96 protein-coding genes and 1 tRNA gene (2 of these 97 only partly in view) are annotated in these 115,343 nt (G+C 64.9%); 60 read left to right on the top strand and 37 right to left on the bottom strand.

All coding sequences use genetic code 11. From position 1 onward, the window contains the following. From ACEN8G_RS10820 to ACEN8G_RS10800, 5 genes are all read left to right on the top strand, one after another. On the top strand, positions 1–112 hold the 3' end of the coding sequence (locus tag ACEN8G_RS10820; protein ID WP_413417238.1) for an alpha/beta fold hydrolase. Its footprint begins 758 nt before the window's first position; the window shows 112 of its 870 coding nt (coding positions 759–870); the start codon falls outside the window, past its left edge; its stop codon occupies positions 110–112. 73 nt (positions 113–185) lie between these two features. Next, positions 186–563, top strand: coding sequence for a VOC family protein (locus ACEN8G_RS10815; RefSeq protein ID WP_413417236.1), 378 nt, complete (start codon positions 186–188; stop codon positions 561–563). After that, on the top strand, positions 563–1,258 hold the full coding sequence (locus ACEN8G_RS10810; protein ID WP_413417234.1) for a helix-turn-helix transcriptional regulator: 696 nt from the start codon (positions 563–565) through the stop codon (positions 1,256–1,258). The genes ACEN8G_RS10815 and ACEN8G_RS10810 overlap by 1 nt, the downstream gene beginning before the upstream one ends. A gap of 90 nt (positions 1,259–1,348) precedes the next feature. Then, entirely contained in the window at positions 1,349–2,482 is a 1,134-nt protein-coding gene (locus tag ACEN8G_RS10805; RefSeq protein ID WP_413417232.1) for a glycosyltransferase, read from the top strand. Positions 2,483–2,545: 63 nt separating this feature from the next. Continuing rightward, positions 2,546–3,949 (top strand): NAD(P)H-dependent flavin oxidoreductase, encoded by a 1,404-nt coding sequence (locus ACEN8G_RS10800; RefSeq protein WP_413417230.1) that lies wholly within the window; start codon positions 2,546–2,548, stop codon positions 3,947–3,949. A gap of 39 nt (positions 3,950–3,988) precedes the next feature. On the opposite strand, the gene ACEN8G_RS10795 is transcribed toward ACEN8G_RS10800, so the two are convergent. Continuing rightward, positions 3,989–4,444, bottom strand: a complete 456-nt coding sequence (locus tag ACEN8G_RS10795; protein ID WP_413417228.1) for a PilZ domain-containing protein — start codon at positions 4,442–4,444, stop codon at positions 3,989–3,991. 158 nt (positions 4,445–4,602) lie between these two features. After that, a complete protein-coding gene (locus ACEN8G_RS10790; RefSeq protein WP_413417226.1) occupies positions 4,603–5,601 on the bottom strand; it encodes a 2-hydroxyacid dehydrogenase in 999 nt (332 codons plus the stop codon). Between the two features lie 99 nt (positions 5,602–5,700). On the opposite strand from ACEN8G_RS10790, the gene ACEN8G_RS10785 reads away from it, so the two are divergent. Next, on the top strand, positions 5,701–6,177 hold the full coding sequence (locus tag ACEN8G_RS10785) for an SH3 domain-containing protein (protein WP_307119451.1): 477 nt from the start codon (positions 5,701–5,703) through the stop codon (positions 6,175–6,177). A gap of 185 nt (positions 6,178–6,362) precedes the next feature. Further along, complete coding sequence (locus ACEN8G_RS10780) at positions 6,363–6,758, top strand: lysozyme inhibitor LprI family protein (protein WP_413417224.1); 396 nt, start codon at positions 6,363–6,365, stop codon at positions 6,756–6,758. Between the two features lie 117 nt (positions 6,759–6,875). On the opposite strand, the gene ACEN8G_RS10775 is transcribed toward ACEN8G_RS10780, so the two are convergent. Beyond that, positions 6,876–7,160: a hypothetical protein gene (locus tag ACEN8G_RS10775; protein WP_413417222.1), complete on the bottom strand. Its 285-nt coding sequence runs from the start codon at positions 7,158–7,160 to the stop codon at positions 6,876–6,878. Positions 7,161–7,264: 104 nt separating this feature from the next. Then, positions 7,265–8,452 (bottom strand): acetyl-CoA C-acyltransferase, encoded by a 1,188-nt coding sequence (locus ACEN8G_RS10770; protein WP_413417220.1) that lies wholly within the window; start codon positions 8,450–8,452, stop codon positions 7,265–7,267. A gap of 88 nt (positions 8,453–8,540) precedes the next feature. On the opposite strand from ACEN8G_RS10770, the gene ACEN8G_RS10765 reads away from it, so the two are divergent. The 10 genes from ACEN8G_RS10765 to ACEN8G_RS10720 all read left to right on the top strand — a co-directional run bounded on the left by ACEN8G_RS10765 (position 8,541) and on the right by ACEN8G_RS10720 (position 23,643). Beyond that, positions 8,541–8,801: a hypothetical protein gene (locus ACEN8G_RS10765; RefSeq protein WP_413417218.1), complete on the top strand. Its 261-nt coding sequence runs from the start codon at positions 8,541–8,543 to the stop codon at positions 8,799–8,801. Further along, complete coding sequence (locus ACEN8G_RS10760; RefSeq protein ID WP_413740781.1) at positions 8,791–9,558, top strand: prepilin peptidase; 768 nt, start codon at positions 8,791–8,793, stop codon at positions 9,556–9,558. Before ACEN8G_RS10765 ends, ACEN8G_RS10760 begins: the two co-directional genes overlap by 11 nt. Positions 9,559–9,585: 27 nt before the next feature. Then, positions 9,586–10,350, top strand: a complete 765-nt coding sequence (locus ACEN8G_RS10755) for an SIMPL domain-containing protein (protein WP_413416969.1) — start codon at positions 9,586–9,588, stop codon at positions 10,348–10,350. Further along, positions 10,347–11,759 (top strand): coniferyl aldehyde dehydrogenase, encoded by a 1,413-nt coding sequence (locus tag ACEN8G_RS10750; protein ID WP_413416971.1) that lies wholly within the window; start codon positions 10,347–10,349, stop codon positions 11,757–11,759. The genes ACEN8G_RS10755 and ACEN8G_RS10750 overlap by 4 nt, the downstream gene beginning before the upstream one ends. A 5-nt stretch (positions 11,760–11,764) precedes the next feature. Continuing rightward, positions 11,765–12,547, top strand: coding sequence for a hypothetical protein (locus ACEN8G_RS10745; protein ID WP_413416973.1), 783 nt, complete (start codon positions 11,765–11,767; stop codon positions 12,545–12,547). Between the two features lie 361 nt (positions 12,548–12,908). After that, positions 12,909–13,358, top strand: coding sequence for a MarR family winged helix-turn-helix transcriptional regulator (locus tag ACEN8G_RS10740; protein ID WP_413416975.1), 450 nt, complete (start codon positions 12,909–12,911; stop codon positions 13,356–13,358). Positions 13,359–13,437: 79 nt separating this feature from the next. Beyond that, positions 13,438–15,492, top strand: a complete 2,055-nt coding sequence (locus tag ACEN8G_RS10735; RefSeq protein WP_413416977.1) for a malate synthase G — start codon at positions 13,438–13,440, stop codon at positions 15,490–15,492. Between the two features lie 110 nt (positions 15,493–15,602). Continuing rightward, positions 15,603–17,903 (top strand): autotransporter assembly complex protein TamA, encoded by a 2,301-nt coding sequence (locus ACEN8G_RS10730; RefSeq protein ID WP_413416979.1) that lies wholly within the window; start codon positions 15,603–15,605, stop codon positions 17,901–17,903. After that, positions 17,903–22,126: a translocation/assembly module TamB domain-containing protein gene (locus tag ACEN8G_RS10725; protein ID WP_413416981.1), complete on the top strand. Its 4,224-nt coding sequence runs from the start codon at positions 17,903–17,905 to the stop codon at positions 22,124–22,126. The genes ACEN8G_RS10730 and ACEN8G_RS10725 overlap by 1 nt, the downstream gene beginning before the upstream one ends. A gap of 53 nt (positions 22,127–22,179) precedes the next feature. Next, on the top strand, positions 22,180–23,643 hold the full coding sequence (locus ACEN8G_RS10720) for a flavin-containing monooxygenase (RefSeq protein ID WP_413416983.1): 1,464 nt from the start codon (positions 22,180–22,182) through the stop codon (positions 23,641–23,643). Positions 23,644–23,753: 110 nt separating this feature from the next. On the opposite strand, the gene ACEN8G_RS10715 is transcribed toward ACEN8G_RS10720, so the two are convergent. The 6 genes from ACEN8G_RS10715 to ACEN8G_RS10690 form a co-directional block, all read right to left on the bottom strand. Continuing rightward, positions 23,754–24,965 carry a flavin monoamine oxidase family protein gene (locus ACEN8G_RS10715; protein ID WP_413416985.1) on the bottom strand — a complete coding sequence of 404 codons (1,212 nt, stop codon included), beginning with the start codon at positions 24,963–24,965 and terminating at the stop codon, positions 23,754–23,756. Further along, positions 24,962–25,417, bottom strand: coding sequence for a MaoC family dehydratase (locus ACEN8G_RS10710; RefSeq protein WP_413416987.1), 456 nt, complete (start codon positions 25,415–25,417; stop codon positions 24,962–24,964). Before ACEN8G_RS10710 ends, ACEN8G_RS10715 begins: the two co-directional genes overlap by 4 nt. Before the next feature lie 104 nt (positions 25,418–25,521). Beyond that, positions 25,522–27,444 (bottom strand): acetyl/propionyl/methylcrotonyl-CoA carboxylase subunit alpha, encoded by a 1,923-nt coding sequence (locus ACEN8G_RS10705; protein WP_413419295.1) that lies wholly within the window; start codon positions 27,442–27,444, stop codon positions 25,522–25,524. A gap of 124 nt (positions 27,445–27,568) precedes the next feature. Further along, positions 27,569–27,877 carry a DUF3088 family protein gene (locus tag ACEN8G_RS10700; protein WP_413419297.1) on the bottom strand — a complete coding sequence of 103 codons (309 nt, stop codon included), beginning with the start codon at positions 27,875–27,877 and terminating at the stop codon, positions 27,569–27,571. Beyond that, a complete protein-coding gene (locus ACEN8G_RS10695; protein ID WP_413740780.1) occupies positions 27,874–28,392 on the bottom strand; it encodes a hypothetical protein in 519 nt (172 codons plus the stop codon). Before ACEN8G_RS10695 ends, ACEN8G_RS10700 begins: the two co-directional genes overlap by 4 nt. Before the next feature lie 269 nt (positions 28,393–28,661). Continuing rightward, complete coding sequence (locus ACEN8G_RS10690; RefSeq protein ID WP_413418730.1) at positions 28,662–30,263, bottom strand: carboxyl transferase domain-containing protein; 1,602 nt, start codon at positions 30,261–30,263, stop codon at positions 28,662–28,664. A gap of 127 nt (positions 30,264–30,390) precedes the next feature. Between ACEN8G_RS10690 and ACEN8G_RS10685 the strand changes: the two genes are divergently transcribed. Together ACEN8G_RS10685 and ACEN8G_RS10680 are read left to right on the top strand one after the other, a co-directional pair. Further along, a complete protein-coding gene (locus ACEN8G_RS10685; RefSeq protein ID WP_413418732.1) occupies positions 30,391–32,460 on the top strand; it encodes a M13 family metallopeptidase in 2,070 nt (689 codons plus the stop codon). A 162-nt stretch (positions 32,461–32,622) separates the two neighbouring features. Beyond that, positions 32,623–32,973: a hypothetical protein gene (locus tag ACEN8G_RS10680; protein ID WP_413418734.1), complete on the top strand. Its 351-nt coding sequence runs from the start codon at positions 32,623–32,625 to the stop codon at positions 32,971–32,973. Between the two features lie 138 nt (positions 32,974–33,111). Here the strand turns inward: ACEN8G_RS10680 and ACEN8G_RS10675 are convergent, their stop codons facing one another. From ACEN8G_RS10675 to hmgA, 4 genes are all read right to left on the bottom strand, one after another. After that, the gene (locus ACEN8G_RS10675) at positions 33,112–34,266 is read right to left on the bottom strand and encodes an isovaleryl-CoA dehydrogenase (protein WP_413418736.1); all 1,155 of its coding nucleotides are present in this window, start codon (positions 34,264–34,266) and stop codon (positions 33,112–33,114) included. A 143-nt stretch (positions 34,267–34,409) separates the two neighbouring features. Next, a complete protein-coding gene (locus ACEN8G_RS10670; protein WP_413418738.1) occupies positions 34,410–34,841 on the bottom strand; it encodes a hypothetical protein in 432 nt (143 codons plus the stop codon). A 134-nt stretch (positions 34,842–34,975) separates the two neighbouring features. Next, a complete protein-coding gene (locus ACEN8G_RS10665; protein ID WP_413418740.1) occupies positions 34,976–35,329 on the bottom strand; it encodes a Rieske (2Fe-2S) protein in 354 nt (117 codons plus the stop codon). A 154-nt stretch (positions 35,330–35,483) separates the two neighbouring features. Next, the gene (hmgA, locus tag ACEN8G_RS10660) at positions 35,484–36,761 is read right to left on the bottom strand and encodes a homogentisate 1,2-dioxygenase (protein ID WP_413417250.1); all 1,278 of its coding nucleotides are present in this window, start codon (positions 36,759–36,761) and stop codon (positions 35,484–35,486) included. A 161-nt stretch (positions 36,762–36,922) separates the two neighbouring features. Here hmgA and ACEN8G_RS10655 point away from each other — a divergent pair, with 161 nt between their 5' ends. After that, positions 36,923–38,266 carry a dicarboxylate/amino acid:cation symporter gene (locus tag ACEN8G_RS10655; RefSeq protein WP_413417252.1) on the top strand — a complete coding sequence of 448 codons (1,344 nt, stop codon included), beginning with the start codon at positions 36,923–36,925 and terminating at the stop codon, positions 38,264–38,266. A 143-nt stretch (positions 38,267–38,409) separates the two neighbouring features. Here the strand turns inward: ACEN8G_RS10655 and hppD are convergent, their stop codons facing one another. Then, positions 38,410–39,447, bottom strand: coding sequence for a 4-hydroxyphenylpyruvate dioxygenase (gene hppD / locus ACEN8G_RS10650; RefSeq protein ID WP_413417254.1), 1,038 nt, complete (start codon positions 39,445–39,447; stop codon positions 38,410–38,412). 251 nt (positions 39,448–39,698) lie between these two features. Between hppD and ACEN8G_RS10645 the strand changes: the two genes are divergently transcribed. After that, positions 39,699–41,177, top strand: coding sequence for a hypothetical protein (locus ACEN8G_RS10645; protein WP_413417256.1), 1,479 nt, complete (start codon positions 39,699–39,701; stop codon positions 41,175–41,177). Positions 41,178–41,186: 9 nt separating this feature from the next. Then, the gene (locus ACEN8G_RS10640; protein ID WP_413417258.1) at positions 41,187–42,488 is read left to right on the top strand and encodes a hypothetical protein; all 1,302 of its coding nucleotides are present in this window, start codon (positions 41,187–41,189) and stop codon (positions 42,486–42,488) included. 164 nt (positions 42,489–42,652) lie between these two features. On the opposite strand, the gene ACEN8G_RS10635 is transcribed toward ACEN8G_RS10640, so the two are convergent. Beyond that, positions 42,653–43,999 (bottom strand): FAD/NAD(P)-binding protein, encoded by a 1,347-nt coding sequence (locus ACEN8G_RS10635; protein ID WP_413417260.1) that lies wholly within the window; start codon positions 43,997–43,999, stop codon positions 42,653–42,655. Positions 44,000–44,016: 17 nt separating this feature from the next. Then, positions 44,017–44,283, bottom strand: a complete 267-nt coding sequence (locus ACEN8G_RS10630) for a DUF6356 family protein (RefSeq protein ID WP_413417262.1) — start codon at positions 44,281–44,283, stop codon at positions 44,017–44,019. A gap of 282 nt (positions 44,284–44,565) precedes the next feature. Here ACEN8G_RS10630 and ACEN8G_RS10625 point away from each other — a divergent pair, with 282 nt between their 5' ends. From ACEN8G_RS10625 to ACEN8G_RS10605, 5 genes are all read left to right on the top strand, one after another. Next, complete coding sequence (locus tag ACEN8G_RS10625) at positions 44,566–46,131, top strand: MFS transporter (protein ID WP_413417272.1); 1,566 nt, start codon at positions 44,566–44,568, stop codon at positions 46,129–46,131. Further along, on the top strand, positions 46,128–46,592 hold the full coding sequence (locus ACEN8G_RS10620) for a YbaK/EbsC family protein (RefSeq protein WP_413417264.1): 465 nt from the start codon (positions 46,128–46,130) through the stop codon (positions 46,590–46,592). The genes ACEN8G_RS10625 and ACEN8G_RS10620 overlap by 4 nt, the downstream gene beginning before the upstream one ends. Before the next feature lie 302 nt (positions 46,593–46,894). Beyond that, positions 46,895–47,569: an RBBP9/YdeN family alpha/beta hydrolase gene (locus ACEN8G_RS10615; protein WP_413417266.1), complete on the top strand. Its 675-nt coding sequence runs from the start codon at positions 46,895–46,897 to the stop codon at positions 47,567–47,569. Positions 47,570–47,619: 50 nt separating this feature from the next. Continuing rightward, positions 47,620–48,138 (top strand): thioredoxin family protein, encoded by a 519-nt coding sequence (locus ACEN8G_RS10610; protein ID WP_413417268.1) that lies wholly within the window; start codon positions 47,620–47,622, stop codon positions 48,136–48,138. 321 nt (positions 48,139–48,459) lie between these two features. Next, positions 48,460–50,058 (top strand): alpha-N-arabinofuranosidase, encoded by a 1,599-nt coding sequence (locus tag ACEN8G_RS10605; protein ID WP_413417270.1) that lies wholly within the window; start codon positions 48,460–48,462, stop codon positions 50,056–50,058. A gap of 66 nt (positions 50,059–50,124) precedes the next feature. Here ACEN8G_RS10605 and ACEN8G_RS10600 read toward each other — a convergent pair whose 3' ends face one another. Continuing rightward, positions 50,125–52,449 (bottom strand): TonB-dependent receptor, encoded by a 2,325-nt coding sequence (locus ACEN8G_RS10600; protein WP_413415546.1) that lies wholly within the window; start codon positions 52,447–52,449, stop codon positions 50,125–50,127. 401 nt (positions 52,450–52,850) lie between these two features. Between ACEN8G_RS10600 and ACEN8G_RS10595 the strand changes: the two genes are divergently transcribed. From ACEN8G_RS10595 to ACEN8G_RS10565, 7 genes are read left to right on the top strand one after another with little or no spacing between them, the layout of a single operon-like run. Continuing rightward, on the top strand, positions 52,851–53,804 hold the full coding sequence (locus tag ACEN8G_RS10595) for an aldo/keto reductase (protein WP_413415547.1): 954 nt from the start codon (positions 52,851–52,853) through the stop codon (positions 53,802–53,804). An 11-nt stretch (positions 53,805–53,815) separates the two neighbouring features. Further along, entirely contained in the window at positions 53,816–54,790 is a 975-nt protein-coding gene (locus ACEN8G_RS10590) for a TauD/TfdA dioxygenase family protein (protein WP_413415548.1), read from the top strand. Next, entirely contained in the window at positions 54,790–55,884 is a 1,095-nt protein-coding gene (locus ACEN8G_RS10585; protein WP_413415549.1) for an ABC transporter substrate-binding protein, read from the top strand. Before ACEN8G_RS10590 ends, ACEN8G_RS10585 begins: the two co-directional genes overlap by 1 nt. Before the next feature lie 12 nt (positions 55,885–55,896). Then, positions 55,897–56,787 carry an ABC transporter permease gene (locus ACEN8G_RS10580; protein ID WP_413415550.1) on the top strand — a complete coding sequence of 297 codons (891 nt, stop codon included), beginning with the start codon at positions 55,897–55,899 and terminating at the stop codon, positions 56,785–56,787. Beyond that, positions 56,784–57,527: an ABC transporter ATP-binding protein gene (locus ACEN8G_RS10575; protein WP_413415551.1), complete on the top strand. Its 744-nt coding sequence runs from the start codon at positions 56,784–56,786 to the stop codon at positions 57,525–57,527. The genes ACEN8G_RS10580 and ACEN8G_RS10575 overlap by 4 nt, the downstream gene beginning before the upstream one ends. After that, the gene (locus tag ACEN8G_RS10570) at positions 57,524–58,885 is read left to right on the top strand and encodes an LLM class flavin-dependent oxidoreductase (RefSeq protein ID WP_413415552.1); all 1,362 of its coding nucleotides are present in this window, start codon (positions 57,524–57,526) and stop codon (positions 58,883–58,885) included. Before ACEN8G_RS10575 ends, ACEN8G_RS10570 begins: the two co-directional genes overlap by 4 nt. Continuing rightward, positions 58,882–59,688, top strand: coding sequence for an NADPH-dependent oxidoreductase (locus ACEN8G_RS10565; protein WP_413415553.1), 807 nt, complete (start codon positions 58,882–58,884; stop codon positions 59,686–59,688). The genes ACEN8G_RS10570 and ACEN8G_RS10565 overlap by 4 nt, the downstream gene beginning before the upstream one ends. An 88-nt stretch (positions 59,689–59,776) precedes the next feature. On the opposite strand, the gene ACEN8G_RS10560 is transcribed toward ACEN8G_RS10565, so the two are convergent. After that, positions 59,777–60,421 (bottom strand): hypothetical protein, encoded by a 645-nt coding sequence (locus ACEN8G_RS10560; protein WP_413415555.1) that lies wholly within the window; start codon positions 60,419–60,421, stop codon positions 59,777–59,779. Positions 60,422–60,619: 198 nt separating this feature from the next. Here ACEN8G_RS10560 and ACEN8G_RS10555 point away from each other — a divergent pair, with 198 nt between their 5' ends. From ACEN8G_RS10555 to ACEN8G_RS10545, 3 genes are all read left to right on the top strand, one after another. Then, entirely contained in the window at positions 60,620–60,805 is a 186-nt protein-coding gene (locus ACEN8G_RS10555) for a hypothetical protein (protein WP_413415556.1), read from the top strand. A gap of 200 nt (positions 60,806–61,005) precedes the next feature. Continuing rightward, a complete protein-coding gene (locus ACEN8G_RS10550) occupies positions 61,006–65,085 on the top strand; it encodes an RHS repeat domain-containing protein (protein ID WP_413740779.1) in 4,080 nt (1,359 codons plus the stop codon). A gap of 9 nt (positions 65,086–65,094) precedes the next feature. Further along, positions 65,095–65,340 (top strand): hypothetical protein, encoded by a 246-nt coding sequence (locus ACEN8G_RS10545; protein WP_413415558.1) that lies wholly within the window; start codon positions 65,095–65,097, stop codon positions 65,338–65,340. 174 nt (positions 65,341–65,514) lie between these two features. Here ACEN8G_RS10545 and ACEN8G_RS10540 read toward each other — a convergent pair whose 3' ends face one another. Then, positions 65,515–68,535, bottom strand: coding sequence for a TonB-dependent receptor domain-containing protein (locus tag ACEN8G_RS10540; RefSeq protein ID WP_413415559.1), 3,021 nt, complete (start codon positions 68,533–68,535; stop codon positions 65,515–65,517). Between the two features lie 162 nt (positions 68,536–68,697). Here ACEN8G_RS10540 and ACEN8G_RS10535 point away from each other — a divergent pair, with 162 nt between their 5' ends. After that, positions 68,698–68,895 carry a hypothetical protein gene (locus tag ACEN8G_RS10535; RefSeq protein WP_413415560.1) on the top strand — a complete coding sequence of 66 codons (198 nt, stop codon included), beginning with the start codon at positions 68,698–68,700 and terminating at the stop codon, positions 68,893–68,895. Between the two features lie 356 nt (positions 68,896–69,251). Beyond that, positions 69,252–70,409 carry a tyrosine-type recombinase/integrase gene (locus tag ACEN8G_RS10530; RefSeq protein ID WP_413415561.1) on the top strand — a complete coding sequence of 386 codons (1,158 nt, stop codon included), beginning with the start codon at positions 69,252–69,254 and terminating at the stop codon, positions 70,407–70,409. Positions 70,410–70,511: 102 nt separating this feature from the next. Here ACEN8G_RS10530 and ACEN8G_RS10525 read toward each other — a convergent pair whose 3' ends face one another. Next, positions 70,512–72,206 carry a hypothetical protein gene (locus ACEN8G_RS10525; RefSeq protein ID WP_413415562.1) on the bottom strand — a complete coding sequence of 565 codons (1,695 nt, stop codon included), beginning with the start codon at positions 72,204–72,206 and terminating at the stop codon, positions 70,512–70,514. A 124-nt stretch (positions 72,207–72,330) separates the two neighbouring features. Between ACEN8G_RS10525 and ACEN8G_RS10520 the strand changes: the two genes are divergently transcribed. Next, complete coding sequence (locus ACEN8G_RS10520) at positions 72,331–76,965, top strand: hypothetical protein (RefSeq protein WP_413740778.1); 4,635 nt, start codon at positions 72,331–72,333, stop codon at positions 76,963–76,965. Positions 76,966–77,044: 79 nt separating this feature from the next. Here the strand turns inward: ACEN8G_RS10520 and ACEN8G_RS10515 are convergent, their stop codons facing one another. Next, entirely contained in the window at positions 77,045–77,443 is a 399-nt protein-coding gene (locus ACEN8G_RS10515) for a hypothetical protein (protein ID WP_413415565.1), read from the bottom strand. Between ACEN8G_RS10515 and ACEN8G_RS10510 the strand changes: the two genes are divergently transcribed. From ACEN8G_RS10510 to ACEN8G_RS10495, 4 genes are read left to right on the top strand one after another with little or no spacing between them, the layout of a single operon-like run. Further along, positions 77,430–78,074 carry a hypothetical protein gene (locus tag ACEN8G_RS10510; protein WP_413415566.1) on the top strand — a complete coding sequence of 215 codons (645 nt, stop codon included), beginning with the start codon at positions 77,430–77,432 and terminating at the stop codon, positions 78,072–78,074. The two genes, ACEN8G_RS10515 and ACEN8G_RS10510, sit on opposite strands and share 14 nt — an antisense overlap. After that, complete coding sequence (hxsB, locus tag ACEN8G_RS10505; RefSeq protein ID WP_413415567.1) at positions 78,071–79,483, top strand: His-Xaa-Ser system radical SAM maturase HxsB; 1,413 nt, start codon at positions 78,071–78,073, stop codon at positions 79,481–79,483. The genes ACEN8G_RS10510 and hxsB overlap by 4 nt, the downstream gene beginning before the upstream one ends. After that, complete coding sequence (hxsC, locus tag ACEN8G_RS10500; protein WP_413415568.1) at positions 79,480–80,562, top strand: His-Xaa-Ser system radical SAM maturase HxsC; 1,083 nt, start codon at positions 79,480–79,482, stop codon at positions 80,560–80,562. The genes hxsB and hxsC overlap by 4 nt, the downstream gene beginning before the upstream one ends. Then, entirely contained in the window at positions 80,559–81,182 is a 624-nt protein-coding gene (locus tag ACEN8G_RS10495) for a peptidoglycan-binding protein (protein ID WP_413415569.1), read from the top strand. The genes hxsC and ACEN8G_RS10495 overlap by 4 nt, the downstream gene beginning before the upstream one ends. A gap of 60 nt (positions 81,183–81,242) precedes the next feature. On the opposite strand, the gene ACEN8G_RS10490 is transcribed toward ACEN8G_RS10495, so the two are convergent. Together ACEN8G_RS10490 and ACEN8G_RS10485 are read right to left on the bottom strand one after the other, a co-directional pair. Next, on the bottom strand, positions 81,243–83,243 hold the full coding sequence (locus ACEN8G_RS10490; protein WP_413415571.1) for a hypothetical protein: 2,001 nt from the start codon (positions 83,241–83,243) through the stop codon (positions 81,243–81,245). Positions 83,244–83,355: 112 nt separating this feature from the next. Beyond that, positions 83,356–84,402, bottom strand: coding sequence for a hypothetical protein (locus ACEN8G_RS10485; protein ID WP_413740777.1), 1,047 nt, complete (start codon positions 84,400–84,402; stop codon positions 83,356–83,358). A 216-nt stretch (positions 84,403–84,618) separates the two neighbouring features. On the opposite strand from ACEN8G_RS10485, the gene ACEN8G_RS10480 reads away from it, so the two are divergent. Next, positions 84,619–85,815, top strand: coding sequence for a DUF6161 domain-containing protein (locus ACEN8G_RS10480; protein WP_413414043.1), 1,197 nt, complete (start codon positions 84,619–84,621; stop codon positions 85,813–85,815). Between the two features lie 194 nt (positions 85,816–86,009). Here ACEN8G_RS10480 and ACEN8G_RS10475 read toward each other — a convergent pair whose 3' ends face one another. Then, positions 86,010–86,207, bottom strand: a complete 198-nt coding sequence (locus ACEN8G_RS10475; protein ID WP_413414042.1) for a helix-turn-helix transcriptional regulator — start codon at positions 86,205–86,207, stop codon at positions 86,010–86,012. Between the two features lie 469 nt (positions 86,208–86,676). Here ACEN8G_RS10475 and ACEN8G_RS10470 point away from each other — a divergent pair, with 469 nt between their 5' ends. Further along, a complete protein-coding gene (locus ACEN8G_RS10470; protein WP_413414040.1) occupies positions 86,677–86,922 on the top strand; it encodes an RNA polymerase sigma factor in 246 nt (81 codons plus the stop codon). A 61-nt stretch (positions 86,923–86,983) separates the two neighbouring features. Then, a complete protein-coding gene (locus ACEN8G_RS10465; RefSeq protein WP_413414038.1) occupies positions 86,984–87,880 on the top strand; it encodes a HEPN domain-containing protein in 897 nt (298 codons plus the stop codon). A 30-nt stretch (positions 87,881–87,910) separates the two neighbouring features. Here the strand turns inward: ACEN8G_RS10465 and ACEN8G_RS10460 are convergent, their stop codons facing one another. The 6 genes from ACEN8G_RS10460 to ACEN8G_RS10435 all read right to left on the bottom strand — a co-directional run bounded on the left by ACEN8G_RS10460 (position 87,911) and on the right by ACEN8G_RS10435 (position 95,534). Continuing rightward, entirely contained in the window at positions 87,911–88,090 is a 180-nt protein-coding gene (locus tag ACEN8G_RS10460; RefSeq protein ID WP_413414037.1) for a hypothetical protein, read from the bottom strand. 284 nt (positions 88,091–88,374) lie between these two features. Further along, the gene (locus ACEN8G_RS10455; protein ID WP_413414036.1) at positions 88,375–90,717 is read right to left on the bottom strand and encodes a restriction endonuclease; all 2,343 of its coding nucleotides are present in this window, start codon (positions 90,715–90,717) and stop codon (positions 88,375–88,377) included. Positions 90,718–90,739: 22 nt separating this feature from the next. Continuing rightward, positions 90,740–92,998, bottom strand: a complete 2,259-nt coding sequence (locus ACEN8G_RS10450; protein ID WP_413414035.1) for an AAA family ATPase — start codon at positions 92,996–92,998, stop codon at positions 90,740–90,742. A gap of 393 nt (positions 92,999–93,391) precedes the next feature. Then, positions 93,392–93,466: transfer RNA gene (locus ACEN8G_RS10445), tRNA-Glu, on the bottom strand. A gap of 83 nt (positions 93,467–93,549) precedes the next feature. Continuing rightward, positions 93,550–95,313, bottom strand: a complete 1,764-nt coding sequence (gene recJ, locus ACEN8G_RS10440; RefSeq protein ID WP_413414034.1) for a single-stranded-DNA-specific exonuclease RecJ — start codon at positions 95,311–95,313, stop codon at positions 93,550–93,552. Positions 95,314–95,372: 59 nt separating this feature from the next. Then, positions 95,373–95,534: a hypothetical protein gene (locus ACEN8G_RS10435; RefSeq protein WP_413414033.1), complete on the bottom strand. Its 162-nt coding sequence runs from the start codon at positions 95,532–95,534 to the stop codon at positions 95,373–95,375. 234 nt (positions 95,535–95,768) lie between these two features. Between ACEN8G_RS10435 and smpB the strand changes: the two genes are divergently transcribed. The 5 genes from smpB to ACEN8G_RS10410 all read left to right on the top strand — a co-directional run bounded on the left by smpB (position 95,769) and on the right by ACEN8G_RS10410 (position 102,184). Further along, positions 95,769–96,251, top strand: coding sequence for an SsrA-binding protein SmpB (gene smpB, locus ACEN8G_RS10430; RefSeq protein WP_413414032.1), 483 nt, complete (start codon positions 95,769–95,771; stop codon positions 96,249–96,251). Next, a complete protein-coding gene (locus ACEN8G_RS10425; protein ID WP_413414031.1) occupies positions 96,244–96,801 on the top strand; it encodes a DUF2062 domain-containing protein in 558 nt (185 codons plus the stop codon). Before smpB ends, ACEN8G_RS10425 begins: the two co-directional genes overlap by 8 nt. A 295-nt stretch (positions 96,802–97,096) precedes the next feature. Continuing rightward, a complete protein-coding gene (locus ACEN8G_RS10420) occupies positions 97,097–99,181 on the top strand; it encodes a M13 family metallopeptidase (RefSeq protein ID WP_413414030.1) in 2,085 nt (694 codons plus the stop codon). A 203-nt stretch (positions 99,182–99,384) separates the two neighbouring features. Next, the gene (locus tag ACEN8G_RS10415; protein ID WP_413414029.1) at positions 99,385–101,781 is read left to right on the top strand and encodes a response regulator; all 2,397 of its coding nucleotides are present in this window, start codon (positions 99,385–99,387) and stop codon (positions 101,779–101,781) included. Between the two features lie 40 nt (positions 101,782–101,821). Further along, entirely contained in the window at positions 101,822–102,184 is a 363-nt protein-coding gene (locus tag ACEN8G_RS10410; RefSeq protein WP_307118983.1) for a response regulator, read from the top strand. Positions 102,185–102,226: 42 nt separating this feature from the next. On the opposite strand, the gene ACEN8G_RS10405 is transcribed toward ACEN8G_RS10410, so the two are convergent. After that, positions 102,227–102,889, bottom strand: a complete 663-nt coding sequence (locus ACEN8G_RS10405) for a hypothetical protein (protein ID WP_413414027.1) — start codon at positions 102,887–102,889, stop codon at positions 102,227–102,229. 152 nt (positions 102,890–103,041) lie between these two features. Between ACEN8G_RS10405 and ACEN8G_RS10400 the strand changes: the two genes are divergently transcribed. Beyond that, positions 103,042–104,631 carry a PQQ-dependent sugar dehydrogenase gene (locus ACEN8G_RS10400; protein WP_413414026.1) on the top strand — a complete coding sequence of 530 codons (1,590 nt, stop codon included), beginning with the start codon at positions 103,042–103,044 and terminating at the stop codon, positions 104,629–104,631. Positions 104,632–104,633: 2 nt separating this feature from the next. Here ACEN8G_RS10400 and ACEN8G_RS10395 read toward each other — a convergent pair whose 3' ends face one another. Next, positions 104,634–105,350, bottom strand: a complete 717-nt coding sequence (locus ACEN8G_RS10395; RefSeq protein ID WP_413414024.1) for an MOSC domain-containing protein — start codon at positions 105,348–105,350, stop codon at positions 104,634–104,636. A gap of 267 nt (positions 105,351–105,617) precedes the next feature. Between ACEN8G_RS10395 and recA the strand changes: the two genes are divergently transcribed. The 4 genes from recA to ACEN8G_RS10375 all read left to right on the top strand — a co-directional run bounded on the left by recA (position 105,618) and on the right by ACEN8G_RS10375 (position 109,440). Further along, complete coding sequence (gene recA / locus ACEN8G_RS10390) at positions 105,618–106,697, top strand: recombinase RecA (protein ID WP_413414023.1); 1,080 nt, start codon at positions 105,618–105,620, stop codon at positions 106,695–106,697. Positions 106,698–106,943: 246 nt separating this feature from the next. Beyond that, positions 106,944–108,338 carry an RNB domain-containing ribonuclease gene (locus ACEN8G_RS10385; RefSeq protein ID WP_413414021.1) on the top strand — a complete coding sequence of 465 codons (1,395 nt, stop codon included), beginning with the start codon at positions 106,944–106,946 and terminating at the stop codon, positions 108,336–108,338. Continuing rightward, positions 108,335–108,817 (top strand): hypothetical protein, encoded by a 483-nt coding sequence (locus tag ACEN8G_RS10380; protein ID WP_413414020.1) that lies wholly within the window; start codon positions 108,335–108,337, stop codon positions 108,815–108,817. The genes ACEN8G_RS10385 and ACEN8G_RS10380 overlap by 4 nt, the downstream gene beginning before the upstream one ends. After that, positions 108,814–109,440, top strand: a complete 627-nt coding sequence (locus ACEN8G_RS10375; RefSeq protein WP_413414018.1) for a glutathione S-transferase family protein — start codon at positions 108,814–108,816, stop codon at positions 109,438–109,440. Before ACEN8G_RS10380 ends, ACEN8G_RS10375 begins: the two co-directional genes overlap by 4 nt. On the opposite strand, the gene ACEN8G_RS10370 is transcribed toward ACEN8G_RS10375, so the two are convergent. Continuing rightward, on the bottom strand, positions 109,431–110,291 hold the full coding sequence (locus tag ACEN8G_RS10370) for a rhodanese-related sulfurtransferase (RefSeq protein ID WP_413414017.1): 861 nt from the start codon (positions 110,289–110,291) through the stop codon (positions 109,431–109,433). The two genes, ACEN8G_RS10375 and ACEN8G_RS10370, sit on opposite strands and share 10 nt — an antisense overlap. Further along, complete coding sequence (locus ACEN8G_RS10365; protein ID WP_413414016.1) at positions 110,278–111,597, bottom strand: dicarboxylate/amino acid:cation symporter; 1,320 nt, start codon at positions 111,595–111,597, stop codon at positions 110,278–110,280. Before ACEN8G_RS10365 ends, ACEN8G_RS10370 begins: the two co-directional genes overlap by 14 nt. 156 nt (positions 111,598–111,753) lie before the next feature. Here ACEN8G_RS10365 and ACEN8G_RS10360 point away from each other — a divergent pair, with 156 nt between their 5' ends. Continuing rightward, positions 111,754–113,007: a M24 family metallopeptidase gene (locus ACEN8G_RS10360; protein WP_413414045.1), complete on the top strand. Its 1,254-nt coding sequence runs from the start codon at positions 111,754–111,756 to the stop codon at positions 113,005–113,007. Positions 113,008–113,252: 245 nt separating this feature from the next. Here ACEN8G_RS10360 and map read toward each other — a convergent pair whose 3' ends face one another. Both map and ACEN8G_RS10350 read right to left on the bottom strand, forming a co-directional pair. Next, positions 113,253–114,011, bottom strand: a complete 759-nt coding sequence (gene map / locus ACEN8G_RS10355) for a type I methionyl aminopeptidase (RefSeq protein WP_413414015.1) — start codon at positions 114,009–114,011, stop codon at positions 113,253–113,255. 1 nt (position 114,012) lies between these two features. Beyond that, positions 114,013–114,219, bottom strand: coding sequence for a ParD-like family protein (locus tag ACEN8G_RS10350; RefSeq protein WP_413414013.1), 207 nt, complete (start codon positions 114,217–114,219; stop codon positions 114,013–114,015). Between the two features lie 100 nt (positions 114,220–114,319). On the opposite strand from ACEN8G_RS10350, the gene ACEN8G_RS10345 reads away from it, so the two are divergent. Both ACEN8G_RS10345 and alaS read left to right on the top strand, forming a co-directional pair. Next, positions 114,320–114,874: a site-2 protease family protein gene (locus ACEN8G_RS10345; RefSeq protein ID WP_413414012.1), complete on the top strand. Its 555-nt coding sequence runs from the start codon at positions 114,320–114,322 to the stop codon at positions 114,872–114,874. Positions 114,875–114,942: 68 nt separating this feature from the next. Further along, positions 114,943–115,343, top strand: the beginning of a protein-coding gene (alaS, locus tag ACEN8G_RS10340) for an alanine--tRNA ligase (RefSeq protein ID WP_413414011.1). 2,251 nt of this gene lie beyond the right edge of the window; only the first 401 of its 2,652 coding nucleotides appear in the window; its start codon is at positions 114,943–114,945; its stop codon lies off the right edge, out of view.

Genomic DNA, 115,343 nt, shown 5'->3' with positions numbered 1-115,343 from the left:
GGTGCCGGGCGCCGAGCTGGTCACCGTGCCCGGCATCGGCCATGCGCCGACGCTGGAGGAACCCGAGGCGGTGGCGGGGATCGAGCGGCTGCTGGCGAGGGTGGCGGGATAACACGCTCCTGACGACATGCTGTCAGTAGGGGTATGGCAGAAGATGCTTGTTCAACGCGAAAAGGAACGAGCAGATGCCTGAAGCGACTCAAGCCCATATCGTCTTCACCGAGATTCCGGCCGCCGATCCCGAGCGCGCCTGCCGGTTCTACGAGACCTTGCTGCAAGGCCCGCTTGCCAAAATCGATGGCGGTCCCAATCCGATGTGGATGTTCCCGCACGTCGAGAGTGGGCATGCGGCTGGGCATGTCTATCCCGGTCAGCCTGCGAAGGACGGCAACGGCATGACCGCCCATTTCGCCGTGGACGATACCCTGGCCGACGCGATGGAGCGTGTCCGGAAGGGCGGCGGGGAGGTCGTGTCGGAGGTGATCGACATTCCGGTCGGATCGTTCTTCTATGCCAGGGACACCGAGGGCAACAGCCTGGGCCTGTTCAAGTACAAGAGCTGATGCGCAGGGCCGACCGCCTTTTCCAGATAGTGCAGTATCTGCGGGGCGGTCGCCTCGTCACCGCGGCGATGCTGGCGGAGCGGCTCGAAGTGTCCGAGCGCACCATCTATCGCGACGTCGCCGACCTGCAATCCACCGGCGTGCCCATCGATGGCGAGGCCGGCGTCGGCTATGTGATGCGCAGCGGCTATGACCTGCCGCCGCTAATGTTCACCCGCGACGAGATCGTCGCTCTCGTCGCGGGCGTGCGCATGGTGCGATCCTGGGGCGGCATAAGCATGGCGCGCGCCGCTGCCGAAGCGCTGGTGAAGATCGAACTCGTGCTGCCGCCGACCGAGCAGCAACGGGTCGCGCAGACCCATGTCTTCGCACCGCCGATGGAATTGACCGACGAGGTGCGCGCGCGGATCGACCTGGTGGAGAAGGCCATCGAAGCGCGCGATATCCTGCACTTTTCCTACGAGGACCGGCAGGGTGCCGCGACGCAGCGCCGCGTTCATCCGCTGGGCCTGTGGTTCTGGGGTAAGGTCTGGACGCTGGTGGCGTGGTGCGAAGCGCGGGAAGATTTCCGGATGTTCCGGCTCGATCGCGCCGCGGGGCTGGCGACCACGGGGGCGCAGTTCAGGCCGGTCGCCGAGCGCTCCCTGGCGGAATGCCTGCGGCGCTATGAGGCGCAGTTCGGCCCGCAGCGCTGAGCGACCGGGTTGGGTGACGACGAAGCGTCACCCTGTGCACCGCGCCGGGATGACGGATTGCATTTTGGACGCTAAGCACCCCTTCCAACGATGCCAGTCCACATCCTTCACCTTCATTCGACCTTCAACCTCGGCGGCAAGGAAGCGCGCGCCGTGCGGTTGATGAACGCGTTCGGCGACAAGGCGCGGCACACGATCGTCTCGGCGATGCCCGACCAGCTCGAGGCGCGGGCGATGATCGCCAAGGGGATCAAGTACGAGATCGCCCAGGATCCGCCGCCGCTCTCGGGCAAGCCCTCGGTCAAGCGCTACGAGGCGATCGCGCGTTACATGCGCCGGTTCGACCTGGTGCTGACCTACAACTGGGGCGCGATCGACGGGGTGATGGCGGCACGGGTGTTCGGCAAGGGCCTGCCGCCGGTGATCCATCATGAGGACGGATTCAATCAGGACGAGGCGGAGAAGCTCAATCCGGTGCGTAACATGTACCGCCGGCTCGCATTACCGGCTGCCAATGCACTGGTCGTCCCTTCCGACGTGCTCGAGCGGATCGCGCTCAAGCAGTGGCGCCAGCCCGCCGACCGGCTGTTCCGCATCGCCAACGGCATTCCGACCAAGCTCTATGCCGGCAAGCCCGACATGGAGCTGATCCCCGAGCTCAAGAAGAAGAAGCCCGGCACGATGGTGATCGGCTGCGTGGCGGGCCTAAGGCCGGTCAAGGACCTGCCGATGCTGGTCCGCGCCGTGGCGGGGCTCAACACGCGCTTCAAGCTGGTGATCGTCGGCGAGGGGCCGGAGCGCCAGACCATCCTGGACGCCGCCGAGGCGATGGCGATCGAGGACGATGTGATCCTGCCAGGATTCCTGCGCGAGCCGCACCGCTACATGGGCCTGTTCGACGTGTTCGCGCTCTCGTCGAAGAGCGAACAGGCGCCGCTCTCGGTGCTGGAGGCGATGGCCGCAGGCCTGCCGGTGGTCGCGCCCCGGGTGGGCGACATCCCGAAGATGGTCGGCGAGCGCAACACCCATTTCCTGCCGCCCGAACGCACCGAGTTGCTGCTGCGCGACTATCTCGGCATGTTCGCCAAGCATCCAGAGGAGCGCGCGCTGGTCGGCGAGGAGAACCGGGCGCGCGTCCGTGCGTTGTTCGATGAGGGTGAAATGATCGCCGCCTATGCGCGGCTCTATGGCGCCGCAATGGGACGGCCTGACGCACTGCAATAACGAATGTTGCTCGCTTATTGCGTCCAATCCGCCTAGCGTCGCCCGAATTTTTATGGAGGTACTGTGTTCAAGGGTCTGTCGCCCATCCTGTACAACGGCCGCGAGGTCTGGCCGATCGTCGAGGGGGGCAAGGGTGTGGCTGCCACCAACCACGCCAGTGCAGGCGCCTGGGCTGCTGCGGGCGGTATCGGCACGGTCTCGGCGGTCAACGCCGACAGCTATGACGCCGAGGGCAAGATCATCCCGCAGATCTACAACGCACTCACCCGCCGCGAGCGCCATGAAGAGCTGATCGCCTATGCGATCGAAGGCGCCGTGCAGCAGGTCAAGCGGGCCTTCGAGATCGCCGGCGGCAAGGGCGCGATCAACATCAACGTGCTTTGGGAAATGGGCGGGGCGCAGCGCGTGCTGCACGGCGTGCTCGAGCGCACCCGCGGCATGGTGGCGGGCGTCACCTGCGGTGCGGGCATGCCCTACAAGCTCAGCGAGATCGCGGCGTCGTACAACGTCAACTATCTGCCGATCGTCAGCTCCGGCCGCGCCTTCCGCGCGCTGTGGAAGCGTGCCTATTCCAAGGCGAGCGAGTGGCTGGCCGCGGTGGTCTATGAGGATCCCTGGCTCGCCGGCGGCCATAACGGCCTGTCGAATGCCGAGGACCCGCTGAAGCCGCAGGATCCCTATCCGCGCGTCAAGGAACTGCGCGAGGTGATGCGCGAAGGCGGCATCTCGGACAGCGTGCCGATCGTGATGGCCGGCGGCGTCTGGTATCTGCGCGACTGGAGCAACTGGATCGACAATCCCGAGCTGGGCGCGATCGCCTTCCAGTTCGGCACGCGCCCGCTGCTCACCCAGGAAAGCCCGATCCCGGCCGAGTGGAAGGCCAAGCTGATGGAGATCGAGGAAGGCGAGGTGCTGCTGCACCGCTTCTCGCCGACCGGCTTCTACTCCTCGGCGGTACGCAACCCGTTCCTGCGCAGCCTGGAAGCGCGCAGCGAGCGCCAGATCCCCTATTCGACGGAAGAGGCGGGCGACCACACCTTCCAGCTCGACGTGGGCGTGAAGGGCAAGAATTTCTGGGTGACCCGCAACGACCTGCTGCGCGCCCGCCAGTGGTTCGGCAAGGGCTTCACCTCGGCGCTCAAGACCCCGGACAACACCCTGGTGTTCGTGACGTCGGAGGAGCAGCAGATCATTCGCACCGACCAGAAGGACTGCATGGGCTGCCTCAGCCAGTGCGCCTTCTCGTCCTGGGCGGATACCGAGACCAACTCGACCGGCCGGCTGGCCGATCCGCGCAGCTTCTGCATCCAGAAGACGCTGCAGGACATCGCGCATGGCGGCCCGACCGACCATAACCTGATGTTCGCGGGGCATGCTGCCTACAACTTCAAGCGGGACCCGTTCTATTCGAACGGCTTCGTTCCGACGGTGAAGCAGCTGGTGGACCGTATCCTGACGGGCGACTGAGGGGTTTCCGGCGTGGCTTCGGCCACGTCTCGGGGGTCGTCAGGAGACTTTGGTCAAATCCGCGGTGGCGGATGCGGTCAAATCCGCCGTGGCGGAAGCGCGGCGCGACGAGCCGCGGAGGCGATCGAGGCCGGCGCGCAGCCAGCTCTGGAGGATGCCGGGGCTGGTGCCGGCCGATGGGGCTGCCGCATCATTGGCGGCGGTCCGGTTCTGGCTTACCGCAGGCCCTTCGTTCGCGGCCCTGAGCAGGGCGTTGAAGTTAAGCCGTTCGATCAGCTTGATGCCGAGCGCCTTGCCCTTCACCCATACCACCTTGCCGACCAGTGCCAGCGAGGCCCGGCGGACCTCGACAAAGGTTCCCGGCCTGGGCGGGAACGGCGCCAGCAGCATCATGCCGTGGGGCGAGATGTTGCGGATGGTAACGTCACTCCATCCTCCCTTGCTGCGCATCTGGGCGGGAATGACGACTTCCCGCCGCGATTCTCTCGGTATCATCGGATGTCCCCCGACGCGCCGCCTGAACAGGCAGCTTCGCGTAAGTAGAATTACGCAGAATTACATTTACCGACCGCTTGCGGACTCTGGTTAATGCACCGGAAGAAGCTCCGTATCGGAGTTATCGGCGAAGTAATCGCAAGTATTTATCAGATAACCTACAGCCAGCCGTCGAGCACCTGGTCGGGCGGGCGGTGGCCGTCGGACCAGGCGCGGATATTGGCGATCACCTTGACCCCCATGTCCTCGCGGCCCTCGAACGTCGCCGATCCGAGGTGCGGGAGCAGCACCACGTTTTCGAGGCCGAGCAGGCGGGGATCGACTGCGGGTTCGTTGACGTAGACGTCGAGCCCGGCACCGGCGATGCGCCGCTCCGACAGCGCCGCGATCATCGCTTCATTATCGACGATCTCGCCGCGGGCGGTGTTGATCAGCCAGCCCTTGGGGCCGAGCAGGTCGAGCCGGCGCGCATCGATCAGGCCGCCGGTGGAGCCGGTGTGCGGGGTGTGGATGGTCAGGATGTCCGCCGCCTCGAGCATCGAATCGAGCTCGCCGTGCCAGGTGGCGCCCAACTGGGCCTCGAGCACCTGAGGCAGGCGGTGGCGGTTGTGATAGTGGATCTGCAGGCCGAAGGCGCGGGCGCGCATCGCCACCGCCTGGCCGATCCGCCCCATGCCGAGAATGCCGAGCTTCCGGCCGCCGATCCGGTGGCCGCGCATCGAGGTCGGTGCCCAGCCGGTCCAGCCGCCGGCGCGGACCAGCTCGTCGCCCTCGACCAGTCGGCGCGGCACGGCGAGGATCAGTGCCATCGCCATGTCGGCGGTGTCCTCGGTCAGCACGCCCGGCGTGTTGGTGACGGTGATGCCGCGCTCGCGGGCCGCCTTGAGGTCGATATGCCCGACGCCGGCGCCGTAGTTGGCGATCAGACGCAGGCGGTCGGGCGCGGCGGTGATCAGCGCGGCGTCGATCCGGTCGGTGACGGTGGGGACCAGCACGTCGCAATCGGCCATCGCGGCGGCGAGCGCTTCGGCGGTCATCGGCGTGTCGGTGGCATTGGTCGCCGCATCGAACAACTGGGCCATGCGCCCCTCGATGCTCTCGGGCAGCGCGCGGGTGACGATCACCCGGGGGCGGGAAGGGCGCGGGCCTTGTGCCATAAAGAGCGGCTTGGCGGGTGGCACGGCGCCAGTCAACGGTTGATGGCGGGGGCGAGGTGGGCGTAGATGCGGCTCGGACACGGTTTGAATGGGGGTCGCATGCGTTTGGGGAAGTGGGTCGTGCTCGGCGTCGTCGCGCTGGGGCTGGCCGTTCCCGCATCGGCGCAGCGCAAGACGCCCTATTTCGTCTCGATCAAGGCCGAGAAGGCGCGGATGCGCACCGGGCCGGGACGCAACTATCCGTCGAACTGGCTCTATCAGCGCCGCGGCCTGCCGCTCAAGGTGATCGACATCTATGGCGAGTGGCGCAAGGTCGAGGACCCTGACGGTACCCAGGGCTGGATGCTCGCCAATCTGCTCGACGACGTGCGCACCGCGATGGTGATCGGCACGGTGACCGAGATGCGCGACGCGCCGCGGTTCAACGCCCGGGTGAGCTGGCGCGCCGCGCCGGGCGTGGTCGGCCGGGTGAGCCGCTGCGCGAGCAACTGGTGCTGGTTCGACGTCGCCGGGCGCGGCGGCTATGTCGAACAGAGCCATATCTGGGGGACGGACCCTGGCGAGACGGTGAACTGATCGGGTGGGAAAGTCGCAAGAGTCCTGGCCAGCGCAATAATCGTCATCCCGGCGAAAGCCGGGATCTCGTGCGGCTCTTGTTCAGCGCCTTCGCCTGAGATCCCGGCTTTCGCCGGGATGACGGTTGTGAGAAGCATCGGGGAGCCGAGCCGGGGTGTGGGCGTTGCGGGGCTGAGGAGAAAAGAATGACCTTCCGACTTGCTCTTGCCGCCATTGCGGGCGCGCTGATCGCGACCGGCGCCTCGGCGCAGACTGCGGGTGCCTTCATGCAGAACCCCGCCTTCAGGGACCCTGCTCCCGCCAAGTGCGAGACGACGTTCGACATGCAGCATTGCGCGGCGCGTGACCTGCGGGTTGCGGATGCGCAGATGAGCGCGCGCTATTCGGCGCTGCGGGCGCGGTTGAAGCCGGCGGCACGGCAGAAGCTGCTGGTCGAGCAGCGCAAATGGCTCGCCGAGCGCGACCGCGGCTGCGTGGCCAAGGGCAAGCGCTATCGGGGTGGGACTGTGGCGCCGGTGGTGGTGGCGCAGTGCTGGGTCGATGTGACGAAGGCGCGGGCGAAGGTGTTGGCGAAGCGCTAGCGTTCACCGGATGGAGGTGGCAATCCCTTCTTGTGCTCCTGCGACAGCAGGAGTCTAGGATCATCAGGTACTTCGCCACCCTGGGTTCCTGCTTTCGCAGGAACACTGGCTAATATCTCAGGCCAGCTTGTACGGCGTCGGGTCGCCGCGCTCCTCGATCAGCTGGCGGCGGGCCTCGGTGCGCGCCTCTTCGTACCAGGCTTGGGCGGCATCGGGCAGCGAGGCGATGATCGCTTCGTCGGGCTCGACGGCGATACGGCCGACCAGTTGCTCCACTTCCACGCCGAGCAGGGGCGCCAGCAGGCGCATGGTGCGGGTGCGCAAGCGGAACTCGAAATCGTCGAGGCGCGCCGATTCCACCTCGGCCTTTTTGAGCAGCGCGCCCCGCAGATCGAAGACCATTTCGTCCTCTCTTCGTCATCCCGGCGGAAGCCGGGATCTCGTGCGGCTCCTGTCCGGCGCCATCGACTGAGATCCCGACTTTCGTCGGGATGACGGTTATTCCTTCAGTCCAGCAATTCCACCGCCATCGCGGTCGCTTCGCCGCCGCCGATGCAGAGCGAGGCGAGGCCGCGCCGGGCGCCGCGGGTCTCCAGCGCCGAGAGTAGGGTGGCGAGGACGCGGGCGCCGCTGGCGCCGATCGGGTGGCCGAGCGCGCAGGCACCGCCATTGACGTTGAGCACCGCGTGGTCGAGCGACAGCTCCTTCATTGCGATCATCGCGACGGCGGCGAAGGCTTCGTTGACTTCGAACAGGTCGACATCGCCGATACCCCAGCCGGCTTTGGCGAGGGCTTTCTTCATCGCGAAGACCGGGGCGGTGGTGAAGCGCGCCGGGGCATGGGCGTGCGCGGCATGGGCGACGACGCGGGCGACGGGGGTGAGGCCGAGCTTCCCGGCGACGCTCAGCCGGGTCATCACCAAAGCGGCGGCGCCGTCCGAGATCGAGGAGGCATTGGCCGCGGTGATCGTGCCGTCCTTCGAGAAGGCGGGCTTGAGCGTCGGGATCTTGGCCGGATCGGCCTTGGCGGGCTGCTCGTCGGCGGTGACCTGGACCACGCCCTTGCGGGTCTTTACCTCGACGGGGACGATCTCACGGTCGAACGCACCGCTCGCCTGGGCGGCCTTGGCGCGCTCCAGCGAGGCGATGGCGAAATCGTCCTGGGCAGCGCGGGTGAACTGATATTCCTGCGCCACTTCCTCGGCGAAATTGCCCATCAGCTTGCCGGGCTCATAGGCGTCCTCGAGCCCGTCGAGATACATGTGATCCTTGAGCACGTCATGGCCGATGCGGGCGCCGGCGCGGTGGCGCATCGAGAGATAGGGCGCGTTGGTCATGCTCTCCATGCCGCCCGCGATCAGCAGGTCGACCGAGCCGGCGGCGAGCGCCTCGGCGGCCATGATCGCCGCCTGCATGCCCGAGCCGCACATCTTGTTCACGGTCGTCGCTTCGATGTGGTGGGGCAGGCCGGCCTTGAGCGCCGCCTGGCGCGCCGGGGCCTGGCCGAGACCGGCGGGAAGCACACAGCCCATGTAGATGCGCTCGATCGCGTCGCCCTTCAGCCCTGCGCGCTCGACCGCCGCGCCGACGGCGGCGGCACCGAGATCGGTGGCGGAAGCGTCGGTCAGCACGCCCTGGAAGCTTCCCATCGGGGTGCGGGCATAGGAAGCGATGACGACGTCGTCGGCGGACATATTGGATCCTCTCATTGGTTGGGGCGCATCTAGTATCGCTTGCGACGGTTTGCAAAAGCCGCGCGGCCCGGCATGAAAGGCGCCGAACATGAACCTGGTCGAGATTCTCAAATGGTATGCCTCGATCAGCGGGATCATCGCAGCGTTCATGGTGTCGCTGGACCTGGGGCGGCGGATCACCGGCTGGGGGTTCGTGCTGTTCGTCACCTCGAGCATCGCCTGGATCGGCGGGGCGCTGATGACCAAGGACGAGCCGCTCTGGACCCAGAACATCGTGCTGTTCGGGATCAATTGCCTGGGCATCTATCGCTATCTGATCCGCAGGAAGAAGCCCGTTCATGACGATTGATCCGGCATGGGGGTGGGGCGTGCTGCTCGGGGTGCTGGGGGTGGTCTTCGGCAGCTTCATCGCGACGCTGGCGATCCGCTGGCCGGCGGGGCGCGTGATCGGCCATGGCCGATCGGAATGCGACAGTTGCGGCAAGGGCCTGCGTGCCGGCGAGTTGGTGCCGGTGCTGAGCTACCTGCTCCAGCGCGGCCGCTGCCGGGGCTGCGGCGCGCCGATCCGGATGAGCCATGTGCTGACCGAGCTGACCGGCGGCGCGATCGGCGTGGCGGCGGCGATTGCCTCCCCCGATCCCGCAGGCGCGGCAGGGGCAGTGTTCGGCTGGTTGCTGCTCACCCTGGCGGCGCTCGATGTGGCGGCCTTGTGGCTGCCCAATGCGCTGACTGCGACGCTGGCGGTGACGGGGCTGGGCACCGGGCTGCTGGGCCTGGATCCGCCGCTGGACGAGCGGCTGATCGGCGGGGCGGCCGGGTTCGGTGTGCTGTGGCTGGTCGCATGGGGCTATAAGCGGCTGCGCGGGCGGCAGGGGCTGGGCGGGGGCGACCCGAAGCTGTTCGGCGGGATCGGGCTGTGGCTCGGCTGGCACGCGCTGCCGCTGGTGCTGCTCGCCGCCTGCCTGATCGGGTTCGCCGGGATATTCGGGTTGATGCTCGGCGGGCAAAAGGTGACGGCGACCGACCGGCTGCCCTTCGGGGTGATGCTGGCGGCGGCGGCCTTTGCGGTGTGGCTTGGCTTGGCGATCGGACCGATACCGGGTTAGGCTCGCCCCAAAAGAGGGAGAGTGGGCATGCGGAGCTTGATGCTGGGCGCGGGTGTGGTGCTGGGCGCTTGTATTGGCGGTGGGGCGCTGGCGCAGGAGCGGCCGGAGCCGCCACGGATCGACGTGGTCGCCAGTGGCGCCGTCGAGCTTCCCCCCGAGATTGCGACGATCCGCTATGTGGTACGCGGCGAGGGGCAGAGCGCGGACGAGGCGACCCGGGCACTGGTGGCGCGCAAGGAACAGGTCGAGCGGGCGCTCGGCCAGTTCGCCGATACCAGGCTCGATATCCGCACCGGCACGATGCGCGTGCAGGAAGTGCGCAGTGCGGAGTGCCGACGGGGCGAGATGGGCATGGCGCAGCCGCGGCTGTCCACCGGCGCCTGTGCCGTGCAGGGCTATGCCGCCGACATCAGCGTGACGGCATCGGTATCGCCGATCGACCGGGCAGGGACGCTGACCGGCGCGGTGGCGCAGGCGGGCGGCTCGGACGTCGCGATGGCGCAGTTCGCGCTGCGCGATCCGGCGGCGGCGCGGCGCAAGGCGATGGCGGTGGCGCTGGCCAATGGCAAGGCGCAGGCCGAGGCGATCGCCGCGGCATCGGGCGCGAAGCTGGGGCCGCTGCTGCGGGTGACCGACTTCGACATGCGGGACGGGATCGTGGCGCAGGACATCGGCAGCCTGCCGCGGGTGGTGGTGAGCGGTTCGCGCCTAGCATCTGTGCCAGTCGCCATAAATCCGGACAAGGTTACGATAACCGCCCGCTTCAACCTCAGCTACGAGATCATCCGATGAGCATGCGTGACCTGCTGGATGCCCAGCGCACCGCCTTCATGGCCGAGCTGCCCGTTTCGCTCGATGCGCGCCGCGACCGGCTGAAGCGCGCGATCGCGATGGTCGCCGACAATGCCGACAGGCTCTGCGACGCGCTGAGCGAGGATTTCGGGCATCGCAGCCGCGAGCAATCGATGATCACCGATATCGCCGCCTCGGTCGGTCCGCTCAAGCATGCGCTCAAGCATCTGGCGCGCTGGTCGAAGCCGGAGCGCAAGCCGGTGCTGTTCCCGCTCGGGCTGCTCGGTGGGCGCGGGCATATCGAATATCAGCCCAAGGGCGTGGTGGGGATCATTGCGCCGTGGAACTTCCCGGTGCAGCTGGTGGTGAGCCCGCTCGCCGGGGTGTTCGCCGCGGGCAACCGGGCGATGGTGAAGACCAGCGAGTATACGCCGGTGACCAGCGCGCTGATGGCCGAGCTGGCGGCGCGCTATTTCGATCCGGCCGAGCTGGCGTTCGTCAGCGGTGGGCCGGAAGCAGGCAAGGCCTTTGCCGAGCTGCCGTTCGACCATCTGCTGTTCACCGGCGCTACGGGGATCGCCAAGCACATCCTGCACGCGGCGGCGGACAATCTGGTGCCGGTGACGCTCGAACTCGGCGGCAAGTCGCCGGTGGTGGTGAGCCGCTCCGCCGACATCGCCCAGACGACCGAGCGGGTGGCGCTGGGCAAGATGCTCAATGCCGGCCAGATCTGCCTGGCGCCGGATTACATGCTGGTGCCCGAGGAGAAGGAGGCCGAGGTGGTCGACGGGCTCGTCGCGGCGGCCTCGCGCATGTATCCGACCCTGCTCTCCAACCCCGACTATACGGCGGTGATCAACGACCGGCATTATGAGCGGCTGACCGGCTGGATCGAGGATGCCCGGGCCAAGGGCGCCGAAGTGATCGCGGTCAATCCGGCGAACGAGGATCTGGCCAGCTCGAATGCGCGCAAGCTGCCGCTCCACATCATCCGCAACCCGACCGACGAGATGACGGTGATGCAGGAGGAGATTTTCGGGCCCGTGCTGCCGGTGCGGCGCTATGGCAAGCTGGAGGATGCTATCGGCGAAGTGAACCGGCGCGACCGGCCGCTGGCGCTCTATTATTTCGGCAAGGACGAGGGCGAGAAGCGGCAGGTGCTCGACCGGACGATCTCGGGCGGAGCGACGGTCAACGACGTGATCTTCCATGTCAGCCAGGAAGAGCTGCCCTTCGGCGGCATCGGCCCCTCGGGCATGGGCGCCTATCACGGCGAGATCGGCTTCCGGACGTTCAGCCATGCCAAGTCGGTGTACAGCCAGCCGAAGCTGGATGTGGCCGGGCTGGCGGGGTTGAAGCCGCCTTATGGGAAGAAGACGCGGGCGGCGATCGCGCGGCAGATGAAGTAGCCGGAATGGCGATTGGCTCTGGCCTGTCCGGGTTCTTCCGGCGCGAGAAGTCCCTTGCGCTGGTGCCCTTTGCCGACGCGAAGCCGCGCAGTTTCGGCGGGTTGCTGTGCGACGGCGTGGTGGTGCTGAACCCGGGTTCGTTCGCCGCGCTGCTGGATGTGCAGGCGCGCCTGCAGGCGGAGCGGCCGGACATGCGGGTACTGCTGACGCTGAACGATCGGGTGCAGGCCGAATATACCTCCGGCCACGCCGTGGACATGCATGACCTGGACGTGGTGGCGGGGGAGGAATTCGTCGACCGGCCGCCGGAATTCGCGGTGCGCCTCGCCAATCTGCGGGCGAAGGCGGAAGGCGTGGCGGTGCCGCGCGAGGTGCTCGACTGGGAGACCAGCGGGGACAACAATGATCCGGTGACGATCAACCGCGATCCCGAGGCGGCGCTGCGGATCGACCGGGAGAAGGACTCGCTGGCGCAGTTCGTGCCGGTGACGCGGGCGGCCGACGCGCTGGCTGCCATGCCGAACGGCTATTTCGCGTCGGATCTCGATCCGATGCAGAGCCTGGCACTCGCTCGGCATCTGGAGGCCGAATATGGGCTGGGGCTGTTCGGGGTCGGCGCGAGCGTGCTCGGGTTCCGGCGGGCGGCGGTGATGGACGGCGCGGTCGCGGCGCGACTCGCGGGGGATGTTGCGGATTTCTATGCCGGAACGCCGGTGGGCGCGGCGGAGGCGCTGGCGGCGTTGCTGGCCGGGCGGGACTGGTTGCTGCTGCGCTATACGGAGAGTTGAGGGGGCGTTCCACTTCTGCTCCTCTCCCTGCAAGGGAGGGGCGGGGGTGGGTTGCGAGCGCAGCGAGCTCAGCAAAGCGTCGGCGAAAACAGAAAAGGCCGAGCATCGAGCCCTGCCTTTTCTAACCCACCCCTTGCCCCTCCGTTGCAGGGAGGGAATATGCACGGACGCCACGCGCAAAAAAAGGCCGCCCCGAAGGACGGCCGTGAAAGTCTTAGGAGAGGATGCCTGAAAGGCCCGATCTTTGTGCATCGCAGCGGTTTATATCGCAAGTGCGTAATGTTACCGGTAGCATTGCAAAAATTGCAACTGTCCAGCGTTGTCAGTTGCGAAAGTCAAAATATGATAATTGAGTGATGCCATGACCGTGCTGAAGCTGGACGATTTCCTTCCCTATCGCCTCTCGATCGCGTCGAACGCGGTGTCGGATGCCGTGGCGAGCGCCTATCGCGCGCTGTTCGGGCTCAAGATCCCCGAATGGCGGCTGGTGACGATCCTCGCCGAGGGCGGGGCGATGAGCCAGCAGGCGCTGTGCGGGCGAACCCGGATGGACAAGGTGACCGTCAGCAGGGCGGCGATCGCGCTTTCCGAACGCGGGCTGATCAGCCGGGCGAGCAATCCCGGTGACCAGCGCTCGCACTTGCTGACGCTGAGCAAGGCGGGCTGGGAGCTGTACGAGGAAGTCGCGCCCAAGGCCCTGCAGCTCGAGCGGCAGGTCTTCGCCGACTTCTCGACCGAGGAGCGGCAGCAGCTGCGCCAGATGCTGGACCGGATCGAGGCGGCGGTCGAGCGGCTGGAAGCAAAGGGTTGATCAGAGGGGCGGCTATCGCCTAAGCCGGACAGGCCCTCCCCAGGCGAACACTCGAGTATCGTGTCGCAGGAGGATTTTCATGACCGTCATTCGTTCCGGCCTGTCCGTCGCCGAGCCGCTTGCGCGCTTCGTCGAAGAGCGGGTGCTGCCCGGGCTCGACATCGCGGCCGAGGGGTGGTGGGCCGGCGTGGCGGAGATCTTCGCGCGATTCGCGCCGGAGAACCGGGCGCTGCTGGCGAAGCGCGATGCGATCCAGGCGATGATCGACGTGAACCCGGCGCTGTCGGGCGACGAGAAGTTCCTGCGCGACATCGGCTATCTGGTCGAGGCGCCGGCGCCGTTCGCGATCGGCACCCGCAATGTCGATCCCGAGATCGCGACGATGGCCGGGCCGCAGCTGGTGGTGCCGGCGCTAAATGCGCGGTTCGTGCTCAACGCCGCCAACGCGCGCTGGGGGAGCCTGTATGACGCGCTGTATGGCACCGATGCGCTGCCGGGGGGGGCGAAGCCGGGCGGCTATGACGCAGAGCGCGGCGCGCAGGTGATCGCCTATGCCAAGGCGTTCCTCGACAAGGCGGTTCCGCTGGCCATTGATTGGAGCGATCTCGTCCATCGCGATGAAATCGAACTATATCTTTGCGATCACCAGCAACAGGTGGGGTCGACTAAACGATCAATGCTGTTTCAGCATAACGGCCTTCACATCGAAGTGATTTTTGATCGCGAGCATCCGATCGGGCGCGACGATCCCGCAGGCATCGCCGATGTCGTGCTTGAGAGCGCGCTGACTGCGATCGTCGATCTCGAGGACTCGATCGCCGCGGTCGATGCCGAGGACAAGGTCGCGGCCTATGCCAATTGGCTGGGGCTGATGCGGGGCGATCTGGAGGAGAGATTCGACAAGGGCGGCAGGACGCTGACCCGCAGGCTCAATCCCGACCGCGGCGCGCTGCCCGGCCGCTCGCTGCTGTTCGTCCGTAATGTCGGGCATCTGATGACGACGCCGGCGGTGCACCTGGCGGATGGCAGCGCGGCGCCGGAAGGCGTGCTCGACGCGATCCTGACCAGCACGATCGCGCTCTATGACGTTCGCGGACTGGGCAGGTACCGCAACAGCCGTGCGGGCTCGATCTATATCGTGAAGCCCAAGATGCACGGGCCCGAGGAATGCGCCTTTACCGACGCGCTGTTCGACGCGGTCGAGGACCTGCTCGTGCTGCCGCGCCACACGATCAAGGTCGGCGTGATGGACGAGGAGCGGCGGACCTCGGCCAACCTCGCGGCGTGCATCCATGCGGTGAAGGACCGTATCGTCTTCATCAACACCGGCTTCCTCGATCGCACCGGCGACGAGATCCATACCAGCATGCGTGCCGGGCCGATGATCCCCAAGGGCGAGATGAAGGGGGCGGATTGGATCAAGGCCTATGAGGACCGCAATGTCCGCATCGGCCTAGCCTGCGGGCTTTCGGGCAAGGCGCAGATCGGCAAGGGGATGTGGGCGGCGCCCGATCGGATGGCAGACATGCTCGCCCAGAAGATCGCGCATCCGATGAGCGGGGCGAACACTGCCTGGGTGCCGAGCCCGACCGCGGCGACGCTGCATGCGCTCCACTATCACCATGTCGATGTGTTCGAGCGGCAGAAGGAGATTGCCGGCGAGGCGATCCCGCCGCTCAAGCCGTTGCTCACCGTGCCGCTGGCCGAGGGACGCAACTGGCAGGCCGAGGAAGTGGCGCAGGAGCTCGACAACAATGCCCAGGGCATATTGGGCTATGTCGTGCGCTGGATCGACCAGGGGGTGGGATGCTCCAAGGTGCCCGATATCCACGACGTGGGGCTGATGGAGGACCGCGCGACTTTGCGCATCTCCTCGCAGCACATGGCCAACTGGCTGCTCCACGGGGTGGCGCAGACGGCGGATGTCGATGCGGCGCTGACGCGGATGGCGGCCAAGGTCGATGCCCAGAATTCCGGCGATCCGCTCTACCGGCCGATGGCGGGGAATGAGGACACCAGCCTGGCCTTTCAGGCGGCGCGGGCACTGGTGTTCGAGGGGCTGGAGCAGCCGAACGGCTATACCGAACCACTTCTCCACAGATTTCGCGCTGAAGCGAAGGCGGTAGCACGCTGAAATCCCCCGGCTTTCGCAAAAACGGGGACCCAAAGCGCATTTGGGTCGTTACGCTTGCGAGAGGGCCGGGCTAGGAACGCGGTTCGAAAGGGAGCCGTTTGCGTAAAGGGGTGAAGCGGATTTGGCTGGCGGCGCTCGCCGGCACGGCATTCGTGCCGGGGCTTGCGCATGCCCAGATCTCCGATCCCAAGCCGGGGCAGGGGGCGCCGCCCTCCGGTCCGGCGCCGGCACCTTCCGCCAGCCCGACGCCGACGCCAGCCCCGTCGCAGGACGGCACCGTCGTCGTCGCCCCGGCCGATGAGAGCCCGATCGTTCCGGACGACCAGTTCGAGGCGGCGATGCCGAAGATCGAGGGCGACATCAACGCGCCGCTGGAGGCGATGCCGCCGCCCGGCGCGCCGGCCCCCGCGCCTGCGCCGGTGACCCAGGACCAGGCGGCGCAGCAGGTGAAGGACCAGGTCGAGCAGAGTTTCGCCGCTGCGCCCGCCGAGGACCCGGAATTCGCCAAACCGCTGCCGTCGCTCTCCGAGTTCAAGGTCGAGCCGCCGGTGGAGGACAAGGTCGCCGACAAGAAGGCGGTGACGATCCGCTACACGACGCATGAGGAAGGCCTGTCCGCGGTCGGGCTGGAAGGCCTGTTCGAGGACCTCTCCGCCCTGGAGAATGGCGGCGGCAAGGCGGCCAACAGCGCGATGGTCGCGGCGCGGGCGCGGGAGGACGAGCGGCTGGCGATCCGCCTGCTCAATTCGCGCGGCTATTATGACGCCACCGCGGTCTCGACGATCGACCAGGATCCCAAGACCCCGGGCATCGTCCGCGCGACGATCAGCGCGACGCCGGGACCGCTCTATCGGCTGGGCAATGTCACGGTGACGAGCGATCCCACCGTGCCGCCGGGGCTGTTGCTGCGCGAGTTGAACCTCAACCCCGGCGACCCGATCGAGGCCGAGCGGGTGCAGGGCGCCGAGGCCAATGTCGCGCTGCGTCTGCCGCAACAGGGCTATCCCTTCGTCAAGGTCGGGCAGCGCGACATCCTGCTCGATGAGGAAACCCATATCGGCGATTATGCGCTGCCGATCGCGTTGGGGCCGCGGGCGGTGTTCGGCGACATCCGCACCGAAGTGGGCAGTGGCACGCTTGCCGAGCAGGCGGCACGCGATGCCGAGCGCGCGGCGCGGCGTGGCGAGCGGGGGCAGCGCGGCGAACGGCGCCAGCGCCGGGCGCGCAAGCTGGTGTTCGACGCCGACCACATCCGCGTGCTGCGCCGCTACAAGCCGGGCGAACTGTATGACGTACGCGCGGTGGACGACCTGCGCGAGGCGATGATCGCCACTAGCCTGTTCTCCACCGTCTCGGTCGAGCCGGTGCGCACCGGGCAGGCGGGCCCGGACGGCACCGAGGTGGTCGATCTGCTCGTCCGCCAGAATCCGGGCAGGCCGCGCACGCTGGCGGCGGAGCTTGGCTATTCGACCGGGCAGGGCATCCGCCTGACCGGCAGCTGGACGCACCGCAACCTGTTCCCGCCCGAAGGCGCGCTGATCGTCGCGGGCGTGCTCGGCACGCAGGAGCAGGGGCTGACCACGACCTTCCGCCGCTCGAACGCCGGGCAGCGCGACCGGACCTTCCAGATCGCCGCGCAGCTCAACCACCAGGATTATGACGCATATGAGAGCTATACCGGCACGCTCTCGTTCCGGTATTCGCGCGATTCCACACCGATCTGGCAGAAGCGCTGGACCTATTATTACGGCGCCGAGCTGGTCGGATCGAACGAGGATCGCTGGAACTACAACCGCAACCAGCGCGATCGCGGCACCTGGCTGATCGCCGCTGCGCCGCTGTTCCTCGGCTATGACAGCTCGGACAATCTGCTGAACCCAACGCGCGGCTTCCGGATCAAGGGCAATGCCAGTCCGGAGACCTCGGTGCGCGGCGCGGCGCGGCCCTATGCGCGCTTCATGCTCGAGGGCACCTACTACCAGCCGGTATCGAGCAACATCGTGATTGCCGGGCGGGCGCGGGTGGGCTCGATCGTGGGCATCGCACGCGACGACCTGCCGCCCTCGCGCCGCTATTATTCCGGCGGCGGCGGATCGGTGCGCGGCTTCGGCTACCAGGAACTCGGCCCGCGCGCGCCGGACGGCAAGCCGGTGGGCGGACGCAGCTTCAACGAGTTCGCGATCGAGGCGCGCTATCGCTTCGGCAATTACGGCATCGTACCGTTCATCGATGCCGGCCAGGTCTATGAGGGCATCTACCCGACAGGGCAGAACATCCGCTTCGGCGCGGGTATCGGCGGGCGGCTCTACACCAATTTCGGCCCGATCCGCGTCGATGTGGCGACGCCGATCGCGCGCAAGCCGGGCGAGTCCAAGGTCTCGCTCTACATTTCGATCGGGCAGGCCTTCTGATGGCCGAGGAAACGCCCGAAGCCGTGGCTCCCGAGCCCGAGGTGGTGAAGGTCCGCCGGCCGCTTTGGCAGCGCGTGGTGAAGTGGACAGGGATCGCGCTCGCCGGCCTGGCGCTGGCGATCGGTGCGCTGGTGCTGGGGATCAATACCCAACCGGGCCGGCGCTTCGTCGCGGACCGGATCGCGGCGCTGACGCTGGGATCGGGGCTCAATTTCCGGATCGGGCGGATCGACGGGTCGCTCTATGGCGCGATGATCCTGCGCGACGTCCAGGTGCGCGACATCAAGGGCGTGTTCGCCACCTCCCGCGAGATCCGCGTCGACTGGCGACCCTTCGCCTATCTCAAGAACCGGATCGACGTGCGTAGCGCCACCAGTCCCGAGGTGAAGCTGCTGCGCATGCCGGCGCTCAAGCCTTCGGGCGACCCGAATGCGCCGCTGCTGCCCGACATCAACATCGATATCGGCCGGCTCGATGTGGCGCGGATCGATATCGCGAAGGAAGTCGACGGGCGGGCGCGCTATCTCGGGCGGCTGGCGGGCAAGGCGCATCTTGCCGATGGGCGTGCGCAGCTCGTGCTCGATGGCGGCACGCTCGCCGGGCCGAACGTGCCGGGTGGGGACAAGCTGGCGCTGACGCTGGACGCCACGCCGGACCAGAACCGCTTCGATGTCGACCTGAAGCTCGATGCGCCGGCCAAGGGGCTGGTTACCGGTTTGGCCGGGCTCGACGTACCGCTCACGGTCGCGGTGGCTGGCAAGGGTGACTGGGCGCGCTGGCAGGGCAAGGCGCTTGGTACCTTGGGCGGGGCACAACTCGCCAATCTCGATCTGATCGCGACCAATGGCCGCTTCCAGCTGCGCGGGCCGTTGCATCCCGGCGTGTGGCTGAAAGGGCCGGTCGAGCGGCTGGCCGCGCCGCAGTTCGATTTGGACCTAGACATGAAATGGGCCGACCGGATGGCGGACGGCGTGGTCAAGCTTCACTCCGATGCGCTGTCGGTCGAGGGCAAGGGCAAGATCGACCTCGGGCATAACCAGTTCCACGACTTCAAGGTCGATGCGATCCTGCTCAAGGCGGGCGCGATCGCGCCGAACCTGGTCGGGCGCTCGGTGCGCGCGTCGGTGGCGCTGGACGGGGCGTTCGACAGGCCTGTGGTCGATTACAAGCTCAGCGCCGGCGCGCTCGGCTTTGGGGAGACGGTGGCCGAGCAGCTCTATGCCGAGGGGAGGGCGCAGGTCGATGCCGATCGCATCCTGGTGCCGGTGCGGGCGCGGGCGAAGCGGGTCTCGGGGCTGAATGCCGCGGCGGGTGGGCTGGTGACCAACCTGACCGTCAATGGCGACCTGGCGATTTCGGGACAGCAGGTGCTGTCCGACAATCTGCGCATCCGATCGGACAAGATCGATGCGACTGCGATCATCGCCGCCGATGTCGGCAAGGGCCGCTATACCGGTGCGCTCAAGGGCCGCGTGAACGACTATCAGATCGATGGCGTGGGCATCGTCGACCTTAGGACCGATGCCGAGCTCTATGCTGCGCCGGGCGGCGGTTGGGGCATCAAGGGCCATATCGCCGGCAATTCACGCAAGATCTTCAGCGACGGCGCGCGCGAGTTCCTCGGCGGCAATGCCGTCGCCTCGGCGCGGCTGGTGCTCGATCCCAAGGGCGTGATCAGCATCAGCGACGTCAGGATGAAGGCGCCCAAGTTCCGCGTGCTGCGTGGGTCGGGACGCTATGATCCGGCGGGGCCGATCCTGATCAACGCCGATGCGGTGTCCGACCAGTACGGGCCGCTCACCGCGCGAGTGACGGGGACGCTCAATGCGCCGGTGGTGCTGCTCAAGGCACCGAAGCCTGGGCTGGGCATCGGCCTCGCCAATCTCGAGGCGCAGGTGCGCGGGAAGGGTAATGCCTGGGCGGTACTGGCCAAGGGCGACACCGATTACGGGCCTTTCAATGCCGACGTGCTGGTGCGGACCGGCAATAGACTGGCGATCGACATCAATGCCGGGCGCTTTGCCGGCATGGATATCATCGGCAAGGTCACCCAGACCGCCGCCGGACCGTTCGAGGGTGCGCTGGCGTTCAACGGGTCTGGCGTGGTCGGCCGCGCGGCGCTTTCGGCGCAGGGCAAGCTGCAGCGCGCGGATGTGAAGGCCACCGCCTCCAACGCCAAGATACCGGGCCAGGCGGGGCTGACGATCGGGCGGGCGCTGATCGACGGCAATATCGTGCTCGCTGAGACGCCGGAGATCAACGGCGACGTGCAGGTCGCCAACCTGCGCCAAGGCAATTTCGTGCTGAAGACCGCGCGGGCCAAGATCGCCTATGCCGGCGGCAACGGCACCGCCCAGCTCTTCGCCAATGGCTCGACCGGCGTTCCGTTCCAGATCGCCGCGAACGCGAAGCTGGCGCCGGACAACTGGCTGGTCGCGGTGCAGGGCAATGGCAGCGGCGTGAATTTCCACACCGTGCAGCCGGCGCGTATCGCGATCCGTGACGGTGTCTATCACCTGGCACCGACCCAGCTCGACTTCGACCGGGGCAAGGCGCGGATCGCCGGCAGCTATGGCAAGGGCATGGTGCTGCAGGCGCGGCTCGACAGCCTCGACCTGGCGGCGATCAACGCCTTCGTCCCCGATCTCGGCATCGGCGGCACCGCGACCGGCAGCCTCGACTTCGCCCAGGCCTCACCTGAGGCCTTCCCCAGCGCCGACGCGCGGCTGGAGATCACCGACTTCACCCGGGCGAGCCTGGCGAGCCTGTCGACCCCGGTGAACGTCAGCTTCGTCGGCAAGCTGCTGCCCAGTGGCGGCGACGCGCGCGCGCTGATCCGGCGCGGCAACACGACGATCGGACGCGTGGTCGCGACGCTCAGCCCGCTCGGGGCGGATGCCGGCTCCTGGACCGAGCGCATGTTCGCCGCGCCACTCTCGGGCGGCATCCGCTACAACGGGCCGGCGGCGGTGCCCTTCTCCCTGGCCGGGCTCTCGGGCCAGCAGCTCGACGGGCCGATCGGCATCGCGGCGGACTTCTCGGGCAAGCTCGAGGAGCCGCGGCTCACCGGCGTGGTCCGCGCGACCAACCTCACCTATGAGAACGAGAATTTCGGCACGCGGCTGACCGGCATGACGGTTGACGGCACCTTCTCGAACGACGCGTTCATCCTCAATTCGCTGGCTGCCAGGGCGGGCGACGGCACGGTGAAGACGCAGGGAAGGGTCAGCCTGTCCTCGGCGAACGGCTATCCGATCTCGATTACTGCGGACCTGAATAATGCCCGGCTGGCACGCAGCGACGCGCTGGGGGCGACGGCGACCGGGCAGATTACGATCACCAAGAACCCCGATGTCTCGAAGATCGAGGGCCGGCTGACCGTCCCCGAGGCGCATTACCAGATCATCCGCCAGGGCGCCGCCGAGGTGCCCGAGCTGACCGGCATCCGCCGCAAGCGCGCGACCGGGGAGGTCGAGGAGCCGGCCAGCGTGATCCGCCGCTCCTTCGGCGATTTCGACCTCAACCTGCGCATCAATGCCGATAACCGATTGTTCGTCACCGGCATGGGGCTGGAGTCCGAATGGCGCGCGCAGATCACGGTGCGCGGCACCACGCTGGCGCCCGACATCCGCGGCACCATGGAGATCGTGCGCGGCACCTACAGCTTCGCCAGCCGCCGCTTCGACATCAGCCGCGGCACGATCCGCTTCCAGGGATCGGCGCTGACCAATCCGAGCGTCGACATCCAGGCGAGTACCACGGCGGAGGGGATCACCGCGATCCTCACCGTTTCGGGCACCGCCCAGCAGCCGCAGATCGTGTTCAGCTCGACGCCGACCCTGCCGCAGGAGGAAGTGCTCGCCCGGCTGTTCTTCGGGACCAACGTGACGAACCTGTCGGCCACCGAGGCGATCCAGCTCGCCGCGGCGCTCCAGTCGCTGAGCGGCTCGGGCGGCGGGCTCAATCCGCTCGGCCAGCTCAAATCTGCCACCGGCATCGACCGGCTGCGTATCCTCGGCGCCGACGATGTCAGCGGGCGCGGCATGGCGCTGGCGGCGGGCAAATACCTGACCGACGACATCTATGTGGAGATCATCACCGACGCGCGTGGCTTCACCGCCACCCAGCTGGAGATATCGCTCAGCCGCACGCTGAGCCTGCTCTCGCAGGCGGGATCGTTCGGCGGGTCGAGCGTCAGCCTCAAATATTCGCGGGATTATTGAGCCGGCGCGTTTTCTGTTTACACTGGTGTAAACAGATCGGCGGGAGAGGGCGCATGGCCGAGCATTTCGACGTAGTGATCGTGGGAGCCGGCATCTCCGGCGTGAGCGCGGCCTGGCATCTCCAGAAGAACAGCCCGGACCGCAGCTATGTGGTGCTGGAGGGGCGCGAGCGGCTGGGTGGGACCTGGGACCTGTTTCGCTATCCGGGCATCCGCTCGGACTCGGACATGTTCACGCTGGGCTTTGCCTTCCGTCCCTGGACCGAGAGCAAGGCGATCGCCGACGGCCCTTCGATCCTCAACTATCTCGACGAGGCAGTGAAGGATTACGGCATCGACGAGCATATCCGCTATTCGACGCGGGTGACCGGCGCGTGCTGGTCGAGCGAAGATGCGCTGTGGACCGTCACCGCCGAGCGGGGTGGGGAGGTGTCTACCTTCACCTGTTCGTTCCTGTTCCTGTGCACCGGCTATTACAATTATGCCCGGGGCTACACGCCCGACTTTGCCGGGGCGGCGGACTTCAAGGGCCGGATCGTCCATCCGCAATTCTGGACCGAGGACATCGACTACAAGGACAAGCGCGTCGTGGTGATCGGCAGCGGCGCGACCGCCGTGACTTTGGTGCCCGAGCTGGCCAGGCAGGCGGCGCACGTCACCATGCTCCAGCGCTCGCCGACCTATATCGTCTCGCGGCCCTCGCAGGATGCCATCGCCAACTGGATGCGCGGGTGGATGCCGGCGATGACCGCCTATGGCCTGACGCGCTGGAAGAATGTGCTGCTCCAGCAATTCTTCTTCCGCCTCGCCCGCAACAACCCGGGAAAGACCCGCGAGCGGATCGTCCAGATGGTCCGCGACGAGCTGGGGCCGGACTATGATGTCGGCACCCATTTCACGCCCAGCTACAATCCCTGGGACCAGCGTGTCTGCCTGGTGCCCGATGCCGACCTGTTCGCCTCGATCAAGAGCGGCAAGGCCGAGGTGGTGACCGACACGATCGACCGCTTCACCGAGACCGGGCTCAAGCTCGGCTCGGGCAAGGAGCTCGCCGCCGACCTGGTCGTCACCGCGACCGGGCTCGAGATCCAGCTGTTCAGCGGCATGCCGATCACCGTGGACGGCAAGCTGTTCGAGCCCGGAAAGGCGATGACCTACAAGGGCATGATGTTCTCCGACGTGCCCAATTTCGCGATCGCGTTCGGCTACACCAATGCCAGCTGGACACTGAAGGCCGACTTGACCGCCAATTATGTCACCCGCCTGCTCAATGCGATGCGCAAGCGGGGCATGCGGCAGGTGACGCCGCGGCTGGCTGCGCCGGTGGAGGAAGTGCCGTTCCTCGACTTCACCTCGGGCTATGTCCAGCGCGCCTCGGACAAGCTGCCGCGCCAGGGGCACCGCAAGCCCTGGAGGCTGAACCAGAATTATGCCCGCGACGTGATGGCGCTCAAGTTCGGCGGTATCGACCAGGAGATGGAATTCTCCAATCCGGAGCCAGCGAAGAGGGCGGCTTAGATACTCCGTCATCCCCGCGAAGGCGGGGATCAAGAGTCCAAAGCGACGCGGCAGAGAAACGCTGGATCCCCGCCTTCGCGGGGATGACGAGTATTGGGTACTGCGAGAACCTAAAGCAGCGCCTTCGCCGCCGCTACGCCCGTGTTGTACGCCCCATGCGCTGTGGAGAATTCGTCGTCCGAGGTGGCTTCGCCGGCGAAGCGGATGCGGGGATCCGCGCCGGCGCGCAGCACTGCCCGGGCGCCGTGCTTGCCGGGCAGGGCGTGGCTGTAGCCGCCGAGCACATGGGTCTCGCGGCCCCAGGCCGAGCCGGCGACGAAGCGGAGCCGCTTGCGCCATTCGCTGCCCAGCAAGTGGACCAGTTCGCCGATGGCGAACTCGGCGGCGCCGTTCAGCCCTTCCTTTTCCATTGCCCGCGCGCCTTCGCCGCCGAGCATGCACTCGACCAGCGGGCGGCCGAAGGGCTTGAGCGTATAGGTGCCGGTCAGCGCGCTGCGCGGATTGCCGAGCAGATGGGCGTTGTCGTCGATCTCCTCGCCGCCTTCGAGCGTGAAGAACAGCTTGTCGGCGAGACCGAGCGGCAGTTCCGAAGCGGCGTGGAGGACCGCGTCGTGCCCGGGCAGGCGGATCGCGCCACTGGCCAGGACGTTGCTGGAAACGGTGACGATCGCAGCATTGGCGGTGATCGATCCGCGCGGCGTCTCGATGCGCAGCTGTTTGCCGGAGGTGTCGATCGCGGAAACCGGGGTAGCCAGCGCCACGGGCAGCGCCGCGGCGTGCGAGGAGACGAGTGCGCCATAGCCGTCGCAGACCCGCCAGTTGATGTCGAGCGAGGCCTCCTCATAGGCGAGCCAGTCGATCACCGACATCTCGCGCATCGGGGCGCCGTTGATATAGCCCGAGAGCGCCTCGAGCGCGGCGTTCCATTCGCCGTCCGTCGGCAACAGGTCGGAGGCGCGATCGCTTGGCGGCGGACTGCGCATCGCGTCCATGAACGCCTCGAACGCGGCCCAGAGCGCCTGCTGCTCCGCCCTGGAGGCGCCGAGCTCGTGCCACTGCTCGCCCCAGCGCGCGGGGGAACGATAGACTTCGAACCCGCGCGCCTCGGCGATCGTCGCCCAAGGGTTCTTGGTCGCAGAATGGAGCCAGCCGGCACCCATGTCGATCGGCAGGCCGGCGATGTGCACGGTATGGGCGCGACCGCCGAGCCGGTCCTGCGCCTCGAGCAGCAGCACGTCCCTGCCGGCATCGGCAAGGGTGCGCAGCGCACCGACACCCGCCGCGCCGCCGCCGATCACGACGATGTCGGCGCTGTTCTTCACGCTGCCGGCCGGCTCTTGAGCAGGGCCGAGCGCAGGCACTCGCAGACCACTTCGTCGCGCTGGTTGAGCATGCGGTGCCGCCAGGTGACGATGCCCTGGCCGGGGCGCGACTTGCTGGGGCGCAGCTCGATCACTTCGCTCGTCGCGCGCAGCGTGTCGCCGATGAACACCGGCTTCGGCATGCGCAACGCGTCATAGCCGAGATTGGCGACCAGCGTGCCGGCAGTGGTGTCTCCCACGGTGACGCCGACCATCAGGCTGAAGGTGAAGGTGCCGTTGACGAGGATCCGCCCGAACTCGCTCGCCCGCGCCGCCTCGGCATCGAGATGGAGCGGCTGGGTGTTGTGGGTCATGGTCGAGAACAGCAGGTTGTCGGTCTCCGTCACCGTGCGGCGGAGCTCGTGGGCGATCACGTCGCCGACCTGCCATTCGTCGTAGAACCTGCCTGCCATCTCGCTTCACTTCTCTTGTCGTCATCCCCGCGCAGGCGGGGATCCAGGGTAACAGAATACATACCTGTTTGGCTCTGGATCCCCGCCTGCGCGGGGATGACGGGTTAGGATTCCGCCTTCTCGACCTTCACCAGCAGCGCACCTTCGCTCACCTGGCTGCCCTGCGTCACGTTCAATTCGGCGATCGTGCCATCGAACGGCGCGGTGAGGCCATGCTCCATCTTCATCGCCTCGAGCGTGACGAGACGCTGGCCCTTGGTCACAGCTTCGCCCGCCGTGACTTCCACCGAGGTCACCCGGCCCGGCATCGGAGCGAGGATCGCGCCGTCGCCCGCAGAGGCGCCGGCGGTGCCGCTCGCGCGCGCCGGAGCGAACCGGTGCGGCCAGCCGCGATCGACGATCAGGGTTTCGTCCATGGCCTGCCAGAGTAGCGATCCCACCCCGAGGCGCGTGGAGCCGATCGTGGCGCTGTGCAGCTGGCCGTCGGCCAGCATCCAGATCTGCTTGTTGGGCGCCGCGTTCAAGCGGAAGCCTAACAGATCGCGTCGGACATCGATCAATTCGTCCGAATAGCGCCGTGGGTCGATCGCCGCGTCGGTGCCTCCAGCCTGCTTGAAGACGTTGATCGCTCCCATTTCGAGCAAGGGCGCGCTCAACTCGGCCCCGGCGATCAAACTATCGAGGCGCGAGGCGATAAACCCGGTATCGATCGAACCGCGCATCACGTCGGGGTGGCGCAATAGCGCCGCGAGGAACCCGGCATTGTTCTTCACCGGCCAGGTCAGCACCGAATCGCAGGTGAAGGCCAGTCGCTCCATCGCTTCGGCGCGCGTCGTACCGCGAGACACGAGCTTGGCGATCATCGGATCGTAGAAAGGCGAGACGGTATCCCCTGCACCCACGCCGGTCTCGATGCGCGCGACATCCTCGTCCAGGTGGAAATTGTCGAGCGTGCCGGTACTGGGCAGGAATCCGGTTATGGGGTCCTCGGCATAAAGCCGCGCTTCCATCGCCCAGCCGTTGATGGACAGTTCGTCCTGGCGGAGCGGCAGCGGTTCGCCCGAGGCGACGCGCAGCTGCCATTCGACCAGGTCCTGGCCGGTGATCTCCTCAGTCACCGGATGCTCGACCTGGAGGCGGGTGTTCATCTCCATGAACCAGATGCGGTCGGCGCGCAGGCCTTCGCTGGCATCGGCGATGAATTCGATCGTGCCGGCACCGACATAGTCGACCGCCTTGGCCGCGCGGACCGCGGCGGCGCAGATCGCCTCGCGGGTCTGCTCGTCCATGCCGGGGGCCGGGGCTTCCTCGATGACCTTCTGGTGGCGGCGCTGCAGCGAGCAGTCGCGCTCGAACAGGTGGACGACGTCACCATGCGTGTCGCCGAACACCTGCACTTCGATGTGGCGGGGCGCGAGGATGTACTTTTCGAGCAGCACCCGGTCGTCGCCGAACGAGCTGGCGGCTTCGCGCTGGCACGAGGCGAGGGCGTCGAGGAAATCGCCCGACGTTTCGACCAGCCGCATGCCCTTGCCGCCGCCGCCGGCGACGGCCTTGATCAGGACGGGATAGCCGATCGCGTCCGCCTCGGCCTTGAGCCGATCGGGGGACTGGTCCTCGCCGAGATAGCCGGGCGTGACCGGCACGCCGGCGGCGATCATCCGCGCCTTGGCGGCGTCCTTCAGGCCCATGGCGCGGATGCTGTCGGGCTTGGGACCCACCCAGACCAGCCCGGCGGCGATCACCGCCTCGGCGAAGTCGGCATTCTCGGAGAGAAAGCCATAGCCGGGGTGGATCGCCTCGGCGCCGGTCTGCTTCGCGGCGGCGATGATCTTCGCGCCGACCAGGTAGCTCTCGCGGGCGGGCGACGGGCCGATGTGCACGGCCTGGTCCGCCTGGCGGACGTGCAGCGCCTTCGCATCGGCGTCCGAATAGACCGCGACGGTGCGGATGCCGAGCGCGCGGGCGGTGCGGATGATGCGACAGGCGATCTCGCCGCGATTGGCGATCAGGAGGGACTTGATCATCGATATTCAACCATCTGGTTGTGCATTATCTTGAATCCCTTGAATCCCCACGCACAGGCGCGCGGCCGGCATCGGGACGCTCCCGAGTCTCGTTTCAACATGGAAAATCCTACATTTCCAGTGCTCAAGGGTGGCGCTCCGGAAAGCCGTGGCGCTCCGCCAGGGCCGCCAGCAACGCTTCGATGTCGTTGGCGAACCCGCCGTCCCAGACGAGGGCGGGCAGGTTCTGGTTCTCCTCGCCGATAGCTTCGACCACTGCCGCGCGCGGGCGCGGCCAGGCGACGCGGACGACGTCGATGTTCGCCGCGCGCTCGGGGAAGGTGGCGAGCAGGCCCTCCACGATCATGCATTCCTTGCAGTAGAAATGCCGCTCGCCGCCATGGGCCGGGTCGGCCCAGTCGGGATCGAGCAGGAAGAGCGTGTCGCGGCTCATTGGGCGGCGCAGCCGGTGGTGCGCTGCGACCAGGTGACGTTGAGCACCTTCCACGACCCGTTCTCGCGGATCAGGTCGAAATGGTTGGTGCCGCAATGATGTGCCTTGCCGTCGATCAGGAAGACGAAGGGCGCCCAGACCATGGCGATATCGCCATCGACTTCGATTGCGGGGGTGGAGATGCGCTCCTCGAGCTTCTCCGGGCCAGGCTTGATGCCGGCGGCGAACTCGGCCCAGCTCAGATGACGGATCGCGCGGCTGCCATCGGGCTTCTCGACCGCGACGGTGGCGCCGCCCTCGGGCCGCGTCTGGGCGAGGATCGCGGCACCGTCATGCGCGGCGAGCCCGGCGAACATCGCGTTGATCGGGGTCATCACCGCGGCAGCCTCGGCATCCTCATAGGGGAGTGGGTTGGCCGGGGGGAGCTTGGCGGTGGGGGTGACGGGGCCGGACTGCGCCAGCGCGGGGAGCGGGGCGAGGAGAGCGAAAGCAGCAACAATCACGGTCTTCAACATTTTTGTGTTCCTCACCGCTTGAAAGTCTTGAAACGAGCCGAGGCTATACCAAGAACAGATGTGGTACTCTCAGCAGGGGGATACGCATGCCACGGAAGTCGATTGGCGGGATCAAGCCGCTTCGCCCACTCAAGCCACTTGATAAGCTTCAGAATCTCAAACCTCTGCCGAAGCTTGGGCAATCGGAAGGTGTCAAAGGACACTATCGCCTCGATCCTAGGACAAACAAATACGTTTGGGTGAAGGCGCACTGGCGAAAACCATAGACATCACATCCGGAACACGCCGAACGCCGGACGCTCAGGGATCGGTGCGTTCAGCGTGGCCGCCAGCGCGATGCCGAGGACGTCGCGGGTCTGGGCTGGGTCGATGATGCCGTCGTCCCATAGCCGCGCGGTGGCGTGCCAGGGGTTGCCCTCGTCCTCATAGCGCTGGCGGATCGGGGCTTTGAACGCCTCGGCCTCTTCCGGAGTCCATTTGTCTGCGTCGCGGTGGACGGTGGCCAGCACGCTTGCCGCCTGCTCGCCACCCATCACCGAGATGCGGCTGTTGGGCCAGGTGAACAGGAAGCGGGGCGAGTATGCCCGGCCGCACATGCCGTAATTGCCGGCGCCGAAGCTGCCGCCGATCAGCACTGTGATCTTGGGCACGGTCGCGGTGGCGACCGCCGTCACAAGCTTTGCGCCATGTTTCGCAATGCCTTCCGCTTCGTACTTGCCGCCGACCATGAAGCCGGAGATGTTCTGGAGGAAGAGCAGCGGGATACGGCGCTGGCAGGCCAGCTCGATGAAATGCGCGCCCTTCTGCGCGCTCTCGCTGAACAGCACGCCGTTATTGGCGATGATGCCCACCGGCATGCCCCAGATATGCGCGAAGCCGCAGACCAGCGAGGTGCCGTATAGTGCTTTGAACTCGTGAAACTCGCTGCCATCGACGATGCGGGCGATCACCTCGTGCACGTCATAGGGCGCGCGAACATCCTCCGGGATGATGCCGTACAGCTCCTCGGGTGCATATTTCGGCGCGCGGGGATCGAGCAGGGCGAGATCGGGCGTGCGATCGGCGGGAAGGTGGCTGACGATGTCGCGGACGATGGTCAGCGCATGCTCGTCATTCTCGGCGAGATGATCGACCACGCCCGACTTGCGCGCGTGCAGATCGCCGCCGCCGAGATCCTCGGCGGTGATGACTTCGCCGGTGGCGGCCTTCACCAAGGGCGGGCCGGCAAGGAAGATCGTACCCTGAGCCCGGACGATCACCGTCTCGTCGGACATGGCGGGAACGTACGCGCCTCCGGCGGTGCAGCTGCCCATCACGCAGGCGATCTGCGGGATGCCCTTGGCCGACATGTTGGCCTGGTTGAAGAAGATGCGGCCGAAATGGTCGCGATCGGGGAAGACCTCGGCCTGGTGGGGCAGGTTGGCGCCGCCTGAATCGACCAGATAGATGCAGGGCAGGCGGTTCTGCTCGGCGATCTCCTGGGCGCGGAGATGCTTCTTCACCGTCATCGGGTAGTAGGTGCCGCCCTTCACCGTGGCGTCGTTGCAGACGATCATCACGGTGCGGCCGGAGACGCGGCCGATGCCGGCGATCATGCCGGCGCCGGGGACTTCGCCCTCGTACATGTCGCAGGCGGCGAGCTGGCCGATCTCGAGGAACGGCGCCCCCGGATCGAGCAGCCGCTCGACACGCTCGCGGGGCAGCAGCTTGCCGCGGGCGGTGTGGCGTTCGCGCGAAGCCGCGCTGCCGCCGAGCGCCGCCTGGGCGACATCGGCGCGGAGTTGATCGACCAAGGCGCGGTTATGCGCAGCGCGCGCGCGGAAGTCTTCCGCGTCCGCCGCAACCCTCGAATCGAGCACCGGGGCGCTCATAGATAGGGCATCCTTCCTGTCCTAGTTTTCCTCTCCCTACACCGCAGAAGCGGGCATGGGAAGGTGCTGGCGAAAAGCAAATCGCAGGAGTAGCACCCCTGCCATACAGCAATACAGGAGAGTCGCGTTGAAGACCCATATGCTCCTTGTCGCGGCGCTGCTCGCGACCACCGCCTGCACGCCGTCGGGCTCGGGCGCCGGCACCACCGCCGCGGCCGGCACCGGCGTCGGTGTCGACCTGGTCGGGCTCGACAAGCAGGTGAAGCCGGGCGACGATTTCGAGGAATATGCCAATGGCGGCTGGCGCGCGAAGACGGAGATCCCGGCGGACCGCACCGCGACCGGCATGTTCCTCGACGTGTTCAACAAGGCCGAGGCGAACAACAAGGCGATCATCGACGCGGCGCTGAAGGCCAATGCCGCGGCGGGCACTGACACGCGGCGGATCGCCGACTGGTACAACGCCTATGCCGACACGGCGGGCATCGAGGCGCGGGGGATTGCGCCGCTCAAGCCGGTGCTGGATGCGATCGCGGGGCTGAAGGACAAGAAGGCGCTCTCGGCGATGCTGGGCGGCAATGTCCGTGCCGATGTCGATCCGCTGAATGCCACGAATTTCCACACCGAGAATCTGTTCGGCCTGTGGGTGAGCCAGGCGCTCGACAAGCCCGACACCACGGTTCCCTATGTGCTGCAGGGCGGGCTGGGGCTCGAGGATCGCGACTATTATCTCTCGCAGACCGACGAGATGAAGAAGACGCGCGAGGGCTACAAGGCGTATCTGGTCAAGATCTTCACGCTTGCCGGCATGAGCGACCCGGCGGCGCGGGCCGGGCGGGTGTTCGACCTGGAGACCAAGATCGCCACCGCGCATACCGACCTGGTCGCCAGCCAGGACGTGCAGAAGGCCGACAATTGGTGGAAGAAGGCTGACTTCGCCGCCAAGGCGCCCGGGATCGACTGGGACGGCTTCTGGGCCGCCGCGGGGCTGGGCGGGCAGCAGGAGTTCATCGTCTGGCAGCCCGACACGACGGTGAAGCTGGCCAAGCTGGTCGAGAGCGAGCCGATCGAGGCGTGGCAGGACTGGCTTGCTTTCCACCAGATCAACCAGGTCACGTCGGTGCTGCCGGCAAAGTTCGACCAGGCGAGCTTCGACTTCTTCTCCAAGCAGCTGCGCGGCCAGCAGGCGATGCGCCCGCGCGACAAGCGCGCCATCGCCAGCGTGAACAACAATCTCGGCGACGCGGTCGGCCAGCTCTATGTGAAGGATTACTTCCCGGCTTCGTCGAAGACCGACATCCAGAACATGGTGGCGAACATCAAGGCGGCATTCGACAAGCGCGTCGCCGGGCTCAGCTGGATGGACGAAGCGACCAAGGCCGAGGCGCGCAAGAAGATCGAGACGATGCGCGTCGGCGTGGGCTATCCCGAGACGTGGCGGAGCTATTCCAGCCTCGATGTGAAGGCGGACGATCCGGTCGGAAACCTTATCCGCGCGGACAAGGCCGAGACCGCGCACCAGCTCGCCAAGATCGGCAAGCCGGTCGACAAGGGCGAGTGGTGGATGACGCCGCAGACCGTCAATGCGGTGAACCTGCCGTTGCAGAACGCGCTCAACTTCCCGGCGGCGATCCTGCAGGCGCCCTTCTACGACCCGAAGTCGGACGCGGCGGCGAACTATGGCTCGATCGGCGCCACCATCGGCCACGAGATCAGCCACAGCTTCGACAATACCGGATCGAGCTTCGACAGCGCGGGCAAGCTGCGCAACTGGTGGACGCCCGAGGACCTGAAGCACTTCCAGCAGGCCAGCGCGGCGCTGGCGGCGCAGTACAGCGCCTATGAGGTGCTGCCGGGGCTCTTCCTCAACGGCAAGCAGGTGCTGGCCGAGAACATCGCCGACGTGGCGGGGCTGACCGCGGCCTATGAGGCCTATCACGCTTCGTTGAAGGGCAAGGAAGCGCCGGTGATCAACGGGCTGACCGGCGACCAGCGCTTCTTCCTCGCCTTTGCGCAGAGCTGGCGCGAGAAGCAGCGCGACCAGGCGCTGCGCGCCGAAGTGGCGACCGACGCGCACGCGCCGGGCCGCTGGCGCGCCTTCACCGTGCGCAACCTCGATGCCTGGTATCCGGCGTTCAACGTCCAGCAGGGCGAGAAGCTGTACCTGGCGCCGGACAAGCGCGTGAAGATCTGGTAATACGGCTCAAGGAAAAATTCAGGGATCGGCTGTGTCCGGGCCCTGAATTGTTTCGAGAATGCACCGGAATGGAGTCCGAATACATATCGGGGCGCCGTCATTGATGGTAAGTTCGAGTCCTGTTCTGCGTATCTCCTTCGAATGGCAGAAAGGTCTCATGGCATGACTCAGGAAGTTCTCGACGCGACGCGGCCTGCGGGCAGCAGCCGGGTGATCAATTTCGACAGTGCGGAAGTGGTTCCGGGTATTGTTCCGGAGACGTTTTTCCTGGTGGTGCGCGGCGAGGCGCCGTGCCTCAACATGAGCGTGGCGCTGACGCCGCTCATCTATGTCAAATGTCCGGAATATTGGGGCATCGAAGTGGTCGGCACGCTGCCGGGCGGGTTCTGCCTGACGGCGATAAAGCCCTTCCTGCTGACCATCCCGCTTTCGGGCATCACCGGAAGCAAGGGCATCGAAGTGATCGGCGCCAGCAGGCAGGAGAAATTCGAGGTCGGGGGCGGCTGCTCCTGACCGGGTAACGGCTCGCAGGTGCTCTTGGCGTGGGCGAGGCGATCTCGTTCACGCCATTCGAGGCGGTGGAGGCGCGTGGCAGCCTCCACCATCGGCTTTGCGGGCGATCCCTTTCTTCCGGACGGGTTCCGGGGAAGCTCAGGCCGCGCCGATCAGCTCGCGCCCGATCAGCATGCGGCGGATCTCGTTGGTGCCGGCGCCGATGTCGAGCAGCTTGGCGTCGCGGGCGAAGCGCTCGACCGGCCAGTCCTTGGTATAGCCGGCGCCGCCCAGCGCCTGGATCGCCTCGAGCGAGACCTTCACGGCATTCTCCGAGGCGAGCAGGATCGCGCCGGCGGCGTCGAAGCGGGTGGTCCTGCCGGCATCGCAGCTCTTGGCGACGGCATAGACATAGGCACGCGCCGAGTTGAGGGCGACATACATGTCCGCCACCTTGGCCTGCATCAGCTGGAAATGGCCAATCGGCTGGCCGAACTGCTTGCGCTCACGCAGATAGGGCAGGACGACGTCGAGACAGGCCTGCATAATGCCGAGCTGGATGCCCGAGAGCACGGTGCGCTCATAATCCAGGCCAGACATCAGCACGCCGACGCCGCCGTTGAGCGGGCCCATGACGTTCTCTTCCGGCACTTCACAGTCGTTGAACACCAGTTCGGCGGTGGGCGATCCGCGCATGCCCATCTTGTCGATCTTCTGGCCGATCGAGAAGCCGGGCATGTCCTTCTCGATCAGGAAGGTGGTGATGCCGCGCGAGCCTTCGCCGGTCTTGGCGTAGACCACCAGCGTGTCGGCATAGGCCGCGTTGGTGATCCAGAACTTGGTGCCGTTGAGGACATAGCCGCGGTCGGTCTTCTCCGCGCGCAGCTTCATCGAGACGACGTCCGAGCCGGCGCCGGCCTCGGACATGGCGAGGCTGCCGACATGCTCGCCCGAGATCAGCTTGGGGAGATACTTGGCCTTCTGCTCGGGATTGGCCCAGCGGCGGATCTGGTTGATGCAGAGGTTGGAGTGGGCGCCATAGCTCAGGCCGATCGAGGCCGAGGCGCGGGCGACTTCCTCTTGCGCGACGACATGTTCGAGATAGCCCAGGCCCAGGCCGCCAAATTCTTCCTCGACGGTGATGCCGTGCAGGCCGAGCTCGCCCATCGCGGTCCACAGCTCGTCACGGGGGAACCAGTCCTCGGCGTCGATCCTCGCGGCGAGCGGCTCGATCCGCTCCTTGGCGAAGCGCTGCGTGGTCTCGCGGATCATGTCGGCGGTCTCGCCGAGACCGAAATCGAGCGTGGGTTCCATGGCCTCTCTCCGGATATGCGTGTCAGCAATGCTGACCTATTTTCCTGCCTTTTCCCCGATTTCACTCGGGGCGGCAAGAGGGGAGAGAGCAAGAGAGGAAATTCCCCCGGCGCGACCTCATGCCGGGGGAACCGGGGGAGAAATCAGGCCTCGACGCCGGCGAGGTCGAGTTCGTCTTCTTCCTGGAGCGCATGGCTGGTCGGCCAGATGCCGACCGAGCCCGGGATGCCGCTCACATCGATCCAGCTCCACTGCTTGTCGCCACCATAGAAGGTGATCGTGCGGCCCTGCGCCTTGATCTCGAGCTTGTTGCCGCTTGTGGTGTAGGGTGCCTGCTGCTGGCCGCCGAGGAAGCCGATCGTGCAGGTGCCCGAGGGGCTGAGATCGGGCATCGTGATGTCGATGTCGCCCTTGATCGGGTGGCCGAGCACCGAGGCATCGACCGTGAAGTTGGCATGCAGCGGCACGAGCGCATTGGCCTTGCCGGAGCCGATCTTGGGAAAGCGATTGAGATAGACGTCGAACGTCTCGCCCTGCTTGAGTGCGGAATTCACGAACTTGGTAAGGTCAGCCATGGTTCGCTCCTGTGGATTGGCAAGTATCGAAAGCGATATTCGCCGGGGAGCATTGGGCGCTTTCAAGATGAGTCGGTCAATAGAAAGCGCGATGACTTAGGATTCAACTTGGTCCGATCCGGATATGCCGACATTCACGCGGTAACGATCATCCCGTCTCGGACGGCGACCGGCCAGGGGCGCAGCTTTGCGCCGACGCACGGTCCGCCGACACAGGCGCCGTCCTCGATCCGGTAGAGCGCACCGTGCCAGCTGCACTGGATATGGCTGCCGTCCGGGGTGAGATAGTCGTCGAGCTTGTTGCAGAGCGGGAGCGCCATGTGCGCGCAGAGGTCGAGATAGCCGTGCACGGCCTCGCCCTGGCGGACGACGAAGCCATGGAACCGCCCCGCGCGCATTTCGAGGACGAAGTTGCGCGCCTTGCCGTCGGGGATGAGGTCGAGCGGGCCGAGGGTGACGTTGGACGGGGTCTCGGTGAGGCGTTCCATGCTCAAAATTCCTCCCCCAGCTTGCTGGGGGAGGGGGACCGCCGCCGAAGGCGGTGGTGGAGGGGCGCGGCGGGTACCGCCGCGTTCGCGGCGGTCCCTCCACCACTCGCTTCGCGAGCGGTCCCCCTCCCCGAGACGAGCTCGGTGAGGAATTTCATGGCAGCTGCGCCTTCGGGAAGCCCTTCCAGGCCGCGTCGTAATCGGGCTGGGCGCGGTCGAGGGCGTAGCGGGTCGGCTTGTAGGGCCAGCAGGTCTCGACCATGAATGCCATCGTGCCGGCGATCTTGTGCGGCTTCAGGTCCGCGTTCGAAGCGCCCTGCCAGCTCGTCACGTCGGGACCGTGGCCGGCCATGAGGTTGTGGAGCGACAGGCCGCCGGGGGCGAAGCCTTCGGCCTTGGCGTCATAGGCGCCAGTGATCAGGCCCATCGCTTCGGACATGATGTTGCGATGGAACCAGGGCGGGCGGAAAGTGTCCTCGGCGACCATCCAGCGCGGCGGGAAGATCACGAAGTCGGCATTGGCGCGGCCGGGCACGTCCGAGGGCGAGGTCAACACGGTGAAGATCGACGGGTCCGGATGGTCGAAGCTCACCGTGTTCATCGTGTTGAACCGCGCGAGATCATAGCGCCAGGGCGCGAGATTGCCGTGCCAGGCGACCACGTCGAGCGGGCTGTGGGGCAGGGTGGTGGTCCACAGGCTGCCAAGATGCTTCTGGATGACTTCGAAGGGCTCGTCGCGGTCCTCGAACCACGCCGCCGGCGTCTCGAAGTCTCGAGGATTGGCGAGGCCGTTGGCGCCGATCGGGCCGAGATCGGGCAGGCGGAACAGCGCGCCGTGGTTCTCGGCGACATAGCCGCGCGCCTCGCCCTCCGGCAGCAGCGCGCGGAAGCGGACGCCGCGCGGGACCAGCGCGACCTGGCCGGGCGCGATGTCGATGCGGCCGAGCTCGGTGAGCAGGGTCAGCCGGCCGGCCTGGGGGATGAAGAGCAATTCGCCGTCCGCATCGAAGAAGACGCGGGTCTCCATGTCCTTGTTGGCGGCGTAGACATGCACCGCCACGCCCTCGAGATCGGCGGGATCGCGATTGGCGAGCATGGTGGTCATGCCGTCGACCAGGTCGGTGCCGGGCGCGGGCGCCTCTATGGGATTCCAGCGGAGGCGATTGGGGGGCAGCGGATCACTGATCGTCCCGGGGGCGAAGTTCTTCGCGCCTTCGTAGCGCTTGAAGGGCGGATGCTCGGCAGTGGGGCGCAGGCGATAGAGCCAGGAGCGGCGGTTCTCATGGCGCGGCGCGGTGAAGGCGGTGCCGGAGAGCTGCTCGGCATAGAGGCCGAATGCGGGCTTCTGCGGCGAGTTGCGGCCGACGGGCAGTGCGCCGGGCACGGCCTCGGTGGAAACGTGATTGCCGAAGCCGGGGAAATAGTCGGTCATCGCATCCTCTCTATGCCCGTCTCTCTGATGGGCCGCACATAAAGTGTCAAATGATACTATCTGCTGCTGGGCAAGCTATCAGGGCAAGAACCTAAACTTTCTTGGGCTGCATCCGGCTAATTCCTACTTCTTTGGTGGGTTTAATTCCGGAGTCGCAACCAATGGCCACCACCAGCGCAGCCGCACCGCGGCGGTTCCAGCTACCCGGCTTCGGCGTGCAGGTCGCGATCGGCATGGCCGCAGGGCTTGCGCTGGGGCTGATCGCGCGGGCGATCGGCAGCGATGGCGAGACAGCGAACGGGCTCGCCCAGGCGCTGCAGACGGTCGGGCAGATCTTCGTGCAGCTCCTGAAGGTGCTGGTGCCGCCTTTGGTGTTCACGGCGATCGTCGCCTCGATCGCGGCGTTGCGTGACCTGAACAATGCGGCGCGGCTGGTCGTGCAGACCTTGCTGTGGTTCGCGATCACCGCGGCGATCGCGGTGGGGATCGGCATCACTTTGGGACTGGTGCTCCAGCCGGGGCATCACAGCGCCGTGGCAGCGGCCGCCGCGGCGGCGCCTTCGAGCACCGGCAGCTGGCTCGATTTCCTCAAGGGGCTGGTGCCGGCGAACTTCCTCGGCATCGCGGCCTCGACCAAGGTTACCGATGGCGGGGCGACCACGGGACTTTCGTTCAACGTCCTCCAGATCATCGTGCTGGCGGTCGCGATCGGCGCGGCGGCCGTGAAGGCGGGCGAGGCGGGGCATCGCTTCCTCGACTTCAACGCCTCGGCGCTCGCGGTCTTTCGGCTGCTGCTGCGCTGGGTGATCCGCCTGACCCCGATCGGCACCGCCGCGCTGATCGGCGACGCGGTGGTCCGCTATGGCTGGGAGTCGCTGGCGGCGCTCGGCACCTATGCCGGTGCGGTCTATCTCGGCCTGGGGCTGGTGCTGCTCGTCGTCTATCCGCTGCTGCTCGCCGCGCATGGGCTTAGCCCGCTGCGCTTCTTCGCCTCGGCCTGGCCGGCGATCCAGCTCGGCTTCGTCTCGCGTTCCTCGGTCGGCACGTTGCCGGTGACCGAGGACGTGACCGAGCGCGCGCTCGGCGTGCCGCGCGCCTATGCCGCCTTTGCGGTGCCGCTGGGCGCCACGACCAAGATGGATGGCTGCGCGGCGATCTATCCGGCGATCTCGGCGATCTTCGTCGCGCAATTCTACGGCATCCCGCTCGGCCTCGAGCATTATGCGCTGATTGCCTTCGTGTCGGTGCTCGGTTCGGCCGCGACCGCGGGGCTGACCGGCGCGATGGTGATGCTGACGCTCACCCTCTCGACGCTCGGACTGCCGCTCGACGGCGTGGGGCTGCTGCTGGCGATCGACCCGATCCTCGACATGGGCCGGACCGCGACCAATGTGGCGGGGCAGATGCTGGTGCCGGTGATCGTCGCCAAGCGCGAAGGCCTGCTCGACGAGGCGCGCTTTCGGGAAGGGGCGGGTGAGGCGCGCGGCGAACTCGCGCTGGCTTGACGGAATTTTGGTGGCCGGGTGGAGCGCCACGCTACGCAACTGGCAGCGCTCCCCCGGCTTCCTCTCCAAACTTTCCAGGGCCGCAAACGCGCGCCCGGCAAATCCGATCCCGGCCCTTTCGCCGGATCGTGTTTAAAAGGCGTTTAAGCGTCGACCTTGATCACGCCGCGGCGGATCTGGTCGAGCTCGATGGATTCGAACAGCGCCTGGAAGTTGCCGTTGCCGAAGCCTTCATTGCCCTTGCGCTGGATGATCTCGAAGAAGATCGGGCCGAACATGTTCTCGGTGAAGATCTGCAGCAGGATGCCCTCGTCGCCGACATTGCCGTCGATCAGGATGCGGTTCTTGCGCAGGCGCTCGAGGTCTTCGCCGTGCCCGGGGACGCGCTTGTCGACCAGCTCGTAATAGGTCTCGATCGTGTCCTGCAGGCGAACGCCGCGGGCGCGCAGGCGCTCGACCGTGTCGAAGATGTCCGGGGTTGTCAGCGCGAGGTGCTGGATGCCTTCGCCCTTATACTCGCGGATGAACTCCTCGATCTGGCTCTTGTCGTCCTGGCTCTCGTTGAGGGGGATGCGGATCGCCTTGTCGGGGGCGATCATCGCCTGGCTGAACAGGCCGGTGGCCTGGCCCTTGATGTCGAAATACTTCTGCTCCTCGAAGCCGAAGAGCGTCTTGTAGAACTCCGACCACACCCGCATCTGGCCGCGGCGGACATTGTGGGTGAGGTGGTCGAGCAGGTCGAGCCCGACATTGTTGGCAGCCTCGGCGGCTTCCCAGCCGTCGAACGCCGCCCAGTCGGCGTACAGGTCAGTACCGTCCTGGATGAAATAGAGATAGGAGCCGCCGATGCCCTGGATGACGGTGTCGTCCTCCTCGGTCGGCTTGGCGCCGTGCTCGAGCGCCCATTCCATCGCCTTGGCCGGATCGGCGACGCGGAAGGCCATCGCGCTGGCCGAGGGGCCGTGCTCGCCGCGGAAGGCGGCCACGCGGCCGGCCTCGTCGCGGTTGAGCATCAGGTTGATGCGGCCCTGCTTGTAGCGGGTGATGTTCTTGGTCGGATGCCGGTGCGTCGGCACGAAGCCGAGCATCTCGAACTGCTTCCCCATCGCCTCGGGATCGGGCGAGGTGAATTCGACGAACTCGAAGCCGTTGAGGCCCAGGGGATTGGTCGGGTCGGTCATGACGTGCGCTCCAGCTACAACGCCGGCGAGCTAGACCCTTGGGCAATTAGTGTCAATTGATACTAATTGACGGGGACGGCACCGAAACGGTTTGAGCCTTCGTTGACTCGTCCCGGAGGATGAGGAAGCTTGGCCGCATAAAAGGAAAGGGCGCGGGGGCAACACGCGCACCTCGGGGTCGATATAATCCATGGCCGGCGTCTCGTGCGGATTTCGCGCGCTGACGCCGCGCGCGCTTCGGAGAGGAAGCCATGCCCGTGCCGGAACCGACGCCTTCTCCGGCGCCCAAGCCCACGCCCAGCCCGTCGCCAACGCCGACCCCGACACCAACTCCGACACCGCCGCCCGGGCCCAAGCCGATTGTCGATCCCAAGACGCTGCCCGACAAGCCCGATCCGGCGGTGCAGGGCAAATCCTATCCGCTGACGATCCAGGCGGACAAGGATCCGGCGATCGTCGTCCATATCGTCTATTACAAGTCGACCACGCTGGCCGAGCTGCGCAAGCTGCTCGCGGGCGTCACCGAGCTCGACAAGTCGTTCAAGTTCGTCGTCAACAGCTCGGCGGTGCAGACCGAGGCGGAAGGCAAGCTGACCGCGATTCAGCTGCTCGGCGACGACGGGATCGCGCATGTCCACCAGGCGAGCCGCGGCACAGTGCCGGACCTGCCTGCGGGCTACAAGCTGCCCGATCTGGGCGACTTCACCAAGATCCAGGACCTGCTCGCCAAGAAGCTGAGCGACGGCACCGCCACCGCATCCACGGTGAACGACGTCTATGCCGCGCTCACCCCCGAGACCAAGGCGCGGGTGCTGGAGGTCAACAACGTCTTCAAGGGCGTGCTGCTGCGCAACGGCGAGATCAGCTGGAGCTATCGCGACGTGATCGACACGGGCGAGGCGCCGCACGTCGCTGTGCTCTCGCGCATGCCGCGCCAGAGCTATGTCAGCAACGACTTCGTCACCTCGAGCCGCACCGAGCGCGAGGTCCGCTCAGCGGTTGGCGGATCGCTCAGTATCGGCGGTGGCGGGGCAGGCTGGGGCGCCAGCGCTTCCGCATCGGGCGGCATGTCCGGCGGATCCAAGGCGATCGACGGCACCTTCTATTCCTATTGCGAGATATCGGTGCCCAAGCTCGAGGTGCGCCAGCTCCAGCAGCCGCGCCTCACCGCCGCCTGCATGAAGGAGCTGGAGAGCTTCGCCAAATTCTCCGGCCGCCGCTTCGAGGAGTTCGAGGCGCTGCGCAATTTCTTTGAGGATTGGGGTGCCTATCTCGCGCTGGAGACCGAGATCGGCGGCAAGCTCTACGTCCAGGACGAGAAGACCGTCCATTCGAAGGAAGAGCTGTCCAAATGGCAGCTCGAAGTGAAGGCGGCGGTGAAGGCGATGGCAGTGAACGTCGCCGCGTCCGCCTCGGCTTCGGGCGAGAAGAAGGAGCTGAAGGACGATCAGGAGCGCACCGCGCTGCTCCAGGCGATCGGCGGCGATCCCGGGCTGGTCACCGATCCGCCGAAATGGGCGGCGTCGCTCGGCGCCTGCCTGATGTGGCGGCCGGTGAAGGTCACCAATCTGGTGCCGCTCTACCGCTTCGCCAGCCTGGAGGCGCAGCGCGGCATCTTCGCCACGCTCTGGTGCTGGCAGCAGCTCTGGCGGTCCGAGCCGATGATGCTCGACTATGACCAGTATCTCTTCCCGCTCGCGCGCAGCTTCGCGCTGTTCGAGCTGAAATAGGGGGCGGCGATGGCCAAGGCGAAGCAAGTGAAGAAGGCCCCGGTCCGTCGGACCCGCGTGGCCGTCGCGCCCGAGCCGGCGCCCGAGCCAGCGGAGCTGGAAGGCGCACCGTTCGCGCCCGAGCCGAGCTGGGCGCCAGGCAAGCTGCTTAGCCCGGTGGACGCGGCAGCGCTGCGTTCGCCGGACGAAGCGGCGGAAATCGCCTTGCCGCGGGCGGCGCCGCGCCAGGTCCGGCCGACCGCGACGATACTGGGCGCGCAGCTCGGCAGCGAGCCGCTGCCGCGCGGACGGTTCGCGCCGCGCCGACCGGCGGTGCGCTCCGGCCCGCGTGCCGACGACATCTTCGCCGAGGTCGGCGGCGACCTCGCCCAATATCGCCTGGAGAACGGCACCACGATGCGCCGTATCCCGCCCTTCGAGGGCGGATTGCAGATGCGCTCCAGCCCCGTGCTGGTGCCCACCGGACCGCGCACCTTCAGCCTCTATTGCGTGGCGGGCTCGAACCGGATGCTGTGGGCGGGCCATTATCAGGAGGGTGATTCCGGCACGCCGGTGTTCGTGGGCAGCAAGGCAATGCTGGTGGAGGGCGGATGCCTGGGCGATCCGGTGCTGCTGCCGGGGCCGACGGGCCGCGCCGATGCAGTCGCCCGGCTCGCGGTGCGCATCACGGGTGGGGTGGTGATCTATGATGTGGGGAAGGATGGCAGCCTGAAGCCGACCTGCAGCGGCAATTTCGTTCTGCCGATCGGCGAAGTGCATGGCCGGATCGCCGGGCTCTGCGATCCGATCGCCAATGTCTTCGTGCCCCAGTCGCCGCTCAAGAACGGGTTCGTGAACACCGGCGACTCCAAATATGGCGAACGGCTGCTGCCGCCCGGGCCCGGCGAGCCCAATGGCGACATGTGCGTGATCAACACCACGGTGCCGAAGACGATCTTCCACCTGTTCGTGCCCTCGGGCCAGAAGACGCTCTATTTCCGCGGGACCGATACCTGGACCGTCGAGGAGATCCCCTTCCGGCTGGATGGCATGGCCGCCGAGCATGTGACGCCGACCCGCACGGTGGTGCTCGGCCGCATGGGTCAGCAGCTGTGCGGCTTCTCCTTCGACGTGGCGAGCGACGGCAAGGTGAAGCTCAACCTGGCCGCGCCGCCCTTCGGCCAGGCGATCACGGGCGATCCGGTGCTTTTCCGCGCCTATGCGCCCGACGGCGACGTGCATCTGGCGGCGATCGTCTATGCCGAGGTGAACAAGCTGCTCTACCTCTGGTACGACCATGGCGCAGACAGCTGGTCGCTGCTGCCGCCTTAGGTCCTTCCTGCTCCCCTCCCTGAAAGGGAGGGATCGGGGGTGGGTTGCGAGCGCAGCGAGCTTCTTCTTCCGGTGGCGAAAAAGAAAAGGCCGGGCATCGAGCCCGACCTTGTTCTAACCCACCCCTAGCCCCTCCCTTACAGGGAGGGGAACAAGGTTCCCCTCTACAGCCCTTCGCCGCCGACCCAGTGCGCGTTCGACAACCGCCGCGCCACGCTCCAGGTCTGGGTGCGGATGTCGGGCACCGCGACGATTTCCCAGAAGGCGCCGCGGGTCATCGGCCCGAGCGCGTAGAGCGTGCGGTTGGGGCCGCCCTTCGCGTTGATCGTCTGGCCCTGGTTGTCGACATCGATGCCGAGATGCGCGGCGTCCGGGCGGATCACCCCGCGGGCCGCCAGCTTCTGGAGCAGCGGCTCGTCGGTGCGGTTGAGGTCGCCCAGCGGGCCGGTGCAGTTGATGATGCGCTGGACCAGCATGGTCTCGGACGCCTCCGCACCGCGGCGGCGCAGCTTCACTTCGATGCCCGCGGGCGTCTCCTCGAAGCCGAGCGTCTTGCCGGCGATCACTTCGAGCTGGCCGCGCTCGATCACCGCCATCAGCCGGGCATAGACCTCGGGCGCCAGGCGGTGGCGGTGCACGTCCCACCAGGGGCGGAGGTGGCGCAGGAAGCGGCCGCGCTCGGCATCGCTGGCATTGCCCCACATCGCCTGGGTGAAGGGGCGCAGCTCGTCGACCGCGTTGCGCCAGCCGATCGCCTCGGCGCGCACGCGCACGGCCCGGAGCAGCTGCGAAGCGGTGGTGGCGGGGCGCTCGGCGAGCTTCTTCCAGTCGCTGCCCGGCGCATGGCTGCGCGGCAGCAGGCCGCGGCGGGAAAGGGCGACGATCTTGCCCTGGAAGCCGCGCGCATCGAGCAGCAGCACCACGTCGATCATCGTCAGGCCGGTGCCGATCACCAGCACGGTATCGTCGGGACCCAGGCCTTCCGGCACGCTGGCGTGCCAGGGATCGCCCTTGTAGCGGGAATCCGACAGCAGCTCGGGATCGAGGCCGGGCGGATCGTGGGGCGGCAGGTTGCCGACCGCGAGTACCGCGGCATCCGCCGCGATCGTTCGGCCCTTGAGGCGCACCGTCACGCCGTCCGCGAAGTCGAGATCCTCGACTTCGTCGCGCACCAGCGTCAGCCGGTCGGGATGGTCGAGCAGCGCAGCGTCGAGCAGCTCGCGCAGATATTCGCCATAGGTCACGCGCGGGATGAAGGCGGTGGCGGCATTCTCCACACCGCGCGCTTCGAGCCAGCGGACAAAGTGCGAGGGATCGTCCGGGAAGGCGCTCATGTTCGCGGCGCGGACGTTGAGCACATGGCTCGGATGCGCGGCGCCATAGGCGAGGCCGAGGCCGGCCACCGGTGCGCGCTCGATCAGCGTGGCGCGGGGGCCTTCGTGGCGGAGCAGGTTGATCGCCTGCAGCGTGCCCGAAAAGCCCGCGCCGATGATGGCGACGTGCTCGATCATGTATGCGGTCCCCCCGCTCAGATTTCGTATTCGATCTGCCACTCGGGCTGCTGGTGCGCGAGCGGCTTGGCGTTCATGCCCGGCTGGCGCGCCATCATCTGCGCATAGAGCCGCTTCACTGCGTCGCTGGCGGTGCGGGCGAACAGCGCGGGGAAGATCGAATGGACGACGCAGGCCGCGCCGCCGACGATCATGGTGAAGCCGAATCGCGCGGCCGTTGCAGCATGCTCGCCATAGGTCTCGCCGACGGCGCGCGGGTGGGAGAGGAAGAAGCGCTCGAACATGGGGGCCGTGTACCTGCCCGAGACCGCCATGTGAAGTAGAGCTTTTGCATGCCCAAGCTGGGCTTTGTTCGCTTGGGGCTTGCAATGTCCCGTCCAAATCGCCGAACCTGCCCTTAAGGCGTGCCGAAGAGCGCGCATTAGCGACGGGGGTTCCAACCACGGCAGGACTGTGGTTGGTTAGCGCTAACAATATAAGGGGAAGATAGCTTGAGCCAGGACCTGACGTCCGACACCCCGTCGGCGCCCGAGGGCGATCATCATACAGCCACCAAGAACGAGAAGATGGTGATCGCGGCATCGTCGCTGGGCACCGTGTTCGAGTGGTACGACTTCTATCTCTACGGCCTGCTGGCGACGACGATCTCGGCGCAGTTCTTCGCCGGGGTCAACGACACCACTGCCTTCATCTTCGCGCTCGCCGCCTTTGCCGCGGGGTTCGCGGTGCGGCCGTTCGGCGCGCTGGTGTTCGGGCGGATCGGCGACCTGGTCGGGCGCAAGAACACCTTCCTGGTGACGATGGGGATCATGGGCGGATCGACCTTCGCGGTCGGCCTGCTCCCCAATTTCGCGACTGCCGGCGTGGCGGCGCCGATCCTGCTGGTGACCTTGCGCGTGCTGCAGGGCCTGGCGCTGGGCGGCCAATATGGCGGCGCCGCCACCTATGTCGCCGAGCATGCGCCCAACCACAAGCGCGGCCTCTATACGAGCTGGATCCAGACCACCGCGACGCTCGGCCTGTTCGCCTCGCTGCTGGTGGTGATCGGGACGCGGTCCTGGCTGGGCGAGGCGGCGTTTGCGAGCTGGGGTTGGCGCGTGCCGTTCCTCGCCTCGATCCTGCTGCTCGGCGTGTCGCTGTGGGTACGGCTGCAGCTCAACGAGAGCCCGGTCTATGCCCGGATGAAGGCGACCGGCAACGTCTCCAAGGCGCCGCTGACCGAGGCGTTCCTGCGCTGGGGCAACCTGCGCATCGTGCTGATCGCGCTGTTCGGTGCGGTCGTCGGCCAGGCGGTGGTCTGGTACACGGGCCAGTTCTACGCGCTGTTCTTCCTCGAGAAGACGCTCAAGGTCGACGGGATGACGGCGAACGTGCTGATCGCCATCGCGCTGGCGCTGGGCACGCCGTTCTTCGTGTTCTTCGGCTGGCTGTCGGACAGGATCGGCCGCAAGCCGATCATCCTGGCGGGCTGCCTGCTGGCGTCGATCAGCTATTTCCCGCTGTTCCATGCGCTGACCCAGGCGGCGAACCCGGCGCTGGCGGAGGCGCAGGCGAAGGCGCCGGTGACTGTCTATGCCGATCCGGCGCTCTGCTCGGTGCAGTTCGATCCGATCGGCAAGAACAAGTTCGACAAGACCGGCTGCGACATCGCCAAGTCGACGCTCGCCAAGGCGGGCGTTCCCTATGCGACCAAGCCGCACGGCTCCGGCGACGTCAGCATCGGCGCCACCAGCGTCGCGGTGGGCGAGATGGCGACCTACTCCAAGCGGCTGAGCGCGGCGCTGGCCGAGGCAGGCTATCCCGCCAAGGCGGATGACGCCCGGATCAACAAGCCGCTGGTGATCGCGATCCTGTTCGCGCTCGTGCTGCTGGTGACCATGGTATACGGCCCGATCGCCGGCATGCTGGTCGAGCTGTTCCCGAGCCGGATTCGCTACACTTCGATGTCGCTGCCCTATCATCTGGGCAATGGCTGGTTCGGCGGCTTCCTGCCGGCGACCGCCTTCGCGATGGTCGCGGCGACCGGGGACATCTATTACGGCCTCTGGTACCCGGTGGTGGCTGCGGCCTGCACCTTCATCCTCGGCCTGTTGCTGTTGCCCGAGACCTTCAGGAAGAGGATCGAGGATTGACCGTCGAAACCGTGCGTGCGTGGCTTGCCGAACATGCTCCCGATCTCGGCCTGATCGAACAATCGGCAAGCACGGCGACGGTGGCGGAGGCGGCGGCGACGCTCGGGGTCGAGCCCGGGCGGATCGCCAAGACGCTGGCGTTGCGGGTGGGCGAGGGCGTGCTGCTCGTCGTCGCCCGCGGCGATGCCCGGCTCGACAATGCCAAGGCGAAGGCGGCGTTCGGTGGCCGCGCCTCGATGCTCGGCGCCGAGGAGGCGGAGGCGCGCACCGGGCATCCGGTAGGCGGCGTCTGCCCCTTCGGGCTCGCGACGCCGCTGCCGGTCTATTGCGACGTCTCGATCCGCGGCTATGCGACGGTTTTTCCGGCGGCGGGGTCGCGGAGGGCTTCGGTGGAGGTGGCGCCGGAGCGGCTGGCGGGGCTGGTTTCGGAGCGCTGGGTGGACGTCTGCAAGCTCGCATGAGGCAGCTAGCCGCGCGGATTGGCGGGCACGGCAGGCGCACATCAAGGGCTGCTCTTCGCCATCGACAAAGCTTCGGGGGCAGGATGAAGCGCTGCAGCAGCGAAGAGCCACGCGAGAAGGCGCCGGTCGGCTTTCGATCGAGAGGGGACCGGAGGCGGCATGACGCTCGCCGTGCGGGATGCGCATTGAACATCCGCGGGGATGGTCTGCTTTCCACATGGCAAGTTTTTAAATCATAGCGAGTCGATGGGAATTCTGTTCACATCTTCCGCTCAAGGCTTCGGCAGTGAGAGGGTGCGGATATGGATTTCCCCGAGGATGGCCGGATCAAGCTGCTCACCGTGCCAGGTGTTGACGGTTCGGGTGCCAGGCACTGGCAAAGCTCCTCGGAGCAGGATCTCGAGGATTGCTACCGGGTAGACCTTGGCTGCTGGGACGATCCCATCCGCAATGTCTGGATCAGTCGGCTCGACCAGGCGGTCCATGAAGCCCGTGGCGAAGTCGTCCTTATCGCGCATAGCCTGGGCTGCCAGACGGTTGCGTGGTGGGCGCGGCTGTTGGGGCCTGACGGCGTGTCTTCGGTCCGAGGTGCGCTGCTCGTGGCGCCACCCGATGTCGACTTCCAGGAGATCGATCCAAGGCTGGATCGCTTGGCGCCCAATCCGGATGTCGCCTTCCCGTTTCCGGCGCTCGTGGTGGCGAGCCGGGACGATCCCTATGCCACGATTTCGCGCGCCCGCGAGATCGCCGATCAATGGGGCGCGGCGTTCGTCGATGCCGGCGAGCTGGGGCATATCAACGCCAATTCGGACATTGCCGACTGGACAGGGGGGCAGGCGCTCGTCGAGCTGGTCGCTTCCGGCATCCGGGACCGTTCGCAGATCGAGCGGCTGGCCGCCGATCTGCTGGCCGTGCCTGCCCGGCCAGACCGGCCGAAGCACGGCATACGGACATTCGAACCGCGTAGCACGGCCTGAATCTGGCGCGCGCAATCCTTCCCTTCCCGACACTCGAACGGAGCCATTTCATGAAATCCTTGCCTGCGCTGGCGGTTCTCGCCGTGCCGTTCCTGCTCGCCGCCGCCGCCCCCGATCGGGCGCCGCGCGTGCCGATCACGTCGTTCGAGCAACTGCCCAAGCCGCTGCCGCTCCCCTATGACGAAAGTGCAGATGCCGACCAGACGGTCGCGGCGGCGAAGTTGCGGGCCAAGCGAGCCGGCAAGCGGCTGATCATCGATCTTGGCGGCAATTGGTGCCTCGATTGCCGATTGCTCGCGGGCACGCTGGAATTGCCGGCGTTGAAGGGCTGGCTCGCCAGCCGCTATGAGATCGTGACGGTCGATATCGGCCGGTTCGACAAGAATCTGCAGATCCCTGCGCATTATGGCATCCGCTCGCGGCTGGAGGGCGTGCCGGCGCTGCTGATCGTCGATCCCAAGACCGACAAGCTGGTCAATGGTCGCAGCATCGCAGCGCTGGCGGATGCGCGCAGCCTGACGCCGCAGGCGCTGGCCGACTGGCTCGCGCAATGGTCTCCCAAGCGCTGATAGATCGGGTGCTGTCAGGGCGAGGCCCGGAGGACCTAAGACAAGGTCCGATAGGTGGGCGCACGCTGCGGGAAAGGCGTTGAGAGCATCGCGCTATCGATGTCGAATATCATCCCCGTTGGCTATGTTGTAGGACTATTAATATCCGTTTCAAGTGCGACCTTCGTCGGTATCTTTCCTTGCGCGATTAAGCGCGACACCCGTGGTGACTCCTGCTTGACCGCTGATTTTGTCGGACTAGAAACTTGGGCGAGGCCGAGCGTCGGGTCCTTCGTCCAATGTCCGATTTCTGCCTGAAAAAGATCAGAACAGGGAGGATTAATGATCGATCTCGTCCGTCCGGGCGCCGCCCTTGCGCTCCTGCTGGCTTCCGCGTCGCCGGCGCTTGCCCAGAACGACGCTTCCGCGCCGGTGGAAGTGGTGGTGGATACCGCCAAGCCCGGCAGCAAGATCGACCGCAACATCTTCGGCCAGTTCGCTGAGCATCTCGGAACCGGCATCTATGGCGGCGTCTGGGTCGGCAAGGATTCGCCGATCCCGAATGTGCGTGGCATCCGCAAGGACGTGGTCGCCGCACTCCGCGCGATCCGCGTGCCGAACGTCCGCTGGCCGGGCGGCTGCTTCGCCGACGAATATCATTGGCGCCACGGCATCGGCCCCGCGAAGGACCGCAGGGTGTCGATCAATTCGAACTGGGGAGGGGCGACGGAGCCAAACAGCTTCGGAACCGACGAATTCATGGACTTTGCCGACCAGATCGGCAGCGACGCCTATATCTCGGTCAATATCGGCTCGGGTACGGTGGCGGAGGCCGCCGAGTGGCTCGAATACATGACCGCCGATCCCGAGACCACGGCGGGCAAGGAGCGCGCCGCGAACGGCCACAAGGCGCCCTACAAGGTGAAGTATCTCGGCATCGGCAACGAGAGCTGGTCGTGCGGCGGCGCGATGACCGCCGACCATTATGCCGATGTGATGAAGCCCTACGCCCGCTTCGTGCGCAACTACAACCCGACCCAAGCCGCCGCCAGCCCCGGCGCGATGCAGCGCATCGCCGTGGGACCGGGCGACGACAATCTGTCCTACACCGAAAGCGTGATGAAGGCGTGGAAGGCGCATGACTGGGCGTGGAGCATCGAGGGCCTTTCGCTCCATCGCTACACCACCGGCGGCGGCTGGCCGGTGACCCAGCCGAGCACCGGCTTCGACGAGGGCCGCTATGCGCTGATGCTCAAGGAAACGCTGGGCATGGACGAGACCATCGCGAAGAACGCCGCGATCATGGACAAGTATGATCCCGAGAAGAAGGTGGCGATCGCGGTCGATGAATGGGGCGCCTGGCTGGCGCCCAATCCGGGCAGCAACCCAGGCTTCCTGCAGCAGCAGAACTCGATGCGCGACGCGATCCTGGCGGCGCTCAACCTCAACATCTTCGCGCGCCATGCGGACCGGGTGCGGATCACCAACATCGCCCAGATGATCAACGTGCTCCAGGCGATGATCCTCACCGACAAGGAGAAGATGGTCCTCACGCCGACCTACCACATCTACAAGATGTACCTGCCGTTCCAGGATGCGACCTATGTGCCGGTGAAGTTCGACGGCGGCACCTACACCCAGGGCGACATCAAGCTGCCCCGCGTCGATGCGGTGGCCGTGCGCGATACGGCGGGCAAGCTCTGGCTGGCGGTGACCAATCTCGATCCCAACCGGCCTGCCAGGATCGTCGCCCGCTTCCCCGGCATGCAGGCGCGCGCCGCGCGCGGCGAGCTGCTGACCGCGCCGCGGGTGGACTCGGTGAACAGCTTCGAGGCGCCCGATGCCGTGGTGCCCAAGCCGTTCGCAGGCAAGGCCGGCAAGGACGGCGTGACGCTGGAGCTGCCGGGCAAGTCCGTGGCGGTGGTGCAGATCGACCTCTGAGCGGGCGGCCGGGCGGGGACCTGCGTCCTCGCCCGGTCCGCCACCGGATCCGGGAAGCGCGGCACGCTAGAACGACGCCCTGAGGGTCGCTCCCACCGTCCGCGGCGTACCCAGCTGTCCAGCATAGGCAAAGGCCGAGGCGCCGACGATCTGGCTGGTGCTCAGGTTCTGGAAATAGCGTTTGTCGAACAGGTTGCTGGCCCAAACCGAGAGGTCGTAGCGCCCATCGGCGAAGCTTGCCCCGAAGCGAAGGTTTGCGACAGCATAAGCGTCGATCAGACTGTAGGGGCCGGCATCGGCGGCACCATAGGTGCTCGAGCGATAGCTGACCTGGCCGATCGCATAGCCCTTCACGCTGGGCGAAAGGTTGGTGTGCAGATCGATGATCGCATTGCCGATCCATTTCGGCGCCTGCCACAGGGGCTTGCCGGTCAGGTTGCAGACTCCGGTGACACCGACGGGGCAGGGCGCGTTGGGATAGCGGGTGTAGATCGCGTCATTGTACGATCCATTGAGTGTGAAGGTGACTTCGTCCGTCGCCCGCAGATTGGCATCCAGCTCGACACCGCGCGAGCGCACGTCGCCGACATTGGCGAGATAGGAGCGGTTGCCATTGGTCGGCACGATATTGGCCTGCAGGCCCTCGAGCTCGGTCCAGAACGCGCTGAGGTTGAACGTCAGGCGACGGCCGAACAGCTCCGACTTGAGACCCGCTTCCCAGTTCCGCACCTTCTCGGGATCGAGCACCAGCGGCGTGCCGGCGGTCACCGCCGAGTTCAGGTTGAGGCCCGATCCCTTGTAGCCGGTCGAATAGGACGCATAGAGCAGCACGTCCCGCGTGACCTTGTAGGACGCGCTCAGCAGGTAGGACAGATTGTCGTCGCTGACCGAGACATTGTAGTGGAACGGGATCGAGGTCGCCGGATTGGGGGTGCCCAGGGTCGAGGTATCCGAGCGTCCCCATCTCTTGTCGCGGGTATAGCGCAGGCCCGCCGTCAGGATCAGGTTCGGGGTGAGCTCGAAGTTGGCCTGGCCGAAGGCGGCTACGCTGTCGACGCTGGTCCGGACGTCGTCGAGATATTGCGAGCCGGCCGCGATCGAGATCGCTGCGGCGTTCGGGTTCGCGAGCCTCGCATAGGTCGTGTAGAAGGCGCTCGCATCGAAGCCGAACTGGTTGAGGATGAAATGGTCGGTCAGGTCGCTGTGGAACAGGAATCCGCCGATCTGCCAGTTGAACCGGCCCGGCTTCGATGCCAGCCGCAGCTCCTGCGAATATTGATCGGTCTTCGTCTGGGCGACATTGACCTGGATGATGTCGAGCGGCGTGCCGTCGCTGTCCTGGAGCGGGCTGAAATGCCAATAGCGCCAGGCCGAGATCGAGGTCAGCGTCGCGAAGCCGAGGTTCCAGTCGGCCTGTAGCGACAGGCCCTTCTGGTCGGTCAGCATGTTCTGGGTCGAGTTGTTGCTGGTGTCGCTGCGGTTGCCGGTCGGGACATAGCCAAGCGCGGAGAGCGCTGCGAGCGTCCGGCCCGTGGTCGCGCTCAGGCTGGCGGGCAGCACCAGCTTGGTCGCGCTGACACAGCAGGTATCGTCCTCCTGGCTATAATCGCCGATCAGCCGGATCGTCAGGTCGGATGTCGGGGTGAACAGCAGTTGGGCACGAAAGCCTGCGCGTCCGACGCTATTCGCCGCGACCCCGGTCCTGGTGTTCGGCAGGACGCCGCCGCGATGCGTGTTGAACCCGGTCACCCGGAAGGCGAGCACGTTGTTGACGATGGGTCCGGTAAGGCTCAGCCGTTCCTGATTGTAGCCGTAGTTGCCGATCGAGAGCTCGGCGGTGCCCCCGAATTCGAACTCGGGCTTGCGCGTGCTGATGTTGAGGACGCCCGCCGAGTTGTTGCGGCCGAACAGCGTTCCCTGGGGCCCGCGCAGCACCTCGACCCGGTCGACATCGATCAGGTCGGCCAGGGCCATGCCGGGGCGGCCGAGATAGACATTGTCGATATAGACGCCCACCGAAGTATCGAGCCCGTCGGAGGCCGAGGACACACCGATGCCGCGAATACCGACCGACGAATTGCGGGGATTGGAGTTGAAGGCGGTGAGGCTTGGCGTCCGCGCCTGGATGTCCGGCAGGGTATAGCCGCCCGTCCGCTCCAGTGCGTCGCCACTGACCACGGAGAGCGCGATCGGTACATCCTGTGCGCGCTCCTGCTGGCGGCGCGCGGTGACCGTGATCTCTTCCTCGGCCGTGGCCGGCCGATCCGCGGACGTGTCGCGCGACGGAGTTTCCGGGTCCGAGCGTTTCAGCCGGTCGTCATCGGCGAAAGCGGGGCTGGCGAAGGCAGTGACGGAAGACAGCAGCAGTGCGACCCGGTAGGCGTTCTTCATCGAGCCCATCCTCATAATGCAGGGAAGATCGATCACGGTCCGGCACGGTCGAAGCCTCCCGCAGCTTCTGTCCGTGCCCCGCGATGTTGCGACGCACCAACGAACCTCCGCATCAATTCATACTGAGTCAATGGGAATTGAGCCTGTTGAGAGCCCAAGGAATTCTATCCGCTGCTCGGAAAATCGGGGGCTGGAAGCGCCCGATCGTGGCATATCCGACTGATAAATTTGCACGTTTCGTGCCAGGGGCCTGACGCGCCGCACTTGGAAATTAATTCCTATTCAAATGATAGGGATTCTCACCGGTTCAAAAGTTTTTCTACGTTCCTCGATTGCCTGGCTTGGGCGCAGCCTTTGCCGGCGGCCGCATCGCTGCGCCGCTGGCATCGGGAGTTTTGAGTATGCCGCAAATCGGAAAACTGACTGTCAGCCCGCAGGGCTTCGGCGCGATGGGCCTGTCCCACAGCTATGGCCGTGCGGAGGACGCGGGCTCGATCGAGACCCTTCACCGCGCAATCGATCTCGGGATCACCTTCTTCGACACCGCGACCGGCTATGGCAAAGGCCATAACGAGCAACTGCTCGGCGAAGCGGTTCGCGGACGCCGCGACCGGCTGGTGATCGCCAGCAAGTTCATCCACCGCCCCGAAGGGCCCGAGGGCGCGGTCGTCCAGCCGCGCGAAGCGGTCGAGGCGAGCCTCACGCGGCTCGGCGTCGAGCAGATCGATCTCTATTATCTCCACCGCGTCGACAAGCAGATCCCCATCGAGGAATCGGTGGGCGCACTCGGCAGGCTCGTCGAGGAAGGCAAGATCGGGGCCGTCGGCGTTTCCGAAGCCAGCGCCGAGCAGATCCGGCGCGCGCACGCAGCCTTCCCGCTGACCGCGCTGCAGAGCGAATATTCGCTGTGGACGCGCGACGTCGAGGTGGAAATCCTGCCGACCGTCCGGGAACTCGGTATTGGCTTCGTCGCCTACAGCCCGCTTGGCCGGGGCTTCCTCGCCGGGGCCGAACTGGGCGACGCGAACGATGTGCGACACGGGCATCCGCGCTTCCAGCCGGAGGCGATCGCCGCGAACGCCGCGCGCCGCGAAGTCATCACCCAGGTCGCCGAACGGCTCGGCGCCAGCAATGCGCAGGTCGCGCTCGCCTGGCTGTTGTCGAAGGGCGTCGTGCCGATCCCGGGCACCCGGCACATTCACCATCTCGAGGCCAATTGGGCGGCCAATGAGCTCGAGCTCGACGCTGATACGGTCGCCGAACTCGAGGGGACCTATGTCCGCGGTTCGACCGTCGGCACGCGCTATCCGGCCGACCGCCTCGCCCAGGTTCCGCCCGAACCCGTCGCCGCCTGAGGAGATTTGCGATGACCGTCACTGCATTGCGCGCAGAGGATGCGCGCGACCGCTTCACCTATGACCATATCACCGTCGAGCCGGTGACCCCTACGATCGGCGCCGAGATCAGCGGCGTGGACCTGACCAGGCCCGTCACCCCGGAGCTCGCGGCGGACATCCAGAAGGCCCTGCGCGACTGGCGGGTCATATTCTTCCGCGACCAGCATATCGACAACGACCAGCTCAAGGCGTTCGGCCGCGCGTTCGGACCGCTGACCCCGGCGCATCCGATCGCGGAGGGCCTCGAGGACCATCCGGAGATCTGGGAACGCACCGTCGACGAATATCGTGCGCGGCGCACCCGCAACGATGCGCTGCCGCCCGGCCGCGAGCCCCCGCGCGATTATAAGGGCTGGCACATCGACATCACCTTCGTCGCCAATCCGAACCGCTATTCGATCCTCTACGGCGTCGAGATCCCGCCCTATGGCGGCGACACGCTCTTCACCAACCTGATCGAAGCCTATCGCGGGCTTTCGCCCAGCATCCAGAAGCTGATCGACGGATTGCAGGCGGTCCACCGCAGCAGCGGCTACGACGGCCAGGGCGCCAGGCCCCGGCGTGACGGCCGTTCGACCGGCCCCTTCGTCTCGCTCCACCCGCTCGTGCGCGTGCACCCGGAGACCGGCGAGAAGCTCCTGTTCCTCAATCCAGGGACGGTGAGCCATATCGTCGGCCTGAAGGAGCGCGAGAGTCAGGCACTGCTCGACCTGCTGTTCTACGAGGCGACGCGCCCGGAATATCAGGTGCGCTTCCACTGGCGCCCGAAGTCGCTCGTGGTCTGGGACAATCAGGCCGTCGCCCATGCCGGGCCGATCGATTACTCGCATTTCGACCTTCCGCGCGCGGTACGCCGGATCACGGTCGCGGGTGGCTTGCCCGAGGGCCCGGATGGCTTCCGCAGCCGTCCGCTCGAAGGCGAATTGTTCAACGTGCTCGGCTGATGCCGCGCGGGCGCAAACGCACCCCCTGGGGGCTGTACGGGCTGGCCGCCTTCGTGGCGGTCACCATCGCCGCCCTGTTTGCGTTTGCGCCCAACCGGGCCGTGGACGCCGCCCCGGCAGGCGGCGGGCTGGCGCTCGACGCGCCGTTGCCCGGCAAGGTCGATAAGGACACGGTTCTCGTGGTCGGCGATCCGGTCACGCAATGGGTGTTCGAGCATAATGGCTGGGACCGGCAATTGCCGTTCCGCATCCGCTGGGCCCAGATCACCGGCGGCCCGGACGTGACCGAGGCCTTTCATGCCCGCGCGCTCGACGTGGGGATCGGTGCCAATGTCCCGCCGATCCATGCGATCTGGGTGGGGCTGCCGGTCAAGATCGTCGCGATCCGTGCGCGCCGGGATCCTGTCGCCAATCCGGCCTTTGTCTGGGGAATCGCGCCGAATTCGGGTATTGCCCGGCTCGAGGATCTGAAGGGCAAGCGCATCGCGTTCAGCCCCAGTCAGGTGCAGAGCCAGATCGTCGTGCAGACGCTGAAGGCGATCGGGCTCACCACCAGGGACGTGAAGCTGGTCGAGCTGCCGTCCTCCATCGGCGGGGACGTCTATACCAGCGCCCTTGCCAGCAACGTCGTCGATGCCGCGCCGATCGGTGGCGGGATCGTCGCCGAGCGCTATCTTCGCAAGTTCGGCCGCGACGGCGCCAAGACATTGCGGCATCCGCCGTTCCGCGACGATCTCGTCCTGGCCTATGTGCCGGAAACCAGCCTCAAGGATCCCGGCAAGGCGGCTGCGCTCAAGATCTATGTCGAATGGTGGGTGAAGGCCCAGCGCTGGCAGCAGGCGCACAAGGCCGAACTCGCCCGCGGCTATTATGAGCAGCACCAGGGCCTCAGCGCCGCGGACGCAAGGCTCATCGTCGATGCAGCCGGCGATATTTCGCTCCCCGCCGACTGGGGCGATGCACGCCGGTACCAGCAATCCGCCATCGACCTGCTGTCCGCCGAGACCGGGCGTCCGCGCTTCGACGCCGCGACGCTCTTCGACAATCGTTTCGAACCGCTGGCGACGACACCTGCGCCGCTGGCCCAGCGATAGGGAGGCGCCATCATGAACGCCCATGCCTTTATCGACACGCCGAGCGGCGAGGGCGCTATCGCGCGCGCGCCGATCGCCGGGATTGTGCCGCATCGTCCCGCTCCGGGGCCGTTGGCACCGCGCGCCCGTATCCGGCTCGGCCTCGACAAGCCGGCGCGCTGGGGCTGGACGCTCGGCCCCTTGCTGCTGCTGGTCTATTGGGCGGTGCTGTCCGAAACGGGATTTCTCGACAGCCGCACGCTCCCTGCGCCCTGGGTCGCGGTGGAAACGGCGGTCGATCTGGTCCGCACCGGCCGGCTGCAGGAGCATTTCGCCATTTCGGCGTGGCGCGCCGCACAGGGGCTGGCGTTCGGCACCGTCACGGGTATCGCCCTCGCGCTGGTATCCGGCCTGAGCCTGCTCGGCGGCTATGTCATCGATGGCCTCGTCCAGTTGAAGCGGGGCGTGCCCGTCCTTGCCCTCATTCCGTTCATGGTGCTGTGGTTCGGCGTCGGCGAGGCGATGAAGATCAGCGTGATCGCGATCACCGTCTTCGTGCCGATCTATCTCCATACCCATAACGCCCTTCGGGCGATCGACATCCGGCATGTCGAGCTGGCCGAGACGCTCGGGCTGACGCGAAGCCAGTTCATCCGTCATGTCGTCCTGCCGGGCGCCTTGCCGGGCCTGCTCCTGGGCCTTCGCTTCGGCGTGACCGCGTCCTGGCTGGCGCTGGTCGTCGTCGAGCAGCTGAACGCGACCAGCGGCATCGGCTACATGGTCACCCTGGCCCGCAATTATGCGCAGACCGACGTGATGCTGGTCGGCCTGGTCATCTATGCGTTGCTCGGTCTCGCCTCGGACGCTGTCGTCCGATTGGTCCAGGCCAGGGCGCTGCGCTGGCGCAGGACCCTGGCAGGGTGAGCGCGGCGGTGCGCATTCGCGGCCTGGCGCGCCACTTCACCGCCAAGGGCGTGCTCGACGGCATCGACCTCGACATCGCCCCGGGAGAGTTCGTTGCGCTGCTCGGGCGCAGCGGCTCGGGGAAGAGCACGCTGCTGCGCGCGCTGGCCAATCTGGACCATGAGGCTGAAGGCAGTGGCGAAATCCACGTGCCCGAGCGCATCTCGGTCGTATTCCAGGACGCCCGGCTGCTGCCATGGAAGTGCGTGCTCGACAATGTCGCGCTGGGGCTTGGCGGCGACGATGCGCGCGCACGCGGGCGTCAGGCCCTTGCCGAAGTTGAGCTCGCCGGCCGCGAGCGCTCCTGGCCCCACGAACTCTCGGGCGGGGAGCAGCAGCGCGTGGCACTGGCCAGGTCGCTCGTTCGCGCGCCGCAACTGCTGCTCGCCGACGAGCCGTTCGGCGCACTCGATGCGCTGACCCGCATCCGGATGCACGCGCTGTTGCGTCGCCTGTCCGAAACCCACCGGCCCGCGGTGCTGCTGGTCACCCATGACGTTGCCGAAGCGATCGAGCTCGCTGATCGCATCGTCATCCTCGAGGAGGGCCGCATCGTCCGCGACATCGCCGTCGCGCTTCCCGCCGAAGGGCCGCGCCGGCGCGAGCGCTTCGCGGCGCTCCAGACCGAACTCCTGGCGCTGTTCGGGATCGATGACGATCACGGGCTCGCCCATCACGCAAAGGAAAGGCACGTCGCATGAGCGAACGGAAACTTCGTCTCGGCGCCTTCTTGCAGGCGACCGGTCACCATGTCTCCGCCTGGCTGCACCCCGAGGCGCAGGCCGATGCCGGGCATAATCTCGAGCACTACAAGGCGCTGGCGCAGACCGCCGAGCGCGGCAGGTTCGACCTCGTCTTCGTCGCCGACAGCCCGGGCGGCTATGCCGATTTCAACGACACCGACACGTTCCGGCAGAACGCCAAGGCGGCGCATTTCGAGCCGGTGACCCTCTGGGCGGCACTCGCCCAGGTGACCGAGCGGATCGGCTTCGTGGCGACGTCCACGACGACCTATGAGGACCCGTATACCACCGCGCGAAAATTCGCCTCGCTCGATTGGGTGAGCGGCGGGAGGGCGGCGTGGAACGTCGTCACCACAGGCGCCGACGTTTCCGCCAATTTCAGCCGCAACGAGCATCTCGAGCATTCCCGCCGCTATGAACGGGCGGAGGAATATATCGATGTCGTGAAGGGGCTGTGGGACAGCTATGACGACGATGCCTTCGTCCGCGACCGGGACAGCGGCGTCTATCTCGATACCGACCGCTTCCGCGTCCTCAACCATGTCGGCCCGCATTTCCAGGTCCGCGGGCCGCTCAACATCGCACGGCCGCCCCAGGGGTATCCGGTCATCGTCCAGGCCGGCGCGTCGGAGCCGGGACGTGAACTCGCCGCACGGACCGCGGAAGTGATCTTCACGGCCAATCTGATCCTCGCCGATGCGCAGGACTTCTATGCCGATGTGAAGGGCCGCCTGGCGAAATTCGGCCGCCGGCAGGAGGACCTTCTGGTCATGCCCGGGATCTTCGCCGTGCTCGGGGGCACCGAGGAGGAGGCGAAACGGCGCTATGAGGAGCTGCAGTCGCTCGTCCACCCGGCGGTGGCATGGAACATCCTCCGCCGCCACTACCAGGGCGTCGACCTTTCCGGCTATTCGCTGGACGACGTAGCGCCGCCGCTCCCCGAGGACACCAATGGCAGCAAGAGCCGGCTCAAGCTCGTCTCGGACCTGGTCGAGCGCGAGCGGCCGACCCTTCGCCAGCTTTATCGCCAGGTCTCCACTGCACGCGGGCACCTGACGACCGTCGGCACGCCCGAGCAGGTCGCGGACCTCATCCAGACCTGGTTCGAGCAGGGCGCGGCCGACGGCTTCAACGTGATGCCGCCGATCCTGCCGACGGGCCTTACCGAATTCGTCGACGAGGTCGTGCCGGTGCTGCAGCGGCGCGGCCTGTTCCGCGAGGAATATGAAGGCACGACGCTGCGGGAGAATCTCGGCCTGGCCCGCCCGTCGAGCAGCGCGGGCCTGCGGGCATCGCGACTGGCGACGATCGCATGAGTATCTTGGATCGCTACGGCGACGTCGTGGCGCTGCAGGCGCTTCGGTCCAATGCGGTGATCGATGGCCTGCTCGCGCACCGCTCGGTTCGCACCTACCTGCCCGATCCCTTGCCCGAAGGCACGATCGAGACGCTGGTCGCGGCTGCGCAATCCGCGCCGACCTCTTCAAATCTTCAGGTCTGGAGCGTCGTCGCGGTCGAAGATCCGGATCGCAAGGCCGGTCTCGCTGCCCTGGCCGGCAACCAGAAGCACATCCTCGAAGCGCCGCTGCTGCTGGTCTGGCTGATCGATTTCGACCGGCTGACCCAGATCGGCGCAGCTGCCGACCGGACGCCGCATGCGCTGGACTACACCGAGAGCTTCCTTCTTGGCGCCGTCGATACGGCGCTTGCCGCGCAGAACGCCGTGGTTGCGCTGGAATCGCTCGGGCTCGGTTCGGTCTATATCGGAGGCATCCGGAATCATCCTGCAGAGGTTGCCGAGCTGCTCGATCTTCCTCCGCGCGTGTTCCCCCTTGTCGGCCTGGTGGTCGGACATCCCGACCCTGCGCGACCGGCATCGGTCAAGCCCCGGCTGCCCCAGTCCATGGTGCTCTATCGCGAGCGATACGAATGGAGCGAGGCAAAGCACGACGCGGTGCATGGCTATGACCGGACATTGCGGGCTTTCCAGGAGCGCGAGGGGATGCCACAGCTTGGGTGGAGGGAACTGGCACTCCGCAGGACGGCAGGCCCACAGTCCATGGCCGGACGCGAAGTGCTGAAAGCGGTTCTGGAGAACCAGGGCTTCGCCCTTCTCTGAAGGTACGGAAGGCGCGCTCATGGCCGCCCGGAACGCCGTTGCCGCGTGACCGGGGGAGGGGCCAGCATCCAAGCCCCTATGTGCGTCCTTACCGGGCTATCTCGAGACGCAGGATTTCGCCGTCGCGGTGGCAGATGCGGACCGGCAGGCCTTCGCGGATGGGACCGCCATGGGACGCAGTGTTGTTGAAGCCAGCCGTCACAACGAAATCCGAGTAACTGAACTCGACCCCCCGCACCTCGAAATGCTCCAGATCATGGCCTTCGGCCGGCATGGGATGGAAGTTCTCAACCCGCCCTTCCAGAAGCTGGCAATTCCCTTGCTGCGCCGCGAGCTGCGTGTCCCGCGCATCGCGCCACAGCGCAGCGGTCGCTGCCAGCACATAGAATGTCGATAGAAGGAAAAAGGACCATCGGAATATATATCGGTGCGCCAGGGGCTGGCGGAACACCGCTTCCAGCCACCGCGGTCGAAAAGCCATCACCGCACCGATCGACGCCAGCGCGACGCCGGGGAGGACGAGCGTGAGATTCCGATACGGATGAAGGGAGGCGTCAAAGACCGTTACGTAGTGCATCGAAAGACACTGCCGCAATAAGATGGCCTCGTCATGTCCTGGATCCGAGCTACCAGCCTGCGAGAGTATGACCATTTGATTCGCTGCAAATGCCACTGACCGCGCATAGCCGCGGCGGAAACAACCGAAACCGACCAAGTCTCCGGCGATCGCCATTCGCCCTGTGCGTCACTTGAAACAGGTTCCGGAGCCGGTCGCGTCGCCAACATTACCAACTTTTCATTTGAGTTGGCTCCGCCGATTGGAGTTGGCTGTGCCTTGCGAGCGTAACCGGCAGCGTCGGGCGGGCATGGGTCCGCTAGTTGCCGATTTTTCGCGAGGGGGTGTAGCGTGGCCCGGAAAATATTGTTTGCGATGGCACTGCTGGTCGGAACGCCTTCGCTCGGCATCGCATCCGAAACCATCACCTACACATATGATGCAAAAGGCCGGCTGGTGAAGGTCGAGCATTCCGGCTCGGTGAACAACGGCGTCAAGACCGAATATACGCACGACAAAGCCGGTAATCGCATCAACGTGAAGGTCACCGGGGCGCCCTGACGGACGCCCGGCTCCCGGAGCGGCGCTCAGGGAATCTTCCTTACAACCCAGCTATCATGATCGGGGTTATCATGACGTACTCGAAGCATGTCGAGCGCGCGTCTCTGCGTTCGCGCCGTGTTGCACTATGCCTGACGACGATCCTCTGTTCGGGGCTGCTGGCCATTCCGGCATCCGCGCAGACGAGTGGCCCCGCGCCGGTGCGCGAATCCATCGACGGCAACGGCGTCGACCTGTTCCTCGGCAAGGTCAACTATGACGGGCCAGAGCTCAGCGCAGGCCAGGATAACCAGACGGGGCTGAGCTATCGGCAGGTCTATCGCGGCGGCGCCGGCGGCGATAGCGTCTGGGCGTCGCTCTACGTGACGGGGGCTACCACCACCGTCTATTACAACGGTCGATCCGATGCCTTCACGCTTTCGGGATCGACCTATGTCTCGACCGAAGGGAATGGCGCCACGCTCAGCCTGAGCGGCACGATCTACACCTATACGGGGAGCGACGGGACGCTCATCCACCTCGACAAGACGAAGCAGGGTGCCTACCCGGATCAGTCCGTGATCGGCCTGGCGACCGATGTGACGATGCCGTCAGGCGCGGTTCTTACCTACAGCTATGACAGTCTCTACTATTGCGTCAGCTACAAGCAGCTGTCGAACCGCTATACCTGCCTTCAGCATGCCTATGCCTATCGGCCGGGTTCGGTCCTCAGCAAGGGCGGGTACAAGCTCAAGCTCAATTACAACGCGATAGGCTCCTGGTCGGAAGCCGATGGCGATTTCCCCGACTTCAACACATGGAGCTCGGCGGTGAGCGCGACGATGACCAATACCGTCATCGCCGGGTCGAGCGCACGCACGCAGAGCTTCTCCAACAGCTGGAGCGGCAGCACCCGGTACCTGACCATCACCGATCCGATGTCACGCGCGACGGTGTACCGTTTCGCCACATCGGGATTTGGTGTCACCAGGCCGGGCAAGACCGCCGAAGATCTGACCGTGGTCTATGATGGCTCGGGCCGGGTCGCGAACGTGACGACACCGGTGGGGACGACCACGTACGCCTATGCAGACGCCAGCGGCGTCCGGACGACCACGGTGACCGACCCGGCCGGGCATGCGACCGTCTATACCTTCGACATCGCGCTCCAGCGCATGAAGTCTATGACGACGCCGGCGCCGATCAGCAAGATGACCCAATGGGCCTATGATACGAGCGGGCGCGTCACCCGGGTCACGATGCCCGAAGGCAATTACATCCAGTACACCTACGACGCGCGCGGCAACGTCACCGAAACACGAAGGGTGGCCAAGACCGGTCCGGGGGCCGGCGACATAGTCACGACGGCGGGTTATGACACGGTCTGCAGCAGCGCGGCCAAGTGCAACAGCCCCAATTGGACGAAGGACGCCAATCTCAACCAGACCGACTATACCTACGATACTGCAACGGGCAGCGTACTGACCGTCACCGCGCCAGCCGCCACGTCCGGCGGAACGCGCCCCAAGACCACGTACAGCTACGCAACCACCAACGGCGTGCAGATGCTGACGGGTATCTCGACCTGCCAGACCACCGCCAGTTGCGCGGGCACCAGTGACGAAAGCAAGCAGACGATCGCCTATAACGGCAATCTGTTGCCGACGACCATAACCAGGGCGTCGGGGGACGGAGCTCTCAGCGGAACCGTGACGCTCGCCTATGACGATGTGGGCAACCGGATCAGCGCGGACGGAGCGCTGGCCGGTTCGGATGATACCACCACCTATCGCTACGATGCCGATCGTGAGCTCGTCGGCGTGATTACCCCCGATCCCGACGGCGCAGGTGTCCGGAAGCGCCAGGCGACCCGGACGACCTATAACGCCAGGGGCATAGCCACCCTGGTCGAGGCCGGCACGGTCAATGGCACCAGCGACGCCGATTGGACGGGTTTCGCGCCACTGCAGCAGATCGCTTCGACACTCGACGCAGCGGACCGGAAGGTACAGGACACGTCGAGCGCGGGTGGGTCGGTCTACGGTGTAACGCAATATAGCTATGACAGCGTCGGACGGCTGGACTGCATGGCGGTCCGGATGAACAGCGGCGCCTGGGGTTCGTTGCCGGCATCGGCGTGCACCGCGCAAGCGGCCGGCGGCGACGGTCCCGATCGGATTACCCGATACGCCTATGACAATGCCAATCGGCCGACCAAGGTCACCACCGCCTATGGGACGGCAGACGCGGCCGATGATGTCACCAACGTCTATACCGACAATGGCAGGACCGCGTCGCTGACGGACGCGAACGGCAATGTCACCAATTACGGCTATGACGCCTTCGATCGACTGTCGACCACGACCTATGCGGACGGCAGCTATGAGCAATTGGGCTATGATTCAGACGGCAATGTGACGAGCCGCCGCCTGCGCGACGGAACCAGCATCGGCTATGCCTATGACGGCCTGAACCGGATGGTCACCAAGACACTGCCCGGCGGCGAACCGGCTGTGAGCTACGGCTATGATCTGTTGGGCCGCCCGACGACGATCGCGAAGACCGGATCGACGATCACCCGGAGCTATGACGCCTTGTCGCACCTGACCAGCGAGGGTCAGCCGTTCGGCACGCTCGGCTATCAATATGATACTGCAGGCAACCGGATCCGGGTGACTTGGTGGGACGGCTTCTTCGTCACCTACGATTACGACATGACCGGCCGGGTGACAGCGATCAAGGAGAACGGCACCGCGACGTTGGCAAGCTATGGCTATGACGATCTGGGGCGTCGGACTTCGCTGAGCCGCGGTAACGGCACGAGCACCAGCTACGGGTATGACGCGGTATCGCGAATGACTGCCCTCAGCATCGATCTCGCCGGCACGGCAAGCGATCAGAGCCTGGGCTTTGGCTACAATGCCGCGTCGCAAGTCGCATCCACCACGCGGTCGAATGACAGCTATGCCTGGACCGGCGCCATCGATGTCGATCGTGGCTATGCGCCGAACAATCTCAACCAATATGCCACGGCGGGCGGAACCGCTTTCGGCTATGACGCTCGCGGCAACCTGACGAGTTCGGGCACCAATAGCTATGCCTATAGCGCCGAGAACCTGCTCAAATCAGGGCCGGGCGTCACGCTATATTATGACGGACTTGGCCGGCTGCACGAGTACGACACCGCAACCTCCACCCGCTTCGTCTATGATGGAGGCAACGTGGCGGCGGAAGTCGACAACCCCGGCGGCAATGTGCTGCGGCGCTACGTCTATGGCCCGGACGGCGACGAAGCGCTCATGTGGTACGAAGGCGCCGGCACCAGCGACAAGCGCTGGCTCCACACCGACGAGCGCGGCTCGGTCGTCGCTGTGACCGACGCCTCGGGAGGCACCCTCGGCGTCAACAGCTATGACGAATATGGCATCCCGGCATCCGGCAACCTTGGACGGCTCCAATATACCGGCCAGGCATGGCTACCGGATCTGGGCATGTATTACGACAAGGCGCGGATCTACTCCCCGACCTTGGGCAGGTTCCTGCAGACCGATCCGATCGGATATGGCGACGGACTGAACTGGTATGATTATGTCGGAGGCGACCCGATAAACCACATCGACCCCACGGGTCTCGAGTGCGAGGTCGATGAGAACGGGAATTCGAACGCGGACTGCAACATCACCGTCAACGCCCCAAAACAACGGGCGACTTGGGAAACCTGGGACCTGGCCACCTGGGGACCCGTCGGCGGCTTGATCGAGTCGACGCCGGGCGGTGGCTCTCTTCCTGGCCTTCCCTCGCTCCCTCCGCTCCCTCAGAACGGTCCGTGCGGTCCTACAAGCCTGGTACCGCATGGTGGAGGTCTGTCGGTGGGCGGCTCTGCCGATGCAGGGCTCTCGGGTGTCGCGGGCGCCGCGGTGAACGCCTCGGCCGGAGTCGGAGCATTCTATAGCGACAAGGCGGGCGCTTCGGTGGGCGGATTCGCCAGCGGCGGCGCTGCTGCTTACGCCGGTTCGAACTCGGTTTCGGCGGTCGCTGGTTCGCGACCCGTAGTGGTGGGCGCCTCCGGAGGGGCGGGCGTCTCCGTGTTCATCACGAACGCACAATCGGCAAATCAATTGAGCGGCCCGTTCGACACCTATTCGCTCAATGTCGGCTTTGGCCCGTTCCAGGGAACCATCTCATTGTCGGTCGGCGGAGGCATCTATCAAATAAGCGCCTCACCGCCCGGCGCAGGCCTTACGTTCGGCGCCTCCACCTCGAAAATCACAACCACGACAGTCGCCACAAAGGGCTGCTAAGGAAAGACCATGTCCCACAATTATGGAAGCGTGACAGACAATGTCTTCTTCTTCATCGCCTTTTTGATCATGGCGCTCGTTGCGATCAAGCCCGACAGCTTCATCAGGGGCATTACGCTGGGTCGATCTGGCAGTCGCGACGTATCGCAACCCATCCTGCGCGTGACCCGCGTCATTGCGGGGATCGCGGCCGTCTCCATCGCTATCTCGTTGATTGTCAATTTCATGGGTATCGAACCCATGTTTCAGCCGTGAAAGAGCGCCCGGGAAACCTCCGCGAACGGCTATGAACGATAATCAGTCAGATCGCCGGATGAGGGGCCGAATGCCGATCTCGACCAAAGCTGGCTGCTCATTCCGCCGCTTCGGATGTCATGCGCCCCAATGAAAATATCCCCGGAGACCCAGGTCTCCGGGGATATCATGCTCTTACAGGCGCAGCGACACACCGGCGACGATCTGCCGGCCAAGCAGATCATAGCCCATGATCGTGTTGCCGCGCAGCAGGCCGATGCGCGAACGGCTGTCCGGCACGATCGGCGGGTCGCGATCGAAGATGTTGTTCGCGGCAAGCCGGAACGTCATCTGCTTGTTGATGTCGAAGGTGAGCGCCAGGTCGAACCAGTCATAGGCCTTGATGCCCGGGAACTGGTCGCGCCGCTGGCTCGGATCCGCCGTCGGGATGCCCGTGCTGGCCGGTGCATAGACGTCGAGCGGCATGGCCGCGCGGTGGCGCCAGTTCAGCGAAACGCTGGCGATGCGCTCCGGCAGGATCCAGGTGGTGCGCATCTGGTGCGCCCATTTGGGCATGCTCTCACCGCACGAATTGCCCCAATAGCCGACGCAATCGCGCGAGGTGGCGGTAGGCGATGCCTGCGACGCGACCCGGGTCATGAGCGTGCCGTTGAAGCTCATCTCGAGGCGGCCGACCGAACCCATGCCGACGTCATACTGGCCCTGGAAGTCCCAGCCATGCGACTGCGAGCGGTAGCCGTTCGCCGAACCGCGCGCGACCCAGCCCGTGGCCGGACGCGTCGCCGGAGAGCTGTAAAGCGTGCCGTTCGCATTGCGGACGATCCCGCGGCAGAAATAGTCGTTGCCGGTGCTGAGGCAGTCGTTGATCAGGTTCTGCGGCTGGAGGAAGTCGAGCTGGTCCTCCAGGTCGATCAGCCAGCGATCCACCGAGACGGTCAGCCCCGGCACGAAGCGCGGACGGAACACCACGCCGAACGTCTTGGTGTAGGCAGTTTCCGGCTTGAGCTCGAAGCCGCCTTCACGAACCGTGCAGCGATCGTCCGGGCAGATCAGCGTGGTGCTGCCATAGAGGTTCGCCGGAAGGCCGGTGTTGGCGCATTGCTGCTGCGTTGCGGCCGGAGCGATGCGCGGTCCACCGGGGTTGGCCGGGTCGATCCGGGGGGCGCAGGGATCCGCGTAGAAGCCCTGGTTCCAGAAGATGTTGGCCGCGCCGGCAGCCGTGCCGACGCCCGGGGCTGCCTGCGCCTTGTTGTACGACGCGCGGAAGCTGACGTCTTCGATCGGCGACCAGATGCCCTCGATCTTCCAGGTGCCGAACTTGTTGTCCAGGCGGTTGTACTTGGACAGGCGGTAGCCGCCGTTCAGCTGGAGCAGCTTGGTCCAGGACTTGTTCTCGACCAGCGGCACCTGGATTTCGGCATTGGCCTCCAGGATGCTCTGGGTAACGCGCTGGTTCGTGCCCCCGTTGTTCTCCTGGTAGATCTCGTTGACGATGGTGCGTTCCATCTCCTCGCGATATTCGCCGCCCAGCGCGATCGCGATGCCCTGCTCGGCGAGGGGCGAGCGGATGCCGTACTTGCCGAGATCACCGCTGACGGTGCCGACGAACTGCAGCAGTCGCGGAATGCGCGTGCTGATGCCGCCGGTGGCGCCGCCGTAGAGATAGTTGTTGAGCGCCGGATCCTTGTTGAACGGCGAGAAGGCGTTGAACGGCACGCAGTTCGGGTCGGTGCCGTTGACCACCGAGCGGCAGGTCGGGCGGCCGTTGACGTTCACCACGTCGAGCGAGCGGTTGACGTTGTCGAACTTCGCGAACGGCACGTCGATGGTGTCGAGCTGCGCGCGCGAGAGCATGCCCGCCACGTCATAGGACCAGACATCGTCCAGCACCCGGCCACGCAGGCCCGCGACGACGCGGTAGCCCGTGTTGACGAACTCCTGGCGGACCAGCGGCATCGAATCGAAGCGATAGCGCACGTCGAGCGGTGCGTATTGCCCCGCCACGCCGGCATTCGCGCCGCACAGGGTCTGCGCCTGCGACGCCGAGAGGAACGGGTTGTCGCAGTTCACCTGGTAGGGAGTGCTGCCATAGACGCTGTACGAATAGGTGCGGTTCAGCTGCGTGTTGTACGACTTGTCCCGATACCACAGCACATTGCTGTACAGCTCGATATGGTCGTCGATCTGCGCGGTCAGGAAGCCGCCCGCGTTGACGCGGTTGAACGGCCGCTGGAACGCCCAGTCGTCATAGGGATTGGCCGAGGCGCCCGACGGTCCGCTGTTGATCGGAATGAAGGTGCCATTGCCGTTCGGGTTGTTGACGAGCACCGTCCCGGAGCTGGCGCCGGAGAGCGGGATGATCGTGCCGGCCGGGGTGTAGCTCGCGCGCGAGCAGGAAAGCGGCGAGGTGTTGCTGGTCGTCACCACTTCGCAGACCGCGTTCGCGCGGTCGCGCAGGCGGACCAGGCTCGACTGGCGGTAGTCGACGAACCCCGAGATGTTGACGCGATCATTGAACAGGTTGGTACCTGCGGCCAGGCTGATATCCGCACGGCCACCATCGTTGGACATGCCGCTGGCCGAATCGAATCCGGCCCGCTTCGCGGCATCGGTCACCGCACTGGAGCGGTTGTTGTGGTTGAAGAAGCTGTAATTGCCGTCGACGCGGATGCCGCTGAAGTTCTTCTTCAGGATGAAATTGACGACGCCGGCGACTGCGTCCGAACCATAGACCGAGGAAGCGCCGCCGGTCAGCACGTCGATCCGCTCGACTAGGGCGTTCGGGATGATGCCGACATCGACAGTGTTGGGCAGGCCGATACGCAGCCCGTCGATGAGCATCAGCGTACGCTCATAGCCCAGGCTGCGCAGCTTGATCCGCTGGCGGCCTTCGGAGTCGCTGAAATTCTGCTCTGAATTGACCTGCACCTGGGGCAGGCGGTTGACCACCTCCTCGATCGTCGTGGCACCCTGCGCGGCGATTTCCGCCGCGGTGGTGGTGACGATCGGTGCAGCCGAACGGTTGTTCGGGCGCACGATGCGCGTGCCCGTTACGACGAGGTTGCCATCTGCGCTGTCCTGCGTCGATTCCTCCGCCAGCTTGGCGGAGGCGACAGGATCGCCGATCGATACCGGCTGCGCCTCTCGGTTATCGTTGGTCTGTGCGGCGGCCGGGACGGCCGCCAATGCGGCCACGCAGCAACTCGTAGCCCAAATGCCCTTCAACATCATCAATTGATCCCCCAATCGTTGACCATCCATCCCGGGATTTGGTTCGTCGGGGGCGCGCTCCCATAGGAGATGCGTTCGGCTCTTGGCCGGTTTCCGCTCCCGATTAGTCTTCCCGGACTTGGTTATATGAAGGTGCCATGCTGGTTTTATTCTGGCAATAAAGAAAATAAATTGGTTGTTATATTCCCTGCGATTCCGGAGTTCGGGCGGGTCGCCGAGATGAGCGCGATCCTGCGCAGCGTGCGGCGAATCCAGATCGTGCTTGGCGCGGACGCCATTTGCCCCGAGGCGGCAGGCGATCAGGGTCGGGCAGGGATCATCTAAGGCGCGTCACCGGAATACAGCGAGGCATCTGCGCTTCGCGAACTGGGCGCCGAACCTCGGAGTCCGGGTGTCGGCTTTTTGCGCTCTACGGTCGTGCAAGATCACGCGCAAAAGTTCGCGAAAAGCGGTAGTGGCATATTGTGGATGTTCCAGCCTGCGCCAATTTCTCAAGCTAAGTGCTTGAAGAGATGGTGACCCCTACGGATACCGCTCTGGAGTACCAGTAACATCCAGAACGTCTCAACCTATTGATCTGTAACGAAAAGAGCGGAAGCTTGTGGACGAGCTCGTCCCACAGTTTCTCGTTAAATCCGGATCAAAACGTGGGACGTGATGTGGGACAGAACGAGGGTCCGATGCCGCTCACCACTCTCAAGGTCAAGCATGCTGGTCCAGGCAGGCATGCCGACGCACATGGTCTGTATCTGCTGGTCCGGGATAGCGGAACACGGTCTTGGGTGCTGCGGATGCAGCACGCCGGTCAGCGCCGGGATTTCGGATTGGGACCCGTACACGACATATCTCTGGCAGACGCCCGTATCCGGGCTGCGGATATTCGCAAGGCTGTTCGCGCAGGTCTCGACCCGGCCCAGAAGAAGGGTGGGGGCCGGAAGGCTGTGCCTAGCTTCGAAAAGGTCACCCGCGATTGCTACAATGCGATGAAGGGCGGATGGAAGGATCAGCGGCACGTGTCGTGGATCTCGAGCTTCGAGCGCCATGTGTTTCCGCACATCGGAGCCAAGGCGGTGACTGCCGTGGACAGTGCTGCCGTCCTGTCGGTGCTGGAACCGATCTGGCTCACGATTCCGGACACTGCAAAGCGCGTGTTGCAGCGGATCGGCACCGTGCTGGACTTCGCGCACATTAAGGGCCTCGTGCCAGAAGAAGTGTCGCTGCGATCGGTAACGCGAGGCCTGCCGCGCCAGACGCGTCAGGTGACGCACCGCGCAGCCATGCCGCATGAGGACGCACCTGCCTTTATGAGGGCGCTGGCGGCGCTTCCCTCGACGCTGGGCCGGGACGCGCTGCAACTGACGGTCCTGACCGCCGTGCGATCCAACGAGACGCGCTTCGCGACGTGGGGAGAGTTCGACCTCGACAAGGCAACTTGGTCGATCCCCGCATCGCGCATGAAGATGAAGGAAGCGCACGTGGTTCCATTATCGCCCGCTGCTGTGAAGCTGCTGAGGGGCATTCGAGAGCGTCACCGTGCACTCCACGGCGCGGTTCGGCCGGAGAGCCTGTTGTTCAGCTTCGCCAAGGACAAGCCGATCAGCGACATGACCATGCTCAAGGTGCTGCGCGATATGAAGGTCGGCGAAGCTACGGTGCACGGCTTCCGCAGCACCTTCACCGACTGGGTAGCCGAATGCACCAACGTGCCGAAGGAAGTTGCAGACAAGGCCTTGGCGCACCGCGTCGCAAATGCGGTCGAGGCCGCTTACCGCCGCACCGATTTCTTCGATCGGCGCCGTGTGCTGATGAACGAATGGGCTGCCTTCCTCTTCACCTGATTCTTCATGGCTGCAAATGGGCCGTTAGCCGACTGTCGGCTTCCAGTCTCGCACCTTGCTTGAACGGTCTTTAGTTCTCGTTGCCGCGGCATCGGGCTCCGATCATGCCCGCGATAGACTGGAGCACGCCTTTTCAAACGCTTCTTGGCAATCAAACGCGAGCTGCTTGAAATGCTCTTTTAGACTCCCGTTTTTGGTGCGCGCTTCCTTAATTAGCTGTTGCCGCTGAGCCTCGGCCGCGTGCCCCTTCACCTTTGAGCGTAGAAAATGGAGCTGGCGAAGCGGCTCCATCGCATCGGTAGCGTCCGATGCCGCGAAACCTTGGGCGATCATCAGTTCCTGAATGAGCTTCAGCGATCCCCATTCCTTCTCATAGAGATGCGACAGGTTATCCAGCCGTGCGCGGATGCCTTTGGATGCGAAGCCCTCAACCAGCATCTGATCGAGAATCAGGATGGAATTGCCCCATTCGTCTGGCGAGGTCGTGATTGGATAGTGCGCTGTTGCCCTCAGGTCTTCGCCGCGGGGCTGCCACCAATCCGGCTTCGTCTCATCCAGTTTGCGTACCTCGGCCACCAGCTCGACCAGCGGGTCTGGAATGTCTGTCCATTGCCCCTGAATATCGGTCTGGTAAGCGCGCTTCGATATCGAGGCTTTGGGCCACTCGTTGAACGCCTGCCAATAAAGCTGCTCCTGATAGGGCAAATCGCCCAGATAGTGCAGGTAAGTGTGAACTTGGCCGACTTCGTTGATGTCGTAGGTTTTGAGGGACCAGCCGGCACGGGAACGAACCGACCGATGTTCAAGCGTATATTTCTCTGGGTCGGCTTTGTAGCGCTGGAGCACTTCCGGCCGGAAGAATGCCGGCGTGATCTGGAATGGCAGCGGTGATTCCGGCTCAAAATAGCTGGCTAGCGCCGTCGGCCCGCAGGAAATTTCTGCGGTCCGTTTGTGCTTCCAGTCATATGCCTTGAAGGTGGCATATTGCTTGTCGTCGTCATTCCATCGCCTTTGGTGCTCGTGCACCAATTCCGCGTAGGTGAGCGCGGGGCGGCTGATAAGGATACCGTTCGCGTAGCTCGCACCGGCTTGCGAGGTCGTGTTGTAGAACAGATCGGCGCCCCGTTCACGGCATTCGCCGTGCTGCGCCCACATCGTGAACGCCCCCGGAATGAAGCGCGTAAAGTCGAATTTCTGGACCAACACGGTGTTGGTCACCACCATGTAGCGTGCGAGGTCACGCGCCTTGATCGTCACGAGAATATCGGATGATTGGCCGGTGTAGGGTTCGAGGTCGATGACGCGCAGGACCGGTTCGATATCGCCATGTTCGTCCAGCCGGCAGAACGCGCTTTCCTCATCCAGCCAGTAGAGGTCCAGCGCGTGGACTAACCGCTGGCTCACTTCGGTGCGGGTTTTGCCTTTATCGACCGAGGTAAAGGAGCGCCGGGCGACAAGACTCTCGGCACCGTCAAGCGCCTCGCTGCCGGTATGGTCATGGGGAGGAGCCAGATAGACGCGATCTGGCTCTCCGCCACCCGAGACATGGCTGATCGACCAGGTGGAGTCTGGCATGAGCATCGCATGGAGCAGGTCAGCATGGTCGGGCGGCGTGACTTTGGCCCGATCCGCCAAGACCCCATGCACCAGCGTGCATTGCAAGAGCGCATAGAGGATCGTTTCGTCATTGCGGAGCTGCGATAGGAGGTAATCGACGCCAGCCTCGGCATCGGGCAGCCATTCCTTGGGGTCTACCGGCGGAATAGAAACGGCCATCAGATTGGCGATATCGATCATGGTGCCTCGCAATCCCCATCCTTCAAGATTGCATGACCGGATGGCTGGATGGGATAGTACAGTAATCCAGCTAGGGCTGGCGGAACAAACAGAAAACGATTAAGCTGGTCGTTTCCCAACAGCAATGATCCGCGCCGTGGCCCTTCCAGATATCAATTTCTCCCAAATCCGCCCGCACGATGGCAGTCGCCATACCGGCTTCGAGGAACTGATTACCCAACTCGCGTCTCTCGAAGAGCGGCCAGCAGGCTCTGCCTTCGTGCGAAAAGGGCGTGGCGGTGATGGTGGCGTGGAGTGCTTCGTCAGGCTGGCCAACGGCGACGAGCGCGGATGGCAGGCCAAATATGTATTCGACTGGGATGCCAGCCTCGAAGCCCAGCTCGATAAATCGATGAAGGCCGCGCTCGCGAAGCATCCTCGTTTGACCGAGCTGACTGTCTGCATCCCATTTGATCTCCCGGATGGGCGGCCAAATCAGGGAAAAAGTCCAACCCGGAAAAAGAGCGCGCGCCAGAAATGGGAAGCGTGGAAAGCCGGCTGGGAGCAAAAAGCGGCGGACCAACAGCGGGCATTGACGATTTCCCTTTGGGATAGCGGCGCGCTGGGCGGCCGTCTCATCATCGATAGCCCCGCTTATAGTGGGCGCTTGCTTTATTGGTTTGGGGCTACCGCGCTCACTTCGGAGTGGTTCGCAGAGCAATTTGGAAAAGCCCGCGAGGCCCTGGGCTCGCGCTATACACCCGACACCAATGTCGAATTGCCGATCCGCAAGACTTTCCTGGCATTTGCCCGTGACCCGTCGCTGGATGGAACGGTGCTAGAATGGTCGCTAGCCCTAGGCGATCGTGGCAGTGGGGCCCTCAAAGCTATCGCGCGCGCGCTTGGCGAGAATGACGAGCCTCAAGAGATCACCGCGCTGGGCGAAGCCCTATCGTCGTTCATCCAAGCGCTGGATATCGAGCCCATTGGTCCCGAGAGCCAGTTTCCGCTCGCGGCTTGGCAGGTGGCGGCGCAAGCATGCTCTTCGGCCTGCTACGATGCGCTAAACTGGGTCTTCACTCTCCCCGCCAGCCAAGCAGAGCATGGCGTCACCAGAGAAGATTGGGCGCGAGAAGAGCTTTACCGCCTCATTGATGTCGTCCGGGACATTGAGGCAGAGTTAGAATCCGACGATTGGCGGCTGGCGAATGCCCATGCCGTATTGCTGCAGGGGAAGGCTGGAACGGGCAAGTCGCATCTACTCGCGGACGTGGTGGAACATCAGATCCACGCCAATCGGCCGGCATTGCTGGTGCTGGGTAGCGCGCTGGTTGAAGGGGAGCCCTGGAAGCAAGTCATGGCGCAGCTGGATATGGCGCCGGACCTACAAGCCAAGCACTTCCTCGGAAGTTTGGATGCTGCCGGGCAAGCGGCCGGCGTCCGCGCCATCATCTGCATTGACGCCATCAATGAACGCCACGGTACGGATATTTGGCCGGATCGGCTGGCCGCGTTCCTCAAAATGGCCGAACCTTTCCCGCATGTGGGCATCGTGCTGTCCTGCCGATCGACCTATGTGCAGCATGTCGTGCCGGAATCCCTCAATGACGACCGTCTGGCGCGGATAACTCACCAAGGCTTCGCCGGCCGAGGCGGCGAAGCCGCCAATGTCTATCTGGCCAAGCGCAGCATCGTCCGCCCCGGCGCACCCAATCTGGTGCCAGAGTTTCAGAATCCGCTTTTCCTGAAAACCTGCTGCGACTTCCTCGAGAAGGAAGGCCGGAATGAGCTTCCCCGCGGTTTGCGCGGCGTAAGCGCCATTTTTGGCTTCTACAACGAAGCGGTTGCTCGTGCCGTCACCCGGCGCATGAAGCTCGACCCGCATCTCGATCTGGTCGCGACTGCGCTGACCAGCTTCACCGATATTCTGGTCAACCGTGGCGAAGGTTATGCTCCCAAAACCGAGGTGATCGCCGCATTCGAAGCGATTCTGCCCTCGGGTGGTTCTCTCGATAAGAGCCTGCTTTCTCAATTTGAGAGCGAGGGCGTTCTAGCGATCGAACTCATCCGTGACGATGATGACAAGATCGTGCCGATGGTCCGGTTCACTTTCGAGCGGTATAGCGATCACGCCATCGCGGCGCGCCTGCTGCGGGAGCATTTGAATTCCGGGGATGTGAAGGGTTCATTTGCTGACGGCACCGTGCTGGGCGGGTTGGTTTTCGGTGAAGAATATTACCGTGTCGCCGGCATCATCGAAGCGATTGCGATCCAGTTGCCCGAACGCTGCGGCGTGGAGATCGTAGATCTTCGGCCGGAGATTAACTGGGCGATCCGGCAGGCATTTCTCGACAGCCTGCTATGGCGCGAGCAGCGATTTTTTACCGACCGAACCTTTGAATGCCTTCGGCATTTCGAGAACGACGATGGCATTCGCGACCTGCTCATTTCGGTCGCCACCGAGCCCGACAACAAATTCAACGCGCTTTATATGCATGAACGCCTTTCCGCGCGCTCCATGCCCGAGCGGGATGCCAACTGGTCGGTGTTTCTGAATGATCGCGGCAGCGAAGATGATCCGGTTGAGGTCGTGATCAGCTGGGCCATGCAGAACGGTATGGGCGCGATTGACGATGATCGTGCCAAGCTAGCTGCGATCACCCTTTCCTGGTTTCTGACCACTTCGCACCGCGCCGTTCGGGATAAGGCGACCAAAGCGCTGGCGTCGCTCTTTGCCACGCGCCTGACTCTTGCTGCGTCCACGCTCCGCTTGTTCGCCGAGGCGAATGACCTCTATCTCAGGGAGCGGTTATTTGCCGCCGCCTACGGTGCGGCATTGCAGGGTAAGACAGCCGATGGCCTGTCCGAACTCGCCGCCACGACCAATGCGTTGATATTTGCGGCCGGCGAGCCACCACTCAATGAGCTACTTCGCGACCATGCGCGCGGCATCATCGCCTATACGGAATTCCGTGAGCAACTGCCGTCCACCATTGATCTAATGAGGGTGCGCCCGCCTTATAAGAGTCCGTGGCCAATCGAATACGTGTCGAAGGCAACGATCGAAAGCTACAAGCAGAATTACAACGGCGCTTACTATGGCGACTCCATCGTCAGCTCGGTGGTCAATGACGGCGATTTCGCGCGCTATGTGATTGACCACACGATCGACAAATGGGCGCCGGCGCCCATCGACGCAGAAGATTGCCCAAGCGCCCATAGCTTGGCGCGCGACTGGCTCGAACAGTTTATTGCTCAGGCCAGCGAGGAGCAGCTTACCGCATTTGAGGCCGTAGCGGAGGCAGCCAAAGCCTGCGACGGCGACCTTAGCTATAAAGAAACGCCCGAGCGTACCGCGCTCAAGGCTGCCGAAATGACATTCCAAGCGACGTTACCGCCCCAGGAATGGGAAGAATACCGGGTAACGGCGCAGACGTTCGTTCGGCATTCCCTATATTCGGAACAGCCACACGATTATTCTGCCCGCTTCAATCGAGGCTGGGGGCGGCGCTGGATTTGCATGCGCGCGCATGAACTCGGCTGGACCCAGGAGCGGTTTGCAAAGTTGGAGCGCGGTTACAGCGGCGATCGCCACGAGCATCGCGTTGAGCGGATCGGGAAGAAATATCAGTGGCTGGCCCTGCGCGAGTTGGTCGCGCGGATGGCGGACAATCTGCTATTTATGGGTCAGGGCTATGGGGATGAGCGCCGTGCCTATGAAGGCGCGCGCGATGTGGGTCTGCGAGATATGGACCCGTCGCTGTTGCTCACGAAAACCCATTATGACGGTTGGAAGCAATGGGATCGGACCTGGTGGGTTCCGGTCCAGCCCCGGCTACGACAAGTTGAGCCGCTAGAGCGCCTTGCCTGGCTGGATAGTGACAGTGACCTACTTAATGATGCTTCGCTTATCGACCTGACCGACCCGAAGACCAAACGCCGCTGGTTGCCCTTGCATAGCTTTGCTTCGTGGCGGCAATCCGGTCTCGACAGCGATAACAAATCCATGCAGCGCGAGACCTGGTATCGCGTCACCTGCGTCGTCGTCGCCAAAGGCGATGTGGCCAAGGCAAAAGAGGACCTTGGTAGCCAAACCCTCGTCAATCCGCACGCGCTGCCTGAATTCCATCTCGATAGTTCGTATTTCCTCGGCGAATATCCGTGGCATCCGATGCTGCAGGATCAGGATGACTGGGTAGAGGGTGATGGTTGGAACGGCTTGTCAGTCTCGGTCCGCCCGACCACTTCACATTACCTGTCCGAACGGGGTGGTTACGACTATTCTGTCGATGAGACGGTCAGGATCGAGTTGCCTGCGCCCTGGCTCGCCAAAGCGATGGGCCTGCGCTTGCAGGATGGTCAAAAGCCAACCTTCGTGGATGCGGGTGGCGAAATCCGCTTTTTCGATCCGTCTGTGATCGAGCCGGGATACCAAGCGGCGCTGGTCGATCGGGATGCTTTCCTAGCCATGCTCGATCGTGAGGGATTGGCAGCCATCTGGGTGGTCGCTGGCGAGAAGGGTGTTTTCGGCGGCAAAGACGCCTACCGTGGATTCGGCGGTCGGGTCTTGCACACGGGCATCTACACGCTGGAAACGGAATGCTTTGTTCGCTCCATGCATTTTGATCGGGAGAAGCCGAGCGCGGAGCAGCTGGAGGGATTGCTCGGAGTTGCCCCCAACCGAGGAGTTCCTCTCGCGGTACGCAAGGGGGTGATGGCGGCTTGGCACCCGATGAACCTCTACACTCGGGGCGTTAGGGGATGTCCCTTTGCCACATGAACGAACGACGGCTTTCGGGATAGCTAGTCGCCGATTGGAATGACGGTAATGGGGCGCAAAGCTGCCTGCTCTCTTCGAATCAGACTTTTACGGTCTCATCAGCATTCTCGGTCGGGATGTTCGGGACACTATCAGACCCGTCTTCTGGGACAGGTGAGGGCGCCGACTTCGCCTTAGGAGCCAGCGCGTCCGTGCGTCGCTGCAGTGCTTCGAGCCGCTTGTCGGCGTCCTCTGCTGCTTCCCCGGCCTTGGTCGCGACCGCCAGATAGCGACCAGCAGCTGCCTCTGACGCGAAGTATTCGACCTCCGCGCTTAGGCCTTCGGTCTCAGCATTGTCGGCGGCTTTCACGGCGAGCATGTCAAAGCCACCACAGACGTCCAGTTTCGCCCAGCTAAACGCGCGGCTCAGCGCGTCATAGCAATTCTGGCTGTAGATCATCGCTCCTGAAAGCCCTTCCGCCTGCATGACCGCGCTCAAGTGCTGGCGGCCCTTACGCACGCTCGTTGCGTCGAGTGGCGCGACCGGGGCAGGGGTCGGCAGCGCCATTGTCTCGATCTGGTTGCTAAGTGACGGGGAGGCGAAGGACTGCGCAGTCTTGTTCTTGGACGATGAGCACATACCGATTGCGAGCAGCAAACCGAACACTGCGACGACAGCAATGCACCCATTAGAAGCAGTGTTTGATTTTGCATCGGCCATGCTATCCCCCAAGAAACGAGACTATGGCAGCGATTTCGGCGGTTCAACATTCAAGTCCATCGAGACTTTACATCCAAAATGGATGTTGTGGTCCTCTGCCGAGTACAAGAGCTTGTTGCTCTCGGCTCTTATGGCTAACCTCTTGTTCGGGGAGGAAAGCATGGGGGCTTCGGCACAGCTGAGGATCGATGACGCATCGCGTGATGCGGCGCGTTCGGCCGCGCTTTGGCTTCCGGGCTTCTATCCGCACGTGGAAGTGACGCTAAAAGACGACTTGGTCGAGCTTCGCTCAGACGATCATACCAGCGCTGGTCTTGCGGCGATCTGGGCGGCGGCACTTGCCAATGAGCTGCTGCTCGCCCGCGGCAAAACTCAGCGCGCGGCTGCCTTTTCGACATTGGCAACATGAGCTTCATACCGCTTCGCACGCGACACCTGGGCGAAGGGCAGGTGCTCTGCGTCCAGGACACAGGGCAGTTCTTCCGCACAACACCGCCATTCCTGGAACGGCTCGTTGGTGAAAAACTATCCGCTGCCGATGCTGCGTTTCTCACTGGCGAGGGACATCTCCTCAACGATGGAGATTCTCTAGGGCAGGCCGCTTATCTCTACGGATTGGCTGAACGCGCCGCCCATGCCGGGCCCCTCGACTATCTCATTCTGGTGCCGACGCTGCGGTGCAATCTCAGCTGCAGCTATTGCCAGGTATCACGCGCGGGCATCCGCCAGCCAGGTTTCGACTGGAACGACGCCACCATGGATGCGGTGTTGACACTGCTCGACAGCCTGCCGAGTGATCGGATCAAGATCGAGTTTCAGGGCGGCGAGCCGACGCTCCGCCCCGATCTGCTGCGAGCGGTGATCGAACGCTGTCAGCGCTTCGACGAACGCCAATTCGTTATCTGCACCAACCTCCAGACACTCAACGACGAAATCCTCGCGCTTTTCGATAGCGCCGAGCTCTATATCAGTACGTCGCTCGATGGAGACTTGCTCACCCATCAGCGCCAACGCACCGCCACCGCGGCGGCGACCGATCTGTTTCTTACCAATCTCGAGTTCGTCATCGCGCGCTATGGCGCCGAAAAGATCTCGGCGCTGCCAACGGTCGATCCGCTGGCTCTGCCGCCAATCGACACGCTAATAGACAGCTATGCGAACCTCGGGCTCGACAGCATCTTCCTGCGCCCGATCAACTACCAAGGCTTTGCGCGAAAGCGCCACCAGGACTCGCGTGAGCAGTCGGAGAGCTGGCGTACCTATCACGAAGCGTTCGTTCGTGCCCTGATTGCGCGCAACTGGGTCGATCGCAGCCGCGTGCTCGAAGAAACCTATACCAGCATCTGCCTGCGCCGGATTTTCCAACCCGGCGCTGACCGCCATGTCGACCTGCGCAACCCCAACCCACTGGGGCAGGACTATGTGGTGATCGACTATGATGGGCTGGTCTATCCGACTGACGAGGCGCGGATGCTGTCGCGCTCTGGAGTGATCGACCTGGCGATCGGCGATGTCTTTTCCGGCTGGGCGGGCGAGCGACGCGATCTGCTCAATGCACATGCGTCGAACTTCGATGATCCCGCCTGCCAGCGCTGCGCCTATCAACCCTATTGCGGGCGCGATCTCGTCGACGATCTGGCCCGCTACGGTCGCATCGATGTGCCGCGGCTCGATACCGAATTCTGTCGGCGGCATCTGCACATGTTCGATCTGCTGTTCAGGCTGATCTACGAGGACGATCCGGCAGTTCGCTATTCGCTAAGCCGTTGGCTGCGGCTCGATGGTACGCCGCCGGCGCTTGGGATCGCGCATTCATGATCGAGCTCACGCTTCCCGCGCTCGCCGAAGCCCCGCATCCCTTCATCGCCCGGCTGCGCGCCCGCCGCGATATGGCGGACGGCCCGGATGACGCGATCCTGTGGGACGAAGACGATGCTGGCGTTACGTTCGCCGGCGTGCACGGCTTGCTGGCGATCGACGGTCTGTCGGCACAAGCGCTCGACGGCGATGTGGTCCTCGTCCAGCCTGATGGCGGTCGCATCGAGCGGCTGCTGCGGGCAGGCTCCCCACACAACACGCTGCTCGTCACCGAACGCTGTGACCAGCTCTGCGTGATGTGCTCGCAGCCGCCCAAGAAAACCCATGTCGATCGCTTTGCCCTGTTCGAGCAGGCCTGCCTGCTCGCCGAGCCTGACAGTGTCATCGGAATTTCCGGCGGCGAGCCGACGCTCTACAAGGCGGAATTGCTTGGCATGATCGAGCGCGTGCTCACCGCACGGTCCGATCTCGCTTTCCATGTCCTGACCAACGCCCAGCATTTCCAAAGCGAGGATGTCGCCCGGCTGCGCAACCCACTCTTCCGCAGTGTCCTCTGGGGCATTCCACTTTATGCGCAGGATGCGGCGCTTCACGACCATATCGTCGGCAAGCAAGGTGCCTTCGCCCGGTTGGAGGAGAGCATGGCGCATTTGCTCCTCAGCGGTGCCCGTGTCGAATTGCGCACCGTGATGGTCCGTGACAATTTTGAGGTGTTGCCGGAACTCGCTCGCTACGTCGCGACGCGGCTGCGCTTCGTCCATGCCTGGTCGATCATGCAACTCGAGCATGTCGGTTTTGCCCGCAACCGCTGGCCGGAACTCTATATCGATCACGCCGGGGATTTCGGGCCCATAGCCTCAGCCCTCGACCATGCAAAACTGCACGGCGTGCCAGCGCGCCTGTTCAACTTCCCGCGCTGCACAGTCCCTGCGCCGTACCGCTATCTCGCCGCCGCCTCGATCTCCGACTGGAAGCGCAAATATGTCGGGGCCTGCGACGACTGCCGCGAACGCGAGGCCTGCACCGGCTTTTTCGAATGGCATCCGGATGCCGCGACTGAGGGAGTTCATCCTCTATGAGGCGCACGCGCTTCCTGATCCCCAGCTTGTTCGCCGCCGGTTTCGGCGTGCATGATCAGGCCTCCGCCGTCACCGTTCAGTTGAACACGGGGGGCAATGGCGACCCCGACCGCGCGACCTTGTTCGACATCTTCAAGCAGGGCCATATGGTCACGCTCGCACAGCATCGCAGCCATTCAAGTCATCGCAGCCATAGCAGCCACCGCTCCGGCAGCGGTGGCCATTACAGCCATACAAGCCACACCAGCCATCGCTCGAGCACGGGAGGAGGTTATGGTGGCGGCTATAGCGCTCCAACCTATACCACGCCCGCACCGACGCCGGCTCCCACGCCACCGACGCGCTACGTGCCGTTGCGCAGTGCCCAGCCCGGCGAGGCGACCCCGCCGCGCGCCGATAGCCAGCAGGCGCTCAGCGGCCGAACTGAGCGGTTCAAGTCGATCGTAAAACGAGTCCAGATCGCGCTGCTCGCCCAAGGCTATTATCAAGGTGCGATCGACGGAGTGGTGGGGCCGGGCATGCGCGCCGCCATTCGCAAATTCCAGACGGCGCGAGACCTGCCGGTGACCGGCACAATCACCTCGGAAGTGCTGGATGCACTTCGCGTCTCCAGCGAGTGACTCGGCTGTTGGGGCAGGGGAAACCGTCTAGCCCGGGGGTCTTTGCCGCCAGTCCAACCCCTAGGCCGCTTCCCACACCTGATTGAGTATCTTTGCGGCCAGTTCAGCTTTGTCCTGTGGCAAAAACCGGCCGTAGTGCTTCGCGACCATGTCGGGTGTGTCCTGGATCGCGTAGCTGGCCTGCTCATAGGAACCGGTCTGCTTCAATATGTGGGTCGCGAGGACATCGCGGATATTGTGAGGGCCATGCGGCAGCAGCCCGGCAATGGCACCTCTGCCGGTGTACGGGTTGAAGATCCCATAGCGCTGGATCACCAGGCGCCAGGCTTCGTAAAAGGTGTTCTGATCGTAGGCAGCGTTTTGGCTGGTAGTTTTCACTGTCTTCACGAAGAAGGTGCCAGGGTCTGGCGCGCCGCGCAGCAGCGTCGGGCGATGCTCGCTGATATAGGCCGCGATATGCTCATACAGGCCGCCCAGGTTGGGAAGGACGAGCCGGAAAGGGCGATTGCCGAAGAAAGATGAGGTGCTGTTCTTGAACGCGACCGCGGGGATAAGAACCTCCCAGCCGGCATCCCTCTCACTCCATCTCAGTTCTCCAACTTTCCGCGTTTCCAGCTGTCGTTCGGGCGTCGGCAAGCGATTGCGCGGGCACACGAGTAGCTGGCGCAGGTTCTTTTGCCGGAGGCCAAGGTGCAGGCCCAATCGCAGCATCAGGAATGCGCGGACAGTTTCGGCGGCGGCGCGGGGATAGTGCCGCTTGTCCGGCATGAGGCGAAGAACTTCCTCCGTGATGCGGCGGTACTCGGCAACCGGGCTACGAGCCTCGAGCACGGTCAGGATTGGCTCGAATGGATCGCGGTGGACCCGCGCTACGCGCTCGATCTCCTTTGATCGCGCTAGCGCGAATGTCTGGAAGCGATCACAGGCTTCATCCCAGTTGGTTGTCGCTTCGTCCAATTCGGCTTGGCTGACGAGCCCTCGTATCGGTCGCAAACGCTTGCCGACCTCCGGATGCTGTCGCAGCCAGCCAGAACCCCGCCGTGTGAGCGCCAGGCCGAGCTGAAGCATGTTCACCTCCCACGATGTGTAGAAGCCACGCCGCCGCTCGCGCCATTGGACATACCAGTCCCACACGGCAGGAAACACGAGAATGCCCATGCCGAGAGAGGTCAGCGGAACGCCTCGTCCCTCGACCGCCCCGCGGGGAGATGCAGCAAGGGCTCCGAACAGGAGGCCTAGATGCTCGACCTTCTGCAGTGCCGTTTCGTCATTCCAGACGCCTGACCGCTGATAGCCGATGGTGGTCAGGGTCGCGGTCTTGAACCGGATGAGCGCCTCGACTTCCCGCGCCAAGGCCGGAGGCGCGTCGACCGTTCCAACCGCGAGTTCATACTCCACGTCGTCGCGATCCTGGCAATCCTCGATGTCATCGTCCTCATCCGCCGTAGTCAGCACGGGGGCAGGGCGCCTGCCGGTCAGTTCGGGAAAGCGGATGGCGTATCGCAGCTTCACAGCTTGCGCTTGAAACCGGCGGTATTCGGTAGAGCCCGAGATTATCACGCGCCGGACCCATTCGAGGATTTCCTCTCGCTCCCGCATAGGGCGCTGATCGAAGTCATCGGGCAGGTGCCAGGCGAGACGCCGGCGCTCGGCCCGATCGATGCCGACGGATTGCGCGTGCCCGGTGGGTGCCCGCGCCGGATGCGGGAGTTTGGACCGAAAATAGTCAGAGGGCAGGCGGTAGCGGCGTTCGATGCGTCCCAGGATCAAGTAGCTCAATGCGGACCGGGGAAATTTCCGGCCGGCGCGCCACTCCCGGATGGTGGTGCGATTGAAGCTCTCGCCCGGTTGTTCGACCGCCCGATGTAGATGCCAGATGGTATCTCCGTGTCGATCCATGTGAAGCGAAAGTGCCTCGCTGAAATCGGCCGGGTCGTCCCACTCGGTGGAATTGGGCTCTGGAAATTCGATGATCGGCTTGGGTTCGACGCCTCGCTTCTTTCGCGTTGTTTGAATGCCTTGTTCGATACTGACATTCGGTTGGTTCTGACGCGAAGACACCCACAGGCTCCTGATAGTTTTGGGGAGCGCGGCCATAGCGGATGCATCTTGTTACGGAAGCGATATGATTGGCTTTAGGGTCATTCGATCCATTCTCAGCCGATAGGCGGGCCTATGGCCGATGGAATTGAAAGCTGCTTCCTCGACCCGCTTGCTCTATTGCGGCCTTGACGAGGGCGTCGACATATCTTCGATCCAAGTTCCAACCCGACAGTTGCCCGTCTACCAGTTCGACAAAGTCGGAAACGGGGCTGGTGTCGCTTGCTGCGCGCGCGGCCTCGATAAAGCTCCCAGTGGGCGCGTGCAGGAAGAAGTCGATCGTCCAGGCGGGCGAGCAGCGTTCGAAGGCCGGTGGGGCGATCGGCTCGCCAACTGGCGAGCGGACAAGATAAGTCTTCTCTTCGAGATTGAAGCAACTCAAATACAGATCGCGGCCGTGGTACCGGGCGAAGAAGGATCGGCCTGAATTATAATATTGGCCATCGGCTTCGATCCGCCACGCACGGAACAACAGCCTATCGCATTTGCGGAAACCCCAATTCTCGTCAGGATAGGCGACCTCGAATCCGCCGCCCCAAGAGTTTTCGAGCCCCGCCCCAGCGATCCATTGAATCGCCATGGCACGCGCGCCGAAACGTAGCGCAATCGCTCGCGCAAGCATTCCGTCGGCGCGCTCCTGGCCGGGCAGAATTTCTGGATGGCTCTGGAGATACTCGAAGAATTCGCCCTTGCCGGATCCCAGTAGGTAGATGCGCTTGCCGTCGAGCTCGAACCCCCTGGTTCGGATACAGATGGGGTGCACCGAATTGTCGTGGATGACGAGCGCGAGCATCTCATCGTCCTCCCCCGAAGTGGCGAACAACTCCCATATCGCATCGCCCTCAGTAAAATCCTCTTGCTTCTCGGGGAGCATCCGGTCGAGTTCCTGCAGGATCCGGTGCGCATTGGCGCTGCTGCCCGCCCAAGCGACCATAAACCATGGCCGGACGATAACGAGCTTCTGCGCGAGCCCACGAGCGAAATGATCTTCGAGACCGGGGGCGAGGTCGGAGACGGGGCGGGTTGGGAGGTCCACCGGGGCAGGCACGCGCCAGGATACCAGCAGATCTCCGATAAACGCCGGCATGCCGCCGACGCTGACTCCAGCGACAAGAGTCATATCTCTTCCTCCGTATGGGCGTTATTCGGATCGTCGTTTCGATAAGCAAAATTGTGGAGCATGCGGGCGGCGCTCTCATCGCTGTTGTTGGCGTCACGCAGCGTATCGGCGAACATGCTGCCATTAAATCAGGTGGGAGGTACGCTCCAATTCTATTCTTCCGTTTCTCACGCTAGATTGTCTGTAATCAACTCGGTGTGGAAAAAGGGGGGTGAAATGGCGGAAGAACTTTCGGCGGAAGTGGAGATCGCAGAGGATAAATCACTGCTCTTCCGCCGCTGGAGCCAAATTGAGAGCTTCCTGAAGCATGAAGCTCAGGAATGGGCGTGGCTTGAGCCAAACAATCAGGCTACCGATCAATTTGGCGTGGCGTCCCATGTACATAACCAGATTCAGGATGCGCTCGGCGAGGTCGCCAATTGGAAAAGCGCGAACGAACCGGTGGTTTTCGCGAATGACATGTTGGCGCGCTTCTCGCCCAACGGCACTGTGTTCCCAAGCACCTCGCCAACTGGAATCCGTATCCTCGATATACGAGCGCATGTGGGAGACCGTGCCGCTGCTTTCGCGTATGGTTTAGAGCGGCGCATGTATGGTTTGGACCGTGCGAACTGTCCCGAGCATCTGCGCGGTGCCATGCTAACCGCATTTCCTGGAATGGCCGATCCCACGCAGTTGGCCGAGCGGATGAACAAGGAACGTTCGAACTATCGCTACGCTATACAGACGGCGACACAGCGGCTGGAAGATGAGCGTATCGAGCAGGCCAAACAGGCCGTCGACTTTCTTGCCAAAGCGCGTGGCATCACGGCAAGGGCTTTGCAGCTTCGCGCTCATTTCTGGAAGTCCGCAACTACCAAGTGGCAGGGTGAAGCGGATGCGGCGGTGGCCGACATTCGCGCGACGGAAAGTGCATATAAGGAGGCCATGAAACTCCAAGCCTCGGTTGAATATTGGCGTACGAAGGCCACAGATCACGGCGCCAAGGAAAGCGAGGCCATCGGTCGGCTTAAGGTATTTTTCCCGATCGCGCTCCTCGGAATGATCGCTGCATTTGGGCTGTCTGGTTTTATCGTCATCTCAGATGCAAATGCTAACCACGGCAATGTTCCAACTGCACTCTATGTAGTTCTATCGGGCGGTTTGGCAGTCTTCACGACCATGGTGTTTTGGATCGGGAGATTGCTCACAAAATTGTATCTCAGCGAGCATCACTTGCGCAACGATGCGGAAGAACGGGCCGTGATGACAACAACCTATCTCGCGCTCACTAAGGAGCATGCGGCGGAGGAAGCTGACCGCCAAATCGTCCTCACCGCGCTGTTCCGCAGCACGCCGGATGGGATCGTTAGGGACGATGGCCCAGTTGACGCATCGATTCAGGCTCTCGTAGCGAAGGCTTTGGCCAGATAGTAGCACAAGAACCGGACAGAACGGGGACGCAAACAACCCGTTCTATCCGGAATATAGGCGCGGTGATGCCCGGGCCCATTATCAACGCCGTGCGATTACAACGAAGGCGACACCCACCCGCATGACCTCCGACGGGTTCGGGGAGAATTGTATAACCGATAGGGCTTGTTGCCGAAGTGATATGACCCGCTTCGTCATTCGACCTGATAGGTCATGGGGTTCTTGAGCCATTCGCGGACTTCGGATTCTCTCCAGCCGGCGCAGCGGTCACTGATTGCAATCTGCTTGGGAAAGCGTCCGGTGCTGATACGTCGGTAGAGCGTAGAACGGCTGAGGCCGGTTCGGTCCAAGACCGCGTTCAGTCGAAGGATGCGGTCGATCGTCTCTGACATGGTTGCCTCGCGAGCTGCGAAAGCCGGAGGTCTCGAACTGTTTCTCCACGGCCGACAAGCATGAATACGCGCCGTCGTAGCCGCGGTTAGAGAAACAGGTTGCGGCGTAGAGACCCCATCAGGGAGGGCGTCGCCGCGCTTCCGCGCGGCCGTGCTCTACGGCGCGTTGCGCCGCCGAGTCGCTTTGCGTCTCGGCCCATTCGGGTCACGATCACTGACGTTGGCCGGATCTGCGATCCAGCATGCGGACATCGCGCTGTCACGCGATGGCGCCATTTGCGGCCACGGCCAAGGGGGTGGGCGTCGCTTCCCTCTAGCCCCGCCGCGACGGCCCGCAACCCGGCTGCGCCGGGTCCTCCGCTTCGCTGCGGCCCTTCGGGTGCAGACCGCCTTCATCGGCGGCGCTGCCGGTGCGCTCTTGCCGCCCACCCCCTTTTCCGGGGCCGGATGCGGTAAGAGGAGAAGGAAGATGCGCAAGTTCCTGGCGCTGTTTCGCTCGCGCCGAGCGGATCAGCTTCTGGCCCGGATGGAGGGCGAACTGAGGCGGATGGACCCGGCAACGCGCGAGGTGTTCCTGCTGCACCGGCTGGACGATCTGGCGTATCCGGTTATCGCCGAGAAGCTGGGGATCGGAGTGGGCGAGGTCGAGCAGCGGATGGCGGAGGCCATTTTGCGGCTCACGCGGGTCTCTTCGACGGGGGCGGGGGAAGACTGAACGTCAAGCGGACGCGATAGGTCTTGCCTTCGCGTCCGCGCATGCCACAGGTTCGGCCACGATGTTACCGACGTCTCTCGATCATCTCCCCGCATCCCGGCAACGTGAACTTGTCCATGTCGCGCGGGTGCTGTGCGAGGAATTCGAAGCAGCCCATGCGCTCGGCACCAAGACATGGAAGAAGGCCGGGCGCATCTTCAAGATCGTACTCTACGGTTCCTTCGCCCGCGGCGACTGGGTCGACGATCCGGTCGGCGGCTATCAGTCCGATTACGACATCCTCGTCGTCGTCAACGATGAGCGCCTGACCGAGTTCGAATATTGGTCCGCCGCTGAAGATCGGCTGATGCGCGATGCGAGCATCACCAAGGCGCTGAGCGCACCGGTCAATTTCATCGTCCATTCGCTCAGCGACGTGAACGCACAACTCGAGAAGGGGCGGCCCTTCTTCAAGGACATCGTCAGCCAGGGGATCGCGCTTTGCGAGGCCGAGGGGTTTCCCTTCGCGCAGCCGCGCGATCTACCGCCGGAGGAAGCGAAGGCGGAGGCTCGGAAGCACTTCGAAAAGTGGTTTCCGAGTGCCAGTGCATTCTTGCGGATGGCGGAAGGAGCACAAGCTGCTGGCGATCGAAATGAGGCGGCCTTCGTGCTGCACCAATCGGCAGAGCGCTTCTACCATTGCGCGTTGCTGGTCCTGACCCTCTACAGCCCCAAATCGCACAAGCTCAATTTCCTGCGCTCGCACGCCGAGGAAATTGCGCCCGAACTGATCGCCGCATGGCCGCGATCGGACAAGTTCAGCCGTCGCTGTTTCGAGCTATTGCGGCAGGCCTATGTGAACGCTCGCTACTCGCCGCACTATGAGATCAGTGACGACGCATTGCGCTGGCTGGCCGAGCGCGTCGCGGCGCTTCAGGAACTGGTTTGCGAAGTATGCGAGAGGCGCTTGGCGGGGTAGGGGCGATTGCTTCGACGAACGCGCACTCCGTCAACCAGCTCCCGCCCGGCTCATCGCCGCTTCCAGCCCATCATTGGCCAGCGCGTTTCCGTACCGTTCTCTCATAGCGTGATAGGCAGCGGACGCCCGGTCAAAATCGTCGGTCGCGAACAGGTGCTGGTCGCCGAATCTGTCCTGTGACCAGACCAGGAAAGCGCGCTGTTCTTCCACGGCTGATTCCCTTCGCAATCAGCGCCTTTTTGAGCGGCCGTCTTTAGCATCAATGGGGTTTGGGTCGGCAAGTTGGGTGGCAGTTTTGGATCGCGTTCGAGAGGTGCCGTATGTGGCCGGGACTACGATCGGATGGAGGGCGAGATAAAAGCACCGCCGTCGGTCGGGGCGCATGTGGTTGTGGAATAAGGGAAACGTGCGCCGTCACGCGAATGAGCTTGCCGTCGCCACGCTGAAATTTTCTAGAAATTTCAACGATTGAGGCGACGGCAGGGCAACGTTATCTAAAAGGGAATATCGTCCCAGAGATCCGCCGCGGGTGGCGCGCTCAAAGGTTTGCCATCGCTCGCCACAAGCGGCGCGAACAAGTTGTTGAGATCATCATTGTCGAAGGTTTCAAACGGGGCAGGCATGTCGCCTGTAACAGTCAGCGCCTCATCCTCTGTCGCCGCTTCGGCGACTTCGGCAATCCTCCGTTCGATCGCGTGCTTAGCCCTCGCAACGGCAGCACTGTCATACCCGACCCGCCCCGCGAGACTTTCGACGGTGGTCACATAATCGTTGAGCGTGGAATCGGAGTCCAGATGATCAAGATTGTCGGCGATATTCTCGATCATGCGAGGGATCGCCGTCGCAATATCGTCGGTAAACATCGATCCAAGAATCGCTATATTCTCGTCGATAGCTCCGATGAGCCCGTCTAAGGCATCAGGATCGACGTAATCGCTACCCAGCATTGCGTGTATCGCAGTTTCAATCTGATCTGCGAGTGGCTCGGTCTGCGCGCGCTCCTCATCGGTGGCGGTGCGTAGATCCACGAGTAGGTCGGGGAGCTTTCTCGAATCGGTCCACGGCGAAAAGCCATCGCGTGGCTCAGTCGCGATGGCCATTGCAGTCTCAAGAAAGAAGGGCAGTGGCGCGGTTCTCCACCAGCGCACGAGCATTTCCAGCCGGTCCGATGTGCCGGTGTCATAGGATCGCAGCATGTTGGTTTTGGTCGGGTGCTTTCGCCATCGCGAAATGCCGTTCAGCCGCCGGCATAATCCCTCGAAACCTGCAAGAAGGGCATGCCAGTCCGCGTTCGTCAGGTCCTCAACGCGGTCGAATTGTCGAGTGAGGCGTATCGCGGAGGACGCCGATGGCATGCCCGCAGCCAGGATGATCAGCAGAGTTTTTTCGCTGAGATAGCGGTTTAGATAATCTCGGACTGACGGGTTGACGAAGGAAAGTTGGCCATTTGCGATTGCGATAAAGCTGCCCTCGAGGCTCTTCACGCTCTCCTCGAAATCCTTGATGTCAGAGGAGAGACCGAAGGCGGCGCAGAGCAGCGGGTGAACGCCGTCAAAGATTTCACGGACGTCATCCAGTTCGGCGCCATATTCGGATGCGAAATACAGGGCGAATAGAAGGTGTTGGCAGCGCCGTGCAATATGATGACGAAACGCCTTGTCCCATACTAGGTCGGGGTTTTGCAGTGCGCTAAGGAGGGCAGGGGGATATTCCGCTGGGGTTAAATCGCCAATGTAAATGGCATCGGTCATCCGCTCGATAATCCGCGGATTGTAGTGCTTGTGGTCAACGATCTTGCGGATCGCTTGCTCTTCATAGAGTGCCCGAATGTGCTCCGTGGGAACGCCCGCGACGATCAGGTGATTATAAAGAATTCGCGCTCGGATTCGTCGGGTGTAGACACCCACGTCCAGAACATATCTCGTGACATCGAAATGTTGGTCGGCAAGCGATTCCGAAACCAGCTTAGCCTGTTCGTAAATGTAAGCGCGTGTGGTCAGGATAAACCGCGCGGTTGGTGTTAGCCGGACGCGCCGCATGAAGCGGGCGAAGTCCGTATCCTGGTTTGACAATGCCCGCTCGTCCAGTGCGATGCGCCCAAGGAAATCGTCGAAGAAGAAAAGTTGGCGGCGGCTATCATCGATACGCGCAAAGCCCTCGTCGAGGGCGCGGATCGCGACGAGGTCCCAGCCCTCGCCGATGTAGGCATAGGCCAGCATCTCGGCGAGGGTGGTCTTCCCCACGCCTGGTGGACCTGAAACGATCAGCACTCGATGTCGCTCAAGAACGGAACGGCCGGACGCGAAGCTCGGATTTTCGGCGTAAACGTTGAGTTTGGCGGTGATTCCGGCACGCGTGATATTCGTGAAATTGTGGGATGCCGCGTTCAAGATCCGTTCGAGGACTGCGGTATCTGAAAGCCAGAGCTTTACGTGGCTCTTGGCAACGTCGTCATGGCGCCTCAGAAGCCCGTTCAGATCCTCAAAGCTGATGATGTCGTCACTCGCCAGGCACGCTGGACCGATAATGCTGCGGAGCGCAGTCTTGTTGGTTGGAGTGAGCGAGACCGAGGTGACAAGTATATAGCGATGGGGCGCTAGCTGGTCGATCGCAAGCCGTTCCCGGCGCATGGTCCGAGCGAGTGCGGCAAAGCCGGAAATCCGGTAGTGCTTCGCCTGCAGGATGATCGTCTCTCCGGAACGTGCGTGCCGACCATCAATTCCGCCATCGGGGCCCGGGCCGAATGCTTCGAACCGGCACGCGAGTTCACGGCCGAGGAGGTCGCGAGCAAGATCTTCGAAATCAGCCGGAGACAGCGAGGCGAGGCTATAGGTCATGGCAAAATCTTGCTAATCACGCCTATGCTTCGGACAGCATTTTTAGTCCGGCATAATGCAACGGCGCGACCGCCTCGATCATCTCGAGCAAGTAGGTGGTGTTCTTTTGCGCTTCGGCCACCAGGGCTGGATCGAAACTCTTGCCGGTGTGGTGCGATAGGTCGTTGGCAAACTTGTAAATCGCCGTTTTCTTGTGAGGGTCAAAGCCCGTTTCCTCCAGCTTCATGTAGAGGCTTTTGCTAGATGGAACGTGGAAATCGAGGAAGGTCTCCAGGACTTTTCGGGCAATGTTCGGCACATGATAGCATCCGAGGATCGTGCCGTCGGATTTGAACGTGTAGAGTACCTTGAAGAGGTAGTGATACTCGGTCGCGTGCTCGATCAGCAGCCTGTCAAGCGGCGCGAGGCGGGCCGATTGCCCGTTCTCCGTTTCGGTGCAGAGTACCATCGAAAACGTCTTATCCGCTTTGGGGCCTGGTACGTTCCTAACCCAATTGATCAGCAATCGCAGGAACTCGAAGTTGTGGGTTAGGATAAAGACCTGTTTGGCCCCTTGAACGCTGTTTTTGAGGAACGAAAACGCCTGATAGATCGCTGACGCATCGAGGCTGGAGATCGGATCATCAATGACGACAACGCCCTCGGCGAGATCGAAGTCCTGATCCTTGAGCTGGACGAGAAAGTATAGAAAGGCGATGGCCGTCTTCTCGCCTTCGCTCAGCCGCTTGGCGGGCTTACCGCGTCGGAGGACGCGGTAGCCATCGGCGCTAGACTCGAATCGCAGGTCAGTGCGGCCGAGAAACTGCGTCAGGTGGTCGGTAAGGTCAGCTCCGCCTGCGTGTTCATTGGAAACCTTCGCCTGCTTGTCGATGATCGACTGCGACAGTTCGGCGAGGCTTCGCTTGTCAGTCAGCGTCTCTCCGCCGTTGGCCAACAACTGGATTTCCGCTTTCAACGCGACGATGCTGTCGGAAAGTTCGTCGACCTGATCCTTGATTGTCAGAAGGTAGTGGGCCTCGACGGCGTCACGGGCGGCGGCCTTCTCTGCGTCAAATGCTTTCGACTTCTCGTCGTGACGCTTCATGATGTCTGCGACGCGTTGCAGACCGGCGCTAAGCGGCTCTGTGCTGGACTCCAACGTTGGCTCATACGGGGTCGTGCGCTGGGTCAGCTTGACCCCGAGCGCGCCGTCAATTTCTTCCAACTTTTCTGCCAGACAGACGGTTTGCTTGCGGACCTCTCCAATCGCCGTGTCATAGTCCGCGCGTAGCTCCGAATAGAGCGCAAGCCGGTCCGGCAGTTCGACCCGACCTAACGCCTCAATGATCTCAGCAAGCGAAGCTCGTTCGGCTTCGATCTCCTCTTTTAGCTTTTGGTCTTCGACGCTGAAATGGTCCGCTAGCGCCTGTAGGCGAGCAGAAGACAATGGCTGGTCGCAGAATTCACAGCTTGCCGACGCGTGTTCTTTATGGAGCTTGATTCCGTCCTCGACCCAGGTCGCAACCGAAGGCTTCCTCGCAAGCCTTTCGATGACGGCTGACTGCGCTGTCTTGCTTGTTAGAATCTTAGCCCGCTCGGCGGCGCCGGAGGCGGCGTCGATGACGCCGATTGGGCTGGTTCTTCCGGCTTGCTGAACGGTGGGCTGATTAAGCGAACCAAGAGCAGGCATTTCCTCCTGACGCACCGTCGCGCGGTGGATCTCAAGCTCATTGTCGCTGAGAGACTTTGTCTCATTGGTCAGCTTGGCAAAAGCGGATTCCGCGTCAGGCTTGCGATAGGTGCGGAGCATGGAGCCGCTGGTGGCTTCGCCAATCGTCTGGGCGATCTTCGAGAAGACTTTTCCCTTGTCTCCTTCGAGCTTCGTCGCTGCCGCAGTCTGGGTTTGAATAGTGGCTTCGCGACCATCTCGGCTTAAGATCTCGTTCTTCAGCTCCTCCGCGATTGCTTTGTTTTCTTCACCGAGAATGAGAATGTGGCGGAGTGGGCCGTCGAAGCGGCCGATATTCGCATCGACGTAGTCGCTGTTGAAGACCCTGACCTTGCGCAGATACTTTTGGCCATGCGTCAGCTGCCCTGATTGCGTTTCAACGCTGAACTCGAGAGCGGGGTGATCCGGATGTGTTCCGGCTTGCAGACAGGCCAGCAAACGCGAAAGCGTGGTCTTACCGGAGCCATTCTCGCCGTAGACGACGTTGAAGCGGCCAAACGCGGGGAAATCCGCCGCCGCAGAATAGCTGTCGAAGATCCCGAAGCCTTTGATCTTGTTTATCTGAGTAAGCACGACCCCTCCTATGCAAAGGCTAGCACATGCGAGGGGAAGAATCGAAGGTCAGACAAGGGCAATTTCCGAGTCCGTTCGAGAGTCAGTTTGCCACCGGACTTGCAACGCTGGCCTTAAGTCGGGCCGTGCAGAGTTTCGAAGCCCTCACCAGCTATTTAATGAGCACGAACCTCATTTCGGATACCATCACTCAAAGCCGCCTGTCAGCTTTTGGGCCTAGAGCCGTCATTAGCGGTTCAAGCAAAGACGTTCGCGAACATTGAACTGCGGTCGGCTGTCCAGGACATGCCAGAACATACCTCTAGAGCCGCTGAAAAGTGTGGGACGAAATGTGGGCACGGATTTGGTCACATCGTCCGAAACGGCGCTAACGCGCCATTTTCCGCTTGACGATGGTGACCCCTACGGGAATCGAACCCGTGTTTCAGCCGTGAAAGGGCCGCGTCCTAACCGCTAGACGAAGGGGCCATGCCGAAGCGTGGAGGCGGCCAGTTAGGGAAGGATCGGCACGCGGTCAAGCGGCTTGATTGATCCTTTTCCCGATTATTCGCCTAATCCGCCCAGGCCGCGTCCTCGACATGCAATTCGGCGGCGGGGCGGGAGCCCCAGTCGTCGATCCTGGCGCGTCCGGCGAGCCACAGCTTGCGGTGGCGCGGGGCGGAGAGCAGCGCCGCGCCCAGCTCGGTATCGGCCTGGCGGAAGGCGACGGCCTTGAGGCTGCGCCCGTCCGGGCCCGAGACGATCAGCCGGACATGCCCGCCCGATCCGACCACATCGGCCTTGATCACCGTCACCGGCCCGGCGACGACACGCGGGGCGGGCCAGCCCATGCCATAGGGGCCGCCGACTTCCATCGCATTGACCAGGTCGGGGCAGACGCCGCCCGGCGCCACCACCGCGTCGAGCAGCAGCGCGCGCTCGCCCATCGCCTGCGTCACCCGCTCGGCGAGCCGCTCCTCGAGGAATTCCACGAACGCATCGAGCTTGTCCGCCTCGATCGTCACGCCACAGGCCATGGCATGGCCGCCGCCGGCCGCGAGCAGCCCGGCATCCTTGGCCGCGAGCACCGCGGCGCCCAGGTCGACGCCCGGGATCGAGCGGCCCGATCCCTTGCCCACGCCGTCCTCGTCCAGCGCGATCACGATCGCCGGCCGGCCGAGCTTCTCCTTCAGCCGCCCGGCGACGATGCCGATCACTCCCGGATGCCAGCCCTTGCTCGCCACCACGATCACCGAGTGGTTGGCCTTGAGCAGGCTGATCTCCTCCGCCTCGGCCTGCACGCCCGCCTCGATCGCGCGGCGCTCCTCGTTGAGCAGGTTGAGCTCCTCGGCGATGGTCCGCGCCTCTTCAGGGTCGCGGGTGGTGAGCAGCCGCACGCCCAAGTCCGACCGGCCGACCCGTCCGCCGGCATTGATCCGCGGCCCGAGCGCGAAGCCGAGATCGGTGCAGGTCGGTGCGCGGGTTAGGCGGGAGGCCTCGATCAGCGCGTTGAGCCCGATGTTGCGGCGCTGCGCCATCACCTTGAGGCCCTGGGCGACAAAGGCGCGGTTGAGCCCGCGCAGCGCCGCGACGTCCGCTACGGTGCCCAGCGCGACGATGTCGAGCAGGTCGAGCAGCTTGGGCTCGGCCCGGCCGGCGAACCAGCCGCGAGCGCGCAGCGTGCGGACCAGCGCCGCCCCAAGCAGCCAGGCCACCCCGACCGCTGCCAGATGGCCATGCGCGGCGCCCTCGTCCTCGTCGAGCCGGTTGGGGTTCACCAGCGCGAGCGCCACGGGCAGCTCGGTGGTGCATTTATGGTGATCGACCACGATCACCTCGGCGCCGGCGTCGCGGGCCATCTCCAGCGCTTCGAAGGCCTGGGCGCCGCAATCGACCGTGACGATCAGGCTCGCGCCTTCGCCCTTGAGCCGCACCAGCGCCTCGCCCGAGGGGCCATAGCCTTCCATCAGCCGGTCGGGGATATAGGGGCGGGCCTCGAGGCCCAGATCCCTCAGAAGTAATATGAGGAGTGCCGCGGAAGTAGCGCCGTCGACGTCGTAATCGCCGAAGATCGCCACCTGCTCGCGCTTCTCGACGGCGTCGGCGAGCCGCTCGGCGGCCTTGTCCATGTCACGGAAGATCGAGGGGTCGGGCATGAAGGCGCGGATGCTCGGCGCCTTGTGCATGTCGAGCTCCTCGCGCGCCACGCCACGGGCGAGGAGCAGCTGGGTGACCAGGTCATCAGGCACCAGCCCGCCGCGTGAATCGCTGGCGAGCCCGCGCCAATGCCAAGGCTGGCCGGTGATCGAACGCTGGATATTGAGTACGACGGACATCGGAACAGCTATGGAACAGGGCAGGGGGTCTGTCCATCGCCACCCCGCGCGCTATCCTGCTATTCCGCCGGCTGCTGGGTCACCTGCTGGAGGCGCCGGGCATAGGCCTGGGCGAACTGGTCGTGGATCCGGGCGATGCCGGGATCGGTGGCGGCGCGCGCCTTCTCCGCGCTCAGGCGTTGTCGGCGTTCGAGATATTCGCGGTCGTTCTGCGGGGGCATTTGAAAGCTCCGGCTTCAAGCGGCAGCTCTCCCGTTGCTGTCATTCGGCACCGTGCTCGTTCCGGGGGGCGCCAATGCATTGTCTATACGCCCATCTGCCGGACCCCGCATGCATCTGGATCAAGATGCAAACGCTTCGTCGCATTTACCGCACCGCCCGCGTCCAACCGATTTTCCGCTTGCGAACCACCCGGGCTGGCGCTCGCCGGATTACATGCCTACATCGCGCCCCTTATGGCTCGTCCACGTCCCTCTCCCGAGAAAGTGAAGACCGTCGCTGAGAACCGGCGCGCGCGTTTCGATTATTTCATCGAGCACGTCTATGAGGCCGGTATCGCTTTGACCGGCACCGAGGTGAAGTCGCTGCGCTTCGGCGAGGGCTCGATCACCGAAGCCTATGCCGAGGTGGGCGATAGCGGCGTCTGGCTGGTCAACTCGAACATCCCCGAGTTCAGCCATGGCAACCGCTTCAACCACGAGCCCAAGCGTCCCCGTAAATTGCTCCTTCATGAGCGTGAGATAAACAAGCTCCATGGCGCGGTGGCGCGCGAGGGCATGACCCTGGTGCCGCTGTCCATCTATTTCAACGGACGGGGCCGCGCGAAGGTCGAGCTCGCGCTGGCAAAGGGCAAGAAGACGCATGACAAGCGCGAGTCGATCAAGGAACGGGATTGGAAGCGCGAGCAGGGACGCCTGCTCCGCGGCGGCCGTGACTGATACCGCGTCCCCGGCCGACAAGTCGCGCTTCCGTCGCTGGCTCGACAAGGCGACGCCCAGCCGCGAATCGGTGGAGACCAATCGCTGGCTGCGCCCGGTGGCGAACCGGGTGATGCATTCGTCGCTCTGGCGCTTCACCCGCCGATCGGTACCCCGCGGCGTGGCGCTGGGCGTGGTGACCGGCGTGCTGGTCCCGATGGGCCAGATCCCCGCCTCGGCCATTCTCGCGCTGCCCTTGCGCGCCAATATCCCGGCCGCCGCGGCGACCACCTTCATCACCAATCCCTTCACCACGCCGCCGCTCTGGGTGGCGGCCTATTGGCTCGGCAGCTGGATGATCGGCCCGGGCGAAGTGGTGGCCAAGGCGCAGGTGATCGAGCAGAGCTGGAGCGACTGGCTGGTCCACCAGGCCGGGCCGGCGACGCTCACCGGGCTCGTCACCATCACCGGTGCGCTGGCGCTGATCGGCTATTTCGGCACCGCGCTGGCGTGGCGGCTGTGGATCGCCCGCAAGTGGAAGCGGCGCCAGGCGGCGAGGGCTGCGGTCTGACCGCGAACGTTCGCTTCCGTTAGGAGGCGGAGGCTCCGTCTCTCAGTTCCCCGGCGAAGGCCGGGGCCCAGTATCGGCGCAGCCGGTTGGGGTGGTCAGTCCTCTCGAACGACATTGCAACTGGACCCCGGCCTTCGCCGGGGAACAGGGGAGGCAAGATGCACTCCGCCTCCACTGTGCAACCAACCAGAAACATAATTGGTCACTCGAGCGTAACAATGTTGCGCCGAGTCGATTGACGGAGCGTATCGACGGCGTAAGACAGCGCGCACCAACTCGTTCGGGGGTCTCCTCAATGCGCCTGTCGCTCCTCACCACCACCTTCCTCGCTGCGCCCGTCCTGCTCGCCGGCTGCGCGCACAACCAGCCGCTGCCGACCGCCCCGGTCGAGGCCGCGCCCGTCACCGAGGCGGAAGCCGCACCGCCGCAGCCGGAGAAGCCCAAGCCGGTCTATGGCAGCTATGGCTTCGACACCGCCGGCATGGACACCGCGGTGAAGGCGGGCGACGATTTCTACAACTACGCCAACGGCGCCTGGGCGAAGAACACCCCGATCCCGGCCGACAAGTCGAACTATGGCTCGTTCAACATCCTGGACGACAACGCCAAGAAGCAGACGCACGAGATCCTCGACGCCGCCAAGGGCGACCCGAACTCGAAGATCGGCACCGCCTATGCGACCTATCTGGACACCGCCGCGATCGACGCCAAGGGCCTGGCACCGGCCAAGCCCTGGATCGACCAGATCAAGGGCCTGAAGGCCAAGGCCGGCTACCCTGCGCTCGCCGCCGCCGCCCGCCGCAACGGCGTGGGCGTGCCCTTCGGCGCCTATGTCGGCCAGGACGACAAGGAGCCGGAAGTCTATGCGCTCAGCCTCGGCCAGGCCGGACTCGGCATGCCGGACCGCGACTATTATCTCTCGAAGGACGCCAAGTTCCTCGAGACCAAGGCCGCCTATGAGAAGCATCTCGCCGCGCAGCTGACCAATGCCGGCGAGCCCAATGCCGCCGCGCGCGCCAAGGCGATCGTCGCGTTCGAGACGAAGATCGCCGCGGTCCAGTGGACCCGGGTCGAGAGCCGCGATGCGAGCAAGACCTACAACAAGATGACCGTCGCCCAGCTGCAGAAGTCGGCGCCGGGCTTCGACTTCAAGGCCTTCTTCGCCGCCGGCAAGTCGCCGGTCGATACCGTGATCGTCGCCCAGCCGAGCGCGATCACCGGCATCGCCAGGCTGATCCAGCAGGCACCGCTCGACGTGCTCAAGGACCAGCTGCTGGTCCGCACGCTCGACGGCTTCGCCGATGTGTTGCCGAGCGCCTTCGACAAGGAGCAGTTCGCCTTCTACGGCACCACCCTCTCGGGCACGCCGGAGCAGGAGGAACGCTGGAAGCGCGCGGTGGACTTCACCACCGGCGCGCTCTCGGACGACGTCAGCCAGGTCTATGTCGCGAAGTATTTCCCGCCCGACACCAAGGCGGCGGCCGACAAGCTGGTGAAGAACGTCATCGCGGCGATGGACCGCCGTATCGACAAGCTCGAGTGGATGGCGCCCGAGACCAAGGTCAAGGCGCATGCCAAGCTTGCCGCCTTCACCCCGAAGATCGGCTATCCGGACCGCTGGCAGGACTATGGCTCGCTGACGATCACCGCCGGCGACGCGTTCGGCAACAGCGTCCGCGCCAACAACTGGGGCTATGACGACAATATCGCGAAGCTCGGCCAGCCGATCCGTCGCTGGGAGTGGGGGATGACCCCGATGACGATCAACGCCTATGCCAATTTCGGCATGGTCGAGATCGTCTTCCCGGCTGCGATCCTGCAGCCGCCCTTCTTCGATCCGAACGCCGATCCGGCGGTCAATTATGGCGGTATCGGCGCGGTGATCGGCCATGAGCTGAGCCATCATTTCGACGACCAGGGCGCCAAGTACGACAAGGAAGGCCGCCTGACCGACTGGTGGACCCCCGCCGACGTCGCCGCCTTCAAGGCGCGCACCGATGCGCTGGTCGCCCAGTACGACCAGTACGAACCGCTTCCCGGCATGAAGGTGAAGGGCGCGCTGACGCTCGGCGAGAACGTTGCCGACCTGGCCGGCCTGACCGTCGCCTATGACGCGTACAAGGCCTCGCTGAACGGCCAGGAAGCCCCGGTACTCGACGGCTTCACCGGCGACCAGCGCTTCTACCAGGGCTGGGCCCAGGTATGGCGCCGCAACTATCGCGAGGCGAACCTGCGCCAGCGCCTGCTGACCGACCCGCACTCGCCCTCGCAGCAGCGCGCTTGGGTCGTCCGCAACCTCGATCCCTGGTACGGGGCCTACAACCCCGATCCCGCGACCAAGCTGTTCCTGGCGCCGAACAAGCGCGTCCGGATCTGGTGAATCCTATCTCCCTCTCCCCTTGTGGGAGAGGGAAGGGGCCCGCGCCGAAGGCGTGGGAAGGGTGAGGGGGCTTAGCCGACCTCTCACCCATGTCCCCCTCATCCTTCCCACTCGCTACGCGAGCGGGCCCCTTCCTTCTCCCACAAGAGGAGCAGGACTTTTGAGCGCTTGACCCGCGCCCTCTGACCGAACATCGGTGGCGCATGGCCACGTTGCCCGCGCATAGCCCGATATCGCCGTCCCGCCGCTGGCTGCCCTTCGCGGCGGCGGTCCTCGCGGGCATCTTCGCGGGCGCGGTGATCCTGCTCACGCTGAACGACCGCGCCGTCGCGGTAGGCTTCGTCGCCGCGGGCGTGCTCGCCGCCGGCGCGCTCTGGGGCGCGCGCAAGCTCTTCCATGCCGATGCCGCCGCCGAGCAGCCGGTCGATTGGTCGGTCGCCCAGGCGCTCGCCGCCGCCAGCGACGATGCGCTCGCCGTCACCGACCGGGCCGGCCGCCTGGTCTGCGCCAACAGCCGCTTCGAGGCGCTGTTCGCCGGCTGGCCGACCCCGCCCAACCTCCCCATCAGCGACGCCGCCGTCGCCGCGCTCGGCACCGCCGCTCGCACCGCCTGGCGCGACGGCGAGGCGCGTGAGGACGGCATCCAGGTCTTCGGCGCTCCCGTCTCGGCCCGCGTCCAGCGCGTCGGCGAGGAATCGCTGGTCTGGCGCTTCATCGGCGTCCAGGCGCTCGACCTCGCCAGCCAGACCCAGGCGCTGATCGACGGCCATACCGGCGACCGGCTCGGTTCCTCCGGCATCATGGCCGCGATGGTCTCGCCCGAGGGTCGCGTCCGCGCCGCCAACCGCGTGTTCCGCCTGCGCGCGATGGGCAGCGGCGAGGCGGCGGTGGAGGGCAGGGACTTCGCCCGCTTCCTGATCACCGATTCGATGGGCCTGGTCCGCTTCGAGCGCGAGGGGCTGCAGGGTAACCCGCTCCGCGTGCTCCAGATCCCCTTCCTCGACGGGGAGGAGGCGCCGCTGCTCGTCGCCTTGCTCGACGAGGAGGTGGGTAACGCCCCCACGCCCGCGATCGGCGCGAGTGCCGGCGCGCATGTCCGCTCGCTGATCGCGCTGCTTCCGCTCGGCCTCGCCCTGGTCGACCGCGACGGCCGCTTCGTCAGCATGAACGACGCGTTCGTCCGCGCCACCCGGGTCAACGCCGCCGCCCCGCCGCTCTATCCGGGCGACCTGGTGGTGCGCGAGGACAAGGCCGCGCTCGCCGACGCCGTGCGACGCTTTGCCGGCGGTGCCCCGCAATCGGCCGAGATGACCGTCCGCATGTCCGATGCCCCCGACGAGCCCGTCTCGATCGGCATCGCCGGGGCGCGCGGCCTGGGCGATGCCGCGGTGCTGATCAGCCTCAAGGACTCCGGCGAGGAGTCCAGGCTCAAGCGCCAGGTCGCCCAGGCGACCAAGATGCAGGCGGTCGGCCAGCTTGCCGGCGGTGTCGCGCACGACTTCAACAACATCCTCACCGCGATCATCGGGCACTGCGACCTGATGCTGATGCGCCATTCACCCGGCGACAGCGACTATGACGACATCCAGCAGATCCGCGCCAACTCCAACCGCGCCGCCTCGCTGACCCGCCAGCTGCTCGCCTTCTCGCGCCAGCAGACCTTGCGCCCGCAGCTGCTCCAGCTGCCCGACGTGATCTCCGAAGTCTCCAACCTGCTCAAGCGCCTGCTCGGCGAGACGGTCCGGCTCGAGGTCAAGCATGGCCGCAACCTGGGCCCGGTCCGCGCCGATCCCGGCCAGCTCGAGCAGGTGGTGGTCAACCTCGCGGTCAACGCCCGTGACGCGATGCTGTCGAGGAACCCCAGCGGCGGCGGCACGCTGACGATCGAGACGATGGCGGTGCCCGCCTCGGAGGTCCGCCGCATGGACGACGACGTGCTGCCGGTCGGCGACTACACCGCGCTGCGCATCGCCGACAACGGCACCGGCATCCCGCCCGAGATCCTCGCCAAGATCTGGGAGCCCTTCTTCACCACCAAGGAAGTCGGCAAGGGCACCGGCCTCGGCCTGTCGACCGTCTACGGCATCATCAAGCAGTCGGGCGGGTTCATCTTCGCCGACAATGCGCCGGCGGGCGGCGCGGAGTTCACCATCTACCTGCCGGTCCATGCCGCGACAGAGGCGCCGGTGCCGGCCAAGCTGCCCGGCGTGAAGGAGAAGCCGGTCGATACCTGGGGCACCGGCACGATCCTGGTGGTCGAGGACGAGGACATGGTCCGCGCCATTGCCGAGCGCGCGCTCACCCGCCAGGGCTATACCGTGGTCACCGCCGACAATGGCGAGGCCGCGCTGGAGCTGATCGAGACGATCGAGCGTCCGGACCTGCTGATTTCCGACGTCGTCATGCCGGTGATGGACGGGCCGAGCATGGCGCGCAGGATTCGCGCCAAATATCCCGACCTGCCGATCCTGTTCATGTCGGGCTATGCCGAAGAGCAGCTGCGCAAGTCGATTGATCTGGAGCAAGTTTCCTTCCTGCCGAAACCTTTTTCGGTACAGCAACTTGCGGAAGCCGCGCGGGAAGTGCTCGCGCCGAAATAAACCCTTGGCGTCCCGCGGCTTTTTTGCGATGGAACCGCATATGCCGGGGCCTCAGAAAATACTGATCGTCGAAGACGAGCCGCTCATCGCGATGATGCTCGAGGACTTTCTCGACGCGCTCGACCGCGCCGTCGCCGGGACCGCGGACAGCGTCGCCACCGCGCTCGAGCTGGTCGAGGCCGGCGGGATCGACGCGGCGATCATGGACATCAACCTGCGCGGCGGCGAGACCAGCTGGCCGATCGCCGATGCGCTCACCGCGCGCGGCATCCCCTTCGTGCTCGCCACCGGCGGGGCAGGGGACATGGTCGCGGAGGCCTATCGCGATCGCCCGGTGCTCTCCAAGCCGTTCACGATGGACAGTGTCGAGAAGGTGCTCGACAGCCTCGTCGGCGCGGCCTGAACCCGGCCAGCCCTGCCTGCTCCCAAGCCTTCTGGGGGGCAGTCAGTTCTTGAACAACTGATCCACGCTCTTCCCCGAGGCAAGCGCCGCCGCAACCTTCCGCCGCGCCTCATGATAGACGAGCCCCGGCGTCGATTTCCCCGCGGCCCTGAGCGAAGCAGCCTGCGCGTCGGACAGGCTGCTCTCCTGCGCCACATGGTCGCAATAGCCCTCCACCTTCCAGGTCGCGAAGGCCCGCGCGGCCAGGCCGTAGCGCTGCTGGATCAGCAGGTGCGTCGTCTCGTGCGCGATCGTGCCGCTCAGCGTGCGCCGGTTGCCGATCGCGGCGCTGTTCTCCACCCCGTCCCCGGCGATCGAGGCGCGGTTGACCACGATGTTCGTCGAGAAGGGCCGCGTCACTGCGAAGGCGCCGTGCGAGGTCGGCAGCGAGAGCAGGTTCCACCGCCAGCCGCCATCGGTAAGATAGATCGCCCTCGGGCCCAGCGGCGCCACGATCGCGCTCGCGGCATTGCGCTTCGCCGCCCGGTCGAGGATCGCAGGCATCTCGGGCCCGATCGGTGACACCGAATAGACCGTGATCTCGCCGAATTGCGCGCGATGGGGAAAGGCGAGCACCGCAGGCACATAGACTATGGTGCCCAGCACCCCGGTTACGGCCAGCGCGCCGCCGCCCAGCCAGCGATTGAGCTTGCGAAGATCGGTCATGCAGTTCCTCCCGAAAGTGAAACTGCCCAAGTCGTCGTCCGCCCGCAAGTCGCCGGAAAGAAAGATGTTTCGCAGTTGTTTCCACTCATGTCACGACTTGATCGAAACCGCATGCTGGATCATTCTACGCCTCACAAAGAGGGGAAATCGAAATGCTTCTGTATCGTTCGCTGCTCGCGGGCGCCGCTCTCGCGCCGATGCTGTTCCTCACCGCTTGTGACGGCGGCGGTTCGAACGGCGGCGGTTCGCCCACGCCCACCCCGACCACCACGCCGACCCCGACCAACAGCGCGCCGGTGTTCAACTCGGCCACAGCGGTGAGCGTGGCGGAGAACACCACCACCTATTTCTACACCGCGACTTCCACCGACGCGGACGGCAACACGGTCACCTATTCGATCAACGGCGGCGCCGATGCGGCGCTGTTCCAGATCGACGCCACCGGCCATCTCTCCTTCCGCAGCGCGCCCGATTTCGAGGCGCCGCGCGATGCCGACCGCAACAACATCTACCAGGTGACGATCGCCGCGTCGGACGGCACCGCGAGTGCCACGCTGGCGCTCGCCGTCACCGTCACCGATTCAACGACTGGCAGCTACCATGTTCGTCAGCTCCATGTCGGCTTCAACAAGCCCACGAACCTGGTGCAGATGCCGGGCAGAGATGACGCGGTGTTCGTCACCCAGAAAAACGGCTATGTGAACGGGATGGGGATCAGCCAGCGCATCCTCGGAACGGGGCTGGCCGATGTTTCGTTGTTCCTCGATCTTCGCAGCGAGGTCTCGACCGATGCCGATGGAGGCCTGATCGGCATCACGGCGGACCCGCAGTTCGAGGGCAACGGCTATATCTATGTCGCGCTGACCACCCCGGCCCACAATCTCGAGGTGCGCCGCTACCGGACGTACGCCGGGACGCGCGCGATCGGCGATCCCAGTTCCGCGGACGTGATCCTTTCGGTCCCGACGCCCGACAACAACTTCACTGGCGGCTGGATCGGTTTCGGCCCGGACGGCTATCTCTACGTCACCACCGGCAGTGGCCCCAATCCCGGCTCGAATCCGAACGACCTGTTCGGCAAGGTGTTGCGCATCGACGTGCGCAGCGACGCCTACCCCGCCGATCCGCTGCGCGACTATGCGATTCCCGCAGACAATCCCTTCGCAACCGCTGGCGGCCGCCCGGAGATTTGGGCGCTGGGCTTCCGCCAGCCGCGCCGCGCTGCCTTCGACAGCCTCAACGGTAACCTCTATGTCAGCGATTGGGGTGCACCGGTCGGCGGCTTCTTTGAACCTGAGATCAATATGATCCGGCCCCAGGACAAGGGGTTGGATTTCACCCCCTGGCGGGAGCGACTCGGCAGTTCGGCGCCCTTGCCGGCAGGGCAATTCTATCCGCTGTTCAGGCTGGGTTATGGCCTTTCGTCGCCGTCGCCGGCCGATCAGCTGACGCTGGCCACCGGCCCGGTTTATCGAGGCCCGATCGAATCGCTTCAAGGCAAGCTGTTCTACGGTTCCTACGTCCAGCGCCTGCTTGCGACCCGTAACGCCGCGCTGTTCGCGCAGAACACGGTTTCGCCGGAGGACGTTTATCCGCAGACGATTTTCCCGACTACCACACTGCCAGTCAACAATACCGACGCAGCGCCGATCGACCTGGTCTATGCCTTTGGCGAGGATGGCAAGCACAACCTCTATATTCTGCAGCCAAACGGCAAGGTTCTCATCGTCGAGCCCGATTGAGGTCAGTCTATCAGCCGGACCGGATCGCCCAGGCGGATGAGCCCCGGGCGCGCCGGTCCGGCATAGATGCCGTAGCAGCTGGCGAATTGCTGGGCGACCGTGCGCAGCACGCGCGGCTCCTTCGCGCCGGTATGCGGATCGATCGTCACGATCACGCAGCGCTTGATCGGATCGGCGCACTGCACCACCGCGCCGTCCTCGTCGCTGCCGAACGCCAGCCGCCGGCCTTGCCAGTCGCTGGCGGGCAGGTCGCTCTCCACGATCACGTTGATCCGGAACCTGTCGATATCGAGCACGCAGCCATGCGCCGCCTCCAGTGCGGCATGGCCGGCGCTGCTCTGGATCGACACCGGCATCGAATCATAGCAGCCCCGTGCCACCTGGATCAGCGCGGCGGGTTCCCCCGCGGCCGCTTCCAGATGCGCCTTGAGCATCGGATCGTGCAGCGAGAGCGTCGCGCCATCGGGGGTCTGGACGGCGATCGCGCTGGTCTTGGGCTTGCCCGGATCCTCGAAGCGCGCCTGGTGCAGCACCATCGCCGGCACCTCGCGCGCGGTCAGCCAGGGGAAGCGCGTGCCGTTCGCCGCGCGGACGAATGCATATTGCCGGTCGCCCTCGAGCCCCTGCCAGTCGAGCTCGGCCACGCCTAATTGCTCCCCGGCCATCGACTTCACCGGATAGCGATTGAGCGCGCTGACATGGCCGAGGATGCGAGTCATCGCGCGGCGCTAGCGGCGTCGGCAGAGGAGGGCAATCTCTCCCTCTCCCCTTCAGGGGAGAGGGCCGGGAGAGGGCCGGGGAGAGGAGCAGTGTCCCGATAAGAACCTCTGTTCCAGCCTCACCAAAAATGCAGCCCTCCGCCGAGGTGGAACGATTATGGAACAAATTTTTCGTTCCGCTCTTGTTCCATGAGAACAAACGCGATACATGGCGTTCCAACACAGGTTGATGCAGCGTGCTAAACCTTCTAGCGACGGGGACTTCCAATGGCAGCTTCGCTCAAGGTGATTGACGGCAACATGGCGATTTCTTCGGACAAGCAGAAGGCGCTCGACGCCGCACTCGCGCAGATCGACCGCGCATTCGGCAAGGGCTCGGCGATGAAGCTCGGCTCGAAGGAGACGATGCAGGTCGAGGCGATCTCGACCGGCTCGCTCGGGCTCGACATCGCGCTCGGCGTCGGCGGCCTGCCGCGCGGCCGCGTGATCGAAGTCTATGGTCCGGAAAGCTCGGGCAAGACCACGCTGGCGCTCCATGTGATCGCCGAGGCGCAGAAGACGGGCGGCGTCGCCGCCTTCGTCGACGCGGAGCACGCGCTCGATCCGGTCTATGCCAAGAAGCTCGGGGTCAACATCGACGAGCTGATCGTCTCGCAGCCCGATACCGGCGAACAGGCGCTCGAGATCGTCGACACGCTGGTCCGTTCGAATGCGATCGACGTGCTGGTGGTCGATTCGGTCGCCGCGCTGGTGCCGCGCGCCGAAATCGAAGGCGAGATGGGCGACAGCCATGTCGGTCTCCAGGCCCGTCTGATGTCGCAGTCGCTGCGCAAGCTCACCGGCTCGATCAGCCGCTCGCGCTGCATGGTGATCTTCATCAACCAGCTGCGCATGAAGATCGGCGTGATGTACGGCAATCCCGAGACCACGACGGGCGGCAACGCGCTGAAGTTCTACGCCTCGGTCCGCCTCGACATCCGCCGCACCGGCCAGATCAAGGACCGTGAGGACATCATCGGCAACACCACCCGTGTGAAGGTGGTGAAGAACAAGGTCGCCCCGCCGTTCAAGCAGGTCGAGTTCGACATCATGTATGGCGAGGGCATCTCGAAGATCGGCGAGATCCTCGATCTCGGCGTCAAGGCCGGGCTGGTCGAGAAGTCGGGCGCCTGGTTCAGCTATGACAGCGTCCGCATCGGTCAGGGCCGCGAGAATTCGAAGAACTTCCTGCGCGACAATAGCGAGCTGCGTGAACGTCTCGAAAAGGCGATCCGCGCGCGCACCGAAAAGGTCGCCGAAGGACTTATGGCGGGTCCCGACGCCGATGACGGCGACGACGATCTATAATGCATTATCAGGCCGCGCCCGCGTGCGACGCGTGTGGCAGCGGTCACGGGCTCAGCCCATCGGAAGACCCGGCGCGTTGCCCCGCGCCGGGTCTTTCCCGTTCCGCGGACTGTCGCGCGCGCGTTGGATGTCGTGAACTTAGTGAACTTCCGCCTTCGGCCGGGTTACGCGTTCTTCGCGCTGGAGCGCGCTTTGGCGTGTACTTCGTGTACTTTGCACCGTCGCCGGGCACGCTAAGGTAGCCCGATGAAGGCCGTTCTCGATCCCGATTGCGTGCTGGCCAATGGCCTCGCCGCGATCCGCAGCCAGTATCAGGTGCCCCGCGCCTTTCCGCAGCCGGTGCTCGAAGCCGCCGAAGCCGCCGCCCGGCGCAGGCCTTCCGAGCATGTCGACCGCACCGACATCCCCTTCGTCACCCTCGATCCTGCGAGCGCGACCGACCTCGACCAGGCGCTATGGGTGGAGGCGAGCGGCAGCGACCTGCTGCTGCGCTATGCCATCGCCGACGTCGCCTGGTTCGTCGAGGATGGCGACCCGGTCGATGCCGAAGCCTGGCATCGCGGTACGACGCTCTATCTGCCCGACGGCAAGGCCAGCCTCTATCCGCCGGTGCTGAGCGAAGGCGCCGCCAGCCTGCTTCCCGATGGCCCGCGCCCCGGCGTGATCTTCACGGTCCGCGTCGCCCCCGACGGCACGGTGAAGCTCGACGATGCCGAGCGGGCCTTGGTCCGCAGCCGCGCCAAGCTCGCCTATGAGACCGTCACCGACGCAGACCTGCCGCCCCCGTTCGCCGAACTTGCCCGCCGCATCGGGCTGGCCGAGGCCAGGCGTGGTGCCTCCCGGGTCGATCCGCCCGAGCAGGAAGTCGCGCGCCGCGCCGATGGCGGCTATGCGCTTGCCTTCCGCGCCCGCCATCCGTCCGAGGACCAGAACGCGGCCCTGTCGCTCGCGGCGAACCTTGCCACCGCCGAGGTGCTGCAGGCCCATCACACCGGCCTGTTCCGGGTAATGGCCGAGCCCGATGCCGCGGCAGTCCAGCGATTGCGCAATACGGCTCGCGCGCTCGGCATCGCCTGGCCCGTCGCGGAGCCGCTGGCGCGCTTCCGCGACGGGCTCGATGCCGCCGATCCGCAGCAAGCGGCCCTGATGCTCGCGATCCGCCGGGCCGGGCAGGGCGCCAGCTATGCGCCGTGGAGTGCCGATGCGGCACCGTGGCATGCCGCTGTTGCCGCACCCTATGTCCATGCCACCGCGCCGCTTCGCCGGCTTGCCGATCGCTATGTCATCCGGGCGACCCTCGCGATCATGACCGGCCAGCCGGTCCCGGACGCCGTAACCGAGGCTTTCCAGCGCCTGCCCAAGGTCATGGGCAGGGCTGACGCCATGGGCGGCCAGATCGACCGCGCCGTGATCGATCTGGCGGAGGCCGTGATGCTCGACGGCCGCGAGGGCGAGACCTTCGCGGCGGTGGTCACCGATGTCGACATGCGCGGCGCCCGGATGCAGCTCGCCGACCTGCCGGTGGTCACCCGGATCGATGCGCCGGGCGCGGCGCCGGGTACCGCGCTGCAGGTCAGGCTGGTCGATGCTGATCCCTCCAACCGCAGCGTGCGGTTCGAAGCTCTTGCAGGCGCCACGTGAAGCCGGCCGATCCCGAGGATGTCGCGGCGACCGCGGCGCAGGTCGAGACCTTCATCGCCCGCTTCACGCCGGAGATCGCCGGACGCGTTCGTGCGGCGCGCGCCGTGTTGCACGAACGGCTGCCCGGCGCGACCGAGCTGGTCTATGACAACTATAACGGCCTCGCGATCGCCTATGGTCCGGGCGACAGGACGTCCGAGGCGGTGTTCAGCCTGGCCGTCTATCCGCGCAACCTGCTGCTCTATTTCCTCCCCGGCGTCGGTCTGCCCGATCCCGAAGGCCTGCTCCAGGGCGAGGGGAAGGTGGGGCGCTATGTCTGCCTGAAGGATGTTGTGTTGCTGGACGAGCCCGCCGTCGTCGCGCTGATCGACGCGGCACTCGACCGAGCGAAACGCCCCTTGCCGCCCACAGGCGGACAGACCATCGTCAAGTCGATCTCGGCCCGGCAGCGCCCGCGCCGTCCAGCGGAGGCAGCATGACCGTCATCGTCCATCATCTCGAGAATTCCCGCTCGCAGCGCGTGCTCTGGCTGCTCGAGGAGCTGGGCCTGCCCTATGAGGTCCGGCGCTATGAGCGGAACAAGGCGACGATGCTCGCCCCGCCCGAACTGCGCCACATCCATCCGCTCGGCAAGTCGCCGGTCATCGAGCATGGCGGCCAGGCGATCGCGGAGACCGGGGCGATCGTCGAGTATCTGGTCGAGCTGGGCGACGGGAAGCTCGGCAAGCCCGGGCACCGCGAGGATGCGCTGCGCTGGCGGCACTTCCTCCATTATGCCGAGGGCTCGCTGATGCCGCCCCTGTTCACCAAGCTGGTGCTCAGCCGGGTGCCGCTGTTCGGCAAGCTCGCGCAGAAGAAGTTCCAGCCGATGATCGACGTCCATCTCGACTATGTCGAGGGCGAGCTGGCGGCGCGGCCATGGTTCGCAGGTGACGCCTTCACAGCAGCGGACGTGATGATGAGCTTCCCGCTCGAAGCCGCGGTGACCCGCGCCAATGCGACAGCGGGCCGCCCGCACATCGCCGCCTGGATCGAGAAGATCCATGCCCGCCCGGCCTATCGGGCCGCGCTCGCCGCCGGCGGGCCCTATGCTTATGCGTGATCCCGGAAGGCGAGGTCGTCGCAGGCCGGGCAGGGCGCGTCCTCGCTGGCGATGAGGCCCTGGCAGCGCGGGCAGAGGCTGCGGTTGCGGGGCTGGAGCGCATGGTCGACGGTGACGCGCTGGTCGAACACGAAGCACTCGCCCTGCCAGCGGCTCTGCTCGGGTGGGACCTGCTCGAGATAGGCGAGGATGCCGCCCTTGAGGTGGTAGACCTCGTCGATCCCCTCGGCCTTGAGGAAGGCGGTCGACTTCTCGCAGCGGATGCCGCCGGTGCAGAACATCGCGACGCGCGGCATCGGCCCGTCCTTTTCCCGTTCCTCGCGGAAGCGGCGGAACCAGTCGGGGAACTCGCGGAAGCTGCGCGTCTCCGGATCGATCGCGCCGTTGAAGGTGCCGAGCGCGACTTCATAGGCGTTGCGCGTGTCGATCACGATCGTGCCCGGCGCGTCGATCAGCGCGTTCCAGTCCTGGGGCGCGACATAGTGGCCGACGCCTTCCAGCGGATCGATGTCCGGCTCACCCATCGTCACGATCTCACGCTTCAGCCGGACCTTCATCCGGTCGAACGGCATCGCCGCCGCGGCCGAGTATTTCACGTCGAGCTCGGCGCAGCCGGGCAGGGCGCGGACATGGTCGAGCAGCCGCGCGATCGCCTCGGCGCTGCCGGCGACGGTGCCGTTTAGCCCTTCGTTCGCGAGCAGCAGCGTGCCCTTGATGCCCAGCGCCTCGCACAAAGCGAGGAGCGGGGCCTTCAGGCTCTCGACATCGGGAAAGCGGGTGAACTGATAGAGCGCGGCGACGCGGACGGGCAGGTCCGCGCCGGGCGCCGCTGCGGGATCAGGACTGGCCATAATCCTCGAAGCTGTCGGTCTTGGTGGTGGCGCCGCTCATCGGCAGGACCGCCGGCTCGGGCTCGCTCGGTGCGTCGAGCTTGCCTTCCCAGCGGGCGACCACGACGCTGGCCACCGCATTGCCGATCACGTTCGTCGCGGTGCGGCCCATGTCGAGGAAATGATCGACGGCGAGGATCAGCAGCACGCCGGCCTCGGGGATGTTGAAGTGGCTGAGCGTGCCGGTGATCACGACGAGACTGGCGCGCGGCACGCCGGCGATGCCCTTGCTGGTGACCATCAGGATCAGCAGCATCTGGATCATCGTCATCCAGTCGAGATGGATGCCGTATGCCTGGGCGATGAAGATCGACGCGAACGTCATGTACATCATCGAGCCGTCGAGGTTGAACGAATAGCCGAGCGGCAGCACGAAGCTGGCGATGCGCGGCGGCACGCCGAACCGGTCGAGCGCGTCGAGGGTGCGCGGATAGGCGGCTTCCGAAGAGGCGGTCGAGAAGCCGAGCAGGATCGGATCGCGCAGGTAGCGCAGCAGCGTGCCGGTGCGTGGGCCGACGATCAGGAAGCAGGCGCCGAGCAGCACCGCCCAGAGTGCGAAGAGGCCGAGATAGAAACTGCCCATGAAGAAGGCGAGGTCGCCGACCACGCCGATGCCCTTGGTCGCCAGCGCCTTGGCCACCGCGCAGAACACCGCGACGGGTGCGAACAGCATGACATAGCCGGTGACGGTGAGCATCACCTGGACCAGCGCCTCGAGCCCCTTGACCAGCGGCTCGCCCTTCTCGCCGATCGCGGCGAGGCCGACGCCGAAGAACAGCGAGAAGATCACGAGCTGGAGGATGTCGTTGGTCGCCATCGCATCGATGCCGCTGGTCGGCACGATGTGGATGAAGAACTTGGCGAGGTCGAAGCTCGAGCGATCGACGCCGCTCGACGCGGTCGCGGCCGGGATGGTCAGGTTGAGGCCGACGCCGGGCTGCAGCAGGTTGACGAAGATCAGACCGAGGGTGAGCGAGACGAGGCTGGCGCAGACGAACCAGAAGAACGCCTTGAGGCCCACCCGGCCGATCGCACCGCCGCCGCCCATGTGCGCGATGCCGACCACCAGCGTGGAGACGACCAGCGGGGCGATGATCATCTTGATCAGGTGGAGGAACATCTGGGTCGGGATGTCGAGCCCATATGCCCAGTTCTCGATCGCCTTTGCCCCTTCCGGCGAGCCGGACAGCGAGATGTTGAGCACATAGCCCAATATGCCGCCGAGCAGCAGTGCTGCCAGAATGAACCAGGTAAGTCGCTTGCCCAAAACAGGGTCCCCCTAAAATCCTTTGGCGCAGGCAAAGGGGATTGCGGGCCGCGGGTCAAGCCCTGCGCGGCCAGCCGATGTGCGCTGCCCTATGCACAGCGGGTATTGCGGGGACGCTGGAAGCGGCCCTATCGCTTGCGTCACGACTTCCCGGAGATGACGATGCGCCTCGACCGCCGTACCCTTGTCCGCGCCGCCGCCGCGATGCCGCTGCTCGCCCTGCCAGGCGTGCTGCGCGCCGCCGAGCCGGACCTTTCGGCGCTGCAGGACATTACCAAGGGCGCCGTGCCGATCGACAATGCCGAGCGCGCCGACCGGCTCGCGCGGGCGCAGAAGCTGATGCGGGCCAATGGTATCGGCGCGGTGCTGATCGAGGGCGGATCGTCGCTGATCTACTTCACCGGCCTGCGCTGGGGCCGCAGCGAGCGGCTGACCGCCGTGGTGCTGCCGGCCGAGGGCGAGCCTTGCATCGTCACGCCTTTCTTCGAGGAAGCGCGCACCCGCGAGGGGCTGGCGATCCCGGCCGAAGTGCGGGTGTGGAACGAGGACGAGGACCCGCTCAAGACCGTCGCCGGCTTCCTCAAGGACCGCAAGCTCGCCCATCTGCCGGTCGGCATCGAGGAGACGGTGCGCTATTTCGCGGTCGACGGCCTGCAGAAGGTCGGGCTCAAGGTGGTCTCGGCCAATCCGGTCGTCCGCGGCTGCCGGATGATCAAGACGGCGCCCGAGATCGCGCTGATGCAGCTCGCCACCGACGTGACCATCGCCGCCTATCGCTGGGTCTGTCCGCGCGTCGAAAAGGGGATGAGCCAGCGCGACGTCTCTGCGCTGATGGACGCCGCGACGAAGAAGCTGGGCGGCAGCCCGGAGTTCAGCATGGTGCTGGTCGGCGAGGGTGCGGCCTATCCGCACGGGACCAAGGTGCCTTCGCCGGTCGCCGATGGGCGGATCGTGCTGATGGACTGCGGTTGCACCGTGCAGGGCTATCAGTCCGACGTGTCGCGCACCTGGGTCCACGGCACCGCCACGGCCGAGCAGCGCAAGGTGTGGGACCAGGTGGCGCAGGGCCAGCAGACCGCCTTCGCCGCGGCGAAGCTTGGCGCGACCGCGGGCAGCGTCGACGATGCGGTGCGCCGCTACTATGCCTCGCTGGGCTGGGGGCCGGACTACAAGCTGCCGGGCCTGTCGCATCGCACCGGACACGGCATCGGGCTGGACGGGCACGAGCCGGTCAATTTGGTGCGCGGCGAGACGACCAAGCTGGCGCCAGGCATGTGCTTCTCGAACGAGCCGGGCATCTACATCCCTGGCAGCTTCGGCGTGCGGCTGGAGGACTGTTTCCACATGACCGAAAACGGGCCGAAATGGTTCAGCCAGCCGCCCAGGTCGATCGACGCGCCGATGGGGTGATCCTACCGGGCCGGTGATCGAGTGCGCGTCAAAGTACACGAAGTACACGCCCAAAGCGGGTTTTCGCGGCGCGAAGATCGCGAAGGCGGTGCACAGCGAGGACTGCACCAAGGCCGCGGCGCAACATTGTTGCGCCGACGGAATCCTATATTTCCAACCTGTCCAAGAGCGGCCGGGAGCGATCCCGGCGGCCTGAGGGAAACAGGCGAAATCCTATTTTGCAACCGGCCTGTGCCGGGGCGGGCTCAGCTGCCGTCGGCGCGCAGGGTGAGGACCTCGACGCCGGTGGCGGTGACCGCCACGGTATGCTCGAACTGCGCGGAGAGCTTGCCGTCGCGGGTGACGACGGTCCAGCCGTCATTCTCGGTCTCGACCATGCGGCTGCCCTGGTTGACCATCGGCTCGATCGTGAAGGTCATGCCCTCGCGCAGCTTCACGCCGGTGCCCGGCCTGCCGAAATTGAGCACCGAGGGTTCCTCGTGCATCTCGCGGCCGATGCCGTGCCCGCAATATTCGCGGACCACGGTGTAGCCATGCTTCTTGGCATGGCGTTCGATCGCGAAGCCGATATCGCCGAGATGCGCGCCGGGGCGGACCTGGCGGATGCCCTGCCACATCGCCTCCTGCGCCACCTTCGCCAGCCGGCGCGCCGCCGGGGCGACATTGCCGACCAGATAGGTCTTGCTCGAATCGGCGATGAAGCCGTTCTTTTCCAGCGTGATGTCGAGATTGATGATGTCGCCGTCACGGATGATCGTGTCCGGATCGGGCACGCCGTGACACACCACGTCGTTGATCGAGCAGTTCAGGACGTATTTGAACCCGTACTGGCCTTTGCTCGCCGGACGGGCGGCGAGATCGATAGTGATGAAGCGCTCGACCAGGTCGTTGACCTGCATCGTCGACATGCCGGCAAGGTCCTGGCCGTCGAGCATCTCGAAGACCGATGCCAGCAGCTTGCCGGAGATCCGCATCAGTTCCAGTTCGTCGGGCGTCTTGACCATGTCAGGCGGCCGCGGCTTCCGGGAGCGGTGGCTGGGCAAGCTCCAGCTGCATCCGGACGATCTGCGTGAAGGAGAGGGCGGGATTGGCCTCGGCGAGCATGCCGATCTTCATCCAGAATTCGGCCTGGGCATTGATCGAGCGGCACATCACCGTGCTGGCGCGGCGAATCTCCTCGTGCAGCGCGTCGTCGATCTTCACAATGCCCATGATGTTCCTCGGCGGATATACGAATCGTATATGTTTCGTATATCGCTTTCGCCGGAGATCGCAAATAGACTGTCGGCCGGGTTTGCCGGAAATTGGGGGAATGATGCGGGTTCTGGCGATGGCGATCTTCTTCCTGACTGCCATTGGCGTGATGGGCGTGCTGAGCGAGCATTTCCGGGGCGATACCGGGCTGGTGCTGCGGCTCGCGGTGGATGTGCTGCTCTGCTTCGTCGCGGTGCTGGTGCATGAGCTGGGGCATGCTGCGGCGGCGCACCGGCTGGGCGCGGATATCCGTTCGATCGTGGTGCTGCCTTTCGCGTTCAACACGAAACGGCGCGAACTGCGGCTGAAATGGCGGGCCGGAACGGGCGACCTGGGCGGCTATGTATCGTACACGCTCGATCGGATCGATGCGCGCCGTAAGCATATGATGATCGCCGCGGCGGGGCCGATCGCGAATCTCCTGCTCGCGTTATTGGCCGGCACCGGCGCGGCGCTGGCTGGCAGCCAGACGCTGGGTGGCGCATTGCTCGGCGCGCTCGCCTTCCTTTCGGCCGGCATGGGAATCGCCAATCTCGTGCCGTTCAAGGGCAGCGACGGGCACCATATCCTCCAGGGCTTTCGCGCCGGGGCCCGCAATAGATCGGTGAGATAGGCGGGCTTTCACCCTGATCGAAGTGTTTCGCTTGAGCGAAAGCCTGTCCGCAACTAAGTCGGCGGCTTATGACTTCGACCAACGATATCCGCCGTTCGTTCCTCGACTATTTCGAGAGCCAGGGCCATGCCCGCGTTCCCAGCGCTCCGCTGGTGCCGCACAATGACCCGACCCTGATGTTCGTGAACGCCGGCATGGTGCCGTTCAAGAACGTGTTCACGGGGCTGGAGAGCCGGCCCTATTCGACGGCGACCAGCTCGCAGAAGTGCGTCCGCGCGGGCGGCAAGCACAACGACCTGGACAATGTCGGCTATACCGCGCGTCACCACACCTTCTTCGAGATGCTCGGCAACTTCTCGTTCGGCGACTATTTCAAGGAGCAGGCGATCACCCATGCCTGGACGCTGCTCACCAAGGTGTGGGGCATCCCGGCGAACAAGCTGACCGCGACCGTCTATCATACCGACGA

This window comes from Sphingomonas sp. Sphisp66 (assembly GCF_047324325.1).
In the GTDB taxonomy this organism is placed as follows: Bacteria; Pseudomonadota; Alphaproteobacteria; order Sphingomonadales; family Sphingomonadaceae; genus Sphingomonas.
Note: the sequence above shows the minus strand (reverse complement) of the source record. Positions and strands in the feature narration are given on the sequence as shown.

What these genes read in the sequence shown, in the direction of transcription:
- ACEN8G_RS10815 (WP_413417236.1), top strand. Translation starts at nt 186, where the DNA reads ATGCCTGAAGCGACTCAAGCCCATATCGTCTTCACCGAGATTCCGGCC.
- ACEN8G_RS10810 (WP_413417234.1), top strand. Translation starts at nt 563, where the DNA reads ATGCGCAGGGCCGACCGCCTTTTCCAGATAGTGCAGTATCTGCGGGGC.
- ACEN8G_RS10805 (WP_413417232.1), top strand. Translation starts at nt 1,349, where the DNA reads ATGCCAGTCCACATCCTTCACCTTCATTCGACCTTCAACCTCGGCGGC.
- ACEN8G_RS10795 (WP_413417228.1), bottom strand. Translation starts at nt 4,444, where the DNA reads ATGATACCGAGAGAATCGCGGCGGGAAGTCGTCATTCCCGCCCAGATG.
- ACEN8G_RS10790 (WP_413417226.1), bottom strand. Translation starts at nt 5,601, where the DNA reads ATGGCACAAGGCCCGCGCCCTTCCCGCCCCCGGGTGATCGTCACCCGC.
- ACEN8G_RS10785 (WP_307119451.1), top strand. Translation starts at nt 5,701, where the DNA reads ATGCGTTTGGGGAAGTGGGTCGTGCTCGGCGTCGTCGCGCTGGGGCTG.
- ACEN8G_RS10780 (WP_413417224.1), top strand. Translation starts at nt 6,363, where the DNA reads ATGACCTTCCGACTTGCTCTTGCCGCCATTGCGGGCGCGCTGATCGCG.
- ACEN8G_RS10775 (WP_413417222.1), bottom strand. Translation starts at nt 7,160, where the DNA reads ATGGTCTTCGATCTGCGGGGCGCGCTGCTCAAAAAGGCCGAGGTGGAA.
- ACEN8G_RS10770 (WP_413417220.1), bottom strand. Translation starts at nt 8,452, where the DNA reads ATGTCCGCCGACGACGTCGTCATCGCTTCCTATGCCCGCACCCCGATG.
- ACEN8G_RS10765 (WP_413417218.1), top strand. Translation starts at nt 8,541, where the DNA reads ATGAACCTGGTCGAGATTCTCAAATGGTATGCCTCGATCAGCGGGATC.
- ACEN8G_RS10760 (WP_413740781.1), top strand. Translation starts at nt 8,791, where the DNA reads ATGACGATTGATCCGGCATGGGGGTGGGGCGTGCTGCTCGGGGTGCTG.
- ACEN8G_RS10755 (WP_413416969.1), top strand. Translation starts at nt 9,586, where the DNA reads ATGCGGAGCTTGATGCTGGGCGCGGGTGTGGTGCTGGGCGCTTGTATT.
- ACEN8G_RS10750 (WP_413416971.1), top strand. Translation starts at nt 10,347, where the DNA reads ATGAGCATGCGTGACCTGCTGGATGCCCAGCGCACCGCCTTCATGGCC.
- ACEN8G_RS10745 (WP_413416973.1), top strand. Translation starts at nt 11,765, where the DNA reads ATGGCGATTGGCTCTGGCCTGTCCGGGTTCTTCCGGCGCGAGAAGTCC.
- ACEN8G_RS10740 (WP_413416975.1), top strand. Translation starts at nt 12,909, where the DNA reads ATGACCGTGCTGAAGCTGGACGATTTCCTTCCCTATCGCCTCTCGATC.
- ACEN8G_RS10735 (WP_413416977.1), top strand. Translation starts at nt 13,438, where the DNA reads ATGACCGTCATTCGTTCCGGCCTGTCCGTCGCCGAGCCGCTTGCGCGC.
- ACEN8G_RS10725 (WP_413416981.1), top strand. Translation starts at nt 17,903, where the DNA reads ATGGCCGAGGAAACGCCCGAAGCCGTGGCTCCCGAGCCCGAGGTGGTG.
- ACEN8G_RS10720 (WP_413416983.1), top strand. Translation starts at nt 22,180, where the DNA reads ATGGCCGAGCATTTCGACGTAGTGATCGTGGGAGCCGGCATCTCCGGC.
- ACEN8G_RS10710 (WP_413416987.1), bottom strand. Translation starts at nt 25,417, where the DNA reads ATGGCAGGCAGGTTCTACGACGAATGGCAGGTCGGCGACGTGATCGCC.
- ACEN8G_RS10705 (WP_413419295.1), bottom strand. Translation starts at nt 27,444, where the DNA reads ATGATCAAGTCCCTCCTGATCGCCAATCGCGGCGAGATCGCCTGTCGC.
- ACEN8G_RS10700 (WP_413419297.1), bottom strand. Translation starts at nt 27,877, where the DNA reads ATGAGCCGCGACACGCTCTTCCTGCTCGATCCCGACTGGGCCGACCCG.
- ACEN8G_RS10695 (WP_413740780.1), bottom strand. Translation starts at nt 28,392, where the DNA reads ATGTTGAAGACCGTGATTGTTGCTGCTTTCGCTCTCCTCGCCCCGCTC.
- ACEN8G_RS10690 (WP_413418730.1), bottom strand. Translation starts at nt 30,263, where the DNA reads ATGAGCGCCCCGGTGCTCGATTCGAGGGTTGCGGCGGACGCGGAAGAC.
- ACEN8G_RS10680 (WP_413418734.1), top strand. Translation starts at nt 32,623, where the DNA reads ATGACTCAGGAAGTTCTCGACGCGACGCGGCCTGCGGGCAGCAGCCGG.
- ACEN8G_RS10675 (WP_413418736.1), bottom strand. Translation starts at nt 34,266, where the DNA reads ATGGAACCCACGCTCGATTTCGGTCTCGGCGAGACCGCCGACATGATC.
- ACEN8G_RS10670 (WP_413418738.1), bottom strand. Translation starts at nt 34,841, where the DNA reads ATGGCTGACCTTACCAAGTTCGTGAATTCCGCACTCAAGCAGGGCGAG.
- ACEN8G_RS10665 (WP_413418740.1), bottom strand. Translation starts at nt 35,329, where the DNA reads ATGGAACGCCTCACCGAGACCCCGTCCAACGTCACCCTCGGCCCGCTC.
- hmgA (WP_413417250.1), bottom strand. Translation starts at nt 36,761, where the DNA reads ATGACCGACTATTTCCCCGGCTTCGGCAATCACGTTTCCACCGAGGCC.
- ACEN8G_RS10655 (WP_413417252.1), top strand. Translation starts at nt 36,923, where the DNA reads ATGGCCACCACCAGCGCAGCCGCACCGCGGCGGTTCCAGCTACCCGGC.
- hppD (WP_413417254.1), bottom strand. Translation starts at nt 39,447, where the DNA reads ATGACCGACCCGACCAATCCCCTGGGCCTCAACGGCTTCGAGTTCGTC.
- ACEN8G_RS10645 (WP_413417256.1), top strand. Translation starts at nt 39,699, where the DNA reads ATGCCCGTGCCGGAACCGACGCCTTCTCCGGCGCCCAAGCCCACGCCC.
- ACEN8G_RS10640 (WP_413417258.1), top strand. Translation starts at nt 41,187, where the DNA reads ATGGCCAAGGCGAAGCAAGTGAAGAAGGCCCCGGTCCGTCGGACCCGC.
- ACEN8G_RS10635 (WP_413417260.1), bottom strand. Translation starts at nt 43,999, where the DNA reads ATGATCGAGCACGTCGCCATCATCGGCGCGGGCTTTTCGGGCACGCTG.
- ACEN8G_RS10630 (WP_413417262.1), bottom strand. Translation starts at nt 44,283, where the DNA reads ATGTTCGAGCGCTTCTTCCTCTCCCACCCGCGCGCCGTCGGCGAGACC.
- ACEN8G_RS10625 (WP_413417272.1), top strand. Translation starts at nt 44,566, where the DNA reads ATGGTGATCGCGGCATCGTCGCTGGGCACCGTGTTCGAGTGGTACGAC.
- ACEN8G_RS10615 (WP_413417266.1), top strand. Translation starts at nt 46,895, where the DNA reads ATGGATTTCCCCGAGGATGGCCGGATCAAGCTGCTCACCGTGCCAGGT.
- ACEN8G_RS10610 (WP_413417268.1), top strand. Translation starts at nt 47,620, where the DNA reads ATGAAATCCTTGCCTGCGCTGGCGGTTCTCGCCGTGCCGTTCCTGCTC.
- ACEN8G_RS10605 (WP_413417270.1), top strand. Translation starts at nt 48,460, where the DNA reads ATGATCGATCTCGTCCGTCCGGGCGCCGCCCTTGCGCTCCTGCTGGCT.
- ACEN8G_RS10600 (WP_413415546.1), bottom strand. Translation starts at nt 52,449, where the DNA reads ATGAAGAACGCCTACCGGGTCGCACTGCTGCTGTCTTCCGTCACTGCC.
- ACEN8G_RS10595 (WP_413415547.1), top strand. Translation starts at nt 52,851, where the DNA reads ATGCCGCAAATCGGAAAACTGACTGTCAGCCCGCAGGGCTTCGGCGCG.
- ACEN8G_RS10590 (WP_413415548.1), top strand. Translation starts at nt 53,816, where the DNA reads ATGACCGTCACTGCATTGCGCGCAGAGGATGCGCGCGACCGCTTCACC.
- ACEN8G_RS10585 (WP_413415549.1), top strand. Translation starts at nt 54,790, where the DNA reads ATGCCGCGCGGGCGCAAACGCACCCCCTGGGGGCTGTACGGGCTGGCC.
- ACEN8G_RS10580 (WP_413415550.1), top strand. Translation starts at nt 55,897, where the DNA reads ATGAACGCCCATGCCTTTATCGACACGCCGAGCGGCGAGGGCGCTATC.
- ACEN8G_RS10570 (WP_413415552.1), top strand. Translation starts at nt 57,524, where the DNA reads ATGAGCGAACGGAAACTTCGTCTCGGCGCCTTCTTGCAGGCGACCGGT.
- ACEN8G_RS10565 (WP_413415553.1), top strand. Translation starts at nt 58,882, where the DNA reads ATGAGTATCTTGGATCGCTACGGCGACGTCGTGGCGCTGCAGGCGCTT.
- ACEN8G_RS10560 (WP_413415555.1), bottom strand. Translation starts at nt 60,421, where the DNA reads ATGGCGATCGCCGGAGACTTGGTCGGTTTCGGTTGTTTCCGCCGCGGC.
- ACEN8G_RS10555 (WP_413415556.1), top strand. Translation starts at nt 60,620, where the DNA reads ATGGCACTGCTGGTCGGAACGCCTTCGCTCGGCATCGCATCCGAAACC.
- ACEN8G_RS10545 (WP_413415558.1), top strand. Translation starts at nt 65,095, where the DNA reads ATGTCCCACAATTATGGAAGCGTGACAGACAATGTCTTCTTCTTCATC.
- ACEN8G_RS10535 (WP_413415560.1), top strand. Translation starts at nt 68,698, where the DNA reads ATGAAGGTGCCATGCTGGTTTTATTCTGGCAATAAAGAAAATAAATTG.
- ACEN8G_RS10530 (WP_413415561.1), top strand. Translation starts at nt 69,252, where the DNA reads ATGCCGCTCACCACTCTCAAGGTCAAGCATGCTGGTCCAGGCAGGCAT.
- ACEN8G_RS10525 (WP_413415562.1), bottom strand. Translation starts at nt 72,206, where the DNA reads ATGATCGATATCGCCAATCTGATGGCCGTTTCTATTCCGCCGGTAGAC.
- ACEN8G_RS10520 (WP_413740778.1), top strand. Translation starts at nt 72,331, where the DNA reads ATGATCCGCGCCGTGGCCCTTCCAGATATCAATTTCTCCCAAATCCGC.
- ACEN8G_RS10510 (WP_413415566.1), top strand. Translation starts at nt 77,430, where the DNA reads ATGACCGCGCTCAAGTGCTGGCGGCCCTTACGCACGCTCGTTGCGTCG.
- hxsB (WP_413415567.1), top strand. Translation starts at nt 78,071, where the DNA reads ATGAGCTTCATACCGCTTCGCACGCGACACCTGGGCGAAGGGCAGGTG.
- hxsC (WP_413415568.1), top strand. Translation starts at nt 79,480, where the DNA reads ATGATCGAGCTCACGCTTCCCGCGCTCGCCGAAGCCCCGCATCCCTTC.
- ACEN8G_RS10495 (WP_413415569.1), top strand. Translation starts at nt 80,559, where the DNA reads ATGAGGCGCACGCGCTTCCTGATCCCCAGCTTGTTCGCCGCCGGTTTC.
- ACEN8G_RS10485 (WP_413740777.1), bottom strand. Translation starts at nt 84,402, where the DNA reads ATGACTCTTGTCGCTGGAGTCAGCGTCGGCGGCATGCCGGCGTTTATC.
- ACEN8G_RS10480 (WP_413414043.1), top strand. Translation starts at nt 84,619, where the DNA reads ATGGCGGAAGAACTTTCGGCGGAAGTGGAGATCGCAGAGGATAAATCA.
- ACEN8G_RS10475 (WP_413414042.1), bottom strand. Translation starts at nt 86,207, where the DNA reads ATGTCAGAGACGATCGACCGCATCCTTCGACTGAACGCGGTCTTGGAC.
- ACEN8G_RS10470 (WP_413414040.1), top strand. Translation starts at nt 86,677, where the DNA reads ATGCGCAAGTTCCTGGCGCTGTTTCGCTCGCGCCGAGCGGATCAGCTT.
- ACEN8G_RS10465 (WP_413414038.1), top strand. Translation starts at nt 86,984, where the DNA reads ATGTTACCGACGTCTCTCGATCATCTCCCCGCATCCCGGCAACGTGAA.
- ACEN8G_RS10455 (WP_413414036.1), bottom strand. Translation starts at nt 90,717, where the DNA reads ATGACCTATAGCCTCGCCTCGCTGTCTCCGGCTGATTTCGAAGATCTT.
- recJ (WP_413414034.1), bottom strand. Translation starts at nt 95,313, where the DNA reads ATGTCCGTCGTACTCAATATCCAGCGTTCGATCACCGGCCAGCCTTGG.
- ACEN8G_RS10435 (WP_413414033.1), bottom strand. Translation starts at nt 95,534, where the DNA reads ATGCCCCCGCAGAACGACCGCGAATATCTCGAACGCCGACAACGCCTG.
- smpB (WP_413414032.1), top strand. Translation starts at nt 95,769, where the DNA reads ATGGCTCGTCCACGTCCCTCTCCCGAGAAAGTGAAGACCGTCGCTGAG.
- ACEN8G_RS10420 (WP_413414030.1), top strand. Translation starts at nt 97,097, where the DNA reads ATGCGCCTGTCGCTCCTCACCACCACCTTCCTCGCTGCGCCCGTCCTG.
- ACEN8G_RS10415 (WP_413414029.1), top strand. Translation starts at nt 99,385, where the DNA reads ATGGCCACGTTGCCCGCGCATAGCCCGATATCGCCGTCCCGCCGCTGG.
- ACEN8G_RS10410 (WP_307118983.1), top strand. Translation starts at nt 101,822, where the DNA reads ATGCCGGGGCCTCAGAAAATACTGATCGTCGAAGACGAGCCGCTCATC.
- ACEN8G_RS10405 (WP_413414027.1), bottom strand. Translation starts at nt 102,889, where the DNA reads ATGACCGATCTTCGCAAGCTCAATCGCTGGCTGGGCGGCGGCGCGCTG.
- ACEN8G_RS10400 (WP_413414026.1), top strand. Translation starts at nt 103,042, where the DNA reads ATGCTTCTGTATCGTTCGCTGCTCGCGGGCGCCGCTCTCGCGCCGATG.
- ACEN8G_RS10395 (WP_413414024.1), bottom strand. Translation starts at nt 105,350, where the DNA reads ATGACTCGCATCCTCGGCCATGTCAGCGCGCTCAATCGCTATCCGGTG.
- recA (WP_413414023.1), top strand. Translation starts at nt 105,618, where the DNA reads ATGGCAGCTTCGCTCAAGGTGATTGACGGCAACATGGCGATTTCTTCG.
- ACEN8G_RS10385 (WP_413414021.1), top strand. Translation starts at nt 106,944, where the DNA reads ATGAAGGCCGTTCTCGATCCCGATTGCGTGCTGGCCAATGGCCTCGCC.
- ACEN8G_RS10375 (WP_413414018.1), top strand. Translation starts at nt 108,814, where the DNA reads ATGACCGTCATCGTCCATCATCTCGAGAATTCCCGCTCGCAGCGCGTG.
- ACEN8G_RS10370 (WP_413414017.1), bottom strand. Translation starts at nt 110,291, where the DNA reads ATGGCCAGTCCTGATCCCGCAGCGGCGCCCGGCGCGGACCTGCCCGTC.
- ACEN8G_RS10360 (WP_413414045.1), top strand. Translation starts at nt 111,754, where the DNA reads ATGACGATGCGCCTCGACCGCCGTACCCTTGTCCGCGCCGCCGCCGCG.
- map (WP_413414015.1), bottom strand. Translation starts at nt 114,011, where the DNA reads ATGGTCAAGACGCCCGACGAACTGGAACTGATGCGGATCTCCGGCAAG.
- ACEN8G_RS10350 (WP_413414013.1), bottom strand. Translation starts at nt 114,219, where the DNA reads ATGGGCATTGTGAAGATCGACGACGCGCTGCACGAGGAGATTCGCCGC.
- ACEN8G_RS10345 (WP_413414012.1), top strand. Translation starts at nt 114,320, where the DNA reads ATGATGCGGGTTCTGGCGATGGCGATCTTCTTCCTGACTGCCATTGGC.